This window comes from Virgibacillus sp. 7505 (genome assembly GCF_002272135.1).
GTDB lineage: Bacteria > Bacillota > Bacilli > Bacillales > Amphibacillaceae > Terribacillus.
Genome location: NZ_NPBF01000027.1, coordinates 57,672 through 164,013, shown reverse-complemented (window position 1 = coordinate 164,013; position 106,342 = coordinate 57,672). Strand labels below are relative to the sequence as shown.

The 106,342-nt window shown below is 42.9% G+C and carries 106 protein-coding genes, 1 tRNA gene and 1 other annotated feature (1 of these 108 running past the window's edge); of the genes, 35 read left to right on the top strand and 72 right to left on the bottom strand.

The window, feature by feature from the left end; translation table 11 throughout:
* The coding region (locus CHH91_RS12820) for an isopeptide-forming domain-containing fimbrial protein (RefSeq protein WP_095223844.1) at positions 1-5,350 on the bottom strand (5,350 nt) is incomplete at its 3' end.
* 548 nt (positions 5,351-5,898) lie between these two features.
* Positions 5,899-6,336 carry a MarR family winged helix-turn-helix transcriptional regulator gene (locus CHH91_RS12815; RefSeq protein WP_095223843.1) on the bottom strand — a complete coding sequence of 146 codons (438 nt, stop codon included), beginning with the start codon at positions 6,334-6,336 and terminating at the stop codon, positions 5,899-5,901.
* Between the two features lie 145 nt (positions 6,337-6,481).
* Between CHH91_RS12815 and CHH91_RS12810 the strand changes: the two genes are divergently transcribed.
* Positions 6,482-6,958, top strand: a complete 477-nt coding sequence (locus tag CHH91_RS12810; protein ID WP_095223842.1) for a GNAT family N-acetyltransferase — start codon at positions 6,482-6,484, stop codon at positions 6,956-6,958.
* 187 nt (positions 6,959-7,145) lie between these two features.
* Here CHH91_RS12810 and CHH91_RS12805 read toward each other — a convergent pair whose 3' ends face one another.
* Both CHH91_RS12805 and CHH91_RS12800 read right to left on the bottom strand, forming a co-directional pair.
* Positions 7,146-8,603, bottom strand: a complete 1,458-nt coding sequence (locus CHH91_RS12805) for an anti-sigma factor (protein ID WP_095223841.1) — start codon at positions 8,601-8,603, stop codon at positions 7,146-7,148.
* The gene (locus tag CHH91_RS12800) at positions 8,569-9,132 is read right to left on the bottom strand and encodes an RNA polymerase sigma factor (protein WP_095223840.1); all 564 of its coding nucleotides are present in this window, start codon (positions 9,130-9,132) and stop codon (positions 8,569-8,571) included. Before CHH91_RS12800 ends, CHH91_RS12805 begins: the two co-directional genes overlap by 35 nt.
* A gap of 440 nt (positions 9,133-9,572) precedes the next feature.
* Here CHH91_RS12800 and CHH91_RS12795 point away from each other — a divergent pair, with 440 nt between their 5' ends.
* A complete protein-coding gene (locus CHH91_RS12795) occupies positions 9,573-10,682 on the top strand; it encodes an L-dopachrome tautomerase-related protein (protein ID WP_095223839.1) in 1,110 nt (369 codons plus the stop codon).
* Positions 10,683-10,765: 83 nt separating this feature from the next.
* Here the strand turns inward: CHH91_RS12795 and CHH91_RS12790 are convergent, their stop codons facing one another.
* The 4 genes from CHH91_RS12790 to CHH91_RS12775 form a co-directional block, all read right to left on the bottom strand.
* Complete coding sequence (locus CHH91_RS12790) at positions 10,766-11,065, bottom strand: spore coat protein (protein WP_095223838.1); 300 nt, start codon at positions 11,063-11,065, stop codon at positions 10,766-10,768.
* An 18-nt stretch (positions 11,066-11,083) separates the two neighbouring features.
* Positions 11,084-11,278, bottom strand: coding sequence for a hypothetical protein (locus tag CHH91_RS12785; RefSeq protein WP_095223837.1), 195 nt, complete (start codon positions 11,276-11,278; stop codon positions 11,084-11,086).
* Positions 11,279-11,448: 170 nt separating this feature from the next.
* Complete coding sequence (locus CHH91_RS12780; protein ID WP_095223836.1) at positions 11,449-13,356, bottom strand: hypothetical protein; 1,908 nt, start codon at positions 13,354-13,356, stop codon at positions 11,449-11,451.
* Between the two features lie 527 nt (positions 13,357-13,883).
* Positions 13,884-13,956, bottom strand: a tRNA-Val gene (locus tag CHH91_RS12775).
* A 209-nt stretch (positions 13,957-14,165) separates the two neighbouring features.
* Between CHH91_RS12775 and rpoN the strand changes: the two genes are divergently transcribed.
* Positions 14,166-15,524 (top strand): RNA polymerase factor sigma-54, encoded by a 1,359-nt coding sequence (gene rpoN, locus CHH91_RS12770; RefSeq protein ID WP_095223835.1) that lies wholly within the window; start codon positions 14,166-14,168, stop codon positions 15,522-15,524.
* Between the two features lie 38 nt (positions 15,525-15,562).
* On the opposite strand, the gene CHH91_RS12765 is transcribed toward rpoN, so the two are convergent.
* From CHH91_RS12765 to CHH91_RS12735, 7 genes are all read right to left on the bottom strand, one after another.
* Positions 15,563-15,847, bottom strand: coding sequence for an HPr family phosphocarrier protein (locus tag CHH91_RS12765; RefSeq protein WP_095223834.1), 285 nt, complete (start codon positions 15,845-15,847; stop codon positions 15,563-15,565).
* Positions 15,848-15,865: 18 nt separating this feature from the next.
* Positions 15,866-18,643 (bottom strand): sigma 54-interacting transcriptional regulator, encoded by a 2,778-nt coding sequence (locus tag CHH91_RS12760; RefSeq protein ID WP_095223833.1) that lies wholly within the window; start codon positions 18,641-18,643, stop codon positions 15,866-15,868.
* 78 nt (positions 18,644-18,721) lie between these two features.
* Positions 18,722-19,789: an SIS domain-containing protein gene (locus CHH91_RS12755; RefSeq protein ID WP_095223832.1), complete on the bottom strand. Its 1,068-nt coding sequence runs from the start codon at positions 19,787-19,789 to the stop codon at positions 18,722-18,724.
* A 26-nt stretch (positions 19,790-19,815) separates the two neighbouring features.
* The gene (locus CHH91_RS12750; RefSeq protein WP_286160778.1) at positions 19,816-20,661 is read right to left on the bottom strand and encodes a PTS system mannose/fructose/sorbose family transporter subunit IID; all 846 of its coding nucleotides are present in this window, start codon (positions 20,659-20,661) and stop codon (positions 19,816-19,818) included.
* A complete protein-coding gene (locus tag CHH91_RS12745; RefSeq protein WP_095223831.1) occupies positions 20,661-21,410 on the bottom strand; it encodes a PTS mannose/fructose/sorbose/N-acetylgalactosamine transporter subunit IIC in 750 nt (249 codons plus the stop codon). The genes CHH91_RS12750 and CHH91_RS12745 overlap by 1 nt, the downstream gene beginning before the upstream one ends.
* Positions 21,411-21,428: 18 nt before the next feature.
* Positions 21,429-21,899, bottom strand: a complete 471-nt coding sequence (locus CHH91_RS12740; protein ID WP_095223830.1) for a PTS sugar transporter subunit IIB — start codon at positions 21,897-21,899, stop codon at positions 21,429-21,431.
* A 15-nt stretch (positions 21,900-21,914) separates the two neighbouring features.
* Positions 21,915-22,328 carry a PTS sugar transporter subunit IIA gene (locus CHH91_RS12735; RefSeq protein ID WP_095223829.1) on the bottom strand — a complete coding sequence of 138 codons (414 nt, stop codon included), beginning with the start codon at positions 22,326-22,328 and terminating at the stop codon, positions 21,915-21,917.
* Positions 22,329-22,951: 623 nt separating this feature from the next.
* Here CHH91_RS12735 and CHH91_RS12730 point away from each other — a divergent pair.
* A complete protein-coding gene (locus tag CHH91_RS12730) occupies positions 22,952-23,221 on the top strand; it encodes a hypothetical protein (RefSeq protein ID WP_095223828.1) in 270 nt (89 codons plus the stop codon).
* 189 nt (positions 23,222-23,410) lie between these two features.
* On the opposite strand, the gene CHH91_RS20610 is transcribed toward CHH91_RS12730, so the two are convergent.
* The 3 genes from CHH91_RS20610 to CHH91_RS12720 form a co-directional block, all read right to left on the bottom strand.
* The gene (locus tag CHH91_RS20610) at positions 23,411-23,587 is read right to left on the bottom strand and encodes a hypothetical protein (RefSeq protein WP_176465781.1); all 177 of its coding nucleotides are present in this window, start codon (positions 23,585-23,587) and stop codon (positions 23,411-23,413) included.
* Between the two features lie 179 nt (positions 23,588-23,766).
* Positions 23,767-23,967 (bottom strand): cold-shock protein, encoded by a 201-nt coding sequence (locus CHH91_RS12725; protein WP_038559445.1) that lies wholly within the window; start codon positions 23,965-23,967, stop codon positions 23,767-23,769.
* 547 nt (positions 23,968-24,514) lie between these two features.
* On the bottom strand, positions 24,515-25,117 hold the full coding sequence (locus tag CHH91_RS12720; RefSeq protein ID WP_141234165.1) for an HD domain-containing protein: 603 nt from the start codon (positions 25,115-25,117) through the stop codon (positions 24,515-24,517).
* 240 nt (positions 25,118-25,357) lie between these two features.
* Here CHH91_RS12720 and CHH91_RS12715 point away from each other — a divergent pair, with 240 nt between their 5' ends.
* The 5 genes from CHH91_RS12715 (at position 25,358) to CHH91_RS12695 (ending at position 28,453) form a co-directional block, all read left to right on the top strand.
* Entirely contained in the window at positions 25,358-25,741 is a 384-nt protein-coding gene (locus tag CHH91_RS12715) for a VOC family protein (protein WP_095223827.1), read from the top strand.
* 191 nt (positions 25,742-25,932) lie between these two features.
* A complete protein-coding gene (locus tag CHH91_RS12710; protein ID WP_095223826.1) occupies positions 25,933-26,658 on the top strand; it encodes an alpha/beta hydrolase in 726 nt (241 codons plus the stop codon).
* A gap of 96 nt (positions 26,659-26,754) precedes the next feature.
* On the top strand, positions 26,755-27,270 hold the full coding sequence (locus CHH91_RS12705) for a 2'-5' RNA ligase family protein (protein WP_095223825.1): 516 nt from the start codon (positions 26,755-26,757) through the stop codon (positions 27,268-27,270).
* 2 nt (positions 27,271-27,272) lie between these two features.
* Positions 27,273-27,695, top strand: coding sequence for a GNAT family N-acetyltransferase (locus CHH91_RS12700; RefSeq protein ID WP_095223824.1), 423 nt, complete (start codon positions 27,273-27,275; stop codon positions 27,693-27,695).
* A gap of 80 nt (positions 27,696-27,775) precedes the next feature.
* Positions 27,776-28,453 carry a DUF421 domain-containing protein gene (locus CHH91_RS12695; protein ID WP_095223823.1) on the top strand — a complete coding sequence of 226 codons (678 nt, stop codon included), beginning with the start codon at positions 27,776-27,778 and terminating at the stop codon, positions 28,451-28,453.
* On the opposite strand, the gene CHH91_RS12690 is transcribed toward CHH91_RS12695, so the two are convergent.
* Positions 28,454-28,732 carry a hypothetical protein gene (locus CHH91_RS12690; protein WP_095223822.1) on the bottom strand — a complete coding sequence of 93 codons (279 nt, stop codon included), beginning with the start codon at positions 28,730-28,732 and terminating at the stop codon, positions 28,454-28,456.
* Positions 28,733-28,820: 88 nt separating this feature from the next.
* Positions 28,821-29,192, bottom strand: a complete 372-nt coding sequence (locus CHH91_RS12685) for a hypothetical protein (RefSeq protein ID WP_095223821.1) — start codon at positions 29,190-29,192, stop codon at positions 28,821-28,823.
* 220 nt (positions 29,193-29,412) lie between these two features.
* Here CHH91_RS12685 and CHH91_RS12680 point away from each other — a divergent pair, with 220 nt between their 5' ends.
* The gene (locus tag CHH91_RS12680; protein WP_095223820.1) at positions 29,413-29,907 is read left to right on the top strand and encodes a CotY/CotZ family spore coat protein; all 495 of its coding nucleotides are present in this window, start codon (positions 29,413-29,415) and stop codon (positions 29,905-29,907) included.
* A gap of 53 nt (positions 29,908-29,960) precedes the next feature.
* On the opposite strand, the gene CHH91_RS12675 is transcribed toward CHH91_RS12680, so the two are convergent.
* Positions 29,961-30,425 (bottom strand): CotO family spore coat protein, encoded by a 465-nt coding sequence (locus CHH91_RS12675; RefSeq protein ID WP_095223819.1) that lies wholly within the window; start codon positions 30,423-30,425, stop codon positions 29,961-29,963.
* 115 nt (positions 30,426-30,540) lie between these two features.
* Positions 30,541-31,908 (bottom strand): magnesium transporter, encoded by a 1,368-nt coding sequence (gene mgtE / locus CHH91_RS12670; RefSeq protein WP_095223818.1) that lies wholly within the window; start codon positions 31,906-31,908, stop codon positions 30,541-30,543.
* Between the two features lie 229 nt (positions 31,909-32,137).
* Here mgtE and CHH91_RS12665 point away from each other — a divergent pair, with 229 nt between their 5' ends.
* Together CHH91_RS12665 and prpE are read left to right on the top strand one after the other, a co-directional pair.
* Entirely contained in the window at positions 32,138-33,316 is a 1,179-nt protein-coding gene (locus tag CHH91_RS12665) for an FtsW/RodA/SpoVE family cell cycle protein (RefSeq protein WP_095223817.1), read from the top strand.
* Positions 33,317-33,378: 62 nt separating this feature from the next.
* A complete protein-coding gene (prpE, locus tag CHH91_RS12660) occupies positions 33,379-34,116 on the top strand; it encodes a bis(5'-nucleosyl)-tetraphosphatase PrpE (RefSeq protein ID WP_095223816.1) in 738 nt (245 codons plus the stop codon).
* On the opposite strand, the gene CHH91_RS12655 is transcribed toward prpE, so the two are convergent.
* The 3 genes from CHH91_RS12655 to yjbM are packed head-to-tail and all read right to left on the bottom strand — an operon-like array spanning position 34,105 to position 36,415.
* Positions 34,105-34,968 carry an RluA family pseudouridine synthase gene (locus CHH91_RS12655; protein WP_095223815.1) on the bottom strand — a complete coding sequence of 288 codons (864 nt, stop codon included), beginning with the start codon at positions 34,966-34,968 and terminating at the stop codon, positions 34,105-34,107. The genes prpE and CHH91_RS12655 overlap by 12 nt on opposite strands.
* Positions 34,969-34,973: 5 nt before the next feature.
* Positions 34,974-35,771: an NAD kinase gene (locus tag CHH91_RS12650; RefSeq protein WP_038559402.1), complete on the bottom strand. Its 798-nt coding sequence runs from the start codon at positions 35,769-35,771 to the stop codon at positions 34,974-34,976.
* A gap of 14 nt (positions 35,772-35,785) precedes the next feature.
* Positions 35,786-36,415, bottom strand: a complete 630-nt coding sequence (gene yjbM / locus CHH91_RS12645) for a GTP diphosphokinase (protein ID WP_095223814.1) — start codon at positions 36,413-36,415, stop codon at positions 35,786-35,788.
* 132 nt (positions 36,416-36,547) lie between these two features.
* Between yjbM and CHH91_RS12640 the strand changes: the two genes are divergently transcribed.
* The 5 genes from CHH91_RS12640 (at position 36,548) to CHH91_RS12620 (ending at position 39,441) form a co-directional block, all read left to right on the top strand.
* On the top strand, positions 36,548-37,126 hold the full coding sequence (locus CHH91_RS12640; protein ID WP_095223813.1) for a CYTH domain-containing protein: 579 nt from the start codon (positions 36,548-36,550) through the stop codon (positions 37,124-37,126).
* A 101-nt stretch (positions 37,127-37,227) separates the two neighbouring features.
* The gene (locus CHH91_RS12635) at positions 37,228-37,629 is read left to right on the top strand and encodes a globin domain-containing protein (protein ID WP_095223812.1); all 402 of its coding nucleotides are present in this window, start codon (positions 37,228-37,230) and stop codon (positions 37,627-37,629) included.
* A complete protein-coding gene (locus tag CHH91_RS12630; RefSeq protein WP_095223811.1) occupies positions 37,626-38,504 on the top strand; it encodes a ClpXP adapter SpxH family protein in 879 nt (292 codons plus the stop codon). Before CHH91_RS12635 ends, CHH91_RS12630 begins: the two co-directional genes overlap by 4 nt.
* Before the next feature lie 104 nt (positions 38,505-38,608).
* Positions 38,609-39,019: a hypothetical protein gene (locus CHH91_RS12625; protein ID WP_095223810.1), complete on the top strand. Its 411-nt coding sequence runs from the start codon at positions 38,609-38,611 to the stop codon at positions 39,017-39,019.
* Between the two features lie 236 nt (positions 39,020-39,255).
* The gene (locus CHH91_RS12620) at positions 39,256-39,441 is read left to right on the top strand and encodes a hypothetical protein (protein ID WP_095223809.1); all 186 of its coding nucleotides are present in this window, start codon (positions 39,256-39,258) and stop codon (positions 39,439-39,441) included.
* A 14-nt stretch (positions 39,442-39,455) separates the two neighbouring features.
* On the opposite strand, the gene pepF is transcribed toward CHH91_RS12620, so the two are convergent.
* The 11 genes from pepF to CHH91_RS12565 all read right to left on the bottom strand — a co-directional run bounded on the left by pepF (position 39,456) and on the right by CHH91_RS12565 (position 52,215).
* On the bottom strand, positions 39,456-41,267 hold the full coding sequence (gene pepF, locus CHH91_RS12615; RefSeq protein WP_483372402.1) for an oligoendopeptidase F: 1,812 nt from the start codon (positions 41,265-41,267) through the stop codon (positions 39,456-39,458).
* Between the two features lie 140 nt (positions 41,268-41,407).
* Positions 41,408-42,514: a competence protein CoiA gene (locus CHH91_RS12610; protein WP_095223807.1), complete on the bottom strand. Its 1,107-nt coding sequence runs from the start codon at positions 42,512-42,514 to the stop codon at positions 41,408-41,410.
* 108 nt (positions 42,515-42,622) lie between these two features.
* Positions 42,623-43,294: an adaptor protein MecA gene (gene mecA, locus CHH91_RS12605; protein WP_095223806.1), complete on the bottom strand. Its 672-nt coding sequence runs from the start codon at positions 43,292-43,294 to the stop codon at positions 42,623-42,625.
* Between the two features lie 283 nt (positions 43,295-43,577).
* The gene (gene spxA / locus CHH91_RS12600; protein WP_038559379.1) at positions 43,578-43,973 is read right to left on the bottom strand and encodes a transcriptional regulator SpxA; all 396 of its coding nucleotides are present in this window, start codon (positions 43,971-43,973) and stop codon (positions 43,578-43,580) included.
* A 226-nt stretch (positions 43,974-44,199) separates the two neighbouring features.
* Positions 44,200-44,790: a GNAT family N-acetyltransferase gene (locus CHH91_RS12595; protein WP_095223805.1), complete on the bottom strand. Its 591-nt coding sequence runs from the start codon at positions 44,788-44,790 to the stop codon at positions 44,200-44,202.
* 92 nt (positions 44,791-44,882) lie between these two features.
* Complete coding sequence (locus CHH91_RS12590; RefSeq protein WP_286160777.1) at positions 44,883-46,082, bottom strand: putative glycoside hydrolase; 1,200 nt, start codon at positions 46,080-46,082, stop codon at positions 44,883-44,885.
* 199 nt (positions 46,083-46,281) lie between these two features.
* On the bottom strand, positions 46,282-47,226 hold the full coding sequence (locus CHH91_RS12585; protein WP_095223804.1) for an ABC transporter ATP-binding protein: 945 nt from the start codon (positions 47,224-47,226) through the stop codon (positions 46,282-46,284).
* Complete coding sequence (locus CHH91_RS12580) at positions 47,226-48,272, bottom strand: ABC transporter ATP-binding protein (RefSeq protein WP_095223803.1); 1,047 nt, start codon at positions 48,270-48,272, stop codon at positions 47,226-47,228. The genes CHH91_RS12585 and CHH91_RS12580 overlap by 1 nt, the downstream gene beginning before the upstream one ends.
* Before the next feature lie 19 nt (positions 48,273-48,291).
* Complete coding sequence (gene opp3C, locus CHH91_RS12575; protein WP_095223802.1) at positions 48,292-49,437, bottom strand: oligopeptide ABC transporter permease; 1,146 nt, start codon at positions 49,435-49,437, stop codon at positions 48,292-48,294.
* Between the two features lie 4 nt (positions 49,438-49,441).
* Positions 49,442-50,368, bottom strand: coding sequence for an oligopeptide ABC transporter permease (opp3b, locus tag CHH91_RS12570; RefSeq protein WP_095223801.1), 927 nt, complete (start codon positions 50,366-50,368; stop codon positions 49,442-49,444).
* Between the two features lie 143 nt (positions 50,369-50,511).
* Complete coding sequence (locus CHH91_RS12565) at positions 50,512-52,215, bottom strand: peptide ABC transporter substrate-binding protein (RefSeq protein ID WP_095223800.1); 1,704 nt, start codon at positions 52,213-52,215, stop codon at positions 50,512-50,514.
* 341 nt (positions 52,216-52,556) lie between these two features.
* Between CHH91_RS12565 and CHH91_RS12560 the strand changes: the two genes are divergently transcribed.
* Positions 52,557-52,907 (top strand): DUF3899 domain-containing protein, encoded by a 351-nt coding sequence (locus CHH91_RS12560; protein WP_176465780.1) that lies wholly within the window; start codon positions 52,557-52,559, stop codon positions 52,905-52,907.
* A gap of 55 nt (positions 52,908-52,962) precedes the next feature.
* Positions 52,963-53,168, top strand: a binding site (T-box leader).
* 58 nt (positions 53,169-53,226) lie between these two features.
* Positions 53,227-54,213 (top strand): tryptophan--tRNA ligase, encoded by a 987-nt coding sequence (gene trpS, locus CHH91_RS12555; protein ID WP_095223798.1) that lies wholly within the window; start codon positions 53,227-53,229, stop codon positions 54,211-54,213.
* Between the two features lie 32 nt (positions 54,214-54,245).
* Here trpS and CHH91_RS12550 read toward each other — a convergent pair whose 3' ends face one another.
* Positions 54,246-54,998 (bottom strand): YjbA family protein, encoded by a 753-nt coding sequence (locus CHH91_RS12550; RefSeq protein WP_095223797.1) that lies wholly within the window; start codon positions 54,996-54,998, stop codon positions 54,246-54,248.
* Positions 54,999-55,197: 199 nt separating this feature from the next.
* Positions 55,198-56,436 carry a beta-ketoacyl-ACP synthase II gene (fabF, locus tag CHH91_RS12545; protein WP_095223796.1) on the bottom strand — a complete coding sequence of 413 codons (1,239 nt, stop codon included), beginning with the start codon at positions 56,434-56,436 and terminating at the stop codon, positions 55,198-55,200.
* Positions 56,437-56,663: 227 nt separating this feature from the next.
* Between fabF and CHH91_RS12540 the strand changes: the two genes are divergently transcribed.
* Positions 56,664-56,870 carry a hypothetical protein gene (locus CHH91_RS12540; RefSeq protein WP_095223795.1) on the top strand — a complete coding sequence of 69 codons (207 nt, stop codon included), beginning with the start codon at positions 56,664-56,666 and terminating at the stop codon, positions 56,868-56,870.
* Between the two features lie 23 nt (positions 56,871-56,893).
* On the opposite strand, the gene CHH91_RS12535 is transcribed toward CHH91_RS12540, so the two are convergent.
* Complete coding sequence (locus CHH91_RS12535) at positions 56,894-57,487, bottom strand: hypothetical protein (RefSeq protein WP_095223794.1); 594 nt, start codon at positions 57,485-57,487, stop codon at positions 56,894-56,896.
* Positions 57,488-57,594: 107 nt separating this feature from the next.
* On the opposite strand from CHH91_RS12535, the gene CHH91_RS12530 reads away from it, so the two are divergent.
* Positions 57,595-57,774: a DUF2929 family protein gene (locus tag CHH91_RS12530; protein WP_141234162.1), complete on the top strand. Its 180-nt coding sequence runs from the start codon at positions 57,595-57,597 to the stop codon at positions 57,772-57,774.
* Between the two features lie 30 nt (positions 57,775-57,804).
* Here the strand turns inward: CHH91_RS12530 and CHH91_RS12525 are convergent, their stop codons facing one another.
* The 3 genes from CHH91_RS12525 to CHH91_RS12515 form a co-directional block, all read right to left on the bottom strand.
* A complete protein-coding gene (locus CHH91_RS12525) occupies positions 57,805-58,128 on the bottom strand; it encodes a hypothetical protein (protein ID WP_286160776.1) in 324 nt (107 codons plus the stop codon).
* A gap of 92 nt (positions 58,129-58,220) precedes the next feature.
* Positions 58,221-58,532, bottom strand: a complete 312-nt coding sequence (locus CHH91_RS12520) for a metal-sulfur cluster assembly factor (protein ID WP_038559343.1) — start codon at positions 58,530-58,532, stop codon at positions 58,221-58,223.
* An 83-nt stretch (positions 58,533-58,615) separates the two neighbouring features.
* On the bottom strand, positions 58,616-59,380 hold the full coding sequence (locus tag CHH91_RS12515; protein ID WP_095223792.1) for a prolyl oligopeptidase family serine peptidase: 765 nt from the start codon (positions 59,378-59,380) through the stop codon (positions 58,616-58,618).
* A gap of 154 nt (positions 59,381-59,534) precedes the next feature.
* Between CHH91_RS12515 and CHH91_RS12510 the strand changes: the two genes are divergently transcribed.
* The 3 genes from CHH91_RS12510 to CHH91_RS20290 all read left to right on the top strand — a co-directional run bounded on the left by CHH91_RS12510 (position 59,535) and on the right by CHH91_RS20290 (position 60,780).
* Entirely contained in the window at positions 59,535-60,362 is an 828-nt protein-coding gene (locus CHH91_RS12510) for a Cof-type HAD-IIB family hydrolase (protein WP_095223791.1), read from the top strand.
* Positions 60,363-60,467: 105 nt separating this feature from the next.
* Entirely contained in the window at positions 60,468-60,611 is a 144-nt protein-coding gene (locus tag CHH91_RS20605) for a hypothetical protein (RefSeq protein WP_170937469.1), read from the top strand.
* A gap of 1 nt (position 60,612) precedes the next feature.
* Positions 60,613-60,780, top strand: a complete 168-nt coding sequence (locus CHH91_RS20290) for a DUF3813 family protein (protein WP_176465779.1) — start codon at positions 60,613-60,615, stop codon at positions 60,778-60,780.
* Between the two features lie 38 nt (positions 60,781-60,818).
* Here the strand turns inward: CHH91_RS20290 and CHH91_RS12505 are convergent, their stop codons facing one another.
* The 4 genes from CHH91_RS12505 to CHH91_RS12490 form a co-directional block, all read right to left on the bottom strand.
* Complete coding sequence (locus CHH91_RS12505; RefSeq protein ID WP_095223790.1) at positions 60,819-64,028, bottom strand: ATP-binding protein; 3,210 nt, start codon at positions 64,026-64,028, stop codon at positions 60,819-60,821.
* A complete protein-coding gene (locus CHH91_RS12500) occupies positions 64,021-64,383 on the bottom strand; it encodes a response regulator transcription factor (RefSeq protein ID WP_095223789.1) in 363 nt (120 codons plus the stop codon). The genes CHH91_RS12505 and CHH91_RS12500 overlap by 8 nt, the downstream gene beginning before the upstream one ends.
* Before the next feature lie 14 nt (positions 64,384-64,397).
* Positions 64,398-65,942 carry a GGDEF domain-containing response regulator gene (locus CHH91_RS12495; RefSeq protein WP_095223788.1) on the bottom strand — a complete coding sequence of 515 codons (1,545 nt, stop codon included), beginning with the start codon at positions 65,940-65,942 and terminating at the stop codon, positions 64,398-64,400.
* Positions 65,943-66,050: 108 nt separating this feature from the next.
* Complete coding sequence (locus CHH91_RS12490) at positions 66,051-66,491, bottom strand: hypothetical protein (protein WP_095223787.1); 441 nt, start codon at positions 66,489-66,491, stop codon at positions 66,051-66,053.
* A gap of 129 nt (positions 66,492-66,620) precedes the next feature.
* Between CHH91_RS12490 and CHH91_RS12485 the strand changes: the two genes are divergently transcribed.
* Positions 66,621-66,884, top strand: coding sequence for a NifU N-terminal domain-containing protein (locus CHH91_RS12485; protein ID WP_095223786.1), 264 nt, complete (start codon positions 66,621-66,623; stop codon positions 66,882-66,884).
* A gap of 33 nt (positions 66,885-66,917) precedes the next feature.
* Here the strand turns inward: CHH91_RS12485 and CHH91_RS12480 are convergent, their stop codons facing one another.
* The 4 genes from CHH91_RS12480 to CHH91_RS12465 all read right to left on the bottom strand — a co-directional run bounded on the left by CHH91_RS12480 (position 66,918) and on the right by CHH91_RS12465 (position 71,527).
* Positions 66,918-67,766: a YitT family protein gene (locus tag CHH91_RS12480; RefSeq protein WP_095223785.1), complete on the bottom strand. Its 849-nt coding sequence runs from the start codon at positions 67,764-67,766 to the stop codon at positions 66,918-66,920.
* Between the two features lie 151 nt (positions 67,767-67,917).
* Entirely contained in the window at positions 67,918-69,765 is a 1,848-nt protein-coding gene (gene asnB, locus CHH91_RS12475; protein ID WP_095223784.1) for an asparagine synthase (glutamine-hydrolyzing), read from the bottom strand.
* A gap of 116 nt (positions 69,766-69,881) precedes the next feature.
* Complete coding sequence (locus CHH91_RS12470; protein ID WP_286160775.1) at positions 69,882-70,262, bottom strand: DUF1516 family protein; 381 nt, start codon at positions 70,260-70,262, stop codon at positions 69,882-69,884.
* Between the two features lie 59 nt (positions 70,263-70,321).
* Positions 70,322-71,527 carry a DUF418 domain-containing protein gene (locus tag CHH91_RS12465; RefSeq protein WP_095223783.1) on the bottom strand — a complete coding sequence of 402 codons (1,206 nt, stop codon included), beginning with the start codon at positions 71,525-71,527 and terminating at the stop codon, positions 70,322-70,324.
* Positions 71,528-71,642: 115 nt separating this feature from the next.
* Here CHH91_RS12465 and CHH91_RS12460 point away from each other — a divergent pair, with 115 nt between their 5' ends.
* A complete protein-coding gene (locus CHH91_RS12460; RefSeq protein WP_095223782.1) occupies positions 71,643-72,257 on the top strand; it encodes a PH domain-containing protein in 615 nt (204 codons plus the stop codon).
* A gap of 35 nt (positions 72,258-72,292) precedes the next feature.
* On the opposite strand, the gene CHH91_RS12455 is transcribed toward CHH91_RS12460, so the two are convergent.
* Positions 72,293-72,568, bottom strand: a complete 276-nt coding sequence (locus tag CHH91_RS12455; protein WP_095223781.1) for a GNAT family N-acetyltransferase — start codon at positions 72,566-72,568, stop codon at positions 72,293-72,295.
* A gap of 129 nt (positions 72,569-72,697) precedes the next feature.
* Between CHH91_RS12455 and CHH91_RS12450 the strand changes: the two genes are divergently transcribed.
* The gene (locus CHH91_RS12450) at positions 72,698-74,062 is read left to right on the top strand and encodes a DUF2254 domain-containing protein (RefSeq protein WP_176465778.1); all 1,365 of its coding nucleotides are present in this window, start codon (positions 72,698-72,700) and stop codon (positions 74,060-74,062) included.
* A gap of 34 nt (positions 74,063-74,096) precedes the next feature.
* Here the strand turns inward: CHH91_RS12450 and addA are convergent, their stop codons facing one another.
* From addA to CHH91_RS12430, 4 genes are all read right to left on the bottom strand, one after another.
* Positions 74,097-77,822: a helicase-exonuclease AddAB subunit AddA gene (gene addA / locus CHH91_RS12445; RefSeq protein ID WP_095223779.1), complete on the bottom strand. Its 3,726-nt coding sequence runs from the start codon at positions 77,820-77,822 to the stop codon at positions 74,097-74,099.
* Entirely contained in the window at positions 77,806-81,309 is a 3,504-nt protein-coding gene (gene addB / locus CHH91_RS12440) for a helicase-exonuclease AddAB subunit AddB (protein ID WP_095223778.1), read from the bottom strand. The genes addA and addB overlap by 17 nt, the downstream gene beginning before the upstream one ends.
* 129 nt (positions 81,310-81,438) lie before the next feature.
* On the bottom strand, positions 81,439-81,981 hold the full coding sequence (gene lepB, locus CHH91_RS12435; protein WP_095223777.1) for a signal peptidase I: 543 nt from the start codon (positions 81,979-81,981) through the stop codon (positions 81,439-81,441).
* Positions 81,982-82,035: 54 nt separating this feature from the next.
* Positions 82,036-82,683, bottom strand: coding sequence for a TVP38/TMEM64 family protein (locus CHH91_RS12430; protein WP_095223776.1), 648 nt, complete (start codon positions 82,681-82,683; stop codon positions 82,036-82,038).
* A 201-nt stretch (positions 82,684-82,884) separates the two neighbouring features.
* Here CHH91_RS12430 and CHH91_RS12425 point away from each other — a divergent pair, with 201 nt between their 5' ends.
* The gene (locus CHH91_RS12425) at positions 82,885-83,274 is read left to right on the top strand and encodes a YhjD family protein (protein WP_095223775.1); all 390 of its coding nucleotides are present in this window, start codon (positions 82,885-82,887) and stop codon (positions 83,272-83,274) included.
* Here the strand turns inward: CHH91_RS12425 and CHH91_RS12420 are convergent.
* The 4 genes from CHH91_RS12420 to CHH91_RS12405 form a co-directional block, all read right to left on the bottom strand.
* Positions 83,222-83,746, bottom strand: a complete 525-nt coding sequence (locus CHH91_RS12420; RefSeq protein WP_286160774.1) for a competence protein ComK — start codon at positions 83,744-83,746, stop codon at positions 83,222-83,224. The genes CHH91_RS12425 and CHH91_RS12420 overlap by 53 nt on opposite strands.
* Positions 83,747-83,873: 127 nt before the next feature.
* Positions 83,874-85,043: a M48 family metalloprotease gene (locus CHH91_RS12415; protein WP_095223774.1), complete on the bottom strand. Its 1,170-nt coding sequence runs from the start codon at positions 85,041-85,043 to the stop codon at positions 83,874-83,876.
* 53 nt (positions 85,044-85,096) lie between these two features.
* Positions 85,097-86,092: a lipoate--protein ligase gene (gene lplA, locus CHH91_RS12410; protein WP_095223773.1), complete on the bottom strand. Its 996-nt coding sequence runs from the start codon at positions 86,090-86,092 to the stop codon at positions 85,097-85,099.
* 90 nt (positions 86,093-86,182) lie between these two features.
* Complete coding sequence (locus tag CHH91_RS12405) at positions 86,183-86,914, bottom strand: MBL fold metallo-hydrolase (RefSeq protein ID WP_095223772.1); 732 nt, start codon at positions 86,912-86,914, stop codon at positions 86,183-86,185.
* 161 nt (positions 86,915-87,075) lie between these two features.
* Here CHH91_RS12405 and CHH91_RS12400 point away from each other — a divergent pair, with 161 nt between their 5' ends.
* Complete coding sequence (locus CHH91_RS12400) at positions 87,076-87,633, top strand: DUF6434 domain-containing protein (protein WP_095223771.1); 558 nt, start codon at positions 87,076-87,078, stop codon at positions 87,631-87,633.
* A gap of 66 nt (positions 87,634-87,699) precedes the next feature.
* Here the strand turns inward: CHH91_RS12400 and hemY are convergent, their stop codons facing one another.
* The 4 genes from hemY to CHH91_RS12380 all read right to left on the bottom strand — a co-directional run bounded on the left by hemY (position 87,700) and on the right by CHH91_RS12380 (position 93,430).
* Complete coding sequence (gene hemY, locus CHH91_RS12395; RefSeq protein WP_095223770.1) at positions 87,700-89,121, bottom strand: protoporphyrinogen oxidase; 1,422 nt, start codon at positions 89,119-89,121, stop codon at positions 87,700-87,702.
* A complete protein-coding gene (gene hemH / locus CHH91_RS12390) occupies positions 89,114-90,061 on the bottom strand; it encodes a ferrochelatase (RefSeq protein ID WP_095223769.1) in 948 nt (315 codons plus the stop codon). Before hemH ends, hemY begins: the two co-directional genes overlap by 8 nt.
* A gap of 15 nt (positions 90,062-90,076) precedes the next feature.
* Positions 90,077-91,126 (bottom strand): uroporphyrinogen decarboxylase, encoded by a 1,050-nt coding sequence (hemE, locus tag CHH91_RS12385; RefSeq protein WP_095223768.1) that lies wholly within the window; start codon positions 91,124-91,126, stop codon positions 90,077-90,079.
* 123 nt (positions 91,127-91,249) lie between these two features.
* Positions 91,250-93,430 (bottom strand): transglycosylase domain-containing protein, encoded by a 2,181-nt coding sequence (locus CHH91_RS12380; RefSeq protein ID WP_095223767.1) that lies wholly within the window; start codon positions 93,428-93,430, stop codon positions 91,250-91,252.
* 166 nt (positions 93,431-93,596) lie between these two features.
* Here CHH91_RS12380 and CHH91_RS12375 point away from each other — a divergent pair, with 166 nt between their 5' ends.
* Positions 93,597-94,091, top strand: a complete 495-nt coding sequence (locus CHH91_RS12375; RefSeq protein WP_095223766.1) for an antibiotic biosynthesis monooxygenase family protein — start codon at positions 93,597-93,599, stop codon at positions 94,089-94,091.
* 45 nt (positions 94,092-94,136) lie between these two features.
* Here CHH91_RS12375 and CHH91_RS12370 read toward each other — a convergent pair whose 3' ends face one another.
* On the bottom strand, positions 94,137-94,793 hold the full coding sequence (locus CHH91_RS12370; protein WP_095223765.1) for a phosphatase PAP2 family protein: 657 nt from the start codon (positions 94,791-94,793) through the stop codon (positions 94,137-94,139).
* Between the two features lie 98 nt (positions 94,794-94,891).
* On the opposite strand from CHH91_RS12370, the gene CHH91_RS12365 reads away from it, so the two are divergent.
* On the top strand, positions 94,892-95,353 hold the full coding sequence (locus tag CHH91_RS12365; RefSeq protein WP_095223764.1) for a ferritin-like domain-containing protein: 462 nt from the start codon (positions 94,892-94,894) through the stop codon (positions 95,351-95,353).
* Between the two features lie 125 nt (positions 95,354-95,478).
* Complete coding sequence (locus CHH91_RS12360; protein ID WP_095223763.1) at positions 95,479-96,642, top strand: M20 family metallopeptidase; 1,164 nt, start codon at positions 95,479-95,481, stop codon at positions 96,640-96,642.
* Between the two features lie 37 nt (positions 96,643-96,679).
* On the opposite strand, the gene CHH91_RS12355 is transcribed toward CHH91_RS12360, so the two are convergent.
* The 3 genes from CHH91_RS12355 to CHH91_RS12345 are packed head-to-tail and all read right to left on the bottom strand — an operon-like array spanning position 96,680 to position 99,358.
* The gene (locus CHH91_RS12355; protein WP_095223762.1) at positions 96,680-97,393 is read right to left on the bottom strand and encodes an EcsC family protein; all 714 of its coding nucleotides are present in this window, start codon (positions 97,391-97,393) and stop codon (positions 96,680-96,682) included.
* A gap of 11 nt (positions 97,394-97,404) precedes the next feature.
* Positions 97,405-98,619, bottom strand: a complete 1,215-nt coding sequence (locus CHH91_RS12350; protein ID WP_095223761.1) for an ABC transporter permease — start codon at positions 98,617-98,619, stop codon at positions 97,405-97,407.
* Complete coding sequence (locus tag CHH91_RS12345) at positions 98,612-99,358, bottom strand: ABC transporter ATP-binding protein (RefSeq protein WP_095223760.1); 747 nt, start codon at positions 99,356-99,358, stop codon at positions 98,612-98,614. Before CHH91_RS12345 ends, CHH91_RS12350 begins: the two co-directional genes overlap by 8 nt.
* A gap of 440 nt (positions 99,359-99,798) precedes the next feature.
* Here CHH91_RS12345 and CHH91_RS12340 point away from each other — a divergent pair, with 440 nt between their 5' ends.
* The gene (locus CHH91_RS12340) at positions 99,799-100,224 is read left to right on the top strand and encodes an HIT family protein (RefSeq protein ID WP_095223759.1); all 426 of its coding nucleotides are present in this window, start codon (positions 99,799-99,801) and stop codon (positions 100,222-100,224) included.
* Between the two features lie 72 nt (positions 100,225-100,296).
* Positions 100,297-100,668 carry a YtxH domain-containing protein gene (locus CHH91_RS12335; protein WP_095223758.1) on the top strand — a complete coding sequence of 124 codons (372 nt, stop codon included), beginning with the start codon at positions 100,297-100,299 and terminating at the stop codon, positions 100,666-100,668.
* A 79-nt stretch (positions 100,669-100,747) separates the two neighbouring features.
* On the opposite strand, the gene CHH91_RS12330 is transcribed toward CHH91_RS12335, so the two are convergent.
* From CHH91_RS12330 to CHH91_RS12320, 3 genes are read right to left on the bottom strand one after another with little or no spacing between them, the layout of a single operon-like run.
* Positions 100,748-101,635 (bottom strand): glycine betaine ABC transporter substrate-binding protein, encoded by an 888-nt coding sequence (locus CHH91_RS12330; protein WP_095223757.1) that lies wholly within the window; start codon positions 101,633-101,635, stop codon positions 100,748-100,750.
* Between the two features lie 55 nt (positions 101,636-101,690).
* Positions 101,691-102,545: an ABC transporter permease gene (locus CHH91_RS12325; RefSeq protein ID WP_095223756.1), complete on the bottom strand. Its 855-nt coding sequence runs from the start codon at positions 102,543-102,545 to the stop codon at positions 101,691-101,693.
* Entirely contained in the window at positions 102,538-103,734 is a 1,197-nt protein-coding gene (locus CHH91_RS12320; RefSeq protein WP_095223849.1) for a quaternary amine ABC transporter ATP-binding protein, read from the bottom strand. Before CHH91_RS12320 ends, CHH91_RS12325 begins: the two co-directional genes overlap by 8 nt.
* Positions 103,735-104,024: 290 nt before the next feature.
* On the opposite strand from CHH91_RS12320, the gene CHH91_RS12315 reads away from it, so the two are divergent.
* Entirely contained in the window at positions 104,025-104,498 is a 474-nt protein-coding gene (locus tag CHH91_RS12315) for a GbsR/MarR family transcriptional regulator (RefSeq protein ID WP_095223755.1), read from the top strand.
* 102 nt (positions 104,499-104,600) lie between these two features.
* Here CHH91_RS12315 and CHH91_RS12310 read toward each other — a convergent pair whose 3' ends face one another.
* A complete protein-coding gene (locus CHH91_RS12310) occupies positions 104,601-105,488 on the bottom strand; it encodes a glycine betaine ABC transporter substrate-binding protein (RefSeq protein WP_095223754.1) in 888 nt (295 codons plus the stop codon).
* Positions 105,489-105,542: 54 nt separating this feature from the next.
* Positions 105,543-106,342: the 3' portion of an ABC transporter permease gene (locus tag CHH91_RS12305; RefSeq protein WP_095223848.1), read on the bottom strand. 55 nt of this gene lie beyond the right edge of the window; the window shows 800 of its 855 coding nt (coding positions 56-855); its start codon lies off the right edge, out of view; the stop codon is at positions 105,543-105,545.

Sequence of the window (106,342 nt, the reverse complement as noted above, 5' to 3'; positions counted from 1 at the left end):
CTTTTCCACCCTCAAAGCTTACTTTACCGCCATTGCTTGCTTCCAGACTTCCGTCTACAAAGCTTAAGCCTTCCGGCAGCTCATCGCTGATTACGAAGTTTTCTACCAGACTATCAGAAACGGTATTGCGAGATTTGATTGTATACACAATCGTGTCGCCTACTTCATACCCTTCTTTGTCTCCATCTAAGTTCGTTGCTGTTTTCTCGGATTCGAGATCCGGTACACGCGGGTATACCTTCACTTCTTCTTCTGGTTTATCTGGTGTTTCAATATTATCCCCAGATACTGTTGCTATATTCTGGATATCCTTGCTTGCTTGGCCTGGCAGTAATATTACTTGGAACTCTACTGTGTGCCATTCTATATCGGTGATATCACCGAACGTACCAAGGATATCGCCATTCACTGCTTGCCCTTTGTCCTCATCTTCTTCATCCGTCACTGCTTCTCCGTCTACTTTCAACGTTCCCGCAATGTATTCCAATCCTTCCGGAATGGTATCAGTGATGCTTAGATTCTGGATCAAGCTGTCTTCGATGGTATTGCGCGTCTGAATCTTGTACGTTAGGGTATCTCCCACTTCCGCATGTTCTGCGTCCGTGTTCCCTTCCCCTTTTTTAGCAATGCTAAAGGATTTATCGGACTCTGTCGCAGGGTCCTTCGGATCCACTGTGATATCCGTCTTCGGATCATCTGGTGTTTCCACGTTGTCTCCTGTTATTGAAGCCACGTTTTGGATTTCCTTGCCGGACTCGCCAGATTCAATCTTCGCTTGGAATGTCACGGTACGCCATTCGGTGTCACTTACGTTACCGAAATTGGCCGTGATTTTTCCATTCTCAAAGCTTGCATTACCGCCTTCGCTCGCTTTCAGACTTCCTTCCACGAAGCTTAGGCCATCTGGCAGCTCATCGGTAATGACGAAGTTCTCTACCAGACTATCAGAAACGGTGTTGCGGGATTTGATTGTATACACAACCGTGTCTCCCACTTCATACGCTTCCTTGTCTGCTTCCAGGTTCGTCGCTGTTTTCTCGGATTCGAGATCAGGTATTCGTGGATATACCTTCACTTCTTCTTCTGGTTTATCTGGTGTTTCGATATTATCACCAGATACTGTTGCCACGTTCTGAATATCCTTGCTTGCTTGTCCTGGCAATACCTTTACTTGGAATTCCACTGTGTGCCATTCCGTATCAGTTATATCACCGAACAAACCAAGGATATCGCCATTCACTGCCTGTCCTGTGTCCTCATCTTCTCCATCTGTCACTGCTTCTCCGTCTATGATCAACGTTCCCGCAATGTATTCCAATCCTTCCGGAATGGTATCACTGATGGTAAGATTCTGGATCAAGCTGTCTTCGATGATATTACGTGTCTGGATTTTATACGTTAGGGTATCTCCTACTTCCGCATGTTCCGTATCCGTATTTCCATCTGCTTTTTCAGCAATACTGAATGATTTGTCGGATTCCAGTTTTGGTTCCTTCGGATCCACTGTTATATCCGTCTTCGGCTCATTTGGTGTTTCCACGTTGTCTCCTGTTACAGAAGCCACGTTTTCGATTTTCTTGCCGGACTGGCCGGATTCAATCTTCGCCTGGAATGTAACGGTACGCCAGCCGGTATCCGGTACATTCCCAAAATTGGCAGTGACTGTGCCATTCACTGCATTACCGACACCGTTATCACTTACAATCAGACTACCATCAACGTATGTCAACCCTGCCGGAATGACATCGGAAATCTTAAGATTTTCTGCCAGACTATCAGATACTATATTCCGTGTCTGGATGGTATACACAACTGTATCTCCCACTTCGAAAACTTCTTTTTCAGAATCTAGGTTCATAGAGGTTTTCTTTGACTCAAGAACGGGTATACGTGGGTATACCTTGACTTCTTCTTCCGGTTTATCCGGTGTGTCGAGGTTGTCCCCGGATACAGTGGCCACATTCTGAATATCCTTGCTCGCCTGTCCCGGCATTACTTTCACTTGGAATTCAACTGTGTGCCATTCCGTATCGGTGACATCTCCAAACGTACCAAGAATGTCGCCATTCACTGCCTGTCCTTTATCTTCATCCTCTTCATCCGTCACTGCTTCGCCGTCTACTTTCAGCGAATCCGCAACATATTCCAATCCTTCCGGAACTGTATCTGTGATGTTCAGATTCTGGATCAAGCTGTCTTCGATGGTATTACGCGTCTGGATCTTATACGTTAGGGTATCTCCCACTTCCGCATGTTCCGCGTCCGTGTTCCCTTCCCCTTTTTCAGCAATGCTAAAGGATTTATCGGACTCTGTCGCAGGGTCCTTCGGATCGACTGTTATATCCGTCTTCGGCTCATCTGGCGTATCTACATTGTCTCCAGTTACCGTTGCGATGTTCTCAATTTTCTTACCGGACTGGCCGGATTCAATCTTCGCCTGGAATGTAACGGTACGCCATTCGGTGTCGGTTACATTACCGAAGTTGGCAGTGATTTTTCCACCTTCGAAGCTTCCGCTTCCTCCGTCACTCACTTCCAGACTTCCGTCCACAAAGCTTAGACCTTCTGGCAATTCATCAGAGATGACGAAGTTTTCTAACAAACTGTCAGAAACAGGGTTCCTCGCTTTGATTGTATAGACGATTGTGTCGCCCACTTCATATACTTCTTTATTATCAGCCAGATTTTTCGCTGTTTTTTCGGCTTCGAAATCCGGTACACGCGGATATACGTTGACTATTTCTTCTGGCTTATCCGGTGTTTCAAGATTATCCCCAGATACAGTGGCCACATTCTGAATATCCTTGCTTGCCTGTCCCGGCAGTACTTTCACTTGGAATTCCACTGTATGCCATTCTGTATCGGTAACATCACCAAAAGCACCAAGAATGTCACTGTCCACTACCTGTCCTTTATCTTCATCTTCTACATCCGTCACTGCTTCGCCGTCTACTTTTAACGTATCTGCAATATATTCCAATCCTTCTGGGATGGTATCAGTGATGGTCAGATTTTGAATCGTGCTGTCATCGATTGTATTACGTGTCTGAATCTTGTACGTTAGGGTATCTCCTACTTCCGCATGTTCCGCATCCGTATTCCCATCGGCTTTTTCAGTAATGCTAAATGATTTATCAGATTCTGTCACAGGATCCTTATAGCCAATCGGCGTTGTCACTTCATTGGATTCTGTCGATTCTGATTCGTTAGTCAATAAGTTTTGGTACTGGATATTTGCTTTGTTGGCAACGGTCTCGCCTGCATGGCTGGACAGTGCTTTGACTTTGAATTGAACGGTGATGCCGTCAGGTGAGGTTGTGGTGTTCTGTACGTCACCGAGTTCAACTTTTACCTTACTCCCGTCGAAGACACCTGCATCATCATCATCCGCATCTGTCAGACTTACAGTATCGGAACCATTCACAAGCTTCAAAGATCCTGGAACATATTCTGTTCCTTCCGGAATGGCATCTTCAAAGACAGCATCTGCCGCAACATCTCCGCCGCTATTTTTTGTCGTTACTTCATACGTCAATTCGTCTCCAGCGTTGACTTCTCCCTCGGGAGCAACGGATTTTTCTGCCACGACACATGGTTCTGTTCCTAGGAAGATATCGTCTAAAAAGTTACCTGCTGCAATGTTCCCGCCAGCGCTACTTATAGCTTCGAACCCAAAACGTGTTACAGTTTGTCCTGCTGGAACTTTATACGTTCCAGTATATGTCCCCCACGCCGTGTTACCATCTGTCATTTGTTCTTGTGCCGTTGCATCATAAGGACTATCGGTTGCAGCACCAATGCGAAGTTGCATCGTGTCTACTCCCAGTCGGCCCATATGGGACAATCGCCAATAAAGCGTTTGACCAGGGGTGGTTTCTACATCCTGGTATAGCATACCGGCTTCATACGCATTCAATTCTGCATACCTATTCCCATCTGGTGGCTTAGGATAAGTACGAACAGTATTCGCTGGATAGTTTCGTTGGTAGTCCCAAATTTCAATTAGCTTTTCACCTCTGGCATCATCTGTAGTCAGCCAGCCTGGTACCTCAGCTTCACGGAACCCAAAATTCCCATTGTAAGAACCATAATCTGGTCCTTCTTCAAAACTACCATTAAGCAATGCTACCGGTGCTGCACACGTATCAGGGAATTCTGGATTTTCCAATATGTTAGTTGTCACTTCGTTGGATTCCGTCAATTCTGATTCGTTTACCAGTAAGTTTTGGTACTGAATATTTGCTTTGTTGGCAACGGTCTCGCCTGCATGGCTGGACAGCGTTTTGACTTTGAATTGAACGGTGATGCCATCCGGTGTGTTTGTCGTATTCTGTACGTCACCGAGTTCGACTCTTATTTTATTCCCGTCGAATACACCCGCATCTTCATCGTTCGCATCTGTTAGGCTCACTGTATCGGAACCATTTAAAAGGTTCATAGATCCTGGAACATATTCCGTTCCTTCCGGAATAGCGTCTTCAAATACAGCATCTGCAGCAATGTCTCCACCATTGTTTTTCACATTTACTTCATACGTTAACTCGTCACCAGCGAAAACATCTCCCCCTGGTGAGACTGTTTTTTCTGCAACGACACATGGCTCTGTTCCTAGGAAGATGTCATCCAGGTAATTACCGAATGCCAAAGCCCCAGTAGATGTGCTAATTGCTTTAAATCCAAAGCGCGTCGTTGTTTGTCCAGCTGGAACAGTATAAGTTCCTGTATAAGTTTCCCAAGTAGTACCAGTTGAAATTCTCTTTATTTCTGGGGTGGTATTGAATGGATCGGCCGTAACGGATCCAATATTAACACTCATTGTATCAACACCACTCCACCCTCTATGTTTTATACGCCAATAGATGGTTTGCCCTGGTGTGGTTGGTAACTCTTGGTACAACATGCTGTTTGTATCAGCATTTAATTCCGCAAATCTACTCGTAAGATTTTCCTTATTCGGAGTATTTGATGGTATTGTACTCGGTCGGGCCGGATCCATTATTTGAATAATTCCTCTTGGTGTACGATTGACATCAGTCGTTTGCCACCCTGGAACAGTATCCGCATAGTAATAACCCCCACCTGCTATCGAGTTATCATAGGTACCTGGTCCTTCCGGTTCTTCAAAACTACCATTTATAAGGGCCATCGGTGCTGGACAGGTATCTGGAATTTCAGGATTCTCTGCAGCAGCCTCGATGGTGTTGCCAGATTCTTGAGGCGCAACCGTTCCTTCTGCATAAACAGGAGCCGAAGAGAAATACGGAAAAATTCCACTAACTGCTAACAAGATGATAAAAAATCCAATTAAACTCTTGTTAAATGACTCTCTGATGCGTTTAGAAAGTTTCACTTACTTTCCTCCTTTTATTTTATTACAAGAGATTGCATTAAATGACATAATTTCGCAATCTTCGTTGTAATCGTATTTTACTATATAAAGATATATTTAAAATGCATATTTTAATGCTCTTAGTAAAATAGATAATATTTTCCTGTTTAAATGACAAAGGCTTACATAGGTATATCTGAATACTTTTTTTAAAATAGTTAACCCAATGTTTTCTTAGTAGACAATGTATCAGATCAATAATAAAAATATATATATCATCATCTCTCGACATTTTTAGTGAAAATGACACACTAATTAATAGAAATCTACAGTTAATTAGTGTGAAAGTAAGATTTTAAAAGTTAAGTGTAGTTAGAATACCTTTATAATATAAAAATGCCTCCCCATATAAGGGAAGGCATTTTCTATTTGGCTAATTATTCTATATAAAGGGAATTAAAAGGATTTATATAAACATCCAGGTAAGGATTTAGAAACCAAGACTACTGACCATAACTCCTAAACTTTTTGCAAAAGATTCACTACCTTCTAATCATTCATCTGTTCAATTATCCCGACACATTTTTGTCTAATTTTTCTTTTATTTTCATCATTGATACAAGAATTTCATCAATCTCACTTTTAGTTAGTCCTTTTAACAAGTGAATTATCTGTTTATCTGATAGAATGTTAATTTCATCCAGCAATATCCTTCCTTTTTTTGTTAAAAAGAGAAGATTCTTTCTACTATCTGCTGATGAGCTTCTTTTTTCTATTAATTCTTCTCTCTCTAATTTACGTAAAATTCTGCTGACATAACTTCTATCAATATCAAGTTCCTGCACAAGCTTGTTCGCAATACAGTCAGTTCTCTTACTTATTTCAAATAGTATTCGTGCTTCAGTTAGTGAATAATCTGTATCAAGAATTTGGTTATCAAATAAGCCAAGTACCTTTGTATAGAATCTGTTAAATTCTCTGATATCATAAATGTAATTTTTATCCATACGCTCTCCTTTAGTTGACTAAGTCCACATTTATCACTAATATAAATGTATCTCTTAAATATGAACTAAGTCAACATATTAGGGATACCATTTTCAGCATTCCAGTATTTAATCGTAAGTAAGCCTAATGGAAGGAGTTAAGATTATGATTATTAGAGAAATTAAAAAAGAAGACAACGCAATAGTAAAAGAAATAATCCAATCATCATTGAGGTCCCTTGGATTAGCGATTCCTGGAACAGCCTACTTTGACCCACAACTCAACGATCTTCACCAATATTATAGCAACTTACAACACGCAAAATATTGGGTGATAGAAATGGAAGGAGAGGTTGTAGGAGGAATTGGAATTGCACCACTTAACGAACATGTGAATGTTTGCGAGTTGCAAAAGCTATACTTAAGTGAAAAAGCGCAAGGTTTAGGGTTTGGTAAGAAGCTAATGGAAACGGCTCTATCATTTGCCTCCAAGCATTATTCAAAGTGTTACTTAGAAACAATGCATGAGTTAAAAACTGCATGTTTATTATATGAAAAATTTGGTTTTACACTTCTAGATGAGCCTTTATCAGGTTCTGACCATTCTGCTATGGATACATACTATTTAAAATATTTGAGGTGATCTTAGAGTAGTTCTATATGTATAGATTGGAAGAAAAGGAGATAAATCAAAATAAAACAAATAGAGACCCGGGAATTCCCTGGTCTCTATTTGTTTTTTAGGGAGTTTAATTTACAAAGAAATCTTACATAATAACTAATTCCTTTTTTTGTAAAAAACAAAGTAGCTCTTGCTTGTAAATCTCAGACTATTGTCTAATATCAATCCACCAACGATCATCAGCATTTAGATCCTCCGTTGTCCCAGACCCAGAGTAGTTAAAGGCATCAAGAAAAATGGAATCCAGTTTATCTTCATCTACAAAATAACCTAAGTTAATCTTCATCGTTTGTCCTGGTTGTATACTGCCGATATTGTAATAGGACTTACCATTTCCGTGGGGTTCTAGGTAATCGACTTCCCCAGTCATAATGCTGTCTTCTGTAAATGTATCATCTTCAGCATAATTCCACGTATTTTTTCCCGATTTGAGCACATGTAAAGATGGGTGCATGTATATTTCTTCCGTTGCCTGTTTACTAGTATTTTTAACTGTTGTAGTTAGATAGACAAACTTTACATTAACTACTTGTGAATCAACTAATTCGTCAACGGTATTTTTTCCATCTCCTAATTTATATCTATTTCGTTTGTAAGAAAGTAGGTTCTTTTCCTGATCTAATGCGTTGGAATCGTTAAGCAAATCTACTCCTAAATCATTAAAGTTCGCTTGTTTAAAATCTTTAATTGAATCAAAAACTTCAACATTATCTACAGTAAAATCCAAACTTTCCAATTTGGTTGTAGTTTTTCCGTTTTCATCGACCAATTCTTCTATAGTTACTGGTACCACTTCACCTACTTGAAAAAGTCTGTTGCTGTCTTTTTCCAAAGGGATAATCTTGGATTCTGGTTGCTCATCGTCATTATTCATTTGAGTTTCCTCGTAATCGGAAATGGGTGATGCCTTATCCTCTGATGTCTGTTCTAGTGAAATACTTCCTAAAACTTCCATCATTAAGTCCTCGCTTACATCGGAACCAACATAACACTCTAACATGACTCCTTCTCGTTCAAATAAGAGGTATACCTGTCTATCGAACGCCATGTTTTCATTTCCTGTGTCTTTATTGATAATTACCGCCTTTCTGCCGCTGATCTCTTTCTCTTGATATTCATTCACATAAAGAGACTGGAAATCTGATTTCTCCCCTAATTTCGTTAGATTAAATGAAAATCCACCTTGTGCAAAATTATCCTTAAATGAATATTTCATGCCATCTGTATGAGGGACTTCTTCCATCTTATCCGGTAGTTTTGCAATCTTCAACTTATACCATAGATCCTGTTTAGCTGAGTCCGTATTTGCTACAGAAACGTCAACCTCATAATTCTGTTTTTGTACAATCATATTATAGGCTTTTACAGCGCCAAAAGCAGTCGTAGGTATGCCAATCAATAGACAGGCAGCCACAATTAATAGACGATTCTTTTTACGTTTGACCATTTTGTGTTCCTCGTTTGCCTTGATTTCCTCCATGAACAATTTCTTTTTTTGCTTATAAGTATCTGAGAATTCATGTTGTTTAACTACTTTATCGAAATCATCCAAAGCAATCTTTTCGGCTACTTCATACATTCTTTTTGAGTTCTGCGAATTCGTCATTTTGCCTACCTCCAATCAGACTATGTACACGTTTTCGAGCACGTTCGAATTGCTTCCGAACATTGCCTTCCGTTAATCCCATTAACTTGGAGATTTCCAGATATGATAAGTTATAGAAAACCTTATATTTAAAAACCTGCTTTCCGGACTCATTTAATACTGTTAACAAAGCATCGATTTGGTTTTCAAATATTAAACGCTGCTCCCACTCCTCTATATTTTCATTTGCAGTTTCTACAAACTCATGTTGATATTCTTCGAGAAGCACACCATGCCGTTTATTTTTTCTGTAGTTATCAATTGCTTTGTTCTTTGCAATTTTTAATATGTAGCGCTTAAGCTCGCAATCATCCAAACTGTGCAGTTTTTCTATATTGTTATAAAGTGTAATAAATGTCTCCTGGACAGTGTCTTCAGACTGCTGAATATTATTCAGTATAGAATAAGCTGCTGAATAAACTTTTTGCTCATACAACTCATATAGTTCTTCTATCTTTTTATAATCTTGTTTAACTTGCTTTATTTTCATCATCTTATCCCCCTCTCACTTTATATAACGAACGTGTCTAAGCATTTGTGACAAATTAGTAATAATTTTAGATTAGCATACTCGAGATCCCCAAATTAATTAAGAATGCATTTTTGTACTCCCTTTAGTGAAGCCCTTGGTTTTATTTTTCTTTATACAAAATAATCTCAATTGGTTTAGAAATTCAGTGGCAAAAGCTTAGTATTCGTCACTTTAGACCCTACAGACTCTGGTTCACTCTATACCAGTAAACAAATAAGCTTGAAACCCTTGTGGTTAGCACCTTTATGGTCAAAAATCAATATCTTCAACACCATATGTCATAAGTAATTATGTTCCAGCTTGAGCTCCCGAAGCTCCACTGGATGCTGCATTATTATTTGTGGTGTTTTCGGGCATTAGGAAGAATATAAATCATATAAAGAAGATATTTCGTATAAATGATTGAGGAGGACAACAAGAATATGCTACCTACAGAAAGATATTTCGGTAAGTTAGAACTGGTTTATGCATTTTATGGCGCTATGCCTACGGGTGTTAGTGTGTCAGAAACTGGTCGTATTTTTGTTTGTTTTCCGAAATGGGGAGACGATGTTAAATTTACAGTGGCAGAAATCATTGGGGATAAACTGGTTCCCTATCCTAATTTACAAACCAATTTGGTTAACCCCGAGAATATTACAATGACTTTCATCAGTGTACAAAGTGTAGTTGCGGATGGTTTGGGCACGCTTTGGGTGTTAGATACAGGGGCACCTAATTTTTCAGAACCAATTAAAGGTGGGGCAAAATTAGTCGCTGTTGATTTAAAAACCAATACAATTAGGAGGGTATATACCTTTTCGGAAGATGTTGTCCTGCCAACAACTTACCTGAATGATATACGATTTGATTTTCGTGTTGGCAACGCAGGTTATGCCTATATCACGGATTCTTCTTCTAGGGGTCCAGGAGCGATTATCGTTGTAGATTTAGAAAGCGGAACAGCGTTTAGACGGTTAAATGGAGCAAATTCAACTTCACCCGATCCCTATTTTATCCCGAAAGTAGAAGGCCAAATTTTAATGAATCGATACAAAGACGGTTCAACTTCTCCATTTAGATTGGCATCTGATAGTCTGGCGATTTCCCCAGAAGGAAAGATATTATATTTTGCTCCACTAACCAGTCGGCAATTGTTCTCTATCTCAACAGAAGCCCTGAGAAACAGAATGATACCGGACACGGATTTACCTTATCATGTGGAATTTTGGGGAGAAAAGGGTGCATCTGATGGAATGATCACCGACGCAAAGGGAACTGTTTATGCTGGAGATTATGAAAACAACAGTATCCGTAAAATATTGTCAAATGGCATTATGGAAACTATCGCTCATGATCCGAGAATTTTATGGCCGGATACTTTCTCAATTGGTCCGGATCAATATTTGTATGTCATTGTGAACCAATTACATCGGCAGGGAAGATTTCACTATGGCAAAGACCTGAGACAAAAACCTTATAGTTTACTTCGAATGAAAATTGATGAATTTCCTGCTCCTACAAGTTAAAGAAGGGATTTAGAAGGGGACATAAAATTAGCACCTATTAAGGTTTAATAGGAACAGTTTTGTAAACTGTTCCTATTTTGTTTTTACAGAGTGGGTAATTTCAGTGCTGTATCGATATTATTTAAATCTATATTGATTTGTTCGTTTGTATCCCAAGCATGATACCACCCTTTTTCTTCCATATATGCTGATATACTTTCATGCATATCTATAGCCTCTATTAAATGGCGAGTTAGGATTTCCTTAATTTCAGGCGTTCCTGATTCAGTAACTGCCATGGCATAATTTCTAACACCACTTTTAGCTGCAATCAATAAATCCATTGCAACCACTTGATCTGATAGTGCATCCATGCCAGTTAGATTTTCAATGATTGGATTCATTTTCATTCACCTCCTGGTTTACTGCTTACAATTGGAAAGTATAGAAGCATATTCTTGTAATTGTTTCGTAGATATATCAATGTCTTGCTGCATAATATTCTTTAATTTCTGGTCGGTAACTAATGCTTTCATTGTTTTCGACTTAGTTAGATAATTTGTCTTAAATGCAGCCATCTCATGAACCTCAAGAACTTCATGCAAGGCGTAGTTCATTTTTATACCTCCTTCTTTAAGGTTTCAACACGCCATAAGAGAGCATGCTATGGATTGGGAATAATTAATTGTGAACATAAAAAAAGGAAGCAGATTTGACTCTGCTTCCTCTTTTATAATCTTTAAATGTACTTTTATTATGAGTTAACCATACTTATAAATGTCTTTTTTTAATTATGATAGTCAAACATAAAGTATAGACCCCAATCTTGATCGTTGGACCATGGATCGTAGAACCCACCTGTTATTCCATTTACTGTATACGGGGTTATTTTTGCACAAGATGCACTTCCATCTGATGAAAATAGATTTAATACACTTCGAAGAGAAGCCTCTGCTTTTTTATAGTATTCAGGATCGTTAGTTATCTCAGCTAAATTTTGATATACACGTCCCGTATAGGCACTCCAATAATGCGGAAAAGTGTCCCCATACAGTTTACTTTTTCCGAACCAATAACCATCCCAATGCCTTATGGCCGTTTCGTAGAGATGATAGTCGGGCTGTAGACCGTTGAAAAGCTCTAAGATTTTCACATGTTTATTTGCTTCAATAAGAAATTTATTATCATCCGTTAATTTATACATCTCTAGTAAAAGATTTGCAGCGGGTGCTACAATGCTCTGTTCAAAGTTGACTTCTGATTTGGGATAGCTAATTCCATATTGATTGATAATATTTATATGCTCTTTAAAGTAACCAAAAATATTGTTTCTTTCAGTATCTAATTTGGCTTCCTCTAATAAGGTAAGCATTTCAAACATTGGCATTTCAATCGGATAAAAATTAGCTCCGCCATGCTTATAGTATGACAATAATACTTTAGCCATATCCTTTAAGTATGTTTCGCTCTTCCATGTTAGATATAACTCCTTAAACAGGACAGCCAACCAAGAATAGTTATATAACCGATGAATATCGTTATTTCTTTTTATATCGTTATATACCATACCTGTCTTTTCATCGTAAAGTTCTCTTCTGATATAACTTATATACTTTTTCAAGCTTTCTTCTACTTGCTCATTCTCATTGTTTCTCAGAAAACGAGCAAGTAATACTCCCATTCCAACTCTTTCTCTGCCCCCGTTATGATCATGGTAATGAGAATAAAACATTTGATGATCTTCATTATCATAAATTAGGTAGGCACCATCTAGGTGACTATTAATATTATGGTATTGTTGCATATTTACGATAAATTCACATCTGCTTTTCGTAACTTTTTTTATTTCAGGCAGTACAAATATCTTTGCTTCCGCCATAATTCCACTGATCTTTACAGAATAGCAATACTCTCCAGGAGACAAATCTTCCTCTCTGATTTTTAGAATATTTTTTTCTTTATTAAATACAATTGGCTTTCCATCTCTTGATATTTCAACTTCATGGTTTATTAGATTTTCATGATGAATTATATCTATATGGATCGCTTCATTTTCAAATAGAGTATAATTTTCAGCTTGTATATGTACATAGTTGGGATAAGTTAAAAGTATATTATAAAAGTCTTCTTTTCCTTTATGCCAAAATAGTTCCCATTCGATCATGTAAGATTCTCCAGGCGCTAACTGAAACGGAGCTATATGTAATAAAAAGTCTCCGCGATCATTACTCATCAATGATAAATCACGCTCAACACTGTATGAATTTAAACTTCCTCTTGTTAAGATTAATCCTAAATGGGGGGCTTCCCCTCCCATTCTCAATCCCATAACATAACTCACTTCTCCGCCACACCAAATATGAGCATGACATTTATTCACCATACAAATATCTGCCGCGTCATAATCATCATTAAAGGTTGTGTAAATTGAGGTATCTCCTAGCTTAGAAAAGATGTCAAACTCCGTATTATTCGTAAACTTGTAAACTTCCTTAAAAGTATTATGTTCAGTTAAATTGCGAATTACTGTAGTCTCTATTCCTTCTGGTGCTTTAATAGTTCCCCACAATTGGGTTCCTTCTACCCAGTTCATCTTATATGGGTCATTGATATGCGATATGGAACTAATGTATTTTTCTTTATATTCAATGGAGAAAGAGCTGTCCTTTATATTATCCGACTTTCCTATCTTCATTAACTCACCTCTGTCCATTGCTTTAAAAATCTGACCTCTACATCATTCCATCCCATTTTTCATGCATCTTTTAAATGATTATATTTAAAATTCCAAAAATAAAAAACTAAGAATTCAGTTTATTTTGTTTAGAAAACAGAGTTTTTAATCGCCCCAAACTCCTCGAAAGGAGTCTTTTATCATCATTTCAAAACGTGCAACCAGTGGAAATCCATTAAACAGACAGTATTAGTGAAAGATTTAAGTAAGTCCCAAAGTCCCTCCTCTATCGGTGGGGTTCTATTTATTTAGTAGCTTCACGCTTATTTGATTACAAATAATTTAGCGTTACTTTTAAACATACTGGTTATTTTTAAGGAGCTATTGATTCGGTTAGAGAAACCAAGTTGATTGAAATTAGCAATATCATTGCGTAAGAGAAAAATATTAGCATTTGTCCCATTACCGCCCTTGAATCACTTTCTACCAGAAAAACAAAAAAGCTTGAAACCCTTATGTACCAATGGTTTCAAGCTTTTTTCAATTAGTGATTCCGACTGGACTTGAACCAGCGACCCCTACCCTGTCAAGGTAGTGCTCTCCCAGCTGAGCTACGGAATCGATATGTAATGTAACGTCTTGTATTATTTTATTAAAGTTATATGGCCTTGTCAACGCTTTTAGGAAAAGTCTTTACTGATACCTTATACAAATGGATGTGACACCATGATAGAAAGCAATATACCCTCAGTATAAAAAATCGGGCAAACTAATAGGAATATCTAATGAAATACGAAGCCTTTAACGTAGTTATTGATTTTTAGATAAGTATGTATAGCCTTCTGCTGTACAGCTGTGTAAAATTAGAATTATCAATCAATTTAGAGGTGAAGTTAATGTCTTTGCATGTCAGTCTCAAACAAAAGCAGCAGCTAGCCCTTACTTTGACACCATCTCTTAGGCAATCCATTTCTATTTTACAATTCTCATCCGCTGAGCTTAATGAATATATACAGGATCAGATTCAGTCCAATCCCGCCCTTCAATTAGACGCATCCCCTTCCAAAGACTGGGAATCCAACAGGTCAAATACTTCCGCTGCAGCTGATACATACGACAGAATGGTATCAGAAGAATCTTTGACAGAAAATCTGAAGCATCAAATTTCTCTATTAGCCATTTCACCTGATGTAAGAGCCGTATTATATTATCTAATAGGAAGTTTAGATGATAAGGGTTATCTGATTCTGGATAGGTTACATGCTGCTACTTCATTACGTATCAAGAGTGAGAAATTAGATGATGCAATTGCTATACTTCAAACTCTAGATCCCCCAGGGATTGGAGCTAGAGACTTGCACGAATGCCTTCTCCTGCAAATAAAATCCGATGATTCCCTTGCCTATAAGATTGTGGATGAGCATCTGGGACTGCTGGCAGAAAAAGAATATGAAATACTTTCAACCTTACTCGGTGTAGAACTATCTGACATCTATGAGGCAGAATTGCAAATCAAGTCACTGAACCCTTATCCTGCTATGAACTTCCATACAAAGCCTACTCATTATATTGCAGCAGATGTGATTCTAAGACAAACAGACAGTGGCATTAGCATTATTGTGAATCAAGCGCATTTACCAGTCGTAAAACTTGACCCCTCCTTTTCAGCCATGCTTCATAACGACCCATCAAATGAAGTGAAACGATACGCAAGAGAAAGTATCTATGCAGCCTCTCAATTGATTAAAGGACTGGCACAAAGGCAACAGACTCTCTACAACATAACGAAGGAGATACTTGCATTCCAACCAGATTTCTTTAAAGAAGGTACAACTTGCTTAAAGTCCATGACGCTAAAAGATATTGCAAACGCTGCGCAAGTCCATGAATCAACTGTTAGCAGAGCAACTAGCAATAAGTACCTGCAAACACCCCTCGGTCTCTTTGCTTTCAAACAACTCTTCTCCAAAGGAGTCTCTAGTACGAAGACGGATGCTTTCCATTCCGTACATCAGATAAAGGAGAAAATGAAAGAATTACTTGAAAATGAGCGGAAATCCTCTCCTTTATCAGATCAAAAAATTACAGCCTTACTCCAGAAGCACTCCATCGCTATATCCAGGAGAACAGTCGCGAAATATCGAATGGAATTAGGATTTGAGGATTCTAGAATTCGTAAAGAAAAATGAAAGCATCAGAGAAATAACTCTTGATGCTTTCATTACATTTAACTGATAGCTTTCACAGACACTCCTATACTTTCTCTTTCCATCAACTCACATAATGCTTGAAACGCTTTCCGTTCATCTTCTCCTTCTGTCATAACTTCAATAATCATTCCTTCTGTTATTCCAAGTGTCATGATACCAGTAATAGATTTCATGTTGACTTTTGTTTCCTCAAACCCAAGGTGAATATTAGATTTAAATTTATTTGCTGCTTGAACTAGCTTTGTTGCAGGACGAGCATGAATACCCATTTTATCTGTAACTGTAAATTTCTCTAAGAGCATACTATCTCCCTCTCTACTCTAATAAACAAAGGATTCGTTTCTGATTTTTATAATGTCATAAATGTATCCGATCTCCGACAAGGGAATTTCTACGCCGTAATTCTCTTCGATTCTATAGAATATACGCTTCATCAGATGAACGAACGTTTTGTGTTCTTCCCCGAATTGTTCCATATCAGAGTAATATTCAATAGGGCTTTTCTTGACTAGCCTTTCAACTAGACAACTCATATGAATATATAAACTCATTAAAGTAGGATTTGAGAACGTAATGTTCAATTCTTGCTGAATTTTTCCTAGGATTTCGCTCAAATTATCAATAAGCTTGTCAGGATTAAGAATTGTTAAATGGTGAATAACACTTTCGAGAGAGAAAAGCTTCAGCATTGTTTCATTCAATTCTTCAATCTTTGCAGGCGGCAAGATCCCACTGAATATTTCATTCAGCTTATTCGTATCTTTCTCTGAAATAATGTCTTCCATAGCTACAAAGGGAATATGCGGCACCTTCGGATCAAGAGTACCTACAATCCCCAAAACATTATAACTAGTAAAGACATGTTCCTTAAGCCCATTATTCTTTAAACTTAAGAAATCATAAGGAAGTACTGTGATGTTTTTCGTGTTGCCAATGCCTTTCATAAGGAGCTCTTTAATTTTCACCGCAGTACCCATGCCAGTACCACATGTTGTAATGATAGCATTGTTCTTATTATGTTCATCTTTAATCAGTTTGTAGGTTGGTTTGATGGATGCTGTGACGTGCTTAAGTATTTGATCTATTTTATCTTCACGCAGGATTGATTCTCCAACTTCAATAGCCATGGATGTTGTAATGTTATTTAATAATCCAATAGCACCTGGACCCTTAGGTTGCAAATGGTTTTGCAATTCTGTCAATGAGCCCATATCAACTAGAAAAATGACACCATTGGTCGTATCAATAGCTTCCATATAATCCTCTATCTTAAGAATAATATCAATAGGAGACACCTCTAATGGCATATCGAAAGCCTCGAATATGTTCTCGCCAAGTACACTGTTTGCTACATGGGCTATACTGCTTGCTGTGGCAAAACCATGTGCAACGATGACCGACCTGATTCGGTCAGTCCTCTTGTTTTTCTTTAACCCTGAGAGATAAAGAGCAATAACAGCAATATCCAGTTTGTTAACATATACATCAAAGGTATCCCTGATTTTGTTGACGATCCTATTGGCGTAAGTCACTTCATTCGGCAGCACTAACTGAATGGAATCCAGCACCTGCTTAGCAGTGCCCTCTTCTTTAGCTGTAAGGGCTGAGCTGCATGCTTCGAACAGATAATGTGTCAGCCCGATAGTGAAGCTTCCCGGAAAGATAATTGATTTATCCACTGGTCTATACTCCATGTACGTAGTAATCAGTTGTTTCAGGCTAAGAAATTCGACCTCTTCTATTACTTTTTGGTTGCTGTACATGATTCGGTCAATTTCCTGATTAACGAGGATAGCCAGCTCCGGTATGTCATCCTTAGGATCCGCATTACCGGCTAATCGTTTTATAAGAGACTGATATATATGGTTTCGTTTCCCCGTAGATTGGTTCAAAAAGGGAAAATCATTTATAATTTTTACTGCCGGATGTATGGATATAAATTCATCCGGCAGTTCCAGTACATGTTTTTGTTTATTCAGTAAATAGTATTCGACTATTTCCTTTGGCAAATGGCGTTGTTGTATATGAATTCCATCATCCATAGCATCAATCGATTCTTGATAAGCTTTTGCACAAGACGTAGTAATTACATTCTTTAACTCTCCTACATTCCCTTTTGGACGATAGGCCATCAGCGCACGGATGACATCATGCTGGATACTTAATTTAACACCGATATTCCTGCTTTCTTTTTCATAGAAAAGGTAGATTAAACGAAACTTCTCATCGTCAGATCGTTCCCTTAATGGAGGAATCGATGTGATGATCGGAATTCTCCTTATGAATGTAGGCAGAAAAGTTTCTTCTATTCCTTCTGTAGTTGCAAATAGAAGCCTTACATCTGATCTCTTCCACTTTTGGTTGTCTCCCAATGGATGAAATACTCCTTGGTCCATGAACAGAAACAACTTCTCCTGTCCTTCCGCGGATAGTCGATGCACCTCATCCAAGAAGAGTATCCCTCCGTCAGCAGACTCGATGATGCCTTTCGTATCTTTCACAGCGCCGGTGAATGCCCCGCTAACATAACCAAAAAGATTAGCTGTGACTAACTCTGGGTTATCAGCAAATTCTGCACAGTTCATTGTAAGGAAAGGACTCTCAGGAGCAATAAGATTGCTTTCCAATGCGTATTCATACGTCAATCGCGCCAAATTACTTTTTCCTACACCTGTTTCTCCAGCAATCATGATTGGAAGACCTCTTGGAGGATAACTTATAGCAGCTTTTAATTGTTCTATTTGAGTGGACATGCTTCCTTCTGCACCAATAAATACAGAGAAAGGATCCCTTTTTTTGGTTTCTTCATTAAGCAAGTAGTGAAATAACTCTTCGTAACTAGAAAAGCTTGTTTGAGCGACAGATTTATTATAGTGATCCTCCAAATGTCTCTTCATGTGAAAATAAACAGGCCTAGTGTTGACCTTGATCATATCCCCCGAACGATTAAGTTCGTTTAAATACCTGCTTGCAGCACTTCTGCTAATCTGCATCAATGCTGCAATTTGACTGGCATCAATTCCAATCTGGTCCTTATGTTGATCTGGCAGATTAGCAGACAGATGTAAGATTTGTTGGATTATGTTATCTTTTATCAAATCGATCCTCTCCTATCCGACCTACTGAAGCTCTACCTTTCTATTATATCTATAATTTTCTTAATAGTTAGAAAATATTTAGATGTTAGCCACCTTGCTTCCCATCATTGTATGGAAGTTGGGGAATTTCGGAATTGCTGCATCTATGCCTTTATCAGCTGATAACAACGACGACAAGATTTGAAGCGGCACTATATACTCAAAGGCAGAGAAGTCTTCCTGCTCCTGGAATGCGAAGGCTAAATCCTGATCAGAAGTTTCAAAGGTCCCCTCTTTACCTATTACGTAACAATGATCTGTTATATTTCCCAAGAAGTCTTTCATATTGAGCAGCCTTTCCTTATCTTTGTGCTCTGAGGCCAGAAATATGATGAAACTGTCCGGGCTGATGCAGTTATAAACGCCATGCATGTATTCTTCCATTTCATAACCAACCACAGGAACTCTCGCAGTTTCCAGGAGTTTCAATGCTCCTTCCAGTGCTGTAGCGTAGTTTGTGCCATATCCGATCACAGCGATATCTTTTGCATGGCAGAAGTCGTCCTTAATCTTTTGATACCATTCCTCAGAAACTTGAGCCAGCGTATCAAGGTTGCTGAAAGTAGTTTGCAGTTTCTCTGACAGTTCTTCATCTTGCTTCCCGGAAGCCTGCATAGCGAAGAGAATCAAAGTAAGAATGGTCCCGACATATCCTTTTGTCTTAGCTCCTGCTCTCTCAACCGAACCGATGGATAAAGGGATAAAATAGTCTACCGTTTCCGCTAAATCACTTTCTGCATACTCGGAAATTCCGATAGTAGGAAACCCCCATTGCTTAGCTTTTTCAATTCCATGAATTGTCGATAGGCTCCTGCCACCTTGTGAAATCCCAATAACAAGCTGTTTACCGCCTAAATGCAGTTGCTCCCGCTCAAAATGTGTTGGATACATTACAAATACCTGTTTGTTTAGTAATTTTGATATCGTATCTTTCGCCACTAATGCAGCATGGTAGGAAGTTCCGGAACCTATCACATAAATACTTTCGATATCGTTATTTGTGTAAGCTTGCACGCTGTCCCCTATAATATCTTCCTTACCTTGTAAAATTGATGTGAGAACTTCCTTTTCCTCATGGATAAATTGATTCATTAGATTTGTTTGCATAATGCTTCCCCTTCCTATCAATAGATTTATAGAATTCCAGCCCACTTGCCTAAAATACCGACAGCAATGATACCGATCATAATATAGTTCACCTTAATACCTTTTTTCAGCAGCAAGAATAGCAGCAATGTAAGCCCTAGCGGCAGGATATTCGGCATTATTTGATCCAGCGTATCCTGTAAGTTAACAGCAGCCCCTTGGATGCTGATTTCTAATGGAGTTGTGAATTGTACCAAAGTTCCAGTCATGGCTCCTATTACAATCAATCCCAATATGCCTGCGCAGTACGACACTTTTTCCATATTGCCCTTTTCATATAAAGAGCTAAGGAGTGTTGTCCCTTGGTTGTAACCCCAGAATGTTCCTTTATAACGCAAGAAGAAGTGAGGGATATTGTAAAGCACCAAGAAGAGGATTGCACCAAGTATGTTGCCTTGGGTTGCAAGTGATATTCCGATACCTGCTGCTATGACCCGGAAAGTTCCCCAGAAGAAAGAGTCACCAATCCCAGCTAATGGTCCCATCAAGGCGACTTTTATCGCATTAATGGAAGAAGAATCGAATACCCCTTTTTCCCTTGCATTCTTTTCTTCCATTGCGGTTGAGATACCCATGACGAAACTTGAAACAGCAGGAGTAGTATTGAAAAACTCCAAATGCCTTTTCAAAGCAGCAGCCAAATCACTCTTCTTTGGATAAAGCTTTAACAGGATAGGAATCATCGCATATAGATAGCCTAAAGCTTGCATCCGCTCATAGTTGAAGGATCCTTGAAGGTGAAATGATCTCCAAAAAACCCTTCTCAATGTTTTTTTATCTACTAGCTCATCTTGACCAGCATCCATTTGATGATTCAGCTGTTTTTCCTCCATTAGAGAAGCACCTCCTTGTCCTTATCTGTTGGCATTAGCTGATAAATCACGACCGCAATAATAGCTCCAATTACGGCTACAGGCGTGATATCGAGCCCGAAAAACACAGCTAAACCGAACCCTAGAAAATAGAAGGGCGATAATTTTTTAGTGAATGTCATTTGCAGCAGAAGTGCAAAACCTAATGCCGGGAACATATTCGCTGCAACTTGCAGCCCTTCCGTGATAGTTTGAGGAATAGCGTTCACGATACCCTCCACCACTTCAGAACCTAATAGAATCCCCAAGAAATTTGGAACAAAACCATTCAGGAAAAATAGGCCTACAGCAAGCCAGTGCATCAGAACAATTTTCTTTGTATTACCTTCTTCGGCATATTTATCTGCGCGATGTATGAAAGAAGTGTTGATTGTCCTTACAAGGATGCCAAGAGATTGAGCAAGTATGGCTATCGGAACTGCTAATGCCAAAGCAACCTCAGCTCCGCTGTCAGTCATAATGGCAAAAGCTGTCCCTAAGATACCTCCTGTTGTTACGTCAGGCGGTGTTGCCGATCCTACACCGACAATCCCCATCCATACCAGTTCCAATGTCGCTCCAACAATGATTCCGGTAGTGAAATCCCCCAGCACTAACCCTACCAGCGGCCCCATGACTAGCGGACGTTCAAACATCATCTGTCCGAATATCCTTCCGTCCAAGATTCCAATCGCTCCAAGCAACCCGATGAGTATAGCCTCCAATACCATAAGAACTCCCCCTCCCGTTTAGACGACAGTTTCGTATAGCTTCTTGCTATCCGTTGGTACCTGACGGATTTCCACTTCAATTCCGCGGCTGATTATTTCGTTCAAATTCTCTTTATCATCTTCATCTACTGCAATCGCTCTGGAAATGAGTTTTTTACCCTCTGCCATCCGCATCCCGCCAAGATTGATACTTTTTATACCGGAGTAACTTTCAACCAAAGCTAAAGCATCCTTGGAATTATCAACTAGAATCAGTGCTTTGAATTTAGGATCCTCCAATTTTGGAAGTATCTCGATGGTTTCAGACACTGTTTTGACATAAAGTGTGCTGCCCGGTGCATTTGCTAGATTTAGCGTCATCTTCTTTAACGGATCACTTGCCGCTTTATCATTGGCAACAATAACTGTATTCACATCAAGGTGGCGGGACCAGGCAAAAGCTACTTGACCGTGTAAAAGTCGATCATCAATTCTTACAAGTTTAATCATTGCTGTTCCTCCTATCTATTGAGGGATACTTTTGGATAACAATTCATTGACATACACAATGCCGTTTTTTGCTTGATGCACGCAATGATCTATCAGATCGTTCGTTGTCATTGCATCTTTCAAACTAAGCATTTCCAATACAAGTGATAGATTGAACCCAGTTATCACATGAACATTGGAACTGCTTGTAAATTCAGCACATAGATTCGCGATGCTTCCACCCAACACGTCTGTGAGAATGATATATTCAGAATTTTTATCATCCGCAACGTTTAGCTTTTCACTGATTTCTTCTTTGATTGAATCCATTGTTCTCTCGGAATCCATACACACCACTTCCATTTCATAAGCGTCACCCATGATCATGTGAACAGAGTTCTTAAGTTCCTTTGCAAGATTGCCATGTGATGCGATGATGAATTTTTTCATCCCTTCACCTCCTCACTTAACTAATAAGCAAGAATCATGCCAATTAGTGTGAAGTGTTAAGATTAACGTTATATTCTGCATATCTTTCTTACTGTGTCACACTATTGCTTTCACAATGAGGATTACGAGGGGGGTGTGACTAGCAGGCCATCAGCTAAGTGACAGGATTACTGCTGTTAATCTCTTGCTTCCACTCGGCAATTTAATTTACTTTGGTAACGCTATTAGGAATGGATGGATGGAAGCACGCGCTTTTATGAACTGTTCGTACTGGGATCATGGCATCACCAGCTTTGAATCTGTTTATGATGCCGCTAACTAGAACGCTGGTTGAATGATGAAATTAGTCAATCAGCTCTGTCTTGTTGTTAATGAAGGGAAAAGGCTGCCAAGCAAGTTATCATACCTCTAACTATCCAAATGTATTATAATAAGTAATATACTGGAAAAGAGTGGAGCGAATTTCTATTTCAAAAAAAATAAAAATACTATTAGTAATCATTTGCTTAGTTGCAATTACTGGAATCTCTGTCTATATAGTTTTGCCTTTTTTATCCGTTCATCACGATAAGACCTTGGAAAGAAATCTAAACTACAAGCTAAAAGAGGAGGGTACGAATTCATTGAATCTTGGAGATTATATTGAGTATGATTGGAAGAAAGCTTATATCTTTACTCCTTACACAACTGAAGTAGATATGAAGAAGATATTAGGCCTGACATTCCATGATCCAGTAAATATGTCAATCAGAGATGATATAGAACTCTTGGTTGTAATCAAAGAAGATAATACATTTGAATACATGAGCGTCGATCTTCGATACGGGTATTTGCAGCAAAAAGGAGAATACATAACACCCGACAATGATGTGATTGAAATTACACGCCCTTAACTAGCCATTAAAATAAAATGGACCGACTGGCAACTGCCAGTCGGTCCATTTTACTTAAGCTTGCAACTTGCATTCAGCTTTTTCCCCTTAAGATATGCCTTTTGCGTTCCCATCATACATAGGGCCAAGAACATAGATCCAGGCTCGATCTATTAAAAAATCTTAGCTCACTTAAAATATATACCCTTATTACCTATTTTCATGTTTCATCAATTCTTCTTCAAAGAAAAAAGTACTTGGATATTTATTGACTACATAAGAGTATTTTTTCATGTTTTTCACATAATGACTTTTCAAGACCGTTACTAATTCATTCGAATCTTTTATTTTGACTACTTCTCCATTACGGAATATTCCTGCGCTCATAGCTCTCATCCTCTCGGGTATCAATCCAATATATATTATGTCCGCCTTTATGATTCCCCAAAGAACTTCTGTCAACTCTGGTATTTTTATACCGAAATTTCAAAAGTAGATATAGTATATTTTTTATAGCTAATCAAAGAAATAAAAAAAGACCCCCGAAGGAGTCTCTTTTACTTTAATTAGATTTTGTTAACGTTAGCAGCTTGTGCTCCGCGTTGACCTTGTTCGATATCGAATGTCACTTTTTGACCTTCGTCTAAAGATTTGAAGCCTTCGCCTTGGATAGCGCTGAAATGTACGAATACATCTTCTCCGCCTTCAACTTCGATGAAGCCGAATCCTTTATCTGCGTTAAACCATTTCACTGTACCTTGTTCCATAATTGTTGCCTCCTGTTGTGGGAATTCCCACAAATATATTACTACCCTTGTTCAAACATATTATCTCAAGATATATAATACTTCTTGCAAATCTTACACCGAACAAAAATAACTAAATTCATCATAACATATAGAACTGCATAAAGCAAATACAGAAAAGTAGATAAACTTTAAAAGTGTAAAAACCTGGATTTGCCATGTATATATCCACATTCATTTGTCTACTGTGATATTCAAGTAGTCCCAAATAATACTTGAATTGCTCTATTATACTTTGATAGCTCAGTCAGCATAATACATAAAGGTTGGCAAGACATGTTCGATAATATTTTCGTACCAGGGCTGAATGGCATTGCCACTTTTGTCTTTTGGTACCCATTTGTGATGTCACGGTTTTAGATTGCTGGTACGCTTGTCTATATATGGCTCCGGGATAAAGACCAAAAATTGATTTTGAGAGGGGCGGCTGGCCGCTGATCGGTTTTTGGTCCCTTGTTATAAAGAGAAAGATCCCTGACAACAAACGCGCTATGACTGATCCCCTTAATCATTCTGGTTGTCCTACGCTTTGAACATAACCATTCGCTTTCAACTTCTCTTCTGCCTCACCTACAATAACCCGCCTCAGATCCTCCAGTACCGGATGGAATTCCGTATGGGGTTTCAGCATATAAACCATTTCTTTCTCAATATCCAGCCATGTATCCATCGCTGCTTCATTATGCTGCAGCTGTGCTTCCAGCTTATCTAAAGCATTGGCTACCTTTGCCTCGAATGTTTCCTTTGCTTCGAATTCAAGCCAAAGTATCTGCAGCTCCTGACCTGGCTCTTCTTCCAGCATTGCCCTTATGTTATCCATGGCAGTTTGCTCAGCCAGCTGCTTTTGTTCTTTTCTTTTTGCATCATACAGCGTATCAAAAGCAGGAACATCCATTGCTTCTGCTTCGACTAAATCGTGAATCATGATCATTTTCAGCAACTTTGCCATGTCTAATTTTTCTTCTATGTACGGTTCTATCAGCACAGCCATCAGCCCTACGCGCCATGTATGTTCTGCTACACTCTCTCGCCTGCCGTTCGACAGCCAGCTATGCCGCATTTCAAATTTAAGCTTTTCAGCAAGCTTCAAAACTTGCATGATTCCTTTCATCTGCTTCATTGATATCATCCCTTCCGTAATGATATTACCATAATTTTCATAATGGATATTTGGACTTTGTACGTTATGCATCTCCTTGTTTCTATTTTCTTTTTAGTTTTCCAGCACAGCTCGTGCTCTATTTATGAATCTCCAGAGTCAAATTTATTTTATACTATGAGTACTTCTAAAAGGTAAATTCCACTCCAATGCAGAATGTATACGCACATTCAAATTAAAAAGGAGATAATAATGATTAATCACGTTGGTCAAGTCATGATATATGTTAGCGATCAGGATCAGGCAGTTCATTTTTGGACAGAAAAAATGGGGTTTCAAGTGATAGCGGAAGAAGACGGCGGCCAGGGTATGAGATGGATTGAAATCGCACCTACAAATAATGCGGAAACAAGTATCATTCTCCACAACAAAGAAATTATTGCGAAAATGGAACCTGAACTAAATCTTGGTACACCTTCTTTACTGTTCTTCTCGGATAACCTTGATAGACTGCATGAAGATTTATCAACTGATCATGTAACAGTTGGGGAAATAGTGGCAATGCCATCTGGGAGAGTTTTCAACTTCGCAGATCATGAAGGAAATTACTTTGCAGTCATGGAAAAAAACAAATGATTCCTGGATTACATACACCCCGCTAGATCCATTTCGATTCTGTGAAATGGATCCTTTTTCTATGGGGTTAAAGAGGAAGCAATTCACTCCAAAAGGCTGTACATTACCCTAACATCCTGTATTATTCTTTCTCTTCCTGCCATTCATGGTAAAATGACATCACAACCCTTTCACAAAGCGAGGTTTAGCAGATGAAACGAAATGGTAAGATGGAAAGTACCATCATAGACAGTATCTATTTAGATGAAAGCTTGGAAGTGCGATGGTATAAACCGGAGACCTTTTCTCCCATGTATAAGTATCAGCTATGCATCATGCAGGATGGCAACGATTATTTCCAAATGGGGCGAATCGCGACGTTAAGCGATCAGCTGCATGGTGATGGTCAGATTCAAAATACAGTTTTCGCCGGCATCCATTATCGCGACCGTTACGACCGAATTGATAAATACCATCCTGATGGAAAGAAACACGAAGCCTTTCTGCAGTTCCTTCTTCATGAAGTGCTGCCGGTTTTGGAGGATGATCTGCCGACATTACATATGGGAGCAACCAGGATATTGATGGGTGATTCTCTGGCCGGCACTCTCTCCCTTGTTGCTGCCCTTCGCTTTCCGCATACATTCGGAGGCGTTGTAATGCAGTCTCCATTAATCGATGAAGCTGTCATGCGGGAAGTAAGAGAAGCAAAGCAACTGGATAGCTTGTCTATTTATCATACGATCGGTACGAATGAGACAAAGGTTCCTACAAGCTTCGGGAAAGAGGTTGACTTTGTGGAACCGAACCGGAGCTTGCAGGAATACTTCCGCACAAAGCCTGTTGATTATACGTATCGGGAACTGGATAATGCAGAACATACATGGAAGTATTGGCAGCGTGATATGAAACAGGTCCTGATAGACGTATTCGGCTGAACCTTCGGCCGCATACAGCAGGCCCTGTCTCTGGTATAATAAGAAGCATAAAGCAAACGATACGCATGCTATTCATTCTTAATTGGAGGTATTGAGATGAACTACACTGTAGCAATTTTCCCATCTGAGCAAGTGCAGCAAGAAGCTAATTCGTACCGCAAACGATACGACTCCGCTTACGCACTCATCAAACCGCATATGAAGGTAAGACAGCCATTCACATTGAATGAAGAAGATGATTTGATCGATGCTGTCAGTGAACTGAAACGAATTGCACGCGAAACAGCACCCTTCTCTTATCAAATTGAAAAAGTAAGTACGTTTGCACCTGCTCATAATACACTCTATTTCAAGGTGACACCTTCTGAGGAATTAAAAACACTGCACGAAAAGCTATATCATGGTTTCTTCGAAGGTGAAAAAGCATATGCATTCATTCCGCATATCACGATTGCACAAAATCTTTCCAATGGGGAATATGCCGATTTGCATGGAACGCTGAAGCTGAAGCAATTTCAATATGAAGAACAAGCCACACAGTTCCATCTGCTTCAGGAACAAGAAGACGGGAAATGGATCGTGAAAGAAACTTTTACGTTAGGTGAAGAATAATCATGGAAATATTCGTAGCAGAAAACAGTATACAACAGCAAGATGCTTTCCAAGTAAGGACACTTGTATTCGTTGAGGAGCAAAAAGTACCGGCCGATCTTGAAATCGATGAACTGGAGAATGAAAGTATCCATTTCGTCGGGTACGAGGATGGAACTCCGGGAGCAGCTGCCAGAATGCGATTAGTCGATGAGTATGCGAAGATGGAACGCATTTGCATCCTGAAAGAATTCCGAGGCAAACGTTATGGCAATGAACTAATGTGGGCAATGGAGGAGGAAGCCAAAAAACGCGGCATGCAAAAAGCGAAACTGAACGCGCAAACTCAGGCCATTCCTTTCTATGAACGATTAGGTTATACAGTCGTTTCAGAAGAATTCATGGATGCGGGCATTCCGCATAAAACGATGACAAAAGAGCTGTGAGACTTCCTTTTGGAGGTCTCTTTTTTTGTATAGTCATGATTCCTTTGGGCATGCTTTCTCTTAGAAGGGATGTGTTGCACATGGGAGAATATGGACATATCATCGTGGAAGTAATATTCGGCTTTTTTGGCCTGTTTATCTTAACGAAGGTGCTCGGAAAAACCCAAATGAATCAAATTACTGCCTTCGACTTTATCGCCGCAATCGCTGTCGGAGAGCTATTCGGTAATGCTATTTTTGATCAAGAAGCTGGTATATCGCATATTGCAGTCGCAATCATCACATGGGGTTTATTGATGGTAGTCATTGAGAAAATTACCCAGCAATTCAAAGGTACACGCGGTTTTCTGGAAGGAAAACCTACTGTGATCATCTCCAAAGGCGAGCTCAGGTACGCTGACATGAAAGCCAACAAGATGGATTTCAATCAGCTGATGCACCAATTACGATCAAACAGCATCTTTTCACTCTCAGAAGTTGATTACGCCATTATTGAAGCTGATGGCAGTCTTAGCGTCTTGAAAAAAAGTGCGTATCAAAATCCTACAAGAAATGACCTTGATTTGAAAGAACAGCCCAATCCTCTCCCTGTTTCGTTCATACTAGATGGTGAAACTATAAAGGATAACATTATAAATAGCGGCCAGACTTTGGAATGGCTGGAGAATGAAATAAAGAAACAAGGCTTCAACAGTGTTTCTGAGGTAGCATATGCGGAATGGACGCCTATTGACGGACTATTTACTAAATCGTATTAACTAACAAACTGTGTTAATATAACGCCCTTTTCCGGTTAAGAAGCTATATGTCTGCCCGTCAAATGGTGCCTCTTTGGTTGTTTGATTACGCTTCTGGCGGGGCATGGAAGCAGCTTGGTAGTCCAGCCTATCCTGAACGTGCTGCTCAAATGTATCTTTTGTTTTGTGGGACATAATCGGGTTTGTTCTTTCAATTACATAACGATCGCTTTTTGGACTGTTGACCCTATTTTGATAATCCATATACTGATAGGATGAAACCGGTACTGTCCAACTCATACAATCTCCTCCTTTATGTATCTTATTCTACTTTTTCCCGTATCCTTCCTTGTTTAACCATAAAAAAAAGCAGCCGAGGCTGCTTTTATCAGAACCAGAAGTTAGGGCGTCTTTTGTTATCATCGTCGTCTTTCTTTTTATCATCATGATCATGTTTGTCATCATGTTTATGTTCATTTTTCTTCCGTCGGAAACCGAATATTGGATCAAAATCAAAACCATGATCGTGTTTGTCATCATGATCGTGTTTGTTATCCTCTTTATGATCTTCATCTTTTTTACGGCCGGAACCAAAGAACAAATCATAATCATGTTTATGATCATGTTTCTTATCATCATGATCGTGCTTTTTATCATCATGATCGTGCTTATCTTTATGGATATCGTCGGCATCAAGCACTACTTTGTCAGCTTTGATGATGAGATTCTTCACGTGGATGACCTTTTTTTCCTGCGACATGTCTTTCACTCCTTTTTCCTTGGACTCAAGTCTTGATAGTTTATGTAACCCATTAGGATAAGGTGTGCTATGTACGCCTAATCCTGTGTTTTTTCTTCACTAGCAAATACCTACCAACTTCTTGCATAATGCAGTTAAGTGCCCACACATAACAAGTGACCTCTCATATCTTATTAAAGACGAAACGTCATTACTTTATCATTTCGAGAGGGGTAAAATCATGAGCAATGCAACGCGAGAGCGAGAAAGTTCATCAATCGTTGTAGATATCGTCAGAGAAATTGCTAATGCACAAAGAGATATCTCCAGCGAGTGCTGTGCAACAAGTGCGGAACAATCCATTAATGATCTTCTTGGCAATTTCGGAGGATCTGCTGGTTTCGATACAGTACCAATCATGCTATACAACGATCTCGGTGGAATCTTCCGCGGATATGGTGTAGCACCTGGAGCAACACCAGGAACACTCGGACCGGTAGCTGCAAGCTACTACTTCCGTGTGAAAGCAGTTTACGATGATGACGCTGCTGTATTGGAACTGCTTCGCAGCCCTGCTGACATCACACTCATTCCTGACGGAGTCGATGATCAGATAGTTACCGGCTTAGCAGCAACTGGCCTTTGCTTCACAGTTGATTTAACTAAATTTGCACACATCACTACTTTGCCAGCTATTTCTGCATTCCTTACTGGTACAACTGGCCCAACTGCTTAATCCAGATCAAAACAGGAAAAGTTCAATCTTGATTACAAGATTGAACTTTTTTCTTAGAAACCAAGTAATTTAATGTCCCGAATGTCTTCAATCTTCACTTCCCGTTTAAACGGACGCCGGATGGATTTAAATTGAATTAGATCTTCTTCCCTACCTGAAATGATGCCGATCAAGCTGCCTTCTGATGTAACGATTTCACATTTCATTCTCGGGATTTGAGAAGGAAGATTCAAGAAATACTCAATCTTTTCGACCGTCGTCAATTCCTTGAAATTCACTTTTTTACTGGTTGGTGCTGCTTTCTTCTCAGCTGTCTGTGTTTTCTCCTCTGCACGTGCAGCAGCTATACGTTTTTCCTCTATCTGTGCAGTTTCTTGCTTTTCTTCTTCTGTCAGTACTTCTTTCTTCTTTCCTTTTGCCGAACGATAGGCCTGCTGCATTTCTGCCTTTGGCAAATCAAGCTTGGGCTGGGCTATGAACAGCAATGGCTGCTGTCTCCTTACCTTTTCATTGGACACGCAACGTCCTCCTTTGCATTAGGATTCCTACCCATTATATGCAGCTGATGATAGAGGGTGCCCAATTTGACCAAAAGAAAAAGACTGCCTCCAGACAGTCTTTTTTTGTCACATATTAACTTGTCAGCAGTCCCATAAAAGCTGTCGCCAGCCCGAAATAAATTAAGATGGAAATGATGTCATTAATAGTCGTAATGAACGGACCTGAAGCGATGGCCGGGTCGATGTTCAGTTTATGCATGAGCAGCGGGATGATAGCTCCTGCCAGAGTAGCAATGATTAATGTCGCAAAAATGGATAACCCGACAAGTAGACCTAGGAAGAAGTCTTTCTGCCAGATGGTCACGACTAAGGTGATGACAATACCACAGCTAAGGCCTGTCATAATACCTGTCAGGCCTTCCCGCATAACCATCCGCATTTTTCCACGCTTGGCAACATCACCTGTCGCCATACCACGGACAGCAACTGCCAGAGCCTGGGTGCCGGTATTCCCCCCCATTCCGCCGATAAGCGGGATAAAGCTCGCTAGTATAGCCACCTGGCTGAGCGTATTCTCAAAACGACTGATCAAACTTGCCGTAATCATACCGAGGAATAGGAGTACAACTAGCCATGGCAGCCGTTTACGAGCAGATACGAAAGCACTGTCTTCTCCTCTTTCCGTATCACTTACCCCGGCTAAACGGCTGTAATCCTCATCTGCTTCTTCTTCCATTACATCGAGGATATCATCGACCGTTATGATACCGAGTATATGATTTTGAAAGTCGACAACCGGCAGTGCCAGGAAGTCGTAATCACGCATCATTTGAGCAGCGTGCTCCTGATCGTCACCGACAGCTACACTGACTATCCTGTCGCTCATCACCTCTGAAATGAGCCAGTCTTTCTCTGCTATAATAAGATTTCGCAAGGAAATGACGCCGACCAGCTTCTTATCTTGGTCTACGACATACGTATAATAAATTGTTTCAGCATCCGGTGCTTCGGCTCTTAAATGCAGCATCGCTTCCCGCACCGTATCGGTTGCGCTGACACTGACGAATTCAGTCGTCATGATACTTCCGGCTGTTTTATCCTCATAATGCAGAAGATGTTTGATTTCATCCGCTGATTCCTTTTCCATGATTGTGATAAAACTAGCAACCTTGTTTTTATCCATTTCCTTCAATATATCGACGGCATCATCAGCTGACATCTCGGCCAGTACCTGCGCTGCATAACGTGAGTACATCTCGGTGAAATACAGGTCTGCATTTTCCCAGTTGACGTTTTCCATAATCTCTGCGGTTTCATCTGGTGAGAGATAAGAATAAATCTGCTTTCGTATTTCTTCAGGCTGTTCCTCGAAAACAGCCGCTTGATCATACGGGTGCAATTCTAGGTATTCTGCACGAAATTGGTCGATTTGCTGGTTAGCTAGTGCTTCCCTGATTTTATTTTGGTATAGTAAGATTTCTTGGTTTTCCAAATGATCCATACGTCTGCCTCCTCGCTTGCAAGAACACTCAATAGTAAGTAATATCTTGCCCTTTGTCAACGTAAAAACGGTCGTTCTGTGAAAGGTTTAAGAAACTTTAATAGAGTTCACTTAATTTATCCGTCATTTTGTTGTAAACTGTAACAAGATTATATTCCACTCATTTGCAAAATCTAATCGCTTTTATAGCAGCTAGAGATGCGGAAGGAACGAAAGAAAGGTTTTGTGTATGAATTCTAACAAATTCCGGTTAGATCTAACAATTATATTAGTTTTGATATTGCTTTGTATCGTCTCTTCATTCACGTTATTCGAGCTGCAGCCGACATTATCCGGTATCGCCGCCCAAACACAATATATGCCGCGCCAGATTATGTGGTACGTCCTTGGTGCTGTCGTCATTGCTGTTATGATGCTGCTTGATTATGACCGGCTTCGCCAGCTCGTGTGGATTTTCTACGGAATTGGTATGGTTATGCTGTTGATGTTATTCTTCAAATTCCCAGCTGCCATCATCAATGAAGCAAACGGAGCGACAAGCTGGTTCATCTTGCCGGGTATCGGTTCGATGCAGCCTGCTGAATTTGTGAAGGTGTTTGTCGTTATCGCTTTGGCGCATGTCATCATGTCCCATAACGAAAAGAATACAGTCCGCACAAATAAAACAGATTTGTTCTTGCTTGGGAAGCTGTTTGCAGTAGCCTTGCCCCCTATGGGTCTGATTGCTGTACAGCCTGACCTGGGCGGTTTCCTTGTACTGTGTTCCATTCTTGGAGCTACGATTTTAGTATCAGGAATCAGCTGGAGGCTGCTGTTGACCATATTGGGTGTTATCCTTGGTATTAGTTTATTTGTAGCAATTCTGGCTTATATTTTACCGAACCAGGTCGGTGCCTTCTTGCAGGAAACGATTTTCAAGCACGTCGAGAGCCGATTCCTCGGCTGGCTTTACCCAGAAAAATATCCTGATTCCAGTTACCAGTACAGATTGGGACTGATGGCTATTGGATCAGGAATTCTTTTCGGAAAAGGGGCATCAAATTTTCAGGTTTCCATTCCGGAAAGACATACAGATTATATTTTTTCTGCCATCGCTGAACAGTTTGGGTTTATCGGATCCGCAATTGTGCTCTTCTTATTCTTCATCCTCATCTATCGTATGATTCAGGTGGGACTGGAGAGCAACGAGCCATTCGGCAGTTACTTGGCAGCCGGGTTCATCGGGATGTTCACTTATCAGATATTCCAGAACATCGGGATGTCGGTAGGACTCGTACCGATTACCGGACTTCCGCTGCCATTCCTCAGCTATGGAGGAAGTTCGACGCTCGCCTATATGATTGCAATCGGTATCGTGCTCAATATTCACTCGAGAACACGTACATTCATGTTCGAAACACAGAAATAAGCCTTACGTAAAAAGGGAAAGCTATTATAAGCTTTCCCTTTTTGTATATAGGAGTGATTGATATGAAAATAGATTTTATCGGAGATGTGCATGGCTGCTTGCCAGAGCTTTTCGAGCTATTCAATAAGTTAGGATATGACATAAAGGATGGTTTGCCTGTCCATCCAGAAAAATGCCGGCCATTTTTCATCGGAGATTTGACGGATCGCGGCCCCGATTCCTTAGGTGTAATTGAACTCGTTTACCGGCTTGTCGAAGAAGAGCTGGGATATTATGTACCAGGTAATCATTGTGATAAGCTTTACCGTTACCTGCGCGGTAATAACGTACAAGTGAAACATGGCTTGGAAACAACAGTAGCTGAACTACAGAATTGTGAACCGAATAAGCGCAGAAAGCTATCTAATATGTTCATGCAGCTTTACAAAAAAGCCCCTCTATACAAACAAATTCCGGAATTAGGCGTCGTGGCAGCACATGCTGGTATTAAAGAATCCTTAATCGGCAAGGAAGGAAAAAAAGTGAAAAGCTTTGTTCTTTATGGAGATACGACTGGTGAAATGGATGAACTTGGCCGTCCAGTCAGACTGGACTGGGCTAAGCATTATCATGGGGAAGACTGGATTATCTATGGCCATACCCCGGTTCTGGAAGCCCGCACCATTCATCATACTATCAATATCGATACAGGCTGTGTCTTCGGCAACAAGCTTACCGCCTGTCGCTTTCCAGAACAATCCCTGCATAGCGTCCCGTCCCTGCAGCCGTTCGTCGAAGAGAAATTCCGTTCATTCGATTGAAAAGTCATCCGGAACCGGTGAATGAAAGGTCAGTAAGCGTTTCGTAAATGGATGAATAAAGCGCAGCTGCTGGGAATGGAGCGCCTGTCGGCTGATGACACCCGTACCACCGCCATACAGTGTATCACCGGCGAGCGGATGTCCAAGTGATGCCATATGAACACGGATTTGATGCGTCCTTCCAGTAGCAAGCTTTATTTCAACTAGTGTATGATCAGCGAAGCTGGTCTGACGGCGAAAGTGAGTGACTGCTGTCTGTCCATCAGGCCGTACTTCCCGTTCAATGATCGAGCCTTCCTTCCTGCCGATCGGTTTGCTGATTGTCCCGGATGATTCTTCCATACTGCCCTCCACTAGCGCGACATATGACCGCTGTATTTTTCCTTGCTTTTGGTCTGCAGCCAAAAGCGTATGGGCATAGCGATGTTTTGCAACAAGCATCAGTCCCGAAGTATCGCGATCAAGCCTTGTCAGTATATGGACTGTATAAGCTAGCCCTTGTTTCTGATAATGCCAAAGCAAACCATTCGCAATCGTACCTGACGGCTGATTCATAGATGGAATCACTGCCACCCCTGGCTGCTTATCCAAGACTAATACGTGTTCGTCTTCAAATACAATAGGCAGCTCGAGCGGCTCTGCTTCCATATAAGCACCAGCTTCTTCCTGCGGCAGCTCCACTTCTAAGCTATCCCCTGCTTTCCCTGCATGCCAAAGAGGCGCCGGCTGCTGATTGAGCGTAACCAGCTGCGGCTCCTCTTTAAATGTCTTGAATAATCTTCTTGAAACTCCTTGCGACTTTAGGAAATCCTTGATGACGATTTCCTCCTGCAAGGTCCAGCTTAATTTCATAGCTTTTACCTCTTATCTGCAATAAATGAGTCATGTACCCGTTTCCAGAATGGGAACGGACGGAAACGCGCAAACCGAACGCGCTGCTTCGCAACGGAGCAAGTGATGGACTCGATATCCGAATGATTCTCTGTCATATGATCGATGGCGATCAGGAAACTCTTATCCAACGTCGGTCTTAGTGTGCATGGATGATGGCTCGGCAAAATGAGCGGAGAACCAATCGTCCGAAATACACGATTATTAATGGAAGCTAGTTCCGTCACTTGTATGGATGCCAAAGAAGGGTGAATGATAGCTCCATTCAGCGCCTTGTTATAGGCTGTACTTCCAGAAGGCGTTGAGATGACAAGGCCATCTCCTCGGAATGTCTCGAAATGCTCTCCTTTTATCGATACATCAAGCACAACCGAGCCATCTGGTGTTTTGACAGAGCATTCATTCAATGCCAAATGCTCGTCCACTCTGCCATCTTTATGGGTAATGGATATATCGAGCAAGGGATACTCTACGATATGGTACGGTTTATTGGCGATCTGCAGCAGCAGTTTCTCCAGCTCTTCCGGAACCCAGTCTGCGTAGAATCCTAGATGCCCCGTATGGATACCGATAAAAGCCGTACTGTCCAAGCGATGGACATATGTATGGAAATTTTCCAGGAAAGTCCCGTCTCCCCCGACGGATATCGCGAGCGCCGGCTCCTTATCATCGTACTCGAAATTGAAATGCGCAAGATGTTCGACAATTGTCTCTTTGATCGCATTCGACTTCTCATCTCCCCGTGATAAAACCGTATATTTCATCCCAGCTCACACCCCTATTTATGCTTTTTGATTTGCTGCTGATCGTGATAAATCCGCTGCGCTTCCTGCACTTCATCCCGGATTTTGGACATCTCTTCGTCCAGTCGGAATGCAGCTTCTGCCGCTGTTTTCAACCTTGTTTTCAATTCAGCCGGTATTTGGCCGTCATATTTATAATTGAGCGAATGCTCATTTGTCGCCCAGAAATTCATGGCAAGTGTCCTGATCTGGATTTCGGCTAGCACTTTCTTTTCGCCATGTATTGTCTCCACCGGATATTCGATGATCATATGATACGACCGGTAGCCGCTTTCCTTTGTTTCAACAATATAGTCAATTTCATTTACGATAGTAAAGTCATTTCGTGCTTTTAGCATGCCCACAACCGTATAGATATCATCGACGAACTGCGTCACGATTCTCAGACCGGCAATATCCTGGATTTCTTGATGTAATAGGTCTACCGTTACCTGCTTAGTAGCTGCCTTTTGAAGGATACTGCGTACTGGTTTTACCCGACCAGTGATGAATTCAATCGGAGAATGGCGCGATTCATTTTCGAATTGTGATCGCATTCCCTTCAGTTTCACTTTCAGTTCTTCTACTACCTGTACATATGGTGCTAAAAATACTTCCCAGTTCATGCTCTTCATAGCCCCTTTTCTTCCCAGCAGCGTCTAGTTGTTCCAGATGCATTATATCTGCTTTCAGTGTATCATAAAAGCAGCTTGGCATTACAATGGAATACAGCATATGTGCGCACAGGGGGTATCAGGATGCCGCAAGAAATCGAAATCGAGTTCAAGAACCTGCTTACTGAAGCAGAATTCAACAAATTATACGAAACGTTTGATATGGGAAACGCGCCTGAAATAAATCAGGTGAATCACTATTTTGAAACAAAGGATTTCCAGCTGAAGCAGCATGGTGCTGCACTGCGAATCAGAGAAAAGAACGGAAAATATCAATCCACATTGAAACAGCCGCAAGGAGAAGGTCTCCTGGAAACACATGACTATCTGACAGAGCAGGAAGCAAGTTTGTGGCTGCAAGGTCATATTACGCTCGGCCCTGAAATCAGTAAGCAGCTTCAGGAATTAGGTGTTTCTGCTGCTGAATTGACTTATGGCGGCTCTTTGGAAACTATCCGTCGGGAGCAGTCATATAATGATACAATCATCGTTCTTGATAAAAGTAAATACGGCGATATTATAGATTATGAATTGGAATTGGAAGCACATAGCTTTGCACATGGAGAGCATGTTTTCCGTACGGTCCTTAAAGAAAATGGCATTGTGAAACGCAAGACTCCGAACAAGATCCAGCGATTCTATGACAGCCTCCGAAACAGATAAGTTGCCCAACTTGGCAGGTGGCTGATAAAATAAATTTACAGTCAACCCCACGCGGGGCAGATGTTATGTTGATTGCTCTTTGCATAAGAAAGGAAGAATCAATGAATCAAGCTGAAACATTGTACGATGGTATTGGCGGACAAGCCATATTAGAGCAGCTGGTAGATGCTTTCTACCGACGCGTGGCAAAGCATCCAGATTTAAAGCCGATTTTCCCGGATGATCTGACGGAGACCCGCCGCAAACAAAAGCAGTTCCTGACACAATTCTTCGGCGGTCCGCCGCTCTATACAGAAGAGCACGGCCACCCGAAGCTAAGATACCGGCACCTCCCTTTCGAGATCACACCTACGCGCAAGGATGCATGGCTTTCCTGCATGGCAGCTGCCCTAGTGGAAACTGACATAGAGGAACCTTATAAAAGCATAATATATGAACGACTTGCGTTAACCGCACATCATATGATGAATACACCAGATGAAGAGAAAGGAGAATCGATATGAGCTGGGAATCTTCTAATTCAATACAGCAAAGGCCTGAGGATGACTGTGGCGGATTTTGCGGACTGTTTCCTTCCTCGAAGAAACCCGTGGAGATTTACGTTTTTATCGATCCGCTTTGCGAGGATTGCTGGTCACTCGAGCCTTTTCTCAAGAAACTTACAATGGAATATGGTCAATATTTCACTTTACGCCCGATACTGACAGGAGATTATCAGCCGCTCGTTCGTGAACGAAATGAGTGCAGCTACCCGAAAACGGTCCTGCAGCCGGATAACATCTTGTTAAATAATGCCGTGTCCTTCCCGTGGCGCACGTCACTGGCAATAAAAGCAGCGGAGCTGCAAGGAAGAAAAGCAGGTACCCGTTTCCTCCGTACTATCCAGGAGGCACTGTTCCTGAACAAGCAAGATATCACTGCAGATGAAATTCTGATTGAATGTGCTAAAATAGCTAAGCTCGATTTGGAAGAATTTCGTGAGGATATGTATTCTGCTTCCGCAAAAAAAGCATTCCAGTGCGATGTGAAGCTTTCAAAGGAACTGGAAATCGACGAATCCCCTTCCATTGTCTTCTTTAATGAGTCCGAGGAAGACTCCGGTATTAAAATTTCCGGCTTATATAGCTACGATGTGTATGTCAATGTCTTGCACCAGATGCTGCAGATAGATCCGCAGCCGGCAGCAAAACCGCCTGTGGAAGAATTCCTTTCCAGCTATAAATTTGTTGGCAGCAGGGAGATTTCATTGATTTATGATTGGACGAATGCGCAGACAGAAAAGGAAATGAAAAAGCTACAGCTGAAACAGATGGTAGAGCGCATCCCAATCAAACACGATACTTTTTGGAAATATAATATTACTTCGAAAGCTGAATAACTTATTGCTGCACTTATCCCTGACAGCCGCACTTTATGTGCGGCTGTTTTTCCTTTCCTTGAACTAGAAGTTGAAGAAAGATGTACAGAGGAGGGGTAAACCCAATGAAGCAGCATTACCTCTATTTAAATGGTTTGCAGCTAGCTTATCTTGATAACGGTATATTCACAGCCGACACCTCGATACGCTGTCTTACAATATTGAACAAGTACAGGATGAAAACCACTTCTTATACTACACAGAGAGCGCTTATGGAGCAAAAGACGGCTGCTGGCCATGTATCTCCAAGGGTATTAAAGCGTCGCAGGATTATGGAAAATGCGATTATACAGAAACCTATCGAAAAGTCACATGTTAACATTACTTATGCGCGGCCCCACTCCCCTATCTTATCGAAAGAAGTATGGAGAGAAAGGAAGCAGCTACGGACAGAAGCAGAAACCGGGCAATTTGATACATGCGGTCATAGCACCCATTTTGAGGATTTGGACAGCTTCCAAAAGTGGGAAGCATAACAAAAAGGCCTGCCTTTCGGCAGACCTTTTTGCATGTATAACTTCTACTGAGGGGATGGGAGAACAATAATCCAAACAAAGGGGACTTGTTTGTGATGTTTCTCACAAATATAATGTACCATATCACATTGATAGATGGCAACTATTATGTGCACAATTTCACAAAAAAGTCACAAGCTCACTTAGTCTAGTCTTTTCCAGGCCTGCATAAAGTGATGATAGTCGGAGGTGGTACAATGAAAGGAATCGGAATCCTGTTGATCGCCTGGGTCATCTTTGCTTTATGTTTCAATATTCTCGGTATGCTGCATTTCGTTTCCTTGGCGATTACGTTGCCTTTGTTATTTTTATCCTTACTGGCTGCATGTTTTTTCTTTACAAGAAGAAGAACATTCAAAGGCATGAAAAAACCGACGCGTTAGCGTCGGCTTTCTTTTTACTTCTGCAATAGTTTTTCCATTTCGTCAAGCTTCGCCTCGAATACATCAAGTGCAGAAAGAATAGTTTGTTTATCTGTCATATCTACTCCAGCAGACTTCAGTACCTCAATTGGATAATCGCTGCTTCCAGCCTTCAAGAAACCTACATATTTTTCGACAGCAGGCTCTCCCTCTTCAAGGATCTTAGCTGATAGTGCAGTAGCAGCTGCGTAGCCTGTAGCGTATTGATACACATAGTAATTGTAATAGAAATGAGGAATACGTGCCCATTCCAATCCAATTTCCTCATCGATAGTCAAACCATCACCAAAGTATTTCTTATTCAAATCATAATACATGGATGTCAGATTCTCGGCTGTGAGCACTTCGCCGTCCTGCTGATGCTTATGAATCATATGCTCAAATTCAGCAAACATAGTTTGACGGAAAACTGTGCCGCGGAAGCCCTCGAGGAAGTGATTCAGCAAATACAGCTTCTCCTGCTCATCATCCACATTATTGATCATATATTCATTCAGCAAAGCTTCATTGCATGTAGATGCAACCTCAGCAACAAAGATGGAATAGTTACCATATCGGTATGGCTGATTTTTGCGTGTATAATAGCTATGGACCGAATGACCGAATTCATGAGCCAAAGTGAACAGATTGTTGACGTTATCCTGCCAGTTCATCAGGATATAAGGATTTGTGCCATATGCGCCAGATGAGTAGGCACCACTGCGTTTACCTTTATTCTCCTCCACATCAACCCAGCGGTTCTCGAAGCCTTCCTTCAGGATAGACTGATATTCCTCACCTAATGGCTCGAGTCCTTTAAGGACATAATCCTTCGCTTCGTCATATGTCACCTTCATGTCGACATCTTTCACTAGCGGCGTATAAAGATCATACATATGCAAATCGTCAATGCCCAACACCTTCTTGCGGAGTTCCACATAACGGTGCAGCAGTGGTAAACGCTCATTGACTGCATCTACGAGGTTATCATAAACCTGTTCTGGAATTTTATTATTATCCAGTGCAGACTGACGTGCTGACTCATAATTCCTTACTTTTGCGTAGAAGTTATTCTTCTTCACTGTACCTGAAAGAGTAGAGGCAAAAGTATTGCGGAATTGACCGAAAGTATCGTACATGGACTTGAATGCATCCCGGCGTACACGCTGATCTTTCGACTCCAGGAATGTGACATAACGACCGTGTGTCACATCCACTTCTTCCCCTTCTTCATTCTTGATGCTTGGGAAAGTCAAATCGGCGTTGTTAAGCATACCGAATGTAGCAGAGCCATTATCGGTAACTTCGGAAGCCTGTGCAAGTAATGTCTCTTCCTTTTCAGACAGCACATGCGCACGCTGACGGCTTATTTCGTTCAGGGTATGCTCGTACACCTTAAGATCATCGTTCTCTTTCAGGAACGATTGGATACGGCTCTCGTCAATTGCAAGTAATTCCGGAACAATATAGCTCATTTTGCTTGAGATCTGCGTAATCAATAGCTCCGCCTTTGATTGCAGTGCCTGATAATGCCCGTTCGTCGTATCCTGGTCATAACGCATATGTGCGTATGTATAAAGCTTGCCGATACGCTCAGACAGCTCATCCTGCAGCTTGAACATCTCATACAAAGTGTCTGCGGACTCATCAAGCTTGCCTTGGAACGCTGAGATTTTATCTCCGTCCTCAGCCAATGATTTACGCTCTTCCTCCCACAGTTCATCTGTCGCAAATATATTTTCAAGGTTCCACGTTTTTTCTACTGGTACCTCACTTCGTTTTGGTAAAGATTTAGCTGATTTTGACACGAACATCCTCCTCCAATGCTGCTTACCTATTTCTGTTCCAATTAACTATTTCGTATAGTAGCCGGGAAAATCCTTCAACTATAAGCATTTTCTCTCTTATATTATATATAAAAGCAAGAGAATCATGCGAAGAATTTACCTCAAAATAGAGATAATACCTTTTTCTTCACGAAGGTATCAGCATTAATTTGCTCAAACCATCCGAGCTGGCATAGACGCTGCATATACGATTCCGCCGGATGCGTACTGATAGGCACGGCAAAAGGTATTGTAACGGCTTCCCATTTCCTGCAGGCATACTTCAGCCGATTGAGAGATACGCTTTCCATGACAGATATTTGATCTAATTGCTCAAGCCACAAATCCGTCTGCCAAATATATGGCGTTACAGACATCTGATATTGAGTTTCAACAGGCTGTAAAACAGACAGCGGTATATCTTGAAGAAGCAACCCTGCTTCATACAAGCGCATCACCCAGCGTTTAATAGAAGCAGGAGCATATGTGAGCGGCCTCGCTACCGCTCTTGCTTGGATACTTTGCCACATCTTATGTGTTTCTCCAACATTTTGAGGGAGAACTTGGAATAAATGAGGAAAGAGTAAATTAGAAAGAGGGCGGAAAAAGAACTGACCAACTGTCTGTTTTTTTCCAGTGAGGAGAATGTGTTGGACGTTACAAAATGTTTTACTGTCCGAGCAATAATATAACATCTGCAATGGCATGTTCTGCTTATATTGGGTCAAGAAGCGCTGTTCCCTTTTTGGCAAGTCGAGCATATAAGCAGATGTACGATTCAACCTGTTTCCGCCCAGGATCCATATAGGCATTACTCCATTACGTTCGTATGTCTCATTGCGCCGCAGCAGCTCTTCATCCGATATGGCTGCACATTGATATTCTATTGCCAGCTCTTTTCCTCCAGCGGTACGAAGCAGCAAGTCTGGGCGTCTAGCGGAATCTTTAAGACATTGCTCCAATTTAACAGTGTAGCCTTGCTTAGTAAGCCAACGGAACAGCTGGAGCTTACCTCGCATATGGTATAAACTTTCCCCGGTTCTATTCAGCTCGCAATCGTGGATTTGCTCATGGGCAAAATGAGGAATCAATTTCTTGCCAGCCCTTATGATGACTGACTTTCTGCAGGCAGGACAGAGAAAACGCTGCTTTTTGAAATCATGGATTTGCTCTTTACGATGTGCAGCAAGCAGGATTAATCTTCCATCCTCCAACTGCGCCTGCAACATAGCTATCACCTCCTTGAGGCTAGTATATATCAGGAAACATTCAGTGCTGGTAAACTAATCAAAAAAGCAATTTTAAGCACAAAAAAATAGACATTCTGTAATGAATGTCTATTTACGAGGGAAGTATTGCTTCACGTTAGTAAGTGCGTCTTCAGCGAATATCACCTTGCCGTATTCTTCCAATCGATAAATCGTTGTTTGGGAATCATAGCCGAATTCAAGTATCTGACTTAGAACATCTTCCTGCTCATCATCTCCAAGTACCGAATCATCGAATTCCACATAAAGCATGTATCTGTCTTTATAATGGAATAATCTGTTCTCTATGCCATACGTCTCTTCGAAGTAGTGGCTGAGCTGAATGACGTCCTCAAAGTCTCGGAATTGAATGACGAAGGACAACTCCTCCTCATCCTCTTCTTCTCCATCTTGCTGATGTGAGCCGAATTTCTCTTCCAGAACAGATTCGACTTTTTCCTCTACAGAGGATTGGATCGTTTTATCATCCACATTCAGCTCTAAGCTTTCTCCATCTTTTGATAGCTGAGCCTTTGTTACGACGATTTCCAATCCTTTATCCATGGCCTGCACTTGAATCCAAAGCGGACCATCAACGCTGAAGTCTTCTTTATAATTGACTTCATCCATCATCTGCCAGAACAATTGCTCACTTCTTTCACGGTTATACCAGATATCTTCTTTATCGAAGCCGCGATCTTCAATATCTATATAAGATATATAAAATTTGATTGTATTCTCATTTATTCTTTCTATTTCCATGGTTTTCTCTCCCTCCAGTAAAGTGGCAGGTGAAAAACGCCCTCTTGCCTTTACACTTCCCGTATTCCCTTACCCTCAATCTAACTTTTTCTGTGTGTATTTCTATTTTATGATAAATCCTTCCGTATGGAAAACAGAAAGGCTTAATATTGCCGAAAAAAGGCGAATGACCTTAGAAGGATTCTGTCCATTGTAGCGCATTTCAGATAATTTGTCATCCAAGGGCAGCTGGAAAGAAAAAGGACGCAGATCCAATGGATCTGCGTCCTTTGTTTGTATAAGGTCAGTTGACCATACGCTGTGCTTCACGCAACTGGAAAGTACGCACGGTTCTTGGCAAGAAGCGGCGAATTTCATCCTCGTTATAGCCTACCTGCAAACGTTTCTCATCAAGGATGATTGGACGTCGCAAAAGACCTGGGTTTTCTTGAATCAAGCTATATAACTTCTTCAATGGTAATTGATCTAAGTTCATATTTAGGCTTTGGAAAACCTTCGAGCGAGTAGAGATGATTTCATCTGTACCATCTTCTGTCATACGCAGGATTTCCTTGATTTCATCAAGTGATAATGTCTCGGAGAAGATGTTCCTCTCTGTGAACGGAATATCGTGCTCTTCTAACCAAGCTTTAGCTTTGCGGCAAGATGTACAACTTGGTGAGGTATAAAGTGTTACCATTAAACTTCACTCCTCAATACAGAATATGTTTCTATTTCTTTGCCCATGGAAAGATTTTATTTAAAATAATTTTAATTTAATCTCTCTATGTACAAGTATACTACAGTGGTCAAGTTATTAAAAGACTTCCTGAAAGATACCACAGTTTTTACACAAATATACGTATGCAACGTTGTTATGGTTCCTGTTTACCCTGCCTGCAGGGTTTGAAACCCATTTTAATAATTTATTTCTCATTTTCTTTCAACGTATCAAAAATACTATCCTTTGATGCATCCTTTGAAAATGTCAGCACTTCATCCGATGTCTGATAGGCCTCACCATACAGCTGTTTATCCTTGTACGTATGAATCAGTTCGTACATGTCCCGCATTGCGTCAAATATCTCCTCCTCTGTTTCCCCATTAGGCGCCCAATAGAGGATTTCCATTGGATTCTCCTCAGCTGTGGCAAGGGAACGACGGTTATATCCAATCGTCTGGGCATGCTGGAACCCTTGTCTTTCATAGAAACGGAGACGTTTCTCGGAATCTGTATCATCATACTGAAGTGGCTCCACCTCCAGCAAAATCGGCTTTCCACGTTTCTTCAGTTTATCAATCAGCTTACCTCCAATGCCTTTTCCGCGCGTTTTGGCGGAGACATACACATAGTCAATAAATAGAAAATGGTCGAACTCTGCATACATCAGGACATGATCAGCACTCTCATCCTTGAAATATACATCTGCTTTTTCTTTCAGGAGCAATTCCATATGCTCCTTCGATTTCATTTCTTCTATCGGAAAATATTTGCTTAATTTCTCATACCAATTCATAAGGCATCTCCTTCAGCGGCGTGATAACATAGTTATACCCGCGAACACTCTCCATAAACAAAACAGCCTCCCAAAAGGGAGGCTGTTCCGGATCATGGTGTGAAATCGACACCTTCTGTATAGTTATTTGCAGCATTCCAAATGAGAAATTCGTCGATTCCATTCTCATTTAGCGCACGGATTTGATCTTCTACTTCTTGCTTGCCATATTGTTTCGAAGATACCCATGGCGCTTCAAAGTCCTGAATCCACGGTCTTGATACTGGTTTATTCTCAAGCTTACCTAATACATCATTCTCTACTTTGGCATATTCAGCCGTTAATTCATACGGATGGTCATTCGGAACATCCAATCCAAAATAAGACGTCCAGTGGCTCGGATATATCATCGACGAAATGACATCGACATTGGACGATATTTTGGAGAAGTTCTGACCGATTCCTGGTGCTTCATCCAAAGTTGCAGCGTAGCCGAATATATCAACTGATGTCTGCACATCATAGTTGGATAATTCCTCTCTTGCATAAGCTACAAAATCAGTAACGGCATTGACACGCTTCTGTACATTATCCGTTTTTTCATCGGTGTAATCCCCCAGATCATACTGCAGTTCATCGTCCTTTGTTTCAAATCCTTCCGGGAAACGGACATAATCAAACTGAATCTCCTGGAAGCCCATCATAGCTGCTTCTTTTGCCAGCTCGACATTGTATTCCCATACTTCATGCTGGAATGGGCTGACAAATGCTTCCCCTCGTCCGTTTTTCCATACGCTGCCGTCCGCGTTGCGGAAGGAAAGCTCTGGCTTCTTCTCGGCTAATAACGTATCTTTGAACACCACGATACGCGCAATCGGGTAGATCTTATGCTTTTCTAATTCCTCCAGCATCTTTTGCGGATCGTCTATGTAATTTTGTGCTATGTCATAATATGGTGATTTTTCATCAGGCGTGTATGTAATGTTTCCATGATCGTCTTTGATATCGATGACCATTGCATTAAGATCTGTCTCGTCCACCATCTTCACTAAACTGTCGAATTTTGCTCCCCCTGCACTAGGTCCAGTAACATATATACCTCTGACAGCATCGGGATATTCAAAGGATAAATCGGATGAATATGTAAATCGTTTCATCACCTGCGGTACTTCATACGTATCTACAGTCGAGGAGCGGGCAGTAAGCTGCTTTCCTTCCAATTGTTCCCCTTCATCAGCTGCGAAGACAGCTGTGGGCATTAGCGCTGTAAAAGCAAGTGCAGCCGTCATCATCGACTTTTTAAAATTTCCCATTCTATCAATCTCCTATTTGGTAGTTAATATCATTATAAGGGAGTTATTTGGAAGATGAAACCGGTTTTACCAAGTCCCTTGCGAAATCGCCAAGTTTATGTCGGATTATACCCCCTCTTCCTACTTATCCTAATTTTTCATATAGCAAACCTAATACAGCACAAAAAAAACCCGCAGTCATTGGCTGCGGGTTTGATTATTAATTTGTAACTGGATTTTGTTTTTCTTTTTTGTATTCCTCAAATTCTTTGGAGGTGCACAATACCCAATGTCTTGGGCTGATTTCACGGAATTCCGGCTCTTCACTTGTATCATGCTGACTTGGATCATAAACGATACGTTTACGATTGCGCTCGTAAATTGGATCTGGAAGCGGAATCGCGGAAAGAAGAGAGCGTGTATATGGATGCACCGGATTCTTATAAAGCTCCTCAGCATCAGCAAGCTCAACTAACTTACCGAAGTACATAACACCGATACGATCACTGATGTATTTAACCATGGAAAGGTCATGGGCGATGAACAGGTAAGTGAGGCCTTTTTCCTTCTGCAGCTGCTTCATCAAGTTGACCACCTGTGCCTGAATCGATACATCAAGTGCTGAAATCGGCTCATCGGCAATGATGAATTCCGGGTCCACTGCCAAGGCACGGGCGATTCCAAGACGCTGACGCTGACCGCCACTGAATTCATGCGGATAACGGTTAGCGTGTTCTTTGTTCAAACCAACTGTTTCAAGCAATTCGTACACTTTTGCTTTTCGTTCTTCGGCATTCTTTGCCAAGCCATGAATATCGATACCTTCTGCAATGATATCCATAACTGTCATACGCGGGTTGAGGGAAGAATACGGATCCTGGAAGATCATCTGCATCTGACGGTTGAATTTCTTCAACTCAGACTTATTTTTCTTTCCTTGGACGTTTTCTCCTTTGAAAAGCACTTCACCATCTGTGGAGTTGTACAGACGGATGATGGAGCGGCCAGTTGTGGATTTACCACAGCCTGATTCGCCTACAAGTCCGAATGTTTCTCCTTTATAAATATCAAACGTCAATCCATCTACTGCTTTGACGACGTTATTTCTTCCAAGTTTGAAATGCTGCTTCAGATTTTTGATCTCAAGTAATTTTTCCTGACTCATTATCGCGTCGCCTCCTCAGAATGTTCCATTGACTCGATTCGCTTCTTGACTGACTCAGGCGGCTCGACTTTCGGTGCGTCTTCATGCAATAGCCATGTTGCTGCATAATGCGTATCAGACACTTTGAACATTGGCGGCTCCTCAACAAAGTCAATTTCGAGCGCGAACTTATTACGCGCTGCAAAGGCATCCCCTTTTGGAGGTGCAATCAAATCAGGTGGTGTACCTGGAATCGCGAACAGTTCCTCTTCATCACTCTCAAGTGTCGGCATGGAACCGAGCAGACCCCATGTGTATGGGTGCTTCGGATTATAGAACACTTCATCAACTGTACCAACTTCAACAATCTTACCAGCATACATAACCGCTACCCGGTCTGCCACATTAGCAACAACTCCAAGGTCATGGGTAATGAAGATGATGGAAGTATCTACTTTCTTCTGAATGTCTTTCATTAACTCTAAGATCTGGGCTTGAATCGTTACATCCAATGCAGTTGTCGGTTCATCAGCAATCAATACCCGAGGATTACATGCAAGCGCAATTGCGATTACGACACGCTGACGCATACCGCCTGAGAACTGATGCGGATATTGCTTCATCCGCGCTTCAGGATTCGGAATTTGTACTAAATTCATCAGCTCGATCGCTTTCTCACGAGCTTCTGTTTTGCCCATATTTTGATGCTTGATCAAACCTTCCATAATTTGTGTTCCGACTTTCATAGTCGGGTTTAAGGAAGTCATAGGATCCTGGAAAATCATCGAAATATCCTTTCCGCGGATCTTTTGAAGTTCTGATTCTTTCAATTTCGTAATATCTTTATTGTCGAAGGCAATGCTGCCTTCTTTTACAAAACCATGAGGCTTAGGGAGCAAACCCATAAGCGTTTTAGTTGTTACAGATTTTCCTGATCCAGACTCACCTACGATTGCGAGGGTTTCCCCTTTGTGAAGATCGAAGGTAACTCCGCGAACCGCTTGTACCTCTCCCCCATGTGTTTTGAAGGAGACTTTCAAATCTTTCACTTCAAGAATTTTTTCCATCTCGGTTCACCGCCTTTAATTAGTTACGCATCTTCGGATCAAACGCATCGCGCAGTCCGTCTGCTAGGATATTGAAGGAAATCATAATCAAAGAAATCAAGATAGCCGGCCATAGAATAACGTGCGGCGTAATCAAAATGGATGTGAAGCCATCATTGATAAGTGTTCCCAGGGAAGCATCTGGAGCTGGCAAGCCCAAACCAATGAAGCTTAGGAAGGCTTCAAAGAATATAGCAGATGGTATTGTAAACATTGTATTAACAATGATTAACCCTGAAACGTTCGGTATTAAGTGTTTTCCAATTATTTTTGAATTAGAAGCACCAAGTGTACGCGCAGCCAATACATATTCCTGTCCTCTTAGCTTGAGTACTTCACCACGTACAATTCGGGCCATACTGGTCCATCCTGTTATCGAAAGTGCGATAATAATTGCCCATAATCCAGGATCTAGTATTAGAATCATCAGTATTACGACAACCAAGTTTGGTAAACCAACAATAACTTCCAAGAATCGCATTAAATAGTTGTCTACTCTGCCGCCAAAATAACCAGCAATACCGCCATATGCAACACCAATGACCAAGTCAATTGCAGCGGCGACAAAAGCAATCAACAGGGAAATACGAGTACCCTGCCAAGCACGTACCCAAAGATCGCGGCCAAGTCGGTCAGTACCGAAGTAGTAATATTCATCAGCCATGTCTTTTGCACCATATTTGTCGTAAGTTACCTTAACTTCGGCAGAGTTAGGAGAACCGTTTCCTTCATTTACAACCTCAACATCCATATAATCAGTAGCATTATCATAAGCTACATTTGCTTTTTGTGTTGCAGCTTGTACATTATTACCAACAAAGTTCTTTGTTTCTTTACCATCAAAAATACCCATCTTTTCCAATCCAGGTACGCGCGGTTTCATAAGGGAAGCATTTAGATTCTGCTCTGTATAACTGTGATCAGATACCATTGGTACGATGATACTCATTGCCAGGATAAACACAAGCAAAATAATGGATATCATCACAAACACATTTTTTCTGATACTTCTAAAAGCATCTTGTAAAAGTGTCGTACTAGGTCTTGCTATTTTATCCCCTTGCTCCTCGGGACGGTTTGCCAGCTGAAATAAGTTTTTATCAATATTCTTTTTAGGATTTTCCATGATGTTATTTACCTCCAGCCAGTCTGATTCGAGGATCAATCAATCCGTAAAGGATATCGATAATCAACAGCATTACAATGAAGAATACAGCAAAAAGTAGTGTAGTTCCCATGATAATAGGGAAATCATTTGTTGTAACCGAGCTAACGAACTGTTGACCTATTCCAGGTACAGCGAATACTTTCTCAATAACCAAAGTTCCTGTAAGCAAACCAACTGCTAATGGTCCCAATACGGTAATCAAAGGAATTAGCGCATTACGGATTCCATGCTTGAAGATGATGGCAGAGCCTTTCAATCCTTTCGCTCTTGCAGTTGTGATATACTCCTCGCCAAGCACTTCAATCATCTCAGTCCTGACAAATCTGGCGCAGGTGGCCATCGGGAATATCGCCAGCGCTATGGTAGGAAGTATCGTATAGCTGAAGCCTTCCCAGGTTGCTACCGGGAACCAGCCCAACTGTACAGCAAGTACATATTGAAGCAATGCTGCAAATACGAAGGAAGGGATAGATGTACCCAAAACGGCTACGATAGTTGATGTATAATCCATGAAACCATTATGGTAGATGGCTGCTACTAATCCAAGAAGGACTCCAAGGATCGTACCAATCAATAGTGCCTGTGCACCTAATTGCATAGAAGGTCCTATTCTATCCATCAATATTTCCGTCACACCACGGTTGTCATATTGGAAAGAAACTCCCAAATCGCCTGTTACTAGTCCACCCATATATTTCACATACTGTACTGGCAGCGGATCATTTAAGCCATATGTTTCCAAGATGATTTCTCTTTGTTCAGGTGATAATTTATTTTCATTCGTTATTGGTGTTCCTGGCAGGAAATGCATCAGGAAGAACGAAATGGTAGCAATTAGGAATAAAGTGATCAGCATATAGCCTATACGTTGTGCGATATATTTCCCCATAGCTCTTCTCCTCCTCGAATTTTGAAAATTTGTTATTATCCGACAAAATGCGCATTAACGGTAAAAGAGAGTATAAGCCAATCAAGTTGGATATACTCTCTCTTGCCTTTTATACCTTATTCAGTTAAAAGACTATGAAATTATTATTGTTCAGCAGCCGCATTATCTGCGTATGCCCACTTGTACTCGTAGTCTGGACCAGAAGCGTTTTTGAATACGCCTTGAACCTTCGGACTTTGTAGTGCAGAACGGGAACGCTGATAAAGAGGTGCAATAGCTGCATCTTCCATCAATACTTTCTCAGCTTCGAGGAAGTCGTTCCAACGAGCTTCTGGATCACCAGCATGTTCGCCGTTTGCAGATTCGATCAATGCATCGTACTCTTCACTGGAATAGCTCATACCATTGTTTGCACCGTCAGTCACCCAAAGGTTCATGAACGTGTTTGCATCCACATAGTCAGGACCCCAACCAGCTACTTGTAGATCATAATCTTGCGCATTATCAAGCTCTAGACGCTGTTTGAATGGTACTTGTTTGTTTTCAACTGTTAGGCCAGGAAGGTTTTTCTCCAACTGGTCTTTGAAGTATGCAGAAGTCTGAGCAGCCGTATCGCCGTCATCACCTAGCATTTCGATTGTGATTTCATCTGTACCAAGCTCTTCTTTCGCTTTCTCCCATGCAGCTTGTGCAGCTTCTAGGTCATAAGGAAGAAGGGAACCGTTAGTTTCACGGAAGTCTTTGTTATCTGGACCAGAAACGAAATCTGCCGGCATTAAACCGTCGATTACAGTAGATCCGTTGTTAAGGATTACGTTAACATAGTCTTCTTTATTGATTGCTTGTGCAACTGCTTTACGTACGTTTTCGTTAGCGAATGGTGTATCCTCTTCACCACCGCGTTTTTGGTTCATTTTCAAGTAGAATACAGTTGGTTCTGGCTCTGTAATAAAGTTAGCATCATTGATATACTGATCAACAAAGTCAGCGCTTAATCCTGCTCTGTCAAGTTCACCAGTTTCATAAAGGTTTACACCAGTTGATGTATCTTTAACTACAGTTAGGTTCAACTCTTCAAGCTGAACTGTTTCAGCATCCCAATATGTTTCGTTTTTCACGAATTTCATGCTTTGAGAGTGGTTCCACTCTGTCATTTCGAAAGGTCCGTTGGAAAGGATGTTTTCTGGTTCTAGACCGAACTTATCCCCTTGCTCTTCAACGAATTTCTGGTTAAGCGGGAAGAATGTAGCAAAAGTAGTCATTGACTGGAAGTAAGGAACTTCTTTTTCAAGTTCTACAACCAATGTCTTGTCGCCTTCAGCTTTTACTCCTAATTCTTCAAGATCCATCTCTCCGGATGAGATTTGTGTTGCGTTCTTTACAACGCCGCCCATCATATATGGACCGTACTCAGAAGCTGTAGCTGGATCAACTGCGCGCTGCCAAGCAAATACGAAGTCTTGAGCAGTTACAGGATCACCATTGCTCCATTCAGCGTTTTCTTTGATTTTGAATGTATAAGTAAGACCGTCTTCACTGATTTCGGGCTCCCCATCAGCCATACCAGGAACAGGTTTTCCGTTTTCATCTAAACGGTAAAGGCCTTCCATAACCTCGGATACCCATTGGATCCCAAGAGCATCTTCAACTTTGGATGGATCCATGGAAGGGATCTCATCAGTGATAGGCAAGTTAAAAATCTGATCGCCGTTTGCAGAGCCTGAAGCGCTGTCTCCGCCGCTTTCTCCTCCGCTGCCGCCGGAACCGCTAGAACCGCCGGAACATGCTGCAAGGAAAGAACTTAGAACTAAAACAAGTGCAAGTAATAACCAGTTCGTCTTTCTCATGTGAAAACATGACCTCCCCAAAAATTCTAAATTTTATCACTTTTCTACGAACAACTTGTTCGCAATTAGAATTATACAAGTTTTCTCACAATTTGTGCACCCCTAATTTTATAGCAATTTTACAAAAGTGCGAAAACATTGCATTTTCATAACAAAAAATAGGACTAATTTACTAGTTTGATTTCATGGAATTTGCACAAATTTTATGCTTTTTACACAATTGAATCATTTCAACTAGTACTAAATGCTTTGAGGTGCGGAAGGGAATCTATTTACAAATTATCATTTACCTAGGTATGATATACTTGCTTTTAAAACTATATTGTAAGGCGGGTATTATTTTGGGGAAATTGCATTGGATTCTACTGGTCATCAATTTGCTTATAACTCTTACTGTCTTCCTGACAGGAGAAAAAGATCTTTTTCATCTTATAAATGCAGTATTTTATGTGGCTTTCTTCTATTTTGTAGTCACGTTGATCTTAGTCGTCATTAAAGGACGGGTGCTGGACGGGATTGTTCACAGCTTCCGTAAGTTCGGTAAATTCAAAAGTCGCGGTCTCTATGATTTTGAAGAGAACGGAGCTCCATCTGATTGGGTGAATCGGAATTTCCTTTCCTATATACGTTTCCAAGCGCTGGTACTGATCGGCATCCTGCTTATCCTTCTTGCGATCTACTATCTATTCTGACAGACCGGCTTGCAAACCGGTCGCAACATGCATATAATGAATAACTAACAGGAATATAACAGCGACGAAGAAAATATAGTACGGTACTCCTCTGGTTAAAGAGAGCTTGTGGCTGGTGAGAACAAGCACCATGGGTAGCGGAAATTGGGTTTTTGGAGCTGCGGGATTGTGTCCCGCCGTTTAAGCAGGCGTTAACTGCATCAAGTGATCCTTCATACAGGAGGATAATTAGGGTGGCACCGCGGTCTATTCGTCCCTGCAGCAAATGCAGGCAGCGAATGGATTTTTTTGTGTCTTTTTTTAGGAGGATGATTTTAAGATGAAGACTATTTTTTCAGGTATTCAGCCGAGCGGCAGTTTGACACTCGGTAACTACATCGGCGCTCTTAGCCAGTTTCCTGCACTGCAGGAAGAGAACCAATGCTACTTCTGTATTGTAGATGAGCATGCAATCACTGTACCGCAGGACCGATTGAAGCTCAAACAACAGATCCGTTCACTCGCAGCACTCTACTTGGCTGCTGGAATCGACCCGGAGAAATCCGTTCTCTTCATCCAATCGGAAGTACCGGCGCACACGCAGCTAGGATGGATGATCCAATCCATCAGCTATATTGGTGAATTGGAACGCATGACACAGTACAAGGACAAATCAGATGGAAAAGATGGCGTTTCAGCTGCTTTATTGACATATCCGCCGCTAATGGCTGCCGATATTCTTCTATACAATACGGATATCGTTCCTGTGGGCGATGATCAGAAGCAGCATTTGGAGCTGACTCGCAATGTAGCCGAGCGCTTCAACAACCGTTTCAATAATATCTTCACAGTGCCAGATATCCAGATCACGAAAGTCGGCGCTCGGATCATGTCCTTACAAGAGCCAACGAAGAAGATGAGTAAATCAGATGCGAATCTGAAGGCTTCTATTTTCATCCTGGATGAACCGAAGCAAATCGAGAAGAAAATCAAGAGTGCGGTTACCGATTCCGAGGGTGTCGTACGCTATGATAAAGAAAACAAACCTGGTGTCAGCAATCTGCTTACAATCTATTCGGTTGCCACCAACAAGACGATTGAGGAAAGCGAGCAGGAATTTGCAGGCAGCGGTTATGGGGAATTCAAACAAGCTGTTGCGGATGCTGTCATTAACATGCTGTCTCCAATCCAGCAGCGTTATTATGAATGGATGGAAAGCGATGCATTGGATGAGGTGCTTGATAAGGGCGCAGAACGCGCACAAGCAGTTGCGAACAAAACATTGCGCAAAGCGAAAAAAGCGATGGGATTAGGTCGCGGTAAATAAAAAATAACCGGCAGATAACTGCCGGTTATTTTTTATGAGGTTTTTGCCTGATCATTTTGTTCGAGCTCCCATAGCTTTTCATAGAAAGGCTGGCCTTTTACCATTTTTTCACATAGTTCCTCTTGCTTCTTGCTCCAGCCGACGGAAACTCCGTCATACAGCTTCTGCCATGCTTCCTGAAATTCTAATGAACGATGCTCATGGTACTCTTCAGGTTTCCACTCTGTCAGCCAGTATCTGACCTGCTCCAAATTCTCACTCGTCTCAAGCTGATCCAGCGTCATCATCAGAAGCTGCTTCAGCTGTCTCTCTTTCCTTGTCAGTCCAACCATCAAGTCGGGCTTCAGGGATAAGATATGATATTCCTTCTTTTCCTCTTCTGCTTGCCAGCTGAAGGTTTCGGGATGGGCATCTTCAATCATTTGATAGACGAGCCGCTCCTGACGCGGAATAAGCCTGCTTTTTCTGACCGGCGTGATATAGCCCATCGTATCGATTGCAAGGATTGCTTTTCCGTTCGTTATAATGCAAGCATAATCGATGGCGATCCGCTCTTGGTTCTTACGCAGGAAAGCTTTTCGGTGAATCATATCCAGCATTTGCTTCGGAAGCTCCCTTAAATCATTCTCGATGTATGCGAACAGCGCATCTTCTATGTAGAGTAGCGGTACCTGATCGAGCAGTTCGATGCCGTCTTCCTTTCGCCATTCATGAAATGAGCATACGTTATAGCCATTTTCTTCTCCTTCAAACCAGTTCACCCAAATATCATGCATAAATAACATAGATAACCCTCACTTTGCTTTTCGATTCTGCTAATCCACTCCGGTACGCACTTGCATGCAGCTGAAACCATTGGGTGTGGGGAGTGCGTCCCGTGTGGCTTGTAGTAGGATACATTATGACCAACCAGCAAAGATTTATTCTTGTATTATATGATTGAAAAAATAAAAAGACCCCCTAAGAATTAGGGGGTTCTCTAAATCACTGATATTGTTTGAATACAAGTGCAGCATTATGGCCGCCAAAACCAAGTGAATTACTTAAAGCAGCGCGAACTTTCTTCTCACGCTTCTCATTCGGTACATAATCCAAATCACAAAGTGGATCGTTCTCCGTTTGATTGATTGTCGGAGGAATCATACCCTCCTGAATTGCTTTGACACATATGATTGCTTCCACCGCTCCAGCAGCACCAAGCATATGGCCTGTCATTGATTTCGTAGAAGAAATAGCTGTCTGATAAGCATGGTCTCCAAGAAGCTGTTTTAAAGCTGCTGTTTCGAATTTATCGTTAAGTTCTGTGCTTGTCCCATGTGCGTTAACATAGTCGATATCTTCTGCCTGCAGGCCTGCATCCTCCATTGCTTGACGCATCGCACGTACAGCACCTTCACCTTCTGGAGCTGGTGCAGTGATATGATAAGCATCACCCGATGCTCCGTAGCCAACAATCTCAGCATAAATAGTTGCACCGCGTTCCAAGGCGGAATCAAGTGATTCTAAAATTAAGATACCTGCTCCTTCTCCCATTACGAAACCATCTCGGTTGGCATCGAAAGGACGGCTTGCTGTCTTCGGATCATCATTGAAGGATAGTGCTTTGGCAGCTGAAAAGCCTGCGAAAGCCATCTTTGTCAAAGGTGCTTCCGATCCGCCTGTGATCATCGCATCTGCGTCACCGCGTTCGATAACCTTGTAGGCATCTCCGATCGAGTTCGCTCCAGATGCACACGCTGTAACGGAGCAAGAGTTGATTCCTTTTGCACCAAGCTGGATGGATACTTGTCCGGAAGCCATATCCGGAATCATCATTGGTACAAAGAAAGGACTTACTCTACGAGGACCTTTCGTCATTAGTTTCTCGAACTGTTCTTCATATGTGCCCATTCCACCAATACCAGAACCGATCCAAACTCCGATACGGTTTGCATTTTCGTCAGTAATCTCCAGTTTTGCATCTTCGACAGCCATCTTACTCGCTGCTACCGCATATTGTGTGAAAAGATCCATGCGTTTCGCATCTTTCTTCTCCATATAATCTTCAGGATTGAAATCCTTTACTTCCGCTGCCACCTTCGCAGGGTAATCATCTTTATTAACACGGGTCAAAACATCAACACCCGATTTACCTTCCAAGAGGTTCTGCCACGTTGTAGCGGCGTCATTTCCAACTGGTGTCACCGCACCTAGTCCCGTGACAACTACTCTTTTCTTTTCCATACGATTGTTTCCTCCTTCTTCAGCAAAAAATCATGCTGAAGCTGATCTGACATGTCCAATAATTATAATGACCATGATAAAGTGCATAATCTGAAATATATTGTAACGTATTTTTCTTGTTCTGTAAGCTCTTAAGTGAAAACAAAATATCTCACTTCCAATAAACTAGGTAATTACATAGACAAGATGCAGACTGCGAACATACTTTAACGTATGGAGGTGCGAAGATGAGAAGAAATGATCGTATGGATGAATTCCTTTTTGGAAAGAGAAGAAATCCAGAGCAGGAACAAGAGGAAATTAAAAAAGAAGAACCAAAAAAAGAATTCAATTTGATGGAGACAGCTGGCACAATCATGGAGACTTATGAGCAACTCTCTCCATATGTAAAACATCTAAAAAATCACGCAGCAAAATACATTAAGAAAAAATGAAAACTGGACTGTGCGGAGCAGGCTTATTCATAAAAGAATCTGAATTGTGCATAGTGTTTGTGTAAAGCCGATAAATCATCCTTTAAATTGCGTGTAAGAGCAATAGTTGCTCGATCTTCCTGCTCCGGACACACCTCTTTTGTATAAAAGCGATAATTAGTCATAGTTCCATCACCTGATAACAGCTTGCTGATGGTTTGCATGACAGGTTTGATAGGCAGCGCATTTTTATGGAAATATTCATCATCAAACAAAATTCGTTTGTTATTCCATTGAATTGCTTCCTCATCTCTTGGCATCCATTCGCCGTATAAGATCGGTAACAGAATCTGTTTTTCAAGTTCAGAAGTATTCTCTGCAGCGTAACTGATATCTACACAAGATTGATTTTCCACTCTTTCATCCGCTGTTCCGAAGAAACTGACATACGCTTTATAATCCGTATCTTGAATTCCTTCACGGAACATGGCATGACGACCAATATACATACTTAAATGTGACTCTTTATCTGTCAAGGATTGCCCATGCAAGCCTGATACTTCATGGCCATCTTCCAGTAATGCCTGGACTAAATGATACCCTTCCCAGGAATAACACTGACTTACGAGGAAATGCATAAATTTCACCGCTCCTATCCATGTGAGGATTTGCACAAGAATCGTTTTCTTTTTGACCGGAACCTGCTATGATAGAAGTATATGTGTGAATGATAGAGGTGATACTAATGCGGTTTGTTGCAACAATTATTTGGGCTTTCGTCCTTAGTGCTGTCGTAGCGTTTGTGCTGACGAGCATGTCCGGTGATCCATACGATATGTCACTTGTTATCGTCATGACAATCATCTTCAGTCTAGGTGTATGGACTGTATCTGCTGTTCTTCCAAAAGGGGAAGAACATGAATAAAAACCTTGCCATCTGGCAAGGTTTTTTCGTTTACCACGGAATAAGGCTGAGTGCTGCCAAGCCTACCAGCGGTAATACCAGCCGGCGGAAGCGACCGCCAGGATATCCATACCCGTATCCATAACCCGGATAACCGTATGGATTGCGGTATTCGTCGTCATCCTCTTCCACATAATCATACTGCTCATCTGCTGGTATTGCGAGATGGACATACTCGTCATCCACATCCAAAACAATCCCATCCAATTGATAGCCATCCATAAGCTGCACAAGGACATATTGGTTTTTATGCTGCTTACACATATTCATCATGTGATGAGACTGCGGATATGTTTGTTCATAAGAATTCGTCACGATGAACCCTCCCCCTTTACACACTCAGCCTATGCCGGGAAAGTGTCCTATGTGCAAAAAAAGCCCTCCTGCTTAAGCAGGAGGACAGTGTATTAATCCGGAATTCCGAGAGCTATTTTCGCATAGCGGGACATGCGGTCCTTGGACCATGGCGGACTCCATACAATATTTACTTTTGTTTCCTTCACTTCTGGAATATCCATAAGGACGCGTTTGACATCTTGTTCGATATGGCCAGCCAGCGGGCAGCCCATTGCAGTCAACGTCATCGTAACGATGCCAGTACCATCTTCATCTATATCTACACCGTATACCAGGCCAAGGTTAACAATATCAATTCCCAACTCAGGGTCGATAACATTCTCCAGTGCACCGAGCATATTCTCTTCCAATGCTTGATCCATTCTTACTCCTCCTCTATACCAGTTCAAGAAACTGTTTGTCTGCATCTATTTAAACATATTTTCGGTAAAATAGAAATAAACTGCTACAGTACCTTCTCCAGCCAAGCTGTTCCGGCTAACATCGCTTTTCTGGATACTTTGTGGCCAGATCCAGCTTCCGTAACATACGTGAACTGCTCCTGATCTGCACCTTCATATTCCAGCGTTTCATAGAAACTGCGGGAATGAATATATGGAACAACAGGGTCCTGATCACCATGCCAGAAGAACATTGGCCGGTCACCGATCGCCTCAGGATGCAGAGATAAGTCAATTTTCTCTAAAGAGGTGAATAGCTGCTCCATTTCTTCCTCTGGTATATTCATTTCGACGCCGGATTTCTTTACCGCATCCACCATTCCGCGCGCGAAAGATGCAATCTTAGGCGATCCCATCATGACCATACCAGCTTTGATCCATTCAAATTGTGTAAGTGCAGCACATGTCGTGATTCCACCCATGCTTGTACCACCGATTGCAAACCGTTCATTCTTTATTAATCTTTTTTCGGATGCGTACTGATGAATCTGCTGCAAATCATACAGATTTTGCTTTACGATTGCGAAAAATTCCATTTGACGCTTGCTGCTGCTTATACCGTCTTCCCGAATACCATGATGGAGCGCTTCTGGCAAAAGTACGCGATATCCTTTTTCAGCCAGCATGTATGCAATTGGCAGATTATGTTCCCTGGCGCTTGTGAAGCCATGGAAATATGTAAACACAGGAAGTTCTTGATCCTCAGTACCTGCTTGCTCAATACGCAGCAACGGTACCTCGTTCCAGACTTCTTCTTTAATGACGATCATTTGCTTCATCCTCTTCTACGTTTTCCATTACCTACTGCTTCATCTTAGTTGTCCAGGCCGCTTTTGTAAATCGATACTCCTTCGTCTTGACGATTTCTTTACAGATGAGAAAGAGAAGGATACACTATAATGTACAATATAGAGGTGATAATAAATGGAAAAACATTTGATAGCACTTGATTTGGATGGAACACTTTTAACAGATGATAAACATATCTCTGAAAAGAACAAGCAAGCCATAGCAGCAGCAATACATGCTGGTCATGTCGTCGTTATTGCAACAGGCAGGCCGCATCGTGCTTCCTTGGCTTATTATCGTGAACTCGGGCTTACTACCCCGATGGTGAATTTCAACGGAGCGCTCATCCATCATCCGGATGATAAAAAATGGGACGCTGTCCACTCCCCGATGCCGGTCCGTACAGCACGAAAAATTGTGGACACATGCAATAAACTTGATGTGAAAAATATCATTGCAGAAGTGATGGATGATGTATATATCGATCGTTTCGACCAATACTTATTGGACTTGTTCCACTTAGAGGAAGAAGATGATCCGATAAAAGTTGGCAGCTTGAATCAAGCGCTGCAGGATGATCCAACTTCCCTGCTCATTTATCCGCATGAAAACCAAGTTGCTTCCATCCGGGAGACACTCGAGAAAGAGCATGCCGAAGTAATTGAGCATCGACGCTGGGGTGCTCCTTACCATATCATCGAAATCATTCGCAAAGGGCTGAGCAAAGCAGTCGGTCTGCAAAAGATCTCCTATTATTATGGTATACCGCAGCAAAATATCATCGCCTTCGGTGACGAAGACAATGACCTGGAAATGATCGAGTATGCCGGTGCAGGAGTTGCAATGGGTAATGCTATCGGGCCGTTGAAAGAAATCGCCAACTACACAACCGGATCGAATATGGAGGATGGCATTGCAACCTTCCTTCATTCTTATTTGAAGCTGGAAGTGCCGACGAATTAACAATTTTTACAAATCATACTTCCTGCGTTCAAGGAGCAAACTAAAAGCGTAATCGGGTAAAGCCGGTTATGCTTTTACTTCTTTAGACGTTCGGAGGGGTAACGAATGAGTAAGAGGAGTAAATCTAAACGGTTCACGAGTCAAGGAGCGCAATCGGTAAGACAGCATGACGATGTTTTCGTCTACCGCGAACGTTTCAGCGATAGTGTGAAGAAGCATCAATCAGAAAGCCATAATGGAGGGTTTTAGGATGGAAAACTTCTTCGAAAAAGCCAAGAAAACAGTGCAGGGCTTGACTAATAAACCAAGCCAGGATGACTCTGCAACAGCGCAAGAGACTATCCAATCTGCCTATAACGATGCGACTGCAGAAGAAAAGCAGCAATTGCAGGACTTCGAGCAGAAGCTCGACCAGTAACACAAGAGGCAGATCCGGTTTTCGGATCTGCCTCTTTCTTATTCCTGTTCCTTTTCAAATGCAATTATCCCTTTGTTACCTGGCTGCAAGATCGATTGCAAAATTACAGTCGACAGCTTATTCGGCGGGTAGGGTTTGATTAAATAATGATTGATTTCATAGTGCTTCGCTTTTTCCATTTCCTGTATAGCACTAGAAATGAAAATAGGGATATGCCGCAGTTCTGGATGCTGTTTGATTTCTTGTATAACATCCCAGCCATCCACCCCCTCGCCAAGCATCAAATCTATAACAAATGCTGCTGGTTTTAATAACGGCAGCTGTTCGATAAGTGCCTCTCCAGTGATGAAGCGGTTCACAGCAAAGCCGGCATCCCTCAGCTCATCCTCCAGAAGAATTGCTAAGCTTCGATCATCCTCCAGAAGAATTATTTGGCGGCTTTGTTCTACTTCTGGCAAGACATGCACATCTGCCTCAACCAAAGGCAATACTATTGAAAAGACACTGCCCTCACCCTCGGCGGATCTGACCATGATTTTCCCATCATGGGCTTCGACGATTTCTTTGCAAATAGCAAGACCCAATCCAGTACCGCCAATTTTGCGACTGCTGGAATTATCGAGCCGATTGAATTTCTGGAACAATCGTCCTAGTTCCTGATCTGGAATGCCGATTCCTTCGTCAGAAATATGGACATAAAGCTGATGCTTCTGCTGTTGAATAGAAACGACCACATCTCCGCCTTCCGGTGAGAACTTAATGGCATTACTAATGAGATTTGTCAGTACCTGAATCATTTTGTCGTGGTCCACACTCACATGATCATATGCACTATTCTGCTGAAGGACGAGATTATGATTAGTGTTCATAGACTGGAAATTCTTGATCACCTGCCCCGCAATCGGTGTGAAAGGCTGTTTTTCTTTCACATATTCCTGCTTCCCGGCTTCCATGCGCTGTAAATCGAGAAAGTCATTGATCAGATTCGTCAGCCTTGTCGCTTCCTGATGAATCGTCTGCAAGTAAAGCTCTTGGCGCTCCGGCTTTAAATCCTTGGTGATCATCAGCTCTGTATAACCAAGTACGCTTGCCAGAGGAGTTCTTAATTCATGGCTGACCGTACTAACCAGATTAGATTTCATTTGATCCACTTCGTATTCCGCTGTAATATCACGGTAAACAAAAAGGGTACCAATTTTCTCATCATGACGTGTAATACTGACGTGATATAGAAGCAGCACTTTATTCTGTACTCCGCTGACACGAAGCCTCAGACCACCCTCTGGCTGTTCCTCTTTGAAAATAGCTTGGTTCACGTATGCCTCGTACGCTTCTTGATTTTCAACGTATGTTTTACTAAATTCCATCCAGCTAGCGTAATCAGTGCAAGCGTCCCGGCGGGATTGCACGGCAGCAAGCTGCAGGTATACCTGCCAATTGGCATTGTACTGCAGTAAATCCCCCGTGTTGCTTACAAATTGGATACCTTCATTCACATTATCGATAATATCCTGATTAAGTTGTCTATTATATTCTGTAAGCTCATACGATTCAATCTTATCCAAGAATAAGCTGAGTCGTTTCAAAATCCAATTCAGTTCTTTCTTTTCTGACTCCCGGAAAGAACGCTGGAATCTCGTACATATAAATACAGCAACTAATTCTCCAGCCGAGTTATGCACAGGGATATGCAAATCTTCACTCATTCCGCTTTCACGATAACCCGCTTCCCCTTTGTCTGCCCGCCTTTCAAGTACAAATGGTTCCGGATTTTCTTCCAGACGCTGTACCACTGTCTGAAAATATGCAGCTACTGGCGCTTTAAATTGTTTTGTGATTCCGATTGCAGCATATTCCGACGTCTCTGCCATAAAAATGACGCCTTTATCATACTGATAAAGAGCAGACAGTTCTTTTATCGTTGTATCCAGAAGGGCTTGCTTTTCCATCGTAACGGATAATGTATTATTCATACGATTCATTCGTTCGATGCTTTGTTTTGTTTCCTCAGTCTCACGCAAAGAATCCCGAAGCATCCTTTCTGACTCTACGATTCGCGTAATATCCTGTTCAATTACAATAAGCTGTTCCATAACCTGATCTTCATTTGAATACGGCACAATTGTTGCATGCACCCAATAGCTTGTTCCATCTTTCTTCCGATGCTCCAGTGTTCCGCTCCAAGCCTGCCCTTGAAACAGCTCAGGAAAAACTGTTCTGATATCTGTCCTATTCGCCTCTAGCGCAATAATATTGAGAAAATCCTTTCCGATAAGCTCTTTCTCCGGATACATGGAAATGGAACTGAAATTCTCATTTACTTGTTTGACAATCCCTTTGTTATCCAGAACTATCACCATCGAGGATTCATTCAATGCCCAATTCAAGTTACGCAGATCATTGACATAGCTCTCCAGCTGTTCTTGCTGATCCGTCAGCTGAGCGTTCTGTTTAGAAAGATTTTGCTCCCGATTTTGAATACGTTTAGTCATATCACGGAAAGCATCCGATAGAATACCGATTTCATCACTTCGTTCAAGAGGCGCAATGGTCACATTTTTCCCATGTGCAACATCATAGGAAGCAGTTGATAAATCATACAAAGGCTTCCCGATGTTCCGCGTGAATTGTCGGTTAAAGAATAATAAAATTCCGAAGATAAGCAGGACAAAGAGCAGCAGCATATAAGATTCCCACGTGTTATCCTGCATAAATTCATTATGCAGCTCGGATATAGCATCCTCGTTATGCTGTCTTAGGTTTTCCGTCACATGCAGAATTTCATTGATTTCATCTATCCGTTCATCGACTACATCATCCGCAAATCCTTTCAGATTATCCGACTCGATAGCTTCCTGCAGCTCTGGATAATACGTATCCCAATAAATATCCTCAAAACTTTGGAGACGTGTCAGGTTATCTCTTTCTTCCAAAGAAAGATCGAACGCTTCCAGCTTGTCCAGGTTATCTTCCAAATGTGCATGAGAACTTTCTGCATTTTGTCTTTCCTGGTCATTTGTATAAAGAGCGTAGCCCCGCATATGGAATACCATATCACTAAAGTCGGATTTAATATTCTGCAGAACTCCCCGCTTTTCAACAAGAACATCCCGCTCCTTCTCATATTGCTTATTAGTGGAATAATGCATATAAAAGAAGGCAGCAACACCTAGCATCGTGGCCAGCAGTACAAAGAAAAGAATATAAAGGAACTGCCGCCTGATCGTTTTTCGAAAGTAATTAGGCATCGAGAATATCCTCTACTAATATAATCAATTGAGCGGGACTAAATGGTTTAGCCCTATAATAGGCAATGCCCGCTTTTTTCGTTTCTTCGATATCAGACTGCTGTGTCTTTGCTGTCAGCATAATGATCGGACATTTCTGCTTCCAATCCTCAGACAGCGACTGAGCCACCTCGATACCTGTCTTGCCAGGCATCATATTATCCAGAATCACCAAGTCATAGTTTTCTGATTGCATTTTCTTTAGAGCTTCATTTCCATTAGCTGCATTCTCAATCTCGTGACCTTCATCTTCCAAAGTATCTGTGATTAACATACGCAATACTTCCTCATCATCCGCCACTAATATCTTTGCCATCTTATTTCCTCCTCTTAGGTGCGGAGCGTCAGCCTTTTGATCCTGGCTGCCACTTCTTCGACATGAAATGGCTTAGTCATATAGTCATCCGCTCCAAGCTCCAGAGCTTTTACTACATCCTGGTTATCCTGTCTGCCTGTCAGCATCATGACAAACAAATTCTTTTCGTTTGAATATGTACGTAAAGCTGTCAGCACCTCTAGCCCATCCATATCCGGCATGACTCCATCAAGCAGAACAATATGCTTGCCCGCTTGTCTGATCCAATCGGAGTCAAGCAAGGAGCTTCCGTCTGCAAAAGCCTTTAGCTGTACACGATAGCCATCCATCCGCAAACCTTCCAGACTATCATGAAGCAATGAACGAATGATGGTATCATCATCCACTACAGATAGATAAAGAGATTTATAAGGCTTCTCATCCATATTATGATGACAAGCTTCATAAACATTTACTTGCTGTTTTCCATTACGTTTCCCGAAATACAGGGCTTGATCAGCTTGTTCGATCAAATGATCCAGCGAAAATTGCTCATCTTTTCCTTTCGATGCTATACCTGCTGTAAAGGATGTATAGATTGTTGTTTGAGCCAGCTCATGCTGTTGCTGTTTATAGCCTTCCAGAATTTCACGTAAGCGGCTTGCTGCAAGTTCATCCGTAATTCCCGGCATGAGCAGAAGGAACTCTTCCCCTCCATACCTGATGATGTAATCCTCTTCTCTCACAGCACCTTTAAAATATGCAGCAAAATTCCGCAGCACAATATCACCGCTTGCGTGACCATATGTATCGTTTACTTGTTTAAAATTATCAATATCAAGCACGGCACAAGTGAGCTCTGCCTCCCGGCCAGCTGGGAAGCCAGCTAAGAATGAGCGGTTATAAACTTGCGTTAATGGATCGACAACGACTCGCTGTTCCAGCGTATCCAAAAGCTTCAAACGGTTAAAGATGAGTTCAATTACCAACTCGTCCACTTCATGCTGATCAATAATATCGGTTATACCATTGCGGAAGAATCGCTGTTTTTCCTCGAATTTCAAATTACCTCCAATGAACATGACAAAGGAAAACATCTTCTGTTGAACATAGGATATATCTTCCTTCTTTAAATGCTCACGCCACCTGCCATCTATCAGCGTCATAAGCGGATGCGCCTCGTAAAGATGCGCAATCGCACGTTCTTTGTCTGCGGCTACAATTACTTGGAGCCCTTCCTTCTCGATACGTTCCCTCGCTCGCATGAGCCAGTCATTATTGCTGGATATAAGCAGCACAGGCTCCTGTCTGATGAATTCCCGCGGTCTGACCGGAAGTTCAGCTTGCTGCTGCAATTCTGCCTCGATAGCTTCTATTATTGGCATCCAGATGTCCTTTGACAGACGTTCCTCATCTATTTCCGTTATACAGAGCAACTGGACTTCTGCAACTTCAGACAAGGTATTAAGACCTATGGATGCTCCTGTTCCTTTTATTTGATGGATTAACTGATATAAATCCCCTTTTCGTATCGTCTCCTGCTGCTTGAACATTGCAAAACTTTCATTAATTCTTGACATAAATATCTCTTGGTATTTCTTCAAACTTTACACCTCTATTTTTATTAAGCACTTAACTCCTGGTGTATTAGCTAAGATTGCAGGTTGATTATATCACAACAGCAACCTTCATCTTTGTTTCCCTAAAAATTTACTATTATAAAATAAATCGGTCAGTTTTACTACCAGAAGACCATATAGTAAGTGACCGGTATACCAGATTATAATAGTCAACCAATCATCTACAGCTGGTACTGACTGTTTAGCAAGAATGGATAATGGAAAATATACAGAGGCCGCACAGAGGCTTAGACCAATACTACTCAACCACTTGCCTAGTCCAATCTTATTTACCAATAAGAAGAAAACAAGGACAATTGCCCAGGAAATAATAATGTGAAAGATGTTGAGCATAAGTTCATTCCAATCCACCTGGCGAAAATAGGGAATGAAATCGACATTCAGCAATAATGTATACACCTTACTGCTAGTTAATTGCTGCCAAAGATACATCCAGACTGATAGTGCAATGCCCGATATACTGCCAATGCAAAAAACACGAACCACCACCCATATCCCTCCTCTTCACCTTATTCACTACCCAAACCTGTTTCTGTTTAACCAAGTTATCTCCCGCTTTTTAAATCGTCCGCTATCTGCTATGATAGTGGTAAGTATGGATGCAAGGAGGCCAATAGCATGAGTATTAGAGTGGAAAATACCCCAAATCCGAATGCAAAGAAATTTACAACTGATAAACTTATCTTTGAAGGCAACGGCAGCGTATCTGTCATGCCTGGACAAACGAGCGAATACGACATCATGAATCAGCTGATGACAGTTGAAGGTGTCGATAATGTTTTCGGTTTCCAGAATTTCATTACAATCAACAAGCTGCCGAACGCAGATTGGGACGAGCTTTCTGCGAAAGTCGTCGCTGTCATGGAAGAAGCAGGCTATTAAAAAGAGCTGAGGAGCTATAATGCTCCTCAGCTTTTATTTATCTTTACGGAAGAATCCATAGATACCCGCTGTCTCTACGACATTCATGAAGGCTGATGGATCCACTTCCTTGATAATGTGCTCCAAATCATATAATTCATAACGAGTGATGACGAGCATCAGCATATTTTTGTCCTGCTTTGTGTAGCCGCCTCGAACAGGAATGATCGTAATACCCCGTACCATTTTATTATAAATCGCTTTTGACAGCTCGTCCGCCTTGGTAGTGACAATCATTGCTGTCACCTTCTCATAGCGTGTATGGATCGCATCGATTACTCGAGTCGATACATATAGCGTTACCAGCGTGTACAAGGCATTGGCTGGTTCATTCAAGACACCGGCAAGAAGGATGATGACTCCATTCAAAAGCAGGAAGTATGTGCCAACAGGGCGATCCTTCAGACGGGATAAAATCATGACGACAATATCCATTCCTCCGGTAGAAGCTCCCCATTTGAGTGTCAGACCAACACCAACACCTGCAATGACGCCGCCGAATACGGCATTCAGGATGATATCATCCGAAAGAGCATGAATAGGAAGCAGCTCCAGCATGACTGTCATACAAGCAACTGAAAAGAGACTATAAATCGTAAAGCCTTTGCCCACCTTCATCCAACCAAGGATAGCTACTGGAACATTCAATATGAAAAGCCAAATCCCAGTACCGATCGAGGTGATGCCAAGTACTTGTGCAAAGAAATCGAATAAAAGCTGGGCAGCACCGGTAAAGCCGCTGCCATATACACTTGCAGGTATCAGGAAGAAATTCAGTGCCACTGCATTGAGCAAAGCTCCGAAAATGACGACCACGATACGTTTTACTTCAAAGTAGAACAATTATGTACCTCCTCATAAGTCCCATACATTAAAAAGCTTGCGCAGAACGTTCGTAAGCTATTCCTGCGCAAAGCCCGCGAATCATTATAGCCGATATCACTCCGAATGAAAATACTTTTCTTATGTAAGGAGCCTTTAGCAGCTCCCGAAGTCAAACACGAATCTTCACATCATGATGCCGCAGCCAAAAGTCGATCTGTCCCAGATGTGCCAGCAGCTGCGGACCGGTCATCAATTGACCGAACCAAGGAGCAGTTACATCCTGACCTTTGCTTTTGACAAGTGCATCAATGGCCTTCCGGTCGAATAAGTCGAATAAGCGCGCATCATCATCCCGGAGAATCTCTTCCATCCACTGAACGACAGCAGCCGTATAAACTGGATTATGTGTTTTCGGATATGGACTCTTCTTCCGATAAAGCACTTCATCCGGCAGGATTCCTTCGAGTGCTTTTCGAAGTATGCCCTTTTCTTTATTGCCGTACGTCTTTATTTCCCATGGGATGTTCCACACATATTCCACCAATCGATGATCACTAAACGGAACCCGGGCCTCGAAGCTTGCTCCCATGCTCATCCGGTCCTTTCGATCGAGCAGCGTCGGCATAAACCAATGCATATTCAAATAAAACATTTGTCTCCGTTTTGCTGCTTCTGCTTGTTCACCAGGCAGCATTGGTGTTTCATCAATAGTCTCTTGATATCTATCCAGCATATAGCCATGCAAATCAAGATCATGCTGCCATTCTTTCTTCAGCAAGCCATTACGGACTTGAGCTGATCGGATCCAAGGGAAACCTTCTCTGTTCAAGTCATCCTCCCGGTAAAACCACGGGTATCCACCAAAGATTTCATCTGCGCATTCACCTGATAATGCTACCGTAACATTCTCCTTGATTCGTTCACAGAACCAAAATAATGAGGCGTCGACATCCGCCATACCAGGCAAATCCCTAAGAATCGCTGCTTCTTTTAGCGAGCCAGCCAATAACAGATTATCCATTACATATGTCTTATGGTTCGTTCCAAAGGCTTTCTGCATTTTCTCAACAAAAGTCTGGTCGCTTGCCGGCTGGAAATCGCTTTTCTTGAAAAACGTATCGTTCCCGTCAAAATCAATCGAGAATGTTGAAAGCTGCCCTTTGCCTGTTTCTTTATAGTGATTCGCAGCAATTGCGGTTATCGCGCTGGAGTCGATGCCGCCTGACAGAAAGGTGCCAAGCGGCACATCTGATACAAGCTGTCTGATGACGGAATCTGTCAGAAGTTCTCTTACTTTTGCAGCAGTTTCTTCTATAGAATCTGTATGTTCTTTGCTTTCCACGTTCCAATATCGAGTCAGCTTCAAGCCATTCCGATCGAATTTTCCAATGTGTGCTGCTCGTAATTCCTTGATGCCTTTAAAGACGCCGTGGCCAGGTGTCCGTGATGGACCGAGTGCCAATATCTCCGAAACGCCTTCCTTATCAAGTACTGCTTCCACTTCTGGATGAGCAAGGATTGCTTTCAGTTCTGACCCGATCAACAGCCCGCCATCCTGTTCCATAAAGAAGAGTGGTTTTACGCCTAATCTATCCCTTGCAAAAAAGAGGGTTTCTGTTTTGTCATGCCAAATGGCGAATGCAAATATCCCATTAAATTTCTCGACACACGCTTCCTGCCACTCAATATAGCTTTTCAGCAGCACTTCCGTATCGGAATGCCCTTGAAAGGACCATCCACGCTGCTTCAATTCCTTCCGAATATCTTCTGTGTTGTAGAGCTCCCCATTGTAAATCAATGTATAAGTCCCGCGCTCATCAGTGTGCTGCATCGGCTGTTTGCCTCCTGCAGCATCTACTACAATCAGTCGCCGGTGACCGAACAGGACATGTGGTGCGCCCCAATCGTTGTACTCATCCGGACCTCGTTTCGATAATGTCTGAGCCATCTTCTGGATCACAGGTTGCTCCTGCACCAGATTTCGTTTGAAATTAACCCACCCGGTAATACCGCACATATGCCCGCTCTACTCCTTTTCTCGCCTATGTCATATAGTAAGCCGTTACTTCTACAACATATGAAAAGCGGCGCTAAACGTGAGCAAAAGAAAAAAACCTGCCTTTATAGGCAGGTTTATGGCAGGAATCCCATCGGAAGGATGCCAAAGCCAAGCAGCAATGTAATGACGAGTGCAATGAAGAAGATAATCCACCAAGCTTTTGCGGACTTTTCTTTCTTCAGTTTCACGAGAATCATCTCCATGCAGACGATGACGATCAACCCGGCAATACCTTTGATGACTGCTTGGACAGTAAAGGAAGAACCAGATGCGTCAAAATATCTCCATAAAAGTACAAAGCCAGTATACAAAATAAGCAGATAATCTAGCCGAAGGATCATATGCAGAATCGTTGCCTGCTTTATTTTCTTCTCGCTATAAAGAACAAGCGCAAAGAAGAAGAGCAGAAGACCGAGTCCCCAGCCGATTATATGTGTAAGTATCATTCCGTCCATGGTGCGCCTCCTTTTGTTATGTACCCGTACATCATACCATGTTTCCCATTATTGCAGCATCAAGACACTTGCTGTTCATTTTTCTTCCGAAGCGGCTGAATTTTTCCATACGTCAGTATGCGCCACAGCCATTCTATAGGTCCGAAGGTGAAATATCGGAACCAGAGGCGGCTCAAGATCACTTGGATTACGAAGACACCAATGACAAAGCCAATGAACCCTGCTAAAGAGAACGTCCCATATAATCCGAAACCGATATCGTAGAACAAGACGAACATCAATACAGACTGGAATAAGTAGTTTGACAAAGACATGCGTCCGACACAGCTTAGCTGACGTGCGATCCAGCTGAAGACAGGGACGTTTGACAGGAGTGTTATCAAAGAAAGATAAAACAGCGCACATGCAGGGCCGCCAATCGAATCCTGAACAATGCTCAGCCAATAAGGTGCTCCAATCAAGTACGGTCCCGCTTTGAAGACGACGAAAAGAAATCCGGTTATAGCAGTAAACCAAATCAGCTTGCGACGATTGGCTACTGGATCATGAAACAGCTTCGTACGGGCGATATACGCGCCGAGCATCAATAATGGCAGCAGCATAAATACATTGAGGAATATACCGCCGGCCCCATTGGCTGTCGACCAGTCAATTAGATTCTGCTGCAGGACATCCGTATAAGTACCATTACCATAAGCGGCTAGCTTACTGGGTATATCCATCGTGCTGTACATTATTTCATTTATTCCTTCACCTAGCATTGATGCGGCCAGAGCTAACAGCGTGAACAGCAGAACCACCGGAAGAAGCAAAACAGGAATCATTGTCAGCAGAACCCATCTTGGGGTATATAGGAATGGAATAAGCAGTAAACCAAGAATTGCATATGTAAAGAGAATATCGCCATGCCAAATAAGAAATGCATGGATTGCTCCTAGTCCGAGCAGTACCAGCATACGTCTGCTCAGGAACCAGCCAGGCTTGATGCCGTCCCGTTTCCGACTATCAAATATCAGCTGCATACCGAACCCGAATAGTATGGAAAATAACGTATAGAAGCTGGCTTGGAAAAATATATCGATACCGCCTAGCAAAAAGTTATCAAGTGGTGAATCCCATTCCGGAGAGTCAAATCCCGGCATATAAAAGGGAGATCCGAATGATGGTGCGTTCACCATGAAAATACCAAGTATAGCTGCCCCTCTTGCTGCGTCGATCCAATGCAGCCGTTTTGTCTGTGGCATAGGTCTTATTCTTTCTTTCATCTCATTCCGCCTTTCATTAGTACAGATGCACCATTTACAGAAAAAATATGGATGCACTCTGTCAAAATTGCTAAAATTAGTATATCACATGCTACATAGCGGAAAGGGTTAAATTATGTTTAAGAAACTAGCTTCTGATGCTCTGGGTCTATCTGATATCGGCAAGATCATTCCTCCCAGTGACTATGATAAGACAGATGCCGATGATTATGTCATGAATGAAGATAATGAAAAAATTTATTTCCTGATTAAAACGAGGCAGGATGAGTATTGCTTTACGAATCTCGCTATCATTCATGTTGACGGCGAAAGCGCTGTTTCTTCCAAAAGAACTCTCCGCCGTTACCCATACATGCAGCACCGTATCAGCAATGTCTATTTAGAAACAGCCGGTAAAGTGGATCTGGATATTGAAATTAAATTTTCTATCGATAATCAGGTTATCAGTATCGATGTGAAGAAAGATCAAATCGATCAGCTGAAAGATTTGTATAAGGCTCTGCTGCGCATTTCGGAAATCAATTATGAAAACAGTATATATACGGATATGGCGCATACAAGCCTGGATAAAGCAGCGGCCATTCTTCAGCAATCCCGTTATACCGACGGTACGCTGGACGAGACATACAAAAAACTGACTGAATTCGGCTTCGAGTGGCTGACCGCCACAAAAGATAAATATCATGCACATGATTTCGGTGCAGTTTACGAAAAATATATCAACAATTAAAAAAGAGTGACTCGCAGGATGCGAGTCACTCTTCCTTATAGCGGGCCTTCCCAAACCCCATCATACTTCTTGTCAGAACTCAGAATCTCATGCGCAAAAGTACATACAGGAACAATCTGTTTCCCTTGTTCCTTCGCATAATCAACGACTCGATTAATCAATTGCTTTCCAATGCCTGCGCCTTGCTTATCCTCTATCACCATCGTATGTTCAATGACAATATCATCAGATTCCCTGAATGTCACCTCTGCATCCGGCTGGTCACTATTTCCGATATAAAAGCGCCCTTGTTCTTGTTTGATGTCTGCCATAGTACCAACTCCTTCCTTTCCCTACTTTACCCGCATGATCAGCTAGGTATTCATCTGGCTCCCAGGTGTTTGCCGCTACCAAATGTAGGGTAAAATCCAATGATCACTCCCATTAGAAAGGCGTCCTATATGCTTATCAAATTACTACCGCGACCTATACGAAAATATCTACATATGACAAAGCGTCAGCGCAAGCATGAAGCGCAGCTAAATCTCTGGATGATGCCCGCCATCTATATAGTCGGAGCCCTCGTGCTTGTAACAATACCGCTATTATTAGACCTTTACTTGGATTTACCGACTAAAACAACAGGATTTTTCAATGCTTCCGCCTCGAATACCGGTACCCTTGTTAGTGTGCTAGTCAGTGGTACGCTGCTTCTGGCAGCTTATACGTTGAACTCGATTTTAGTAGTCTTAACAAGCTTCAGTTCAGAGTATTCACCACGCATGCTATTCAACTTCATCTCTGATCGAACGACGCAGCATATTCTAGGACTATTCTATGGAAGCTTTGTGTTTATGCTCGTCTCCTTTCTGTTCGTCACGAACAGTTCCCGGGATTATTTTACGGCTGTGCCGATTGCCAGTACGCTTGTTACACTGACAGCCGTTATCGGTTTTGCTGTATTTGTTAACCACACGACAACATGGATGCAAATGCATAATATCGTGGATGCTATGAAAACCGAGTCTGAAAGAATTATCCAGTCGACGTTGATTGATGAACTCGAGCCGTATCGTAGTGATGAGTCCGGTTATACATTCGAAGATTATACTGGATACACTTGTAAAGCATCTAATTCGGGGTATATCCAGCTGATCAATTTTGTGGACATGATCAAGCAGGCTAAAGAAGACAATGTTGTTGTAAAAATGAATGCCAAAGCAGGTGATTTCGTACTAAAAGGCAATCGCTTGTTCAGCTATCGCGGACCAGGTGCACAGGATGTACAAATCGAAAAGTACAGCAAACTCATCCAAATTGGACATAAGCGATCCGAGATTCAGGACGTGGATATGAGTATGAACAAACTAAGTGAAATCGCCATTAAGTCGATCGGAAATGATGATCCAACCTCCGCTATCAATACTTTCCATCAAATGGCGGACTTGATGATCAATATCGATGCGTCAACGACGCTTCATCCCTATCTGCAGGATGAAGAGGAACAGACACGCGTCGTGTATAATACCGTCACTTTCTCTACCTATCTGCATGAAGGCTTCGGAAGGATTCGGCATTATACACAAAAGGATTATCTATTAATCCTGGAAATGATTCTCGTTTTCATCCGGATGACTGATTCTATATCTCAAAAGAACTTCCCGATTATATGGGAGTTCGCCAAAGACACAATCCTCCACATCTCGGATTCTGCTTACTTCCGTGCTGACCGGATTCGCTTACTTGATTATCTGAAGCAGTTAGCGGAAATCACAGGGAATGAAATGGATTATTATGAATTGGAAAGACATTTACAGCCAAATTAAAAAGGAGACAGCCCACGGTGGCTGTCTCCTTTTCTCATACTTGTCGCAAGAGACCTTTATCAAAGAAGTAGAGATACCTTTCCTTGACCGGCTTCTTCCAAATCCGTTCGATTGCTTTTGCGTATAGCTCGATCTGTACCCGATACTTCTCCGTCAGAATCTCAGCTCTCCTATTCGGATCTTCTCCATAAAGTGAATCCGTTTTGTAATCCAGGAGTACAAGTCCATCATCCTCCACTAGAATTTGATCCACCACTCCTTGAACAACTACTCTGTCAGAAGCCGCACCTGTCCAGTCATTGTACAGTTCATTCGCCGGCAGTGCCAAAGTAAACGGTGTTTCTCGATAGAAGTGCTTAGCTCGGCGTATGCGATCTGCTATTGGAGACTCCAGGAAATCCAGTATCCGCTCCACATCAATCGATGCGGCAGCTTCCTGCTGTAAAAATTCCTTGTCTACCAATTCAAACAGAAATTCCTCCAGCTTCTTCTTATCCCATTCCCTTCGGATATCAAGCTGCTGCAGGACAGCATGGACCGCACTGCCTCGCTCTGCCGGTGTAAGTTCCTTCGCTTCCTGCAGGAAACGCGGTCTGCTTGAGATCGGTGCTCTTTGCTGGATACGGTTCACTATACCACTATCACTATAGCTGTCCCGTATTTCCCGCTGGCGCTTGATTTCCGTTACTGTCTGCTTTGCCCGGAACCTTGTGGCTTCTGTATGCGGGTAATGATAAGTCAGCCGATTTTCCACTTCTTCCTTCCAATCCGGATCCTCTTCACCCGGATTCCAGTCAGTGATACGTTGAAGCAGCTCTTGGTTAGCTTCTTCTTCCTGTTCCTCAGAGGTTAGATAATCTCTGCTTTCTTGGATACGGATTAGCCACTGGGATCTATCTGCTGTGATTTCTGCCGGCAAGTGCTGTGATAGCTCTTCTGCTCTCAGTTCCATTGCTTGTTCATGACGCATTAGCGCAGGTGCTACCCAATCCAAATAGGATGTTGCTTCCAGGCGATAATGCGAAGGCAGTACCCAAGACGGATGATCCGCCACCTGACGCCACTTTTGCAGCTTTTTCTCTAATGATGCGACATTGCCGACCATCACCAGTTTTTCTTTTGCACGTGTCAAAGCAACATAAAGTACGCGCATCTCTTCTGCTATTGATTCCCGCTGTTTCTCTGCCTTTAATGCATGGTAAATCAATGTAGGATACATAAGCCTTTTCACTGGATCAATATATTTACTGCCAAACCCTAAATCTTTATGCAGCAAATAGCGTTCTCTCAAATCCTGCTGGTTGAATGTTTTATCCATCGCACCAGTGATGACGACTGGAAACTCAAGTCCCTTACTTTTATGAATCGTCATAATCCGAACGACGTCTTCCTGTTCACCTAAAGCCTTCGCAGCTCCTAAATCATCTCCGCGTTCTTCCATACGTTCGATGAACTTCACAAAGCGGAACAATCCGCGGAATGATGTATTTTCATAGTTTCTAGCTCGATCATAAAGGGCACGAAGATTCGCCTGACGCTGCCGTCCGCCTGGTATGCCGCCGACAAAATCATAGTAGCCTGTCTCCCTCATGATCGACCAAATCAATGCTGACAATGCTCCCTGTCTTGCTTCCATTCTCCAAGAGCGAAGCCATTCCAGCAGCCGTTCGATTTTGATGGAAATCTCATCATTCGCAGTTCGAACATAGGCCCTAGCCGCTTCGTAATAGCTGCTTCGCTGATCTGCGAGTCTTATTTTGGCAAGATCGTCTTCCTTCAGACCAATGATAGGAGAACGCAAAACGGCAGCGAACGGTATGTCCTGAAGCGGGTTATCAATGATTTTCAGCACACTCATCATCACTTTGATCTCAATGGCTTCCAGATAGCCCGTTGAAAGCTCTGCGTATACTGGAATGCCCCGCTGCTTTAGTTCTTCCACGATTGCCGGTGCCCATGTCATAGATCGCAGCAGGATGACAATATCCCGATACTGAATATCACGCTGCTGCTGTGTCGATTTATCGACAACCTTCATCGCATCGTGGCCATCGTGACCGATCCATTGCTGAATCATCCTGCTGTATGCACGACCTTCCAGCTGTGCCTTCTCCAGGTCCTCCACCATTTCGGTGTCCGTGTCAGCATCTTCAGCTTCTTCGGTACCGTCGCGATTGATGATGACTAGTTCGACGTCGGTATCATCCTGTTTCAAATCATCATACATTTTATTTGCATAGATGAGTTCCGCTTCTTTTTCGTACTGCATTTCCCCAACGTCTTCTGAGAAAAGCTGCCTGAAAATATAATTCGCTCCGTCCAGCACTTGCTGCCTGCTGCGGAAGTTACTTGCCAAATCAATGCGCATAGCAGGATGTTCCGGGTCAGAAAAAGACTTGTACTTATTCAGGAATAATGTAGGTTCCGCATGACGGAAACGGTAGATACTTTGTTTGACATCTCCAACCATGAACATATTACCGCTTCCTGAACGGTCAGAAATCAATGTAACAAGTGTTTCCTGTACAAGGTTTGTATCCTGGTATTCATCCAATAATAGTTCCTTGAACCGGTTCTGATAGCTTTCCGCAATGCTTGAGGGAATGATCTGTTCCGGTGTGCTGTTTTCATCGATCAGCACCTCAAGGCAAAAATGCTCCAGATCTGAGAAATCGACTAAAGCCCGCTCCCGTTTCTCCAACTGATAACGGCTGCGGAATTGCTTGACGAGCAATGCGAGCTGCTGGATTGACGGATAAAGCTCGAGCACATCCGTCAAATAGACTTCGAGCTTCCTAGCAAACCAATCACCAGCAAGCTTGCCCCATCTCTTCTTATAAGAATCTCTCAGCGCTTTTGCCTGCGATTTTTTCATATCATCACATTCAACCTTTTTACTGGAAAGTCTGCCGAATGATTGCTCTTTGATGAAACTTACAGCGTCATTCCAGCTGCCTTCCACAAGTAGCTTCGCTTCGGCGATGAACTTTCTTTCAGCCTCGAACGTTTCTGCGTAATGATACGGCCCATCCGGTTCGCGTGTGAGCGCGAGCCCCTGGTCTGCTTCCTGCAGCATCGCCTGCAGCTGATCGTTTGCTTCGCGCTTCAGCACTTGCAGCCAAGGCAGCTCATTCTCATCCTGTATAGCAGACACATTATACAATTCTGCCATCTGATCGAGCCAAGCTTCTGGGTATGGATTCTGGGTAGCGAAATCATATAATTTCAGAATGAGATCTTCCACTTCCAAGTCATTGCGGTCATTACTGAAACGATCAACAACGCCAAAGAAAGCTGCTTGCTCTTCGCCTTCTTTACCGTACCATTCCTCCAGCAGCTCCCCAATTACTTCCTGACGGATCAAATCTGCTTCCAAGTCATCTGCAATACGGAAACCTGGATCCAGATCCAGCAAATACGCATATTTACGTACAACGTCCAGGCAGAACGAGTGGAGCGTGGAAATGGAAGCATTCTGCAGTAATGACAGCTGCTTGCGAAGATGCTGCGAAGAAGGATTCGCCTCCAAAGCCTTTTCGAGCGCCGTTCCGATCCGGCTGCGCATCTCTTGTGCAGCTGCATTTGTGAAAGTCACGACTAGCAGCTGATCGATATCGACCGGGTCAGTTTGATTCACAAGCTTTTGGATAATCCGTTCAACGAGAACAGCCGTCTTCCCTGAACCAGCTGCAGCCGCGACTAAGATATCATGTCCTTTGGCGTCAATAGCAAGCTGCTGTTCATCAGTCCACTTTACCATGTCGTTCCACCTCCTTTTTGATGCTATTCAATACATCTTCATCCTTCATATCTTTTATTGCACGATATTTATTGCCGGCAAGTGATGCGTCAAATTGGCATACTGCCTTGAAATCACAAAATGTACAAGCACTTCTATCGTGATGGCGGTATGGATTCAAATGCACACCGCCATTCGTGATATCCAGTCCAGCTTGCTCCATTAGAAATCTAGTATGCTGCTGCAAAGCCTGGAAAGTGTCTCGGTCAGCTGTCTGCGAACCAGCACGGAATGCACCATCTTTTTTCAGACCAGCGGGAATGATCTTACTCATTCCTGATTCCAGTGATGTATCCATCATACGGGCAACAGATTCGTTCTCCAGCAGCATACCTTGCATCTTGAATTTCTTGAATATCTCGTCCTCGATATCCACCTGTGATCTGCTCGATTGCGAAATCAGCGGATTATGCACATGGAAATACAATACACCTGCCGGGGTAGCTTTAAGACCGAGCCACTGTTCTGAATGAGACAGCACTACATCCAGATAAGCGAGCATCTGGAGTGCGAGACCATAGTAGACTTCTGTAAGATTCAGCGCTTTGCTGCTTGATTTGTAATCGATGATGCGAAGAAACAGATCCTCCTGATCGATCGCTTTGTCGACGCGGTCAATTCGTCCTCTCAGCTGTACATCATAGCCATTTGGCAGCGTGATCTCAATTGGTGGCAATGTCTGATTTTCCCCAAAGTCAAGCTCAAGCCCGACTGGGGAGAACTTGCTTTGCCGCGCCTGTTCACTCAGCGTGTAGGCAGCACGTGCGATGATTTCCTGAAGCTTTTGCTGGATATACTTGAACCGGTTGGAGCTATGGAGAATCTGGTTTTGCAATACAGGTGCCAGGTTGCCCATCGCCCGTTTTGCATATCCAGTTGCATCTTCCTTATTCAGCTGCGCATAATTCCGTCCTTCCAGCTGTACCCAATCCGTGATTTGCTTTAATGCTTCATGGAAAAGCTGTCCGATATCCGGGGCATCCAGCTTGTATGTCCGTCTGTTTTCCAATCCAAGGCTGTACTTGGCAAAATGCTGATAGGAACAGCGATAGTAGGTTTCCAAACGCGATACACTTGCTTTTACTTTTTTCGGGAAAAGCTGCTCCTTCGTCTCTTCCGCCAAATCCTCTGTTTCGTTCCGGTAGAAGAGGCTTTGGAGTATTCTACCTGTCAGCTCCTCTGCGCTCTCATGGCTGATGAACCAGTTCAGTACGCTATCCCAAACAGGATGAACTGGATATCCCCGCATTTTACGTGCAAGCTGAGTCGTAAGCGCAGACCGGCTCTGATCGATGGTAGCAACAAAACGGGCCGTATCCAGGCTGTCCTCCGGATCCTGAAGCATGCGCTCGTCACAGCACCAGTCGAATAAGTCCTTCATGCGCTGTACGAGCGAGGAAGCCATTTTCGCTTTTCCTTCCTGGTCACTGATCGGATAGCTTACCCAAAGCCGCTCACTCGCTGCCGTAAACGCAAGATACATGTAAAAGCTCTCATCCAACAGCTGACGCTTGCTTCCAGCCGCAAGCTGTAAGCCATATACAGCCAGTACTTCCCTGTCCTCCTCACTGATCAGTCCATCAGGCTTCGGCTTCATCGGCCACACACCTTCGTTGACTCCCAGCAGGAAAGCACATTTCAATCCGCTTACTTTACTATGGTCGATCGTACCGACAATAACCTGATCCAAACTAGGCGGGATATGGGCGAATTCAAGCGATTCAAAACCAGTCTCCATTGTGTGGCGGAAAACTTGCAGGGAAACACGCTCATCCCCGACAATCTCCACTGCTTCATCCAACAGCTGAAGTACGCTATCCCATACTTGGTCCTGTTCCCTTGCTCTTTCCAGCTCCCCGCGATCGTCGAAAATGACTTGCATTTCCTCAAGGCGCTGCGGTACCTTTAGCTGTTCCAGCCAATTGTAAACCGCAATCGAGCGCTCACGGAATGTCTTGCCTTCCCGCAGCTTCCGATCAAATTTCTTCATTGCATCCGCTACTTGACGGCGATAGTGATTGATCCGTTTCTGCGTTTCCAGTTCCTTATCGGTTTGCCGTGTCGTATCAAACCCGCGGAACCGCTGGAAAATCCAGTCTTCTTTCTGCAGCCAGCGATCTCTGGAGCGAATACCATATTCAAGACAATAATTCTCCAATTCATCAATTGCTTCCTCAGTCAGTGGATAAACCTCATCAGTCGATGGTATGAATCCGGTCTTTAAAACACGGAATACAGCCTCATAACGCCAATTCCCGTCAACGACTTCCATCCCTGATCGAATCAGTTCCAGCAGCGGGTGATGAATCATAGGCTTCTTTTGGTCAATAAAAACAGGGATATGATAATCCGCAAATACTGTTTCAATCAGCTCATGATATACATCTGCCTGCCTGAGAAGCAAAGCAATATCCTGATAACGGTAGCCTTTCTCCCGTACGAGCTTGACAATCTCCTGTGCCGCACCTTCGACTTCTGCTCTTGGATGGACTGCCTGTGCCAAAGTGATTGGTACTTCCTGCTTCAATGATGGTGCTGGGCGCGTCTCTAAATGCTTCTCTAAATGCAGAAAGGCAGGGTTATGTCCGAAACGACCATCGGCAGGGTTGAGCTGCTCGATGGAAGTGACTGGTACATTTCTTTCCTGCGCCGTCTGTTTAATTTGAAGGAATGTTTCATGCGTGCGTGCAAACAAATCCAGCTCGTCCACATCCTGGCGGTTTGCCCCGTCCAATGTGAGTGTCACTGTCACTTGCTCCGCTTCTGTCATCAATGCACCGATTACCTCCAGCTCCTGCGGCGTGAATTGGTGGAACCCATCCAGGTAAATCTCTGACCCTTTGACAGAACGCGACAATGGTATTTTTGATGCCAGCAAATGCAGCTGGTCCTCACTGTCAATATACTTGTCCCGTAACAGCGCGGTCAGTCGATCGTAAATGTAGCTGATATCCTCCAGCTTATCCCGAAGTGTAACTTCAGGGGAGTGCTGCTGTTGGAACTGCTCCATCTCCCGAATTTGGGCATGCAGAAGCTCCGGCGTAACACGATAGCGCTTCAGCTCTGTGATCATGCTTTCCAGCTGCCCCATAAAGCCGTTTTTCTCGATCGCTTTCTGGAAAACATTCCAGTCAGATTTACGTTCCTCGGTAATCTTACGGAGCATCATCTGAATGCCTGTCGAGGTAACGAACTGCTTGGTTGCGCCGCCTGTCTCCTGCAGGACATACCAAGCCAGACGCGATAGACTGTATACCTGTGCACGGATGCTTCCTTCTACACCGGTTTGCCTGATCAGCGCCTGCTCCTGCTGAAAGGTCATCTGGTCCGGAACCAGATAAAATATATTAGATCCCATCGGATCACTTTTTAATTTAGCTGCAATCTCATCGAGACATGCACGGCTTTTGCCTGCTCCGGACCGGCCGATGATAAAACGTACACCCATTCTTAGCTCCACTCCTGTCTTCCAAACTAGTAATCTTATTCTATCATGTCCAGCGGTTTAAGGGAAAACAGATGCGCACGTTTGTTCGCTTGTATATACTGGAAAAGCTCCTTATCAAAAGATAAGGAGCTAAACTCCAAGTCCAGATGCGGACACCGGCCAAAAGTGGGCATCCACCTTCCCGACAACTTGTTCAATCGGGATGAATCCAAATGAGCGGCTATCAAGGCTGTCTCTTCGATTATCACCCATTACGAACAGCATTCCTTCCGGTACTGTCGTTCGCCCGGTAACGTCTTCCAATGTGAAATCATACGTCAGCTGACCATCGACATCATCTTTATACGTTTCCAGATAATGCTCCGGTCTGTATTCATCGTTTACGAACAGTCTGTCATTTCTAACTTCTACTGCATCCCCTGGCATTCCAATGACCCGTTTCACATAATCCTCATCCTCTGTTGCGTGAAAGACGATGACATCGAAACGCTGGATACTATCTGCGTCGTTCATGAACTTGTTCACCATCAGGAAGTTACCGTCCTGCAAGGTCGGCTCCATTGACTCCCCTTCCACTCGATAATCCGCAAAGATTAATTCTCTGGAAAAGAAAATCAAAAGCACGATGCCGGCAAACAGGAAGAAAAACTTCCAACGTTTATTCTTTTTCATGTGCTTTCCTCCGGTGTAAGTGTTTTGCAACACTTTACCCCGGCTCGAATAGCTTTAATCCTTATGTGACTGTTCCTGCTTCTCGTTCTTCTTCTTCAATCTTCCTTCCACGTATTTACCCACCATCCAGAACAGGATGATTGCAACAGCTACGACTACAGTCTTGATCGGGTTCTCCGCAAAAGAGGTCAGACTGTCACCGACATAAGCAATTGAGAAAATCATCAGCGCTTTACCGAGAAATACCGCCAAAGCGAATTGCTGCACACTGATTCTCGATAATCCGGCTACTACATTGATGATAGCCGAGGGCGAAAATGGAAAGCATAAAAGTAAGAATAACGGACCAAAACCATGTCGATCCAGCCATTCGGTTATTCGATTTACTTGTTTGTTATGCCGCAGCCAATTGATCACACGTGTATGCCGATACCGACGTATCAGCCAGAAAACAGTAATTGCACCAAGTGACGTACCGAGCCACGAATATAGGAAGCCCCATAGCAGGCCGTACGCCACGGTGTTCGTCAACACGAAGACAACAAGCGGCAGAAACGGCAGGAATGCTTCCAGAAAGGGGAGCAAAATGCCGGGTATAGGACCCAGATTCTCATATCGATCAAGCAGGGACTTCACATAATCGTCCCAAGTTCCATTGCGGAACATTTCCATTAAGTCGTTCCAACCAACGCCTAAGACCATCTAACCATTCTCCTATTCCCAGCAAAAAAACATCTTTTATCTATTTTAAACGAAAAGCCCAAGCATGCAAAGTCTGACAGGATGTCCCCTTCTTTTCCTGCATTTGGTTAGTCATTTGAAAATTACCTGTACTATCCTGTTTTCACTTTACATAGCTTAGGGTATAATGGAACACATGTTCGTATCTAGGAGGAAAGGCATATGCGTTGTCTTAGTGAGTCGGAATATAAGCTGGGATCCCGCTTTCTGTTTCTATCAATGGCCATTGTTGTCCTGCAGCAGGATATCCGGATTGTAGAAGAAGGAAAGCATAAGATAAAAGCGCATCTGTTACATACATTACAATCGATGGAGAAGACTGCATTGGAGGAGCGGCGCCAGCTGCGCATCCAGCTTCGTCAGCATAATATGCAGATTGTGACAGCAGAGAAAAACGACGCCTTCACCACATTCCTTTTCATAACGAAGGAATGTGAGGAAAAACGTAATTATTTCAATCCGGCAATACGGAAGAAAGTCGAGGCCATTCTGATGGAGCTTACACAAAAGGCTCCGCAATCTGGTCCCCGCCATACTTCCACAAATGCCTGATCCGCTTATCCAGCAAAAATCGGTATTGTGCAGTACGCTGGACCTGGTTCATCATGGATCCATACGAAACATCAAGGATTAGTGTACGGCCGTTCTTAAAGGTGAGGGTTGTTCGCTGATGCGGAGCGGCTTCGATCCGCTTGATGTGGGAATGAGAGATCCAGGAGCATGCATGGGAGAGCGGTGAAGAGGTGGGAAAGAAATACATACCGCTGACAGGGTCTATCGATATCGGGGCCTTATGCGTGATTCCGCAAATATCCTTCACCCCCGCCTGTCTTCCTTTCAAGCTGCTTCCATAAAACTTGCAGGCCAAATCGATGAATCTGCTTGGAGAGGTGCGAAAGGTAAAACTATCTTCTGACTCGATAACCTCACAGCCTGGCTGACCGTTTTCGAGGAGTTTCGGCAGTACAGCCATCGTAAGCGGCGTGAGTTCTGCCATGGTTGGATTTTGTTGCATCTGCTGCATCTGGAACATCCTTTCTGATGCAAGAAAAGAGGGATTGGTTCTACAATAGCAAAATCTCAGGCGCAAAAACAGGAGAATTCCATATTCTTAATAGAATCCTTACAAAACAGGTAGAGCGCAACTGTCTCTACCTGTTTTCTTGATAAGATTCTATAGTTTCGATACGCTCCTGATTGGATGGATGTGTGGAACGCAGCCATTCGAACAGCGGCCATGGGTTCGGATCACCTTTGGAAACCTGCTGCATATTCTGAAACATTCGAATGCCTGCTTCCGTATCAGGTGCATGCTCAAGTGCATAATCATCCGCCTGCCGCTCCATTTCCCGCGACACATAAAGTGACACAGGCTCGCTCGCAAATTGCAGCGAGCTGATAATAAGCAGAAAGAGCGGCACCGCACGCAGCTGATGAGCACGTATTTGTCTTTTAGCCAAAAACTTATCTGACAATCTTTTGGTCACCCATAGGAGGACAAAACCAAGAACAAGAAAACCCGCCGTTCCCCAATATACATGATGCAGCACATAATGGCCGATTTCATGGGCGACGATGAAAAGCACTTCGTCTTGAGACAAGCCGTCGACTGTCGTATCATACAGCACCACACGAGCACTGCCGAACAATCCTGTTACATATGCATTATACGTAACCGTTTTTGCGCTTTGATCTACTTCCAGAAGTGTCGCATCTGGAATTCCTGCCTCACTAGTCAGCTGCTCGATTTCCGTACGCAGCCCTCCATCAGGAAGGTGATAGAAATCTTCATAAAGCGGATCAATCCACATCGGCTGGACATAAACGATGAAAATCGCACTTGGTACAAGCAGAATCCATAGAAGTATCCACCAGCTTTTACGGAATCTTTTCATTAGAATCTGTGATACAAAAACAACTGCGGTGACAGCTAAATAAAAGAAAACTAAGCTGAGCACGTATTCTCCTGCCCAGTCTCCGAATTTCTGGACACTTATCTGTGCTTGGCGCGCATTCCAATAACCCGCCAATCGGAATGGCAGCTGAACAATCCCGTAGAAGACAGTCAGCATAAGCATATATCCAGCTGTTGCAACTAGTTTAGGCAGTCGCTGTTCCATGGCAGCAGCGGTTTTCTGCAGGTTCTCGTTCCTCCAAACTGCATAAAGGAATAGCGGTAATAGCGGCAGCCTGGAAAAATAGACTGCATGACCGATACTTGCATATGTGCTTACATCCACATTCCATTCTGTATAGATGAATGGAAAGAAAATCCAGATGGCTAAAAGATAGATAATATAAGCAAGAAGCACCCGTTTCATCCGATTCCTCCTCCTGAAAAAAAGAGACGGCCCGAAGGTCGTCTCATAGATAATCAGTACATAAGATCAATAAAGTCATCTTTCTCAATCTTACCTAGGTAATGGCTCACATTCACATCCGCCAGCGCTTGCTGAATCGACTCGCGCTCATAACGGACACCTTTCAGTTTTTCCTCGAGTTCACCGACTTCGCCGACACCGAAGTAGTCACCGAAGACACGGATCTGTTCGATGATTCCGTTCTTTACATCCAGGCGGATATCAACATTGCCTGATGGGAATTTATGTGTTTGCTGGATATTGAAGCTAGGTGATTTACCATAGTTCCATTCCCACTTCTGATAACGTTCTTCGCTGATTTTATGGATTGCTTTCCAATCCTCTTCTGTCAGCTTGTAACGGGGTACATCCTTCGTATCCTCCACATCGAAGATATAACGAAGCAAGATATCCTTGAATTCTTCCATAGGAATTTTGTTATCCATGAATTCCGAGATATTAGCTACACGGCTTCGGATAGATTTGATTCCTTTGGATTCGATTTTTTCTTTCTTCACCTTCAAAGCCGACACGACATGTTCAATCTCTGAATCGTACATCAGTGTGCCATGGCTGAACATCAACCCGCGTGTAGAGAATTGCGCATTTCCGGAAATCTTGCGTTCACCGACAAGCAAGTCATTCCGCCCCTTCAACTCTGCTGGTACACCAAGCTTGTTCAATGCATCCGTAACCGGCTTAGTGAATTTGGCGAAATCCTGGAAGCTGTTACCGTCGTCCTGTGTGATAAAGCTGAAATTCAAATTACCCATGTCATGGTATACAGCTCCGCCTCCTGATAAGCGGCGTACGACCTTGATGCCATTATCGTCTACGTACTTTGTATTGATTTCTTCAATCGTGTTCTGATTCCGGCCGATGATGATGGATGGTTCATTGATATAGAAAAGCAAATATGTATCGTCTTTGCCGAAATTTTTCAGGACATACTCCTCGATCGCAAGGTTAATCCTCGGATCTGTAATACCTTCATTATCGATAAAACGCAAAATAAAGACCCCCAGTGTCAGAAATTGTTTATCCTAGTAATATTCTACCGAATCCTCAGCATGATAGCAATTCAGACAAATGGGAAGGTATTACCCCTCCCATGTCAGCCCTTCATATGCGAGCTTTACTTGCCCGCTGTATACGCTGCTTGCTTCCTCCAACAGCTGCCTGTGTTCTCCAAAATGCGGCAGATGACTGAGGAAGAGATTTTTCACACCAGCCCGCTCCGCAATGCCGCCTACCTGCAGACTGTTCATATGACCGGCAGATTCCCCATCCTGATGCTGATAGAAATTGCAATCAGTGATAAGCAGATCTGCATCCTTGCTGAACTCCGCCCATTCCTCTAAGTAACTGGAATCAGCTGTATAAACAATGTCGGAAAAACCATCTGAAATCCGCATACCATAGCACGGCACTGGATGCTTCGTTTTCATGAAAGTAATCACGAAAGGACCTATGCTAAGAATTTCATCCTGCTTATAGGCAATCCCTTCGGTGAATTTATGTTTTAAGCTCTGGAATCCTGCATCGTCCTCTTCATGGCCATAAATCGACAGCACATCATCTGTTCCTTTCAAGCTGTTTTGTACTTGCCAAACATGCTGCAGAGCACCAATGTCCGCTATGTGATCAGGATGATAATGACTTACGACAACCGCATTCAATTCCTTCGGATCAATGAAAGCTGGCATCCGCGATAACGCACCGCTCCCGCAATCCAGCAGCAGAGCATATCCGTCCTTCTCCACTAAATAACAAGAGCTGGCACTTCCCCTGCCTGGATAAGCTCCCCAAAATCCTATAACTGTCAATTTCATACTTTCTAACACCTCTCCTTCTATTGTTTACCTTTACCGAATTCCTTGCATGTAAACCACCTAATCTTTAAGGAGTGCTCCCCTTCAGGGGGTGGTCTCATTTATGCATATATGACATAATATAACAAAAAGAGAGAAAAACGCATGTGGGGGGATATAACTTGAGACCAGAATTGACTCGTATGACGAATGCAGATGATTTTCTAGATTATTATTGGCTGAAAGAAGAACTTGTCCAATTCTGCCGTGAGAGTGAATTGCCTGTCTCTGGATCAAAAATGGAGATTACAGCAAGAATTGAAAGCTTCCTGCGGGATGGTCTCATTGAAAAACCAAAACAGAAACCATCACGCAGGAGAAAGAAATCCAATGAACCGCTCAGCCGTTCTACCATTATTACAGAAGATCATCGCTGCAGCCAGGAAGTACGAGCATTTTTCAAACAGGAAATTGGAGAGCATTTTCATTTCTCTACTTACATACAAGACTATTTTCGTGCAAACATTGGTAAAACATACGAAGATGCTATTAATGCGTGGCATAAAGAAGAATATCGCAAGCAAGATCCTGCTTACAGGAAAGATATTGCCCCTCAGTTTGAGTATAATCGATTTATTCGTGAATTTTTCTCCAATCCTATAAACAAAGGAAAGACACGCAGCCAAGCTGTCGAGGCATGGAACAAGAAGAAAAGCAAGCCTTATTCCCATAGTACCTGACTGCTCCAAGAATGATAACTGCTTCCATAATATCTTTGAATAACAAGGCACAAAAAAGCTTCTCCCTTAGGAGAAGCTTTTTTCACGCAAGTAAGCAAGTACGTTTTGTACGGCTTGTTCGCCGCTATCGATACAATCCGGAATACCAATTCCATCATAGGAACCACCCGCAAGGAATACACCTGGAAGGTGAATCGCCATATTGGCGCGCACATCAGCAACACGCTGCAGATGGCCGACTACGTATTGCGGCATTGCTTTTTTCCAGCGGCTGACCACGGAAAAGAGCGGCTTGCTTTTTATTTTCATAATTTTATTCAAGTCTTTTAAAGCGATCCGGACGATTTCCTCATCAGACAAATCCACTATGCCGCTGTCATCTGGCCTGCCGACGTAGCAGCGCAGTATGACTTTGCCTTCAGGAGTGGTGCCTTCCCATTTTTTATGCGTCCATGTACATGCTGTAATCCGGTACTTACTGTTGCGGGAGATAACAAAGCCTGTACCATCGATATCTTTCTTGATCGCAGAAGCATCGAATGTCATCGCTACCGTTGCAACAGATGTCGCCTTCATCTCTTTCAGCTGCTCCATGAAATCATATTGACTCAGCATACGCTGAACTGCAAAGAAAGGCGAAGCAAGTACTGCGGCGTCCGCTCGGAATACCTCTCCGTTGCCTAGCAGCAGATGATAATGATCTTCTTTTCGTTCGATATGATCCACACTTGTTTCTAAATGGACAGTGCCTGGATCAAGCTTTGCTTCCAAACCTTCCACCAATGATTGCAGCCCGTTCTTCAAGGAAAGAAATGCGCCTGGAGGCTTCACATCTTTCTTTTGTTTCAGCGGCTTCGGCATCGTCGCCTGCAATCCTTTGATCACACTTCCATACTGCTGTTCTACTTCATAGAACTTTGGATATGTGGCCATCAAACTTAAATCATCAATTTCACCTGCATAGACACCGGACAAAAGCGGTTCGAGCACATTCTCTACCAATTCATCACCGAAGCGCCGGCGGAAGAATAATCCCATGGATTGGTCTTGAGCTTCTTTTCCTTTCGGCAGCATCGGTTCAACACTGATTCGCGCTTTCGCTTTAGTGGAAAGAAGACGCGATTGATAAAATGGCTTTAATTCTGTCGGTACACCCATAAAGGCACGTTTTGGCATTTTATGTAGCTTCTTGCCAGCTAAAATGTAGGATTGTCCTGTATTGTTTCGGACGAGATCCTTTTCCATGCCAATGTCATGTATCAGACGGGATGCGGACTCCTTACGTGCTAAGAAGGAATCAGGGCCGCGTTCTATCACGAATCCATCTTTTTTCAGCGTGTCGATCTTTCCGCCAAGATGGCTGGAGGCTTCAAACAGCTTCACTTCATAATCCAGACGGTATGCACGGATCTGCTTCTGAAGATAATAAGCAGTCGTCAGGCCGGCAATACCGCCCCCGACGATCGCGATCTGTTTTTTTTCAGCCATGGCGCTCAACTCGTGCCTGCTGCTCCAATACCACCTTCGCCAATGTATCGATGAACTGCTGGTCCGTGTTCGGCATTGCCGGACGGTAGTATTTTGCGCCTAATTCGTCACAAACGACCTTACATTCATAGTCATTATCATACAATACTTCCAAATGGTCCGCGATGAAGCCTACTGGTGCATATACGAAGGAACGATAGCCCTTTTTCTCGTAAAGCTCGCGAGTAAGATCCTGTACATCCGGTCCAAGCCATGGATCAGGAGTATTACCTTCACTCTGCCAGCCAAGCTCCACGTTTTTGATACCAGTCTGTTCCTGAATCAAATCAGCTGTACGTTTCAGCTGATCCGGGTACGGATCACCATTTTGAAGGATTTTTTCCGGAAGACTGTGCGCAGATACGATCAGCGCTGCTTTATCACGCTCTTCTTTGTCCATGCCAGCAAAGATCTCTGAAATATTATCTGACCAGTATTTGATAAAGCCTGGTTCGTCGTACCAGCTTTCTACAGACGTAATTTGAAGATTACCAGCTTCTGCAGCGGCTTTATGAGCACGCTCGTTGTAGGATTTCACACTGAATGTGCTGTAATGTGGTGCCAATACGAGTGAAATAGCTTCTGTAATACCGTCTTTTGCCATTTCGGCAACACCATCTTCAATGGAAGGCTCAATATGCTTCAAACCAAGATAAGCCTTGAATTCGATAGCTTCCTGAGAGTTGTTCAAAGCTGTTTCGATAGCATCAGCTTGTTCCTGTGTAATACGCGCAAGCGGGGAAATTCCGCCGATTGCTTTATAACGGCTAGTCAAATCCTCCAGCATTTCCGGTGTAGGCTTTCGTCCGTGCCGGATATCTGTATAATAACGTTCGATGTCTTCTTCTTTATAAGGCGTGCCGTACGCCATAACTAGTAAACCAACTTTTTTCTTTGTCATGTCTTACACCTCGGGTCATAAAATTGAGTTTTGTTTAGCGGAATACGAATGGATGAAGGAAGTCAGCTTCTTCAGCACACTAGGGCTTATTTCCGGTGTCACACCGTGGCCAAGGTTAAACACATGCGGTCCAGCTTCCCGGCCCTGATCCAAAATCGATTTAGCCCTTTCTTCCAGCACCTTCCAGTCACTAGTCAGGAATGCTGGGTCGAGATTGCCTTGAAGCGTCTTCGTGATGCCTTTTTCTCTTGCTTCCTTAATAGATAGCCTCCAGTCAAGCCCGATGACATCTACCGGCAGATCATTCCATTCCATGATCAGATGACTAGCTCCTACACCGAATAGGATGAGCGGAACTTTTGTATCACGCAGTTCATTGAAAATACGTTCCATTGTAGGCTTGATGTACATACGGTAATCTGCTGCATTCAATGCCCCTACCCATGAGTCAAAAATCTGAATGGCTGATGCTCCGGCTGCCACTTGTGCTTTTGCATAAGTGATGGATACCTCCGCAAGCTTATCCATCAGTGCGAACCATGCAGCAGGGTCACTGTACATAAGCGATTTAGTCTTATGGTAGTTTTTGGATGGTCCGCCTTCAATCATGTAGCTAGCCAATGTAAACGGCGCACCAGAAAAACCGATCAGCGGTACTTCCAGCTGTTCCTCTGTCAGGAGCTTGATCGTATCCAGGATGTATGGGACGTCACGCTTTGGATCCAGGGTTCCAAGCTTCTCCACATCATGAATGCTGCTGATAGGGTTGGCGATCACTGGACCGATTCCTGACTTGATATCGACATCCACGCCAATGCCTGGCAGTGGTGTCATGATATCTTTATATAAAATAGCTGCATCGACATCATACTGTTCGACTGGCAGTCGCGTCACATAAGCTGCAAGCTCAGGCTGATGCGTTATTTCAAACAGGGAATATTTCTCTTTAAGCTCGCGATATTCTTTTTGCGATCTCCCGGCTTGGCGCATATACCATACTGGCGTATAATCCGTTGCTTCTCCACGAAATGCACGCAGTATAGTATCGTTTTTGATGTTAGGCATAATCGTTCTCCTTCGTCTCCTCATTATCCGTTCCAACTATACGAAATTTCATGAGCATTTGTATAGCATTTGACTCATAAAAACCCCATTTTTTGATGAATTGTGTCAGAGTCGTGAAAATCGTCAGAATCCGAAACCGGATAGGACTGTATGGTTGGATTCAGCACCGCTTTCATCTGTCAGCGGGTTGAATGGAACTACATAATAGGAAGTATCTTTCAGCGGATTGACTTTATCCACTGTAAAGGATCCCTTTCCTTGTACTTCACCGATTTTCTCTGCTCCATTGTCTGTTTCTTTGTAAATATGATAGATGATTCGCTTGTCTTCGCTTGCTGTCCAAGTCAAATCAGCATTGACGATCCGCAGGCCGCCGAAACCATATGAAATCGAAGCATCTGTAATGGTCGGCAATTCAACCGGACCACCGATATCCTCTGCATTTTCCGGCTTTTCGAAGCTCGTGGACATTGTCCGATACTGGGAAACTTGGCGCAAAATCGATTTCGTCAGAGCAGTAGGCATCGAACTGCCGCTCTCCAGATAGTTTTCATCGTTTGTTTTGTCATACCCCATCCAGCTTACCGCGACATATTCCGGTGTGTATCCGGCAAACCAAGCATCCTTATCTGCATCATCCACAGTCGGATGCTGCGTCGTTCCCGTCTTACCAGCCAAGGCACCATAATAAGTACCAGCCGTTCCGGTACCGCCGGTGATGACTCCTTGCAGCATACGTGTCATATCCCAGGCAGTCTGTTCCGAGAATACATCTTCTGTTTGAGGTTCTGCCTTGAAGGCTGCTTCCCCGTTGCGGTCATAAATCGCGTTGATGGACTGTGATTCGATCCATTGGCCCTCATGGGCGAACGTACGGAATCCCTCCGCGACTTGCAGCGGTGTCAGTCCTTTCTTCAAGCCGCCAAGGGCAATCGATAGACCTTTATCCTCCGGCAGGTCGATGTGCATCTTCTCCAAATACGATTTGCTTGTTTTGATACCGATTTGATCAAGCAGCCAAACAGCTGTCGTATTCTTCGATTCCTGCACGGCTTCATACATCGTGATATCTCCCTCATACTGATCGTTATGGTTAGATACCGTGTAGTCATCATCGTAAGTCTTCTTCTCATCCGGCAGCTCACTATACGCATTGTAATCTCCTGTATCCAATGCTGGTCCATACACCGCAAGCGGCTTCATCACAGAGCCTGGCTGTCTCTGGACTGTCACACGGTTTATGTCGCCGTATTGGAACTCACGCGCCCCCACAGCTGCGACGATTTTACCGGAATTTTGATCAAGCATGACAAAGGCCCCTTCAATGCTATCGGTCGAGCCATCGAAATACGTATCATCCTGCATTGTATTATAAGCTGTGCGTTGGATATCTTCATCCACATTCACTACGATCCGGTAACCGCCAGTACGCAGATTTTCCAGAGATAAATCATATTTCTCCTGCGCTTCTTCTGCTACCAAATCAATATAGCTTTCGATCCAAGGACGCTCTTGCTCTTCTTCAGGCTCAGTCACACCAAGTTCTTCCGCCTGCGCAGCTTCCTTCTCTTCGGCTGTAATGTAGCCCTGTTCTTCCATCTCGTCCAGCACGAGATTACGTCTTTCCTTCGCCAGATCAGGGTTATTATTCGGCGAGTACGTATTTGGTGCTTTTGACAGAGCTGCAAGCATCGCACTTTCCGAAAGTGTAAGATCGCTTGCGCTTTTATTGAAGTAATAATTCGCAGCTGACTCTATTCCATAAAGACCATGAGCAAAATAAATTTCATTCAGATAATATTCGAGTATCTGCTTCTTCGTGTAATGCCTCTCCAAGTATATAGCAGCCATCGCTTCCTTCGCTTTCCGGGTAAAGGTCTTATCATTTTTGAAAAAGAGATTTTTGGCGGTTTGCTGTGTAATCGTACTTCCGCCCTCCACTTTGCTCATCGCCAGAATGTCACGGTACAAAGCTCGCGCAGTTGCTCGAAGATCAATGCCATGATGACTGTAGAACCGGGCGTCTTCTATGGAAACAAAAGCGTTTTTCACATGTTCGGAAATCTCATCGAATTTGACAGGCTCCCGGTTTTCTTCATAGAATTCCGCTATGACTTCCCCATCCTGGTTCTCAACTGTCGAAGCAGCTTTCAATGTCAGGTCATCTTTATCGATAACGAGTCTTCCTCCGAAAAATAACAGGATATAGGCAGCGGTCATTCCTGCCAATATGATACCCGCCACGAGAAGATATAGAGTCTTCCGCCGCATCCGTATGTGCTGCTTATGTTCTGATCGTTTCATAACGTTTCTTTCACCTCTAACGTATCCCCATGTTCATTCTATATCCTATATTATACGACAAAAAATGCCATTTACCCATCTTTCTATCGAATGGAGTCCTAGCTTGCATTGCACAATACGTAATTGCTACACTGACTTTAACATACTGCCAGGAGGTTGAATACAAATGATCGTACACTTCACCAGTGGTACTACTGAATTTCTTCGCCAGCTAAAGGCGAAAGATAAAGCAAAAATCTGGGTGTTCGAAGGAGCAGAGGGAGCCCTCGCTTATACAGAAGAACCAAATGCTGCTAAATTCACGGCGCCGCGAACCTATGAACAGGTAACGGGCACAGGCAGCCTTCCAGATAAAGGTTATATCGCCATCAACAATATTCCGGTCACAGACGAAGGCCGGCCGATTTTTGAAGATGTATTCAAACGCAGAGCCGGCAAAATCGATCAAACTCCCGGGTTCAAAGCGCTCCGGGTGCTTCGTCCTCAAGAGGGAAACACGTATCTTGTGCTGACAGCATGGGAATCCAAACAGCACTTCGAGGATTGGAAGAAATCAGAAGCTTTTCAGCATGCTCATAAAAAAGATGCCGACCAGCCGAAAAAGCCGCCATTCAGTGGCGGACCAGCATATGTCACCACTTACCAGATCGACAATGAATAAAAAAGGCCTGTCCGATTACACGGACAGGCCTTTTTTTCTGCTATATCAATAAGAGCGCACTTTTTCTCTTTTTCCAAGCTTGTGCTGCAGCCATTTATATAACAAAATCCAGATGACCAGAAAGATCATTCCGTACGCGAATCCGGCCAGTACATCAGTCAAATAGTGGACGCGGAGAACATACCGGCTAAAGCCAACCAGCAGGACGATAATAGCTGCTATGCAGCCAGCGATATACCGCTGGCTGCTTTTAAGGTAATGCCAAAGGAAATACAGGATGATGCCATATGTAATAAAGGACACCATGGAATGGCCCGATGGAAAACTGAATCCCTCACCATCCACTAATGCCAGAATCGTCGGGCGCTCCCTCTCTACCAATTGTTTAATAAGGAAATTGAATTGATAACCTAGAGCGGTAGCCGTAAATACAATACCTGCTCCAATAAGATCTCGTTTACCAATAGCTAAGAATAAACCAAATAAAAATGCGAGCACGCTTAGTACAATGCTCGAACCAAGCTCTGTAATCCAACGGAATACTTCATACCAAAATGTTCCCTGCAATGATTCCGCAAATGGAGCTGTCCATTGATCCAGCAGCGGATCTGTATGGAGTCTTACATCGATCGTGAATATAGTTGCTGCGATAATCGCAATTGTAAATAGCAGTATGTATCTTTTTCTATTCGTGAGTTCCATCTTGTCACCTCTGATTGATTGTACTATGGCACTTGTTTAGAAAACAAATACCAGGGGAATATACCTTACTAGATAGCCAATCAGAAAGGATGATAAACATGGCAGACAATGTTAGAAAAATCAAGGACGACTCTCAACTACAGGAACTTATTGATGGCTTGAACGTAGACTTGGCAAATGAATATGCCGCTTCCATCATGTATACAACATACAGCTCTGCAGTTTCAGGCCTATATCGTGCGTTTTTGAAACCATTTTTCGAGGATGAAATCACGGACGAAATCGGACATGCAAAATATTTAGCAGATAAGATTGTAACACTCGGCGGCGTACCATCCACTGTTCCAGCTGAAGTTCCATATCACACCGATGTAAAGAAAATGCTAACAGAAGCACGAGATGCAGAACAGGATACGATCGACCGTTATGAAAAACGCAGAAAACAGGCTGAAGAGCTTAACTTGACAGAGCTTGCCACCAAGCTGGAAGATATGATTGCTGATGAAACAAACCACCGTGACGAGCTCAACCGTCTTTTGAGCGACTCCCGCCTATCCTAAAGTATCAAACCCATAACCATTCGGTTATGGGTTTTCCTATGCATTTTTCTGAATAAATCAATAATTATTAATAGGAAATGTGCTATACTGGTCTTATTTCATATGAATAAGGAGGCTGGTGCAGCATGCTAGCGAATTTTTTTACCAAAATCGATGAACTGTATGAAGATATGGTTGCCACAAGAAGATACCTTCATCAGCATCCAGAACTGTCCTTTAAAGAAGAAAAGACAGCTGCATATATTGCAAATACATACGAGGAACTTGGTATTCCCTACGAAAAGAACGTTGGAGGTAATGGTGTAGTTGCCACTCTCAAAGGCGGAAAGCCCGGTAAGAAGATTGCCTTGCGTGCAGATTTTGATGCATTGCCAATCCAAGAAGAAAATGATGTACCTTACAAATCTACAGTACCGAATGTTATGCATGCATGCGGTCATGATGGACATACAGCTACTCTGCTTGGCATCGCCAAAGCAGCCAAAGCATTGCAGGACGAGTTACCAGGAACGCTTGTTTTCGTCCACCAGCATGCAGAAGAATATGCACCAGGCGGAGCGAAGCCGATTATTGAAACTGGTATCCTGGATGACGTGGATGCCGTGTTCGGAACCCACCTCTGGTCGAACACGCCGCTTGGCACAATTGAAACAGCGGATAAAGAATTCATGGCAGGAGCAGATCGATTTGAAATTGAAATCATCGGTAAAGGCGGTCATGGTGCTCAGCCGCACCAGACAAAGGATGCCGTGCTTATCGGATCTCAAGTCGTAACAGCGCTTCAGCAAATTATCAGCCGCCGCTTGGATCCATTGTCAACAGCGGTTATCACCGTCGGTACTTTCGAGGCTGGCGCAGCTTTCAATGTAGTTGCCGGAACAGCCAAGCTTACTGGAACAGTCCGTACATTTGACACTGCGGTGCAGGAACAGATCAAAGTGGAAATCGAGAATGTACTGAAAGGTATTACAACCGCAAACGGCGCAAGCTATAAATATGACTATATCGAAGGATACCCGCCAGTAATCAACCATCCAGCCGAAGCTCAATTGGTACTGGATGCTTCGAAACAAGTCGAAGAAGTCAAGGAAGCTAACAAGGTACTGCCTACGATGACTGGTGAGGATTTCTCTTATTATCTGCACAACAAACCAGGAGCTTTCTTCTTTACCGGTGCTAAGAAAGAAGATCATTATTATCCGCACCACCATCCGAAATTCGACTTTGATGAAAGAGCTATGAGCATTGCTGCCAAGACATTACTCAGCACTTGCATTGCTTACCAATGAAAAAAAGATCAGCGTGATTTTTCACGCTGATCTTTTTTTATGTTAACATCCGGATGCGGTATGCATGCATCGCAGCTGTACCTAACTGTTCAAGGAACTTCCCATTAATGATGGCACCGACGAAAGCTCCGACACCTGGCAGCATCTGTACCATTTTGATCAAATCAATATGGTCACGGTATTCTTGCTGCAGTACCCTCCAATTCACATCCTCGATAGCACCGGTAACTTTGTTCCAATCACGGATTTCTTCCCATAGCTTAATCCTCGTTTCACTGCTTGAGAAAGTGGCACTGAAAATCTGCAGCAAGAAAACACGTTCACTGAAAGCTGTCACATCAAAACCATAGATTCTGCCAATATCGAATAGGCATTTCATTTTGATGCTAAGGAGAAGCGGAAAATCGGCCATTCCTAAGAGGATACCTCCAGCGCCAGTACCGGCACCTTCCAATCTCGCCGTTGTTTTATAACGATTGATGACCTTCCGAACCTCTTTCTCACGTTGCTCGAAACTCCATTTCTGTTCGACCTTGATTGGATAGATGTAGTTGGAAGACGTCAGGCTGAGTTCTATCATTTGGCGGATAGCTGTCGTAATTGCAGTATGAACAGCTGCCGGAATTTTATCTGTAATAGTATCCTGTGTTCCTTTGGAAAGCCGTTGAAACCTGCCGCCGCGCCTCTGCAGGGAATGATAATAAAACATCGCTTCCTTCAGTTTTCTTTCCTTATAATAGTCATCCACCATCCGAACCCCTCCTATTTCAACCGTTTCGGTACATACATACGGACAAACCCGATACCGAAGACAAGTCCAGCAACAAGTGCCAAAGCAAAACCGACCACATCGACGCGGAGAAGGAATACTAGACTAAGCAGCACTGCTTGTATAATGGCCAGCTGCTGAAGAAGGGATAACAATGCACGCTTACGCGTATCACCCGCCACCGGATAAAGATCCATCCAAGCGATTGTCCGGTGATGCTTCCACATTCCAATAAGCTGGAAACCGGTCAAATAAAGGAACAATAAAGCGAACGCCAGCTGCACCCAAAGATTCGGAATGAAGTAGATGATGACGCCAGCAAGAATCGTCAGCCGAAGAAAGAGACCGAAATAGTCCCCTCCTCTGACAAAAGTGATCCGGAACAGATAATCATAAGTATGCTTCTGTTCGAACGGAACTCGACTAGTGAAGAGGTTGACGAGGGATTGCCGCTTATGGACTTTTGTCTTCAAGTGCGGTACATCAGCAAATTGGTTAGCAATGCGGTAGAACGCCTGCATTCGTGCTTGGTCTTTTTCGATCAGCAAGTCCCAAGCGAGACCACCCTGCTTCCGGGTGAAAGTATAGTCCACAAAAAGAAGTACGACGAATAGAACCGTCAAAACTGCCGCCGCAATAAGATTGCCTCGTAAAAACAGCCAAAAGCTTCCGACGTTCAGCACCAGCCGCAGCGTCTGTTCTATTCTTCTGATGTTGACATTCCGTATCTTCAGCATCCACCAATTCATATGAAGGTTCCAAAGCTTGAAAACGAGAAGAACAACAAATACAAGCAGATAGGATGCAAAACCCTCTCCTAGATCTGCCGCGAAGAACAATGGCGCCAGTGCTGCTGCAGCCAATATTAATAAGTAAAGCTGCGTAAAAAAGCTATACCCGATGGTTAATTTGAAATAGCGGTGCAGCTTTGGCTCAAGCGGAAGCATGAATATCATATCTGCTTCTTTCAATAAAGTCCGCACAGGGCTGTAGCTGGCCAGGAGACCGAATACAGTACCGATCAAAAGCGCCGCAGGAAAGTCCGGAGTTAATCCCTCTAGCCACTGCTGATAATAATAAGCGAGCCCCGAGATCAGGAACAGCATCGCTATCATAAGATGCTGGTTGAATATGTACCGCAAATAGCGATTCATTTCCTTCATGTGCTCGGTAAGCCGCTGTTTGAAAAATGTTTCTGCATTAAACATGGCTATCTTCTTCTTTCGTCAGCTGTACATATAAATCATCCAGTGTGGCATTTCGCATATCGAATTCATTGCGCAGCTCTTCCATCGTACCAGCTGCCCGCAGCTTTCCATCATGCAAAATGACAATGCGATCACAATAGCGTTCGGCTGTCGCCAAAATATGCGTGGACATAAGGACGCCCGCTCCATTTTCCTTCGCTTGATTCATCAGCTGCAGATAGGATTGAATACCGAGCGGATCCAGTCCGACGAATGGCTCGTCCACGATGTAAAGGTCAGGTTCGACAAGGAAAGAACACATGATCATCACTTTCTGACGCATCCCTTTCGAAAAATGGACCGGGAACATCTTCAGTTTCTTTTCCAGCCGGAACTCTTTCAATAAAGGCGGAAGCCGCTTATCGAACTCCTCCTTTGACAGATCATATGCTTGCGCAGTAAGACGAAGATGGTCGTATAACGTCAATTCATCATACAGTACCGGCATTTCCGGTATATAGGAAAAATTGCTTCGATAAGTTTCAGGTGATTCAGCAAACGTGCTTCCATTGATCTGGATACTGCCGCCCTTTGGCTGCATAAGACCAATGATATGCTTGATCGTCGTACTTTTTCCTGCACCATTTAGGCCGATCAGCCCGACAATTTCCCCTGCATCAACTTGGAACGATATATCGTGCAGGACATTTTTATGTGTATACCCACCTGTCAGTGAATTAATATGTAATAAAGGCTGCATTACCCTTTCCCCTTTCTAAAGCACGCTTCTGCTAAAAGTTTACCAAAGCACGCCGTATTTGCCAAAATAAAACGGTTATAACCTCTGACAACCTGCACATACTAATTTCGAAGCAAAGATGTTGCCAAGGGGTTTCCAAAGCAGGACCCATTCTTAATATAATGAGGTGTTGGTAGGAGATACAGACCGCTACGTCCGAAAAGTAAGCTGATTTACATTTGCAAGCAAGCTGAAAGTGTACTGGCGCAAACCTCGTAAGCCGCTGTACAGTTCGAAATGGTTTTACTCTTGGCAACCTTGCTTCCAAGGCAGACACTCCCAAAACGCGAAGAATTCCAACATTCCGGCCGTTACGGGATGTCTGCCTATTTTATTCGACTTACTTTACAAGCATGTCCATTCCTTTATACAATATGTATACACGTTAAAGGAGTGATCGTATGCACGAAAAGGATTGTATCTTCTGTAAAATTGCTGCTGGCGAACTGCCATCTGCGAAAGTTTATGAAGATGACCACGTACTTGCTTTTATGGACATCGGCCAGGTGACAAAGGGACACACCCTCATCATTCCGAAAACACATACGAAGAATATTTACGAAACACCGCCCGAAGTGGCACAGGAAGTTTTTTCTCGTGTACCGCTGATCGCAAATGCAATTAAAGAAGCTTTCCAGCCCGCTGGTTTGAACGTATTGAGCAACACGGAAGCGGCAGCAGGTCAGACTGTTTTTCATCTGCATGTGCATCTAATCCCGAGATACGGCAAAGACGACGGCTTCCACGCTACATTCGAACAGCATGACAATACTGCCAGTGAACAGCTTGGTGAATTGGCGGAAGCAATCAGCAGTAAAATCCAATAAGATTGTCCTAACAGGTTTCACTGCTACATAGGAAGAGAAAATAGTATAATGAAGTAGGAAGGAGTGGAGACGATGGCAAGTGGCAAATCAATCGCTTTAGGTATACTTGTAGGCAGTACCGTCAGCGCTGCAATTACATTGCTGACAGCACCATCCTCCGGCAGTGAACTGCGCGCAGACGCTAAACAGCGCAGTGACGAATGGAAGGTTACATTCAATAATTTGAAGAATGAAGGTACACAGCTGAAAGAACAGATCGCCAGAACGTCCAAAGAAGGCGCTGCTATGTTCAAAGAATTATCAGCTGAAGTGAAGACTTCCATAGACAGCTGGAAACGTACAGTTGAACCACATCAGAAAAACATCCAGAAAAGCTTGGCTCAGATTGAAAAAAGCTTAAAAGAACTGGAAGACAAAGCGAATCAGAAAAACGGCAACGAATAAAAAATGCTCTCCGTTATGGAGAGCATTTTTTATTGAAGAAAAACCTCTTCCTTGAAGGAGAGGGTTTTCAATCATTCCATTATTTCGCTTCAAGATCCTCAATTGAATCCGCATCTACATAGCTAGGTACGACTAAGCCCGTTTTCGCACCTTCCAGGTTAGGTCCAAGATCAACTACTTGATCTTTGTATTGCTCATACAAATCACCATGTGTCGTCGGCAGCCAAGCTGCTACCATGGCATCAGCTTCTCCATTAGCAACGGACTGCCACATAACCGCGTTATCGAGAGGAGTGATTTTGGCATTGTATCCTAGATCATCCAGTACAACTTTCATGACATTGGTAGAAGCAACTTCAGAATCCCACTCTACATACGTAAGGCTGACTTCTTGTCCAGTACCTTCCTCGGCTCCATCTATCCACTCAGCTACTTGATCAGCATGTCCATCAACCCAATTTCGTGCAGCTTCTGCTGGGTCGGTACCCTCACTTACTTCCAACATGACTTCTCCCATATCATCCGTAGACCAGTTGAATTGATCAAGCACTGTGTTGGCACCCGGTACATCGTCAGCAAATCCCTGGCGAGTCATGGTATTGATTGTTTCTTCACTTCCAAATGAACCCTTCGGATCTTCCAGGTACTTTAGATCATATTTACTGAACATCCAATGCGGTGTCCAGCCAGTGATAATGATTGGCTCTTCATCCTTGACAGCCTCGCCTAAAGTTGTAGCCATTGCACCACTGGAGGATGGCTGCAATGTCCAGCCATTCAGCTGGTCATAATCTTCGATTGCTCTTTCTGTTGCACTCATGACCCCAGCTCCAGCTTCGATACCAGTAATCGTGTAATCGACTTGTTCGCTGAAACTGTCTGAGCTGGAGCTGTCATTACCGCACCCTGCTGCCACCAGTGTCAATGCTAGTCCCGCTGCTGCCCCTAATGTTTTCCACTTTTTCATGTAATCGAACTCCCCTTTTTCTTTAATTAGTAAAAGCCTATTTAAGGCGAAACACTTATTTGGATTTATCTTTGTAGATGTTCTGCGTAAAACGGTCAATGATGATTGCCAGTACAACAATGCTAAGTCCCGCTACAAAACCAGGACCAACCTGTGCCCGCTGCAACGAAGATAGTACTTCACGCCCAAGACCTGGTGCACCGATCATGGATGCGATTACGACCATGGAAAGCGCCAGCATGACTGTTTGGTTGATACCTGCCATGATAGTGTATTTCGCCATCGGCAATTCCACTTTGAATAGCTTCTGCGGTCCAGTTGAACCGAAGGCATCTGCCGCTTCTACCAGCTCCTCCGAAACTTGTCGGATACCAAGGTTCGTGAAACGGACAGTTGGCGGTGTTGCAAAGATCAGGGAAGCAAAAATACCCGGTACAACCCCGATACTGAAGAAGGCAACTGCCGGAATTAAGTAGACGAAGGCAGGCATTGTTTGCATGAAGTCGAGAATTGGCGTAATGATTGTTTGTGCGATTTTACTCTTGGACATCAAGATACCAATCGGGATTCCGATGATAATACACAAAATACTGGAGGTCAGTACAAGTGTGAACGTATCGATCAGCTGATCCCATAATCCCTGATTCCAAATGAACAACAAACCGACAATACTGAATACTGCTAATCCGAATTTCTTACCTGTCATGAAAAAGGCTAATATTGCAACTAGCAAAATGAAGATGACAGGAGGGATGGCATCGAGACCTGATGTAATCAGATCCATCAAATCGCCTAGTCCATCCTTGATTGGATCGAACAAGAAAGCAAATGTATCAGTGAGCCAGCTAACAAAATCCGTTGTCCAATCTGCAACCGGCAAAGCCTCTACGTTTTCCATGAAATTAAGCATTCACATTCACCTCCCCCTCCCCAGCAAGTGCTCCGATAACAGCACCTCTGACGATAATTCCTAATAGCTTTTCGTTTTTCGTAACTGCTAACGGAACTGGAGAGTCATGGATGACTGCGAACAAATCATGCAGCGGTGTATCCTTCTCTACTGTCGGCACATCCCGCTGAATAATTTGCGATAGGTTTTTCACGTCATTCTTTCTGGCTTCATTCGCTGCATCGGCAGTAATGATACCTTGCAGTACACGTTTGCTATCCACAACCAGGATGCTGGACAGACCTGCTTCCCGCATACGTTCCAACGCCACTCGAGGCCCATGTTTTTCTATGTTTACAGTTTCTGGTCGTTTCATGATCTGCTGAGCAGTAAGTACTTTCGCACGATCCACATCCTCGACGAACTTCTCGACATAGCTATTGGCCGGATTCATGAGGATTTCTTCAGGAGTTCCGATCTGGACGATGTTTCCGTCTTTCATCAACGCAATACGGTCTCCGATACGGAGCGCCTCGTCCAAGTCATGCGTGATGAACAGTATCGTTTTTTTCATTGTTTCTTGCAGATCCAATAGTTCATCCTGCATATCTTTCCGAATGAGCGGATCCAGGGCTGAAAAAGCTTCGTCCATCAGCATCACTTCTGGATCGTTTGCTAACGCTCGTGCCAGCCCCACACGCTGCTGCATCCCTCCGGACAATTGACCTGGATATTGATCAAGATAGCTACCGAGACCAACAAGCTCCAAGGATGTCTTCGCTTTCTCGCTTCTCTCTTGTTTGCTCATTCCTTGCACTTCCAGACCATATTCTGCGTTCTGCAAAATCGTTCTGTTTGGAAATAATCCGAATCGCTGGAATACCATACTCAGCTTTTGTCGCCGTACCCGGCGAAGCTCCTTCTTATCCATCTTCGCCAAGTTTTCTCCATCAATATAAACATCGCCTGTTGTAGGTTCGATCAAGCGGTTAATCAGACGGACCAACGTAGATTTACCACTACCTGAAAGCCCCATGATGACGAAGATTTCACCAGCTTCTACTCCAAATGATGCACGATTGACTCCAACTGTGCTTCCTGTCTCTTTTAAAATCTCTTCTTTCGTCTTACCAGCTTTTGCTAATTGCAATGCAGCCCTCGTGTTTTTCCCGAATACCTTAGAGAGATTTTCTACTTTAATAATCGGCACAGCATTCACCTCTTTTTTCTGTAACATGATTGTCATCATTAAGATAACTTCCTGTAACAATGACTCGACTAAATTTATGTTATAGAAAAAGTTCATACAACACAAACTCTATAAATTGTCGTTTCAGTCCATAAAGTTTGTACAGAATATACTGAACAAACTTTAACAGCACTTTTCCTTCTATTTCCTCCTTTATGCTCCAAAATACTATGTAAGGAAGCAATTCCTTTAACCTTTTATATCGTGTAAGCTTGGTACAACTGTATAGGTAAGGGGAGGTAACAACTATCGTGAATGAAAAGATTTCATCATACGAGACACTTATAATGGAATTGACGAGGACGGGGGAAATGTTTCATTTGTCCGCAACCGAAGCTCGGCTGCTCGCAGTGTTATATATTGAGAACCGTTCACTTACCTTGGATCAAATGGCAAAGTTAATCGGAAAAAGTAAAACAGCTGTAAATATAGCTATCCGTAATCTATCTCACTTGGAACTCGTTGATCGTGTATGGGTTAAAGGCTCGAGGAAGGATTTTTATACGAATGTCGAACCCTTATACAAAAAGCTGATGACACTACAAGTCAAACAATGGCATACGCAGACAAACCGTCAGTTCGAGGCTATGGAGCAATTAAAAAGGACCCTTCCAGAAAATGATCCGGATTGGAAGCATATGCAGGAGAAACTATCCAGCAGTCTTCAATTCCATCAAGAAGCTGCTGCTATACTCGAAAAAATAACCGCTACCAGCTCGAGCTGATAGCGGTTCAATTTGAAACGAAATTTCATTTCCTCCGATAGATGGCATTCCTTGTATTCATACATAAGAAAAACCCCTTCCAAGAGGAAGAGGTTTCCTTAATTAATTTTTAGGCTCCAAATCTTCGATAGAATCTGCATCTACATAACTAGGAACGACCAAACCTGTTCTTGCACCTTCGAGGCTGGCTCCTAGATCGACAACCTGGTCCTTATATTGCTCATAAAGATCACCATGTGTCGTAGGCAGCCATGCTGATGCTGTTGCATCAGCTTCGCCCTGCGCGACTGCCTGCCACATGATCGCATTATCAAGCGGTGTAATCTCTGTTTTATAGCCTAAATCATCCAAGACGACTTTCAAGACATTTGTAGATGCCACCTCGGAATCCCATTCTACATAAACAAGACTTACTTCCTGTCCATTACCTTCCTCAGCATCTTTTGTCCAATCAGCCACCTTATCAGCATGCGCATCTACCCATTTCCGAGCTGCTTCTGCCGGTTCTGCTCCTTTATTAATCTCGAGCATCACTTCTTCCATATCCTCTACACCCCAGTTAAACTGGTCGAGGACCTTATTGGCACCAGGTACATCATCTGCAAAACCTTGGCGTGTGAGTGTATGAAGGGCTTCTGCTCCGCCATAGGAGCCTTTCGGATCTTCGAGATACTTCAGATCATATTTTGCGAACATCCAGTGTGGAGTCCAGCCTGTGATAATAATAGGCTTTTTGTCCTCGATCGCATCATCCAGCGCAATTGTCATGACACCACTTGAAGATGGCATGATCTCCCAGCCATCAAGCTGATAGTCATCAAACGCCTTCTCCGTTGCTTTCATGACACCGGCACCTGCTTCGATGCCTGTTACCGTGTAATCCACTTGCTCGCTGAGGCTGTCTGAGCTGGAGCTCTCACTGCCGCAGCCTGCTGCTACCAGTGTCATTGCCAGACCAGCAGCCACACCTAGTGTTTTCCACTTCTTCATGTAACCGAACTCTCCTTTTCCACGTAACGGAAAGCCTGTTACAGGCTTTATCAGTTATTTAGATTTATTCTTATAAATATTTTGTGTAAAACGGTCAATGATGATGGCCAGCACAAAAATACAGAGTCCAGCTACGAAACCGGGACCAACCTGCGCACGCTGCAGCGATGCCAATACTTCGCGACCAAGGCCAGGTGCACCGATCATGGATGCGATAACGACCATGGATAGAGCAAGCATAACCGTTTGATTGACACCTGCCATGATAGTGTATTTTGCCATTGGCAGCTCTACTTTGAATAACTTCTGTGGTCCAGTCGATCCGAAAGCATCCGCTGCTTCGACTAACTCATCGGATACCTGGCGAATACCAAGATTCGTAAAACGGACTGTTGGCGGTGTTGCAAAAACAAGGGAAGCAAAAATCCCCGGAACAACCCCAATGCTGAAGAAAGCAACAGCTGGAATCAAGTAAACGAAAGCAGGCATTGTTTGCATAAAGTCCAAAATAGGTGTGATGATTGTTTCTGCAACTTTACTTTTTGCCATCAGGATACCAATCGGAATACCAATGATGATACAAAGGATACTGGCGGTCAGCACAAGTGTGAACGTTTCAATCAGCTGATTCCAAAGATCTTGGTTCCAGATAAATAATAAACCGATAACGCTGAATATCGCTAAACCGAATTTTTTCCCAGTCATGAAAAAGGCCAATACAGCAACTAACAGTATGAAAATAACTGGAGGAATGGCAGACAAGCCATCAGTAATGAGGCCCATAAAGCTTCCCAAACCTTCCTTGATCGGATCGAACAAGAAAGCAAATGTATTAGTCATCCAGTCGACGAAAG

What these genes read in the sequence shown, in the direction of transcription:
- CHH91_RS12330 (WP_095223757.1), bottom strand. Translation starts at nt 101,635, where the DNA reads ATGAAAAAGTGGAAAACATTAGGGGCAGCAGCGGGACTAGCATTGACA.
- CHH91_RS12595 (WP_095223805.1), bottom strand. Translation starts at nt 44,790, where the DNA reads ATGAATTGGTATGAGAAATTAAGCAAATATTTTCCGATAGAAGAAATG.
- CHH91_RS12750 (WP_286160778.1), bottom strand. Translation starts at nt 20,661, where the DNA reads ATGGAGGAAAAACAGCTGAATCATCAAATGGATGCTGGTCAAGATGAG.
- CHH91_RS12535 (WP_095223794.1), bottom strand. Translation starts at nt 57,487, where the DNA reads ATGCATTTCCTCGTAAGTCAGTGTTATTCCTGGGAAGGGTATCATTTA.
- CHH91_RS12550 (WP_095223797.1), bottom strand. Translation starts at nt 54,998, where the DNA reads ATGTTATTTATGCATGATATTTGGGTGAACTGGTTTGAAGGAGAAGAA.
- CHH91_RS12420 (WP_286160774.1), bottom strand. Translation starts at nt 83,746, where the DNA reads ATGCAGCAGATGCAACAAAATCCAACCATGGCAGAACTCACGCCGCTT.
- CHH91_RS12540 (WP_095223795.1), top strand. Translation starts at nt 56,664, where the DNA reads ATGAGAAGAAATGATCGTATGGATGAATTCCTTTTTGGAAAGAGAAGA.
- CHH91_RS12425 (WP_095223775.1), top strand. Translation starts at nt 82,885, where the DNA reads ATGCGTTGTCTTAGTGAGTCGGAATATAAGCTGGGATCCCGCTTTCTG.
- CHH91_RS12335 (WP_095223758.1), top strand. Translation starts at nt 100,297, where the DNA reads ATGGCAAGTGGCAAATCAATCGCTTTAGGTATACTTGTAGGCAGTACC.
- CHH91_RS12465 (WP_095223783.1), bottom strand. Translation starts at nt 71,527, where the DNA reads ATGAAAGAAAGAATAAGACCTATGCCACAGACAAAACGGCTGCATTGG.
- mecA (WP_095223806.1), bottom strand. Translation starts at nt 43,294, where the DNA reads ATGGAAATAGAAAGAATAAATGAGAATACAATCAAATTTTATATATCT.
- prpE (WP_095223816.1), top strand. Translation starts at nt 33,379, where the DNA reads ATGAAAATAGATTTTATCGGAGATGTGCATGGCTGCTTGCCAGAGCTT.
- CHH91_RS12795 (WP_095223839.1), top strand. Translation starts at nt 9,573, where the DNA reads ATGATTGAGGAGGACAACAAGAATATGCTACCTACAGAAAGATATTTC.
- CHH91_RS12740 (WP_095223830.1), bottom strand. Translation starts at nt 21,899, where the DNA reads ATGATTAAACTTGTAAGAATTGATGATCGACTTTTACACGGTCAAGTA.
- fabF (WP_095223796.1), bottom strand. Translation starts at nt 56,436, where the DNA reads ATGGAAAAGAAAAGAGTAGTTGTCACGGGACTAGGTGCGGTGACACCA.
- CHH91_RS12470 (WP_286160775.1), bottom strand. Translation starts at nt 70,262, where the DNA reads ATGGACGGAATGATACTTACACATATAATCGGCTGGGGACTCGGTCTT.
- CHH91_RS12325 (WP_095223756.1), bottom strand. Translation starts at nt 102,545, where the DNA reads ATGCTTAATTTCATGGAAAACGTAGAGGCTTTGCCGGTTGCAGATTGG.
- CHH91_RS12515 (WP_095223792.1), bottom strand. Translation starts at nt 59,380, where the DNA reads ATGATCGTCATTAAAGAAGAAGTCTGGAACGAGGTACCGTTGCTGCGT.
- hemE (WP_095223768.1), bottom strand. Translation starts at nt 91,126, where the DNA reads ATGCCTAACATCAAAAACGATACTATACTGCGTGCATTTCGTGGAGAA.
- CHH91_RS12450 (WP_176465778.1), top strand. Translation starts at nt 72,698, where the DNA reads ATGCTTATCAAATTACTACCGCGACCTATACGAAAATATCTACATATG.
- CHH91_RS12430 (WP_095223776.1), bottom strand. Translation starts at nt 82,683, where the DNA reads ATGGTCTTAGGCGTTGGTTGGAACGACTTAATGGAAATGTTCCGCAAT.
- addB (WP_095223778.1), bottom strand. Translation starts at nt 81,309, where the DNA reads ATGGGTGTACGTTTTATCATCGGCCGGTCCGGAGCAGGCAAAAGCCGT.
- CHH91_RS12680 (WP_095223820.1), top strand. Translation starts at nt 29,413, where the DNA reads ATGAGCAATGCAACGCGAGAGCGAGAAAGTTCATCAATCGTTGTAGAT.
- CHH91_RS12345 (WP_095223760.1), bottom strand. Translation starts at nt 99,358, where the DNA reads ATGCAGCCTTTATTACATATTAATTCACTGACAGGTGGGTATACACAT.
- CHH91_RS12510 (WP_095223791.1), top strand. Translation starts at nt 59,535, where the DNA reads ATGGAAAAACATTTGATAGCACTTGATTTGGATGGAACACTTTTAACA.
- hemH (WP_095223769.1), bottom strand. Translation starts at nt 90,061, where the DNA reads ATGACAAAGAAAAAAGTTGGTTTACTAGTTATGGCGTACGGCACGCCT.
- CHH91_RS12495 (WP_095223788.1), bottom strand. Translation starts at nt 65,942, where the DNA reads ATGTCAAGAATTAATGAAAGTTTTGCAATGTTCAAGCAGCAGGAGACG.
- CHH91_RS12700 (WP_095223824.1), top strand. Translation starts at nt 27,273, where the DNA reads ATGGAAATATTCGTAGCAGAAAACAGTATACAACAGCAAGATGCTTTC.
- yjbM (WP_095223814.1), bottom strand. Translation starts at nt 36,415, where the DNA reads ATGAACTGGGAAGTATTTTTAGCACCATATGTACAGGTAGTAGAAGAA.
- CHH91_RS12625 (WP_095223810.1), top strand. Translation starts at nt 38,609, where the DNA reads ATGAAGCAGCATTACCTCTATTTAAATGGTTTGCAGCTAGCTTATCTT.
- CHH91_RS12455 (WP_095223781.1), bottom strand. Translation starts at nt 72,568, where the DNA reads ATGGCAGACATCAAACAAGAACAAGGGCGCTTTTATATCGGAAATAGT.
- CHH91_RS12590 (WP_286160777.1), bottom strand. Translation starts at nt 46,082, where the DNA reads ATGGGAAATTTTAAAAAGTCGATGATGACGGCTGCACTTGCTTTTACA.
- CHH91_RS12360 (WP_095223763.1), top strand. Translation starts at nt 95,479, where the DNA reads ATGCTAGCGAATTTTTTTACCAAAATCGATGAACTGTATGAAGATATG.
- CHH91_RS12720 (WP_141234165.1), bottom strand. Translation starts at nt 25,117, where the DNA reads ATGAAAGGAATCATGCAAGTTTTGAAGCTTGCTGAAAAGCTTAAATTT.
- CHH91_RS12370 (WP_095223765.1), bottom strand. Translation starts at nt 94,793, where the DNA reads ATGGAACTCACGAATAGAAAAAGATACATACTGCTATTTACAATTGCG.
- CHH91_RS12630 (WP_095223811.1), top strand. Translation starts at nt 37,626, where the DNA reads ATGAGCTGGGAATCTTCTAATTCAATACAGCAAAGGCCTGAGGATGAC.
- mgtE (WP_095223818.1), bottom strand. Translation starts at nt 31,908, where the DNA reads ATGGATCATTTGGAAAACCAAGAAATCTTACTATACCAAAATAAAATC.
- CHH91_RS12785 (WP_095223837.1), bottom strand. Translation starts at nt 11,278, where the DNA reads ATGAACTACGCCTTGCATGAAGTTCTTGAGGTTCATGAGATGGCTGCA.
- opp3C (WP_095223802.1), bottom strand. Translation starts at nt 49,437, where the DNA reads ATGGAAAATCCTAAAAAGAATATTGATAAAAACTTATTTCAGCTGGCA.
- hemY (WP_095223770.1), bottom strand. Translation starts at nt 89,121, where the DNA reads ATGGCTGAAAAAAAACAGATCGCGATCGTCGGGGGCGGTATTGCCGGC.
- CHH91_RS12375 (WP_095223766.1), top strand. Translation starts at nt 93,597, where the DNA reads ATGATCGTACACTTCACCAGTGGTACTACTGAATTTCTTCGCCAGCTA.
- CHH91_RS12340 (WP_095223759.1), top strand. Translation starts at nt 99,799, where the DNA reads ATGCACGAAAAGGATTGTATCTTCTGTAAAATTGCTGCTGGCGAACTG.
- CHH91_RS12705 (WP_095223825.1), top strand. Translation starts at nt 26,755, where the DNA reads ATGAACTACACTGTAGCAATTTTCCCATCTGAGCAAGTGCAGCAAGAA.
- CHH91_RS12765 (WP_095223834.1), bottom strand. Translation starts at nt 15,847, where the DNA reads ATGCTCTTAGAGAAATTTACAGTTACAGATAAAATGGGTATTCATGCT.
- CHH91_RS12805 (WP_095223841.1), bottom strand. Translation starts at nt 8,603, where the DNA reads ATGACGAATTCGCAGAACTCAAAAAGAATGTATGAAGTAGCCGAAAAG.
- CHH91_RS12500 (WP_095223789.1), bottom strand. Translation starts at nt 64,383, where the DNA reads ATGGCAAAGATATTAGTGGCGGATGATGAGGAAGTATTGCGTATGTTA.
- CHH91_RS12755 (WP_095223832.1), bottom strand. Translation starts at nt 19,789, where the DNA reads ATGCAAACAAATCTAATGAATCAATTTATCCATGAGGAAAAGGAAGTT.
- CHH91_RS12350 (WP_095223761.1), bottom strand. Translation starts at nt 98,619, where the DNA reads ATGTTTAATGCAGAAACATTTTTCAAACAGCGGCTTACCGAGCACATG.
- CHH91_RS12310 (WP_095223754.1), bottom strand. Translation starts at nt 105,488, where the DNA reads ATGAAGAAGTGGAAAACACTAGGTGTGGCTGCTGGTCTGGCAATGACA.
- CHH91_RS12620 (WP_095223809.1), top strand. Translation starts at nt 39,256, where the DNA reads ATGAAAGGAATCGGAATCCTGTTGATCGCCTGGGTCATCTTTGCTTTA.
- CHH91_RS12725 (WP_038559445.1), bottom strand. Translation starts at nt 23,967, where the DNA reads ATGGAACAAGGTACAGTGAAATGGTTTAACGCAGATAAAGGATTCGGC.
- asnB (WP_095223784.1), bottom strand. Translation starts at nt 69,765, where the DNA reads ATGTGCGGTATTACCGGGTGGGTTAATTTCAAACGAAATCTGGTGCAG.
- lepB (WP_095223777.1), bottom strand. Translation starts at nt 81,981, where the DNA reads ATGAAAAAGAATAAACGTTGGAAGTTTTTCTTCCTGTTTGCCGGCATC.
- addA (WP_095223779.1), bottom strand. Translation starts at nt 77,822, where the DNA reads ATGGTAAAGTGGACTGATGAACAGCAGCTTGCTATTGACGCCAAAGGA.
- CHH91_RS12640 (WP_095223813.1), top strand. Translation starts at nt 36,548, where the DNA reads ATGCCGCAAGAAATCGAAATCGAGTTCAAGAACCTGCTTACTGAAGCA.
- CHH91_RS12665 (WP_095223817.1), top strand. Translation starts at nt 32,138, where the DNA reads ATGAATTCTAACAAATTCCGGTTAGATCTAACAATTATATTAGTTTTG.
- CHH91_RS12520 (WP_038559343.1), bottom strand. Translation starts at nt 58,532, where the DNA reads ATGGATCAAGCATTGGAAGAGAATATGCTCGGTGCACTGGAGAATGTT.
- CHH91_RS12790 (WP_095223838.1), bottom strand. Translation starts at nt 11,065, where the DNA reads ATGAATCCAATCATTGAAAATCTAACTGGCATGGATGCACTATCAGAT.
- CHH91_RS12530 (WP_141234162.1), top strand. Translation starts at nt 57,595, where the DNA reads ATGCGGTTTGTTGCAACAATTATTTGGGCTTTCGTCCTTAGTGCTGTC.
- CHH91_RS12780 (WP_095223836.1), bottom strand. Translation starts at nt 13,356, where the DNA reads ATGAAGATAGGAAAGTCGGATAATATAAAGGACAGCTCTTTCTCCATT.
- CHH91_RS12800 (WP_095223840.1), bottom strand. Translation starts at nt 9,132, where the DNA reads ATGAAAATAAAGCAAGTTAAACAAGATTATAAAAAGATAGAAGAACTA.
- CHH91_RS12460 (WP_095223782.1), top strand. Translation starts at nt 71,643, where the DNA reads ATGTTTAAGAAACTAGCTTCTGATGCTCTGGGTCTATCTGATATCGGC.
- CHH91_RS12380 (WP_095223767.1), bottom strand. Translation starts at nt 93,430, where the DNA reads ATGAAACGATCAGAACATAAGCAGCACATACGGATGCGGCGGAAGACT.
- spxA (WP_038559379.1), bottom strand. Translation starts at nt 43,973, where the DNA reads ATGGTAACACTTTATACCTCACCAAGTTGTACATCTTGCCGCAAAGCT.
- CHH91_RS12655 (WP_095223815.1), bottom strand. Translation starts at nt 34,968, where the DNA reads ATGAAATTAAGCTGGACCTTGCAGGAGGAAATCGTCATCAAGGATTTC.
- CHH91_RS12405 (WP_095223772.1), bottom strand. Translation starts at nt 86,914, where the DNA reads ATGAAATTGACAGTTATAGGATTTTGGGGAGCTTATCCAGGCAGGGGA.
- CHH91_RS12815 (WP_095223843.1), bottom strand. Translation starts at nt 6,336, where the DNA reads ATGGATAAAAATTACATTTATGATATCAGAGAATTTAACAGATTCTAT.
- CHH91_RS12355 (WP_095223762.1), bottom strand. Translation starts at nt 97,393, where the DNA reads ATGGTGGATGACTATTATAAGGAAAGAAAACTGAAGGAAGCGATGTTT.
- CHH91_RS12695 (WP_095223823.1), top strand. Translation starts at nt 27,776, where the DNA reads ATGGGAGAATATGGACATATCATCGTGGAAGTAATATTCGGCTTTTTT.
- CHH91_RS12690 (WP_095223822.1), bottom strand. Translation starts at nt 28,732, where the DNA reads ATGAGTTGGACAGTACCGGTTTCATCCTATCAGTATATGGATTATCAA.
- CHH91_RS12745 (WP_095223831.1), bottom strand. Translation starts at nt 21,410, where the DNA reads ATGGTATTGGAGGCTATACTCATCGGGTTGCTTGGAGCGATTGGAATC.
- CHH91_RS12505 (WP_095223790.1), bottom strand. Translation starts at nt 64,028, where the DNA reads ATGCCTAATTACTTTCGAAAAACGATCAGGCGGCAGTTCCTTTATATT.
- CHH91_RS20605 (WP_170937469.1), top strand. Translation starts at nt 60,468, where the DNA reads ATGAGTAAGAGGAGTAAATCTAAACGGTTCACGAGTCAAGGAGCGCAA.
- trpS (WP_095223798.1), top strand. Translation starts at nt 53,227, where the DNA reads ATGAAGACTATTTTTTCAGGTATTCAGCCGAGCGGCAGTTTGACACTC.
- CHH91_RS12650 (WP_038559402.1), bottom strand. Translation starts at nt 35,771, where the DNA reads ATGAAATATACGGTTTTATCACGGGGAGATGAGAAGTCGAATGCGATC.
- CHH91_RS12565 (WP_095223800.1), bottom strand. Translation starts at nt 52,215, where the DNA reads ATGAGAAAGACGAACTGGTTATTACTTGCACTTGTTTTAGTTCTAAGT.
- CHH91_RS12415 (WP_095223774.1), bottom strand. Translation starts at nt 85,043, where the DNA reads ATGAAACGGGTGCTTCTTGCTTATATTATCTATCTTTTAGCCATCTGG.
- opp3b (WP_095223801.1), bottom strand. Translation starts at nt 50,368, where the DNA reads ATGGGGAAATATATCGCACAACGTATAGGCTATATGCTGATCACTTTA.
- CHH91_RS12685 (WP_095223821.1), bottom strand. Translation starts at nt 29,192, where the DNA reads ATGTCGCAGGAAAAAAAGGTCATCCACGTGAAGAATCTCATCATCAAA.
- CHH91_RS20290 (WP_176465779.1), top strand. Translation starts at nt 60,613, where the DNA reads ATGGAAAACTTCTTCGAAAAAGCCAAGAAAACAGTGCAGGGCTTGACT.
- CHH91_RS12485 (WP_095223786.1), top strand. Translation starts at nt 66,621, where the DNA reads ATGAGTATTAGAGTGGAAAATACCCCAAATCCGAATGCAAAGAAATTT.
- CHH91_RS12585 (WP_095223804.1), bottom strand. Translation starts at nt 47,226, where the DNA reads ATGAGTCAGGAAAAATTACTTGAGATCAAAAATCTGAAGCAGCATTTC.
- CHH91_RS12610 (WP_095223807.1), bottom strand. Translation starts at nt 42,514, where the DNA reads ATGTTGCAGGCGCAGTTGGAGGATGGAAGATTAATCCTGCTTGCTGCA.
- CHH91_RS12580 (WP_095223803.1), bottom strand. Translation starts at nt 48,272, where the DNA reads ATGGAAAAAATTCTTGAAGTGAAAGATTTGAAAGTCTCCTTCAAAACA.
- rpoN (WP_095223835.1), top strand. Translation starts at nt 14,166, where the DNA reads ATGTATAGCCTTCTGCTGTACAGCTGTGTAAAATTAGAATTATCAATC.
- CHH91_RS12810 (WP_095223842.1), top strand. Translation starts at nt 6,482, where the DNA reads ATGATTATTAGAGAAATTAAAAAAGAAGACAACGCAATAGTAAAAGAA.
- CHH91_RS12710 (WP_095223826.1), top strand. Translation starts at nt 25,933, where the DNA reads ATGAAACGAAATGGTAAGATGGAAAGTACCATCATAGACAGTATCTAT.
- CHH91_RS12635 (WP_095223812.1), top strand. Translation starts at nt 37,228, where the DNA reads ATGAATCAAGCTGAAACATTGTACGATGGTATTGGCGGACAAGCCATA.
- CHH91_RS12735 (WP_095223829.1), bottom strand. Translation starts at nt 22,328, where the DNA reads ATGAAAAAATTCATCATCGCATCACATGGCAATCTTGCAAAGGAACTT.
- CHH91_RS20610 (WP_176465781.1), bottom strand. Translation starts at nt 23,587, where the DNA reads ATGAGCGCAGGAATATTCCGTAATGGAGAAGTAGTCAAAATAAAAGAT.
- CHH91_RS12365 (WP_095223764.1), top strand. Translation starts at nt 94,892, where the DNA reads ATGGCAGACAATGTTAGAAAAATCAAGGACGACTCTCAACTACAGGAA.
- CHH91_RS12715 (WP_095223827.1), top strand. Translation starts at nt 25,358, where the DNA reads ATGATTAATCACGTTGGTCAAGTCATGATATATGTTAGCGATCAGGAT.